We start from the raw sequence: 112153 nt of genomic DNA, 5'->3' as shown, positions 1-112153 counted from the left end.
GCCCGCGCGGGGCAGGCTAGTCTTCTCTCAGACGTAGCCTTTCCACTTGCCACCAGAGGACACCATGACTGCCAACAGCTCCACCTCTCTCCAGCGCGCTGCAATCATCGTCAATCCCGCCAAGCCGGTGGACATCGACGTGCGCGGCCTGGTGGCAAAGCACTGCGTGGAAAACGGCTGGGGCGAGCCGATGTGGTTCGAAACCACCAAGGAGGACCCCGGTGTCGGCCAGGCCAAGGAAGCTCTCGCGCAGGGGGCGGACATCGTCATCGCCGCCGGCGGTGACGGAACGGTCCGGTGCGTCGCTGAAGTGCTGTCCGGAGGAGACGTGCCGATGGGGCTGCTTCCGCTGGGCACCGGAAACCTCCTGGCCCGCAACCTCGGCATGGACGTCACCGATTACGACGGCGCCATGGCCGGGGCCCTGACCGGCATCGAGCGGAAGATCGACGTGGTCCGTGCCCGCCGCAGCGATCCGGACATGGAGCAGCTGTTCCTGGTCATGGCCGGCGTGGGGTACGACGCCACCATCATGGCTGATACCAACGAGGACCTGAAGGACAAAGTGGGCTGGCTGGCCTACGTGGACGCTGGCATCCGGAACCTGCCTGGCAAGCCGGTCAAGGCCACCATTGTGATCGATGGCCAGACCGCGGTTCACCGCGGAGTCCGCAGCGTTATGGTGGGCAACTGTGGCAAGGTCCAGGGCGGCCTGGAGATCTTCCCGGAGGCCAAGATGGACGACGGCCTGCTGGACGTGGCCGTGCTGGCGCCCCACCACGGGAAGCTGGGCTGGCTTTCAGTGGTGGCCGGGATGATCGGCAAGGGCCGGAGCAAGGACACCGCTGTTGAATACTTCCAAGGCAAGACCGTGGAGATCGCCCTGGAGCACAACGACGACTACCAGCTGGACGGCGATCACGAAGGGCAGGGCAAGCACGTCGTCATGACCATGGACCCGTCCGCCCTGACCCTCCGGATGTAATTCTCAAGTAAGTAGCGCTAAGTGTCGTTTTGGTGGGTCAAAACGACATCTGCTGCTACCTAGTTGGGCGAAGACGCGGCGGAGCGGTGCGCCAGGATCTCGGCCAGCTCAGCAAGCCGGTGGGCCCGGGCGGATTCCGCCGGCGTGAACGGTTCACCCGGCCGGACAAAGGTGATGGGGCCATGCCAGGCCGTGGGGATCTTAAGCCGCGTGCCGGCGTCGTACCTTTCCAAGGCTGCCTCGGCAGGGGAAAGGATCCGTGCACGCAGCAGCTCCGCCACGGCCAGCGGAAGCTCATCCGGCGCATCAGCGATCCGCGCAGCCAGGCTCAACGCTTTGGTCTGTCCGTCCGCCATCGCCAGGGCGGTGGTGGGCCAGACGTGGGAGTGTGTGCCGCCCGCCAGATGCAGTGCGTCCAGAAGCTGGTGCTCGCTCACCTCTCCGGGCGAGGACAGGACGAACTCGTCCAGCACGCCGCCGGCCACGGGGTGGACGTGGATGCCCAGGATGTTGGTGTCCAGGCGGGCCAGGGCCTTGGTGATTTTCTGCAGCGCCCCCGGCTCATCCTGCAGGACGGTGCGCGCCCGCCACAAAGCCGGTGCGCCGGCAAGCCGCCGCCGGTGCCGCAGGGCCGGCGCATGCAACCACCCGCGAAGCACCCGCGCCGCGGAAGGTTCAGCCACCCAGATCACCAGGACGGTGGCGGTAACGGTCAGCACAAGGACCTTGGCCAGGTAGGGAAGCTGAGTGTCCACCACCAGGGCGTGGACCAGGAGCTCAATTGGCAGCATCACGGCTACGTTGGCCAGGGTCAGCCGGGTCCTTGTTGGTTCGGGCATCAGGCCGCAGACTTCGCAGCTCAGTTCAGACGCGGGAGTCTTGCTTGCACCGGGCTTCATGGTCCAAGGATCGCGTGGTGCTGTTTCGTCGGTGTTGCCCGGCCGTTCCGATCGTGCGAAGCATGCCGGGCGTAGGATTTTTGAGGAACGTCAGCGCGGCCGCCCGTCTCAACCGGACAATGAATCCACCCAGACGCCCCGGACCGCAGGAAGGCCCAATTCCACGTGAAGATGCTCACCGAGATGTTCAGCATTGCCCCCGCCAACAAGGACCACCACCCGGCCCTGAGGTGCGCGGTGGGTGTCTTCGTGCCACTCTTCACGCTTGTGCTGCTGGGCCGGCTGGACCTTGCCATCTTCGCCTCGTTCGGGGCTTTCACCGGTATCTACGGCCGCGGCGAACCCCACGGGACCCGCTTCGCACTGCAGCTGCGGGCCGGCCTGCTGATGCTGCTGGTCATTTTCCTTGCAGCGCTCGCTGCCCGGGCCGGCGGGGCCTGGGGACTGGACGGGGCCCGAACCACGTGGCTCCTGGTGCTTGCCACCACGCTGGTGGCAGGCGGCTGTTCCGTGGCCATCTCGTGGTTCCGGCTGCGCCCGGCAGGATCGTTGTTCCACATCTTCGCCTTCGCTGCCATCGCCTCCATCCCCAACCAGCCACCGCTCTGGGAGGCCATGCTGGTGGCTGCCCTGACCACCGCTTTGTCCCTGCTGATCGGTTTCTCATCACGGGTCCTCCCCAGCCACCGGACAGCATGGACCTGGCCGCGCCCCATCCGCCGCACCCCGGACGAGAAGCGTGCCGCCGTGCTTGAAGGCTTGGGCTACCTGGTAGCTGCAGGACTGGCCGGCGCGCTGGCAACCTGGGCTGGCAGCCGCCTCGGCTTCGGCCATAATTACTGGGCTATGGTGGCCGCCGTCGTTCCGCTGGTGGGCCACACCACCCGCCACCGGGTCCGCCGCGGAATGCAAAGAATCATAGGCACCGTGCTTGGACTGGGCGTGATGGCGGGCATCCTGCTGCTGGGCTTGCCGCCCTGGCAGACCGTCCTGGTCATGGCGCTGTGCCAGTTCGGCGCGGAACTGTTCATCATCAGGCAGTACCTGCTGGCCCAGATTTTCGTTACGCCGCTGGCGCTGGTATCCACCCTCCTCGTGGTCCCCGCCTCCCCGGCCGTCCTGCTCCGGGACCGCATCATAGAAACGGTGATCGGCGCCGCCGTCGGCATCACTGTGGTCCTGGCTCCGGAGGCGTGGCGCCGTTACCGCGGAGGTACGACGCCGGCACCCGCCCAGGTGCCTTAGCCGCGGCAGCAGCCGCGAAGGTAGGCTGGTCCCATTCAACGGAAGCGGGGGTGAAGTGGCGAATTCTTCCTCGGGGGACTCGATGGTGGACAGGATTGTCCGGCTGCTCTCCGCCTTCCCGGAGGATGTCAGTGCCCTGCAGTTGTCCGAGCTGGCGGAGCGCTCGGGCCTGCCCCTCACCACTGCCCACCGGCTGGTCCGCCAGCTTGCGGACCACGGGCTCCTGGAAGCCGCTCCCGGCGGCCTGGTGCGGCCCGGCCTGCGGCTCTGGGAACTGGTCAACCGCACCGCCCCCACGCTTGCCCTGCGCCAGGCGGCGATGCCGTTCATGGAGGACATCCAGCAGGTGCTCAACCAGAATGTGAACCTGGCCGTGCTGGACGGCTGGGACGCGCTTTTTGTTGAACGGCTGTCCCGCCGCGGATCCGTGGCCAACCGGGCCAGGGTGGCCGGCCGGATGCCTGTCCATACCTCGTCCGCGGGGCTGGCACTGATGGCCCACCAGGACAGGCTGCTGCAAGGCGACTACCTGGACAAATTCGCGGATCCGGATGGAAAGATCACCACCGATATTCTCCGGGTGCTGCTCAGCGAGACCTTCCACCAAGGCTTTGCCCAGCTGAAGGGCGTGGTGGACCCGGACACGTGGGGCATCGCCGTCCCCGTGCTGGACACCCGCCAGCGCGCGGTGGCTTCGCTCGGCGTCGTAGTCCCTTTGCGCGAAATGCGGCTGCAGGCACTGGTGCCCGCACTGCAGACGGCAGCCCGGGGGATAGCGCGCCGGCTGAACAACGCGTAGTCCGGCACCCTTCTTCCGTTGAACGGAATTCATGTGCCGCCCCTTACCTGCCGGAGCGCACACTGTTGGCAGAAGCCATACACGGCCGCAGCTGCGGCCCCGCAACGAAGCGAGAACGCCATGCCCCGCACAAGCATCACCACCCAGGTGGCCATCATGGGCGCAGGCCCGGCCGGCCTGATGCTGTCACACCTGCTGGCCAAGGCTGGCATTGAGTCCACCGTCATTGAAGTCCGCAGCCACAAGGACATCTCGGAGACCGTCCGCGCCGGCATCCTTGAACACGGCACCGTCAACATGCTCGTGGACAGCGGGGTCTCGGACCGGGTGCTGCGCGACGGCGACCGGCACGACGGCATCGAGCTGCGCTTCAACGGGGAGAGCCACCGCGTGGACTTCAAGGACCTGGTGGGGGAGTCCGTATGGCTCTACCCGCAGACGGATGTGTTCCTGGACCTCGCCGCCCGCAGGAAGGCCGACGGCGGAGACGTGCGCTACAGCGTCACGGACACTACCGTGCATGACCTCGAGGGCTCGCCGAAGGTCTGGTTCACGGACGCCGAAGGGACGGAGTTTGAGATCCAGGCCGACTTCCTGGTGGGCGCCGACGGGTCCCGGAGCCACTGCCGCTTCCAGATTCCCGAGGCCAGCCGCAAGTGGTACTTCCACGAATACCCCTTTGCCTGGTTCGGGATCCTGGCCGAGTCTCCGCGCAGTGCCGACGAGCTGATCTACGCCAACTCCGCCAACGGTTTTGCCCTGATCAGCCAGCGGACCGAAACCGTCCAGCGCATGTACTTCCAGTGCGATCCCAAGGAGAACGTGGCGGAGTGGAACGATGACCGGATCTGGGCGGAGTTCCGCAGCCGGGTCAACGGCAACGGCTTCGAGCTCAAGGAGGGCCCGGTGATCGACAAGATGGTCCTGCCGTTCCGCAGCTTCGTCCATACACCGATGCGCCACGGCAACCTGTTCCTCGCCGGCGATGCCGCGCACACGGTCCCGCCCACCGGCGCCAAAGGCCTCAACCTGGCCATCCACGACGTCAAGATGCTCTTCGAGGGGCTGGACACCCACTACAACTCAGGCTCGGACCACCTCCTGGACTCCTTCAGCGACCGCGCCCTGGCCCGGGTGTGGAAGGCGCAGCAGTTCTCCTACTGGATGACCACCATGCTGCACACCCCCGCCGATGCGGACGACTTCTCCCGCGCCCGCCAGCTCGGCGAACTGAACTCCGTGGTGTCGTCCAGGCACGGCATGGCCTACCTCGCCGAGGCCTACACCGGCTGGCCGGGCCAGGCCTGACACGCAGAGTTTTTGTCCAGATATGCAGGGTAAAAGGGCACTTAACCCTGCATATCTGGACAAAAACTCCGGGAGGTACGACGGCGGGAAGCGCGTCTTAGGGGGCGAGCAGCCGCCGGACTGCGGCGGCAATGGCTGCGGTATCGGGCTGCTCGTCGCGCCTGACCGTGAGCAGGTGGAGCAGCACGCCGTCCCCGTAATCTGCCAGGTCCCGGGCGCGCGCGGCGGCATCAGCAACCCCTAAAGCGGTGAGGGCCGGCACCAGGCCGCCCACCAGTCGGAAATGTCCTGCAGTCACCGCTTCGGGCCGGTCCAGGGAGAGGGCCAACCGGGCGCGGGTCAGGCCAGCGTGCTCGCCGGCCAGCGCCAGCACCATTCCGGCCAGCTGGCCCGCAAGTTCGTCAAGGGTGCGCGGCGGACCGGCCATGCCCTGGTCACGGAGCAGCTGGCCGTCCAAATGTTCCAAGCGGTCCAGCACCGCTTCCACGAGGGCGGCGCGGCTGCGGAAGTAGTTCGAGGTTGTCCCTTCCGCCATCTGGGCGGCGGCGTCCACAGCCCGGTGTGTGAGGCCCTTCATGCCCTTGTCCGCCACAACGGCCAGGGCGGCATCGAGGAGCTGGGTCCGGCGGTCAGGCATGGGCCCAGTGTAATTGACCCCTTCCGGTTCACTACAAAAGTAGTAAAATCACCAGCATGGAAACAATTTCGATTGTTGGCGGCGGCATTGCCGGCCTGGCGCTGGCCTCCGCCCTGGACTCCAGCCGGTTCCAGGTGACGGTGTACGAGAAGCGGCCCGAACTTCCGGCCGTGGGCACCGCGCTGGGAATGTGGCCCAACGCCCAACGTGCGCTGGTGCGGCTGGGAATCCTTGAAGAGGCGCGGGCGGTCAGCCCGGTGCTCGGCAGCGGATCGGTCCGTGACGCCCAGGGAGAGCCCTGGATCACCGTCAACGCGGGGGAGATGTTCGGCATTTCCCGGGCTGACCTGCTGCGGTTGCTGGACGGGGCCGTCCCGGGAACAGTCCGCCGGGTAACCCGCAACGTTGGGTCACGTCCCGACGGCGGCAGCCTGGTGGTCGGGGCCGACGGCGTGCACAGCGCAGTCCGCCGGGAGGCCTGGGGCGCCGGAACGGAAGCCCGCCTCACCCCGTACCTCGCCCTCCGTGGGACTTTGCCTACAACGGTCAGCCACGACGAGGTGGGCGAGTACTGGGGCCGCGGCGACCTGTTCGGCATGGCTGCCGCCCGGGGAGGGTCCTTCTGGTGGGCCAGCTACCGGTCCGGCATGGGCCCGTACGGGATTGACGCAGCGTCAGCCCTGGAATACGCCCGGGAGCGCTATGCCACCCATGCCCCCGCCATCCGCCGCACGCTGGCCGAAGCCACTCCCGAAGCATGCCTGGTCCAGCGGCTCTGGACCGTTCCGCATCTGGGCTCCTACGTCCGCGGGCGGACCGTGCTCATCGGCGATGCCGCCCACGCCATGCTGCCCACCCTGGGGCGCGGCGCCTGCGAGTCGCTGGTGGACGCCGTGACACTGGCGGACCTTCTCAACACTCTGCCCGAAGGCCAGGCGCTGCACGCCTACGACCGCCAGCGGCGCCTGCGGACCCGTGCCCTCAGCCTGGCGTCCTCGGCAATGGGGCGCGTCGCCCTCGCGGACGGCGCCCAGCCGCTGCGGGATGGCCTCCTCAAGCTGGCCCGGCGGCGGAACGGCCGCGCCGCCGTCGTCAGCGGTTCCGCGGGCTGATCAGCGGACTGGTGCTGCAGGCTGCGCCGCGTCCTCTCCGGAAACGGGTGTTCCGGGAAGCCCCGGACCGGGGACCGCGGACGCGGGGGGAACGGCCGGCAGCCGCTTCTTGCGGGACCTTTCCCTGCTGGAGCGGCCGTAGACGAGATACATGGTCACTCCGGTGATGACCATCAGCAGCACGGTGTAGACGAACGTGTTGGCTACGCCGTCAACCCCCTCCGCGCCGTCCGTGTTGGCTTTGATGACCAGGCCCAGCGGCTGGACCAGGGGATGGGCCAGGAAGATTGCCGTGTCGTAGTCGTCCAGCAGGCTGTTGAAATTCAGCGCCGTAATCGCCGCGGCCGCGGGGAGCACCAAAGGCAGCAGGATCCGCCGGAACACGTACAGGGTCTTCGCGCCCATGATGGCCGCCGCCTCCTCCAGCGAGGAGTTGACCGAGGCGAAGGACGCCTTGAGCATGCGCAGCGTGAAGGGAATCTTGACCGTGACGAAAGCGATCAGCAGGATCACGGTGGTCCCGGTGAGGACCGCCCCGCCCACCAGGGGGTTGGGGTGGTCGTAGCTGATGATGAGGCCCAGGGCCAGCAGCGCGGACGGCAGGATCCAGGGAATGTGGAGCAGGTACTCGAAGACTGAAGCCACCCAGTTCTTGTACTTCTGCAGCAGCCTGGCCACAAACAGCAGCCCGCCCACGGCGATCAGTGCCGCCAGTGCGCTGTAGACCACGCTCACGATGAACGGCCGCAGCCCGGACTGGTGGGTCAGGACCCGCTCGTAGTTCTCCAGCGTGAGGCTGCCAAACGCCAGCTCGCCGGTCTGGATGGCGGCGCCGTCGGCGAAGGAGTACAGCACAATCAGCACCACCGGCAGCGTGTACACGGCAAACAGCAGGTAGGCCACCGCGTGGACCACCACGTTGGCCACCGGGTTTGTGATGTCCTGCTTCTGCAGCGCCGAGGACACCTTGGACACCGAAAAGTAGGTGCCGCCCTTTTCCAGCCGGGACATCACGGCGAGCATGAGGATGGTGGCCAGGCCCAGGATCACGGCCAGCAGCGCTGCCAGGTCCCGCGAGGTGGGGCTGTTGGTGAACGTCAGGATCATCGGGGTGATGGTCTGGAAGTCCCGCCCGCCCAGCACCTGGGGAGCGCTCAGGGCGCCGAGGCCGGTCAGGAAGGACAGGATGGTGACGGCGAACAGGGTGGGCTTGAGCATGGGCAGCACGATGCGCCGCAGGATGGTCCACGTGGAGGCCCCCAGGTTCCGGGCCGCTTCGATGGTCTGGTAGTCAACGCCTTTGAGGGCGTTGGCCACGAACAGCATGTGGTTGGTGGTGGTGGCGAAGGTCATCACCACCAGGACGGCGAAGAATCCGGAGAACCATGCCGGGTCCATGCCGGGAAACACCTTGACCAGCAGGGACGTAACGATTCCCTTGTCCCCGTATATGAACTTGTACCCGGCAGCGAGGACGATGCCGCCATAGATAAACGTGGACGCGTAGCCCAGGAAAAGGATTTTGGAACCGCGGATCCGGAAGTAGTGCGTTACAAGGACAATGAACACGCCCACCAGGTTCACCGTGATGGACAGGGCCACCGCCAGCAGGAAGCTGTTGCCCAGCGCTTTCATGGCGCGCTGGGACGAAAAGAGCTTTTCCGCAGCGCGCCCCGAGAAGCTGCCGTCCGGGAAGAAGGTGGCCATCAGGACGTTGATGTTGGGCCAGACCAGGAACGCGGCAATGAACCAGGTAAGGACGGCCCCCACGATCAGCACGAAGGGCGAGCGGACCATGGTGCGAACGGCCGTGCCGCTCATGGCAGGACTGCTGCCGGGTCCCGCTGCCGGAGGGCGGCACCTGTGTCCGGATGGTACTGCAGGACGTGCGCAGGCTGAAGGTACACAGTGGTTTCCGTGCCGGGGTCGTGGTGGGCGCCGCCTTCCTCCTTCACCAGCAGGCGGATGTCGGCACCGTGGCTGCGGACCACGTAGCGGCTGTGCAGGCCGTGATAGGTGCGGGACAGCACTGTGCCGGCGAGGCCGACGGCGGCGCCTCCTTCGGGAGCGGGGGCCAGGGACGCCTTTTCCACCCGCAGGTAGGATTTGGCGTCCGTGCTGAGCCCCGCCCCTGAGAGCCGGTTCAGCTCGGCCACGAATCCAGGAGTCAGGGCCGAGCTGTCCCCGATGAAGTTGCACACGAACTCGGTGGCCGAATGGTCGTAGATCTCCTGCGGCGTTCCCACCTGCTCCACCACGCCCTTGTTGAACACGGCTACACGGTCGCTCATGGCCAGGGCCTCATCCTGGTCATGGGTGACGTACACCGTAGTGATCCCGAATTCGCTTTGCAGGTCCTTGAGCTGCTGGCGGAGCTGGTGGCGCAGCTTGGCGTCCAGGTTGGACAGCGGCTCATCCAGCAGCAGGATCTTGGGCCGCAGCACCAGGGCCCGTGCCACCGCCACGCGCTGCTGCTGCCCGCCGGAGAGCTCGGCGACGTTCTTGGACAGCTGCTCGTCACTGAGCTCCACCCGCCGTGCAATGTCCCGGACCAGGCGGTCGCTGTCTGCGGGTTTCTCCTTCCGGACCCGCAGCCCGAAAGCGATGTTTTCCCACACGCTCATGCTGGGGAAGAGGGCATAGTTCTGGAACACCATGCCCACCTGCCTCTTGTCGCTGGGAAGCCGGGTCACGTCCTTGCCGTCAACCTGCACCGTCCCGGAGGAAGGCTGGATGAAGCCGGCCAGGGTGCGCAACGCCGTCGTTTTCCCGCAGCCTGAAGGCCCCAGGAGGGTGAAGAACTCTCCCGGGAGCACGTGCAGGTCAAGGTTCGGGATGGCGGTGAAATCACCAAAGGAAACTTCGATGTTGTCCAAACGGATCATGGCAAGCCTGTCTGATGAAGCAAGCGGGTGGGTGGACGGGGACCGGCAGCGTGCCGGGTTACGTCATGTACTCCAGTTCGATCTTTTCCACCCAGGCGCCCATGTTCTCCTGCACGAAGTCCCAGTCGATGTCCTGCTGCTTGAGGTCCGCGAAGAAGTCCACCACCTCGGGATTGGCCTGGGCTTCAGCTTCCTTGTTGACCGGCATCGAGTTGAACTGCTTGGCAAACTCGCCCTGGACCTCGGCGCTGCCGAACCAGTCGATGAACTTCTGCGCCTGTTCCTTCTTCTCCGTGCCCTTCACCAGCGCGATCTGTTCCACGGCCAGCGGGACGCCAACAGAGGGGATCACTGTTTCCACGTTGACGTTGAAGGACTTTTCGCGTTCGGCGATGATTGAGGACGGCATCTGGCCCATGTCCACTTCACCGGAGGCGATCCGGGCAAAGAGATCGGTCTTCGCAACGGCGGGGCTGCCGTTCTGGAAGTACTGCTCCACCTGCTTCCAGCCTTCGTCCGAGACGCCAAGGTCTCCGGAGTCGTCCTGGTAGCGGCTGAGGATTCCGGCGAAGACCAGCTGTGCCGTGGCCGTGCCCAGGCCGGTTACCCGCTCGTAGCGGTCCTTGAACTCGTCCTTGGTCCACAGGTCGGTCCAGTCCTGTGGCGCCTTGTCCGCGGGGATCTTGTCCGAGTTGTAGCCCAGGAGGATGGCCTGCTTGACCAGCGGCCAGTATGTCTGGCCGTCGCCCAGTTCCTTGTCCACCTGTCCCGCCCACGAGGGTTCGTACGCCTCCAGGGCGTCCTCGGCCTGGATCTGCGAGAAGTACATGTTGTTGAGCCCGAAAGCGACGTCGGCGATGGGGTTGTTCTTCTCCGCGATCAGCTTGTTGGTGGCATCCGCACCGCCCGCGCCGACGATCTCGATCTTGAAGCCGGCCTCGGCCGCCTTGGCGGTCCACCATTCCCCGCGGCCCTCACCGTTGGAGTTGGTGTAAACCACCAGGGTGTCCCCGGAACCGCCGGCCGGGGCTGAGGAGGCATCACCCGAGGCCCCGGGCGATGCTTCACCTCCGCCGCATCCGGCAATAAGGGTGACGGCGACGGCGGCGGCAACCAAAGTCTTCAAAGTACGCACGATCTGGACTCATTTCTGGACTGGAATCGGAGCATGTCCGGCAAGCCTAACGCCGGGCAGGCAGAATTCACGGCTGTTATGGCTATCGATTCGATAAACAGCCCGGCTGGTTACTCTGGTCCAGTCAAAGGAACGGCCGGGGGCGGGCGGGTAAACAGGGGGTGAAACGTCAGCCCTTGCTGCGCATGCCCACTATGCGTCGCCGCTGAGTGTCTCCGTGAGGTGGTGGGTGGGGATCCTGTCCCGGTCGTAGGTGATTTCGGTGTAGCCGTGCGGTTCCGGCCTGCCGGAAGGGCTCAGGTTCACGAAGACGATTTCCTCGATGGTGAGGATGCTCTGCCGTGTGATCATGTTCCGGACCTCGGCGCGCATGGTCAGGGAGGTCCGGCCGAAGCGCGTGGCTGTCAGCCCCATCTCGATCAGGTCGCCCTGCACCGCGGAGCTGACGAAGTTGATCTCCGAAATGTACTTGGTGACGGCGCGGCCGTTGCCCAGCTGGAGGATCGCGTAAATGGCGGCTTCCTCGTCGATCCATTTCAGCAGGCTGCCGCCGAACAGCGTCCCGTTGGCGTTCAGGTCCTCGGGCCGGACCCACTTGCGGGTGCGGAAGGTGATGTCTGCGGTTTCCATAGGCCGAGGTTAGCTGAGGCGCTGCAGCCACACCCACTGTGACGGAGCCCGCCCTGATACGGGACGCCTGACTAGGCCATGGCGGTCTGGGCGGCGCTGCGGGCATTGATGCTTTTCGCATAGCAGTAGGAGTGCGCCAATCCGATGTAGGGGCCAAAGTTGGGTACGGCCTCGAAGCCCGAGTTTTCGTAGAAGTTCCGGCCGTCAGGCTGGGCGGATCCCGCTTCGGCCTTGATGCGGGTGTACCCAAGCTTGAACGCTTCTGCCTCGAGGGCCGCCAGGATGGAGCTGGCCACACCCGAGCCCCGGGTGTAGGGGATGACGTACAGCCGCTTGATCTCTGCGGTGGTGGCATCGATCATCCGCAGGCCGCCGCAGCCCACGGGCTGGCCCGAGCCTTTGTCGTAGGCCACCAGGAAGACGGCGCAGTCCGCGCTCGACGGCGGCGGGCCGGGTTCATGGTCAGGGGTGCCAAAGCGGGCGTCGAGTTCGGCCTGCTGGGCGCGCCGCAGGTCGGCCCCTACGGGATTTGACCAGGGCACCTGCCTGATGTTCAACCGGGGGTTGGTCTGCATTCTGCCTCGCTTCGCCGAAGGGTTATGCATACCTAGGCTAGGAGGAGGCGGTTACGCCGGTGTTTCCTGCCGGTAAGCACCCGGATAACGTACTGGGCCCCGCCGCCCGCAACTTACTTGGCCGTCTAGTTATCAGCTGGTCTAATATGATTGCATGCGTTCTACGGGTAATGAGGGGTCCGGATATTGGTACGGGCCCGACGGTCAGTTGGATTACAGCGCCGCGGTGTTGAAGTCCCTCCGCGACTACCGGACAGCCGAAACGGCGGTGCGCCGCTCCACCCGTGACTCCATGGGCATGGGTGAGACGGACATCCTGGCCCTCCGTTACCTGTTGCGGGTCCAAGCCTCTGGAAAATCCGTGGTTCCCAAGGACATCAGCCAATTCCTGGGCATCACCAGCGCTTCAACGACGTCCCTCATTGACAGGCTCGTAGCCAGCGGCCATGTCCGCCGGGAAGCCCATCCCACGGACCGCCGGTCCGTGGTGGTGGTCCCCACCGTGGAATCCGACCGGGAGGTCCGCCTGACCCTCGGCAACATGCACCGGGAGATGATGGCAGTCGCCGAAGGCCTTTCGGCCGAGGAGGCCCGGGTTGTGGTGGAATTCCTGACGCGCATGACGGAAGCACTGCAGAAATCGCACGCTGAGGAAAAAAGTAACTAGTCGGACTAGCTAGATTGACTAGCAATATGTATGCTTACGAATAATCCCGAAACTTTTACAGCCGGAGTCGTGAGCGTGTTGGTTACCTTTACTGAGCTTTTACCCCTGGAGTCCGCAGCCGACCGCGCCGATTCCAGTGTCTCGTTGATTTCTGATGGCAAAGGCAATGGGCGGGCTTTCCATTGCGGCGCACCCATGGATCTCGTTACTCCCGCGGTGGGGCCGGCCGCCGTCGGCTGTTCCTTTGAGCCCGAGGACGGCGCTCCTGTCCAGCTTCCTCCCGTATGGCGCTGCGGCTGCGGATTCCAGCTCGACGCCTGGATCCGGTCGCCGTACGCCCGCGCCTTCCAGACTGAAGCCGCCCAGCCATACTCCGCCGCCCTCTCCGCATGAGCATCGCGTCCCCCGAGGGCAGGCACCTGCCTGCCGCTCACGCCGCCGGCGGACCCGTCGTCGCGGGCCGCTACCAGCTCAAGGACCTCCTGGGCCGAGGCACCCTGGCGCAGGTTTTCCGGGCCGCCGACCTTGATGGCGGGCCGGATGTAGCCGTCAAGGTGGCCGTGGACGATTCCGCGAAGCACTTCGAGAGGATCAGCAACGAGGCCGCGGTGCTGGCAGCCCTCCGGCACCACCCCTCAATTGTCAGGTTCATCGGACTGGGCGTTGTTCCCGGCGGAACGGCGCTGGCGGGGCGGCCGTTCCTGGTGGAGGAGCTGGCCCTGGGCCCGAGCCTCGCGGAGGCCGCCCGGACCGGCCGGCACCACCCGGACGTTGTAGCCGGCTGGGCGCGCGGGCTCTTCGAGGCCCTGGCCCATCTCCATGGGGAAGAACTGGTCCACCGGGACATCAAACCCGCCAACCTGATGCTGAGCGGGCTGCGGCGAAGCCCGGTGCGTATCGTGGATTTCGGCATCGTGGCGGCTGCCGGGTCACCTGCGGAACCAGGTGTCTCCTCAGGAACCGTGCACTACATGAGCCCGGAACAGGCCTCGGGAGGTCCCGTCCGTCCTTCCTGGGACGTCTATGCGATGGGGCTGGTCCTCCTGGAGCTCCTCACCGGATCCAAGGCATTTCCCGGGACGGCCATCGAGTCGCTCGTGGCCAGGACACTTCGCAGCCCGCAGGTGCCGGACTCCCTGGGGCCCGGCTGGTCTGCCTTCCTCCGGTCCCTGACTGCCATGGACAGCGCGGAACGGCCGACGGCGGCGGAGGCCGCGGGCATGGCCGCGCGGCTCCTGCCCGTACCCGTCGACGAAGCCAACAGCCCTTGCCGCAGAATGGCCGTGTTCCCCGCCCGTCGGATCCGGCAGCTGACCTAAGCCCGGGCGGTGTCCTGCCCAGCGACGTCCTGCCCGGTGGGATCCTCCGCGGTTGGATCAGCCAAAGCCAGTCCACCCACCGGGCTTCCGTCCCAGTGGAGCAGTTTCCAGCCGCGGTCCGGGTCGCCTTCCAGCGCAACGATCCCGGTATTGGCCAGCACATGGCGTGCTGCAAACTCGTGATCCGCGTCCTCCGCCCGGCGTCCCGCCCACGTTCGGATGGCGGCGCCGTGGCTCACTACAGCCGCCGCCTCATGCCGCTGGTCCAGCGCCCGCTCCACCACCTGGCGGATGGCGGCGTCAAACCTGTCGAAGAAAGTATGGCCGTCAGGTCCGGCGGGCATCCTCCGGTCCAGGTCCCCCGCCGCCCAGGAGAAGACCGTTCCCATGTAGCGCTTGTGGGACTCCTGGTCCGTCAGTTTCTCCAGGGACCCGGCTTCGATCTCGTGCAGGCCCTCAAGCACCTCGACCTCCAGGCTGTGTACCCGGCCGAGCGGCGCGGCCGTTATTTGGGTCCGGACCAGAGTGGACGCGTAGAGGGCGCCGATGGGCTCATTCGCCAGCGAGCGGGCCATCGCCTCTGCCTGGCGTTCGCCGAGTTCCGTGAGGCCCGGCCCCGGGAGCTCGGTGTCGAGCTGGCCGAGCACGTTGCCGGGGGTTTGTCCGTGGCGGATGAGCAGCAACTTCATGCTTCCAGTTTCGCACTACGTTCGCACTACCGGGCACGGCGAGGTGACCCGCAACAAAAGGCGCCGGACCCTTCGTGGGCCCGGCGCCGCCGTCGTACTTTGTTGCCGCACCGTCTTTGCTGCTGTGCCCTCCGCGGAACGGCAGCGGGAGCTACTTAAGGTGGTTTACCAGCTGGTCCGCGATGCCGGTGTACTTGCCGGGCGTCAGCGCCAGCAGCCGGGCTTCCGCTTCAGGTGACAGGCCGAGGCTTTGCACGAATTCCTGCATGCGGGCAGCGTCCACCCGCTGGCCGCGGGTGAGGTCCTTGAGGCGCTCGTAGGGGTTCTCCATGCCTTCGACGCCGGCAATCGCCTCGGCGCGCATGACCATCTGGATCGCCTCACCCAGCACTTCCCAGTTGGTGTCCAGGTCTCCGGCCAGCACATCCTCGGCCACGTCCAGGCGCTCCAGGCCCTTGGCCACGTTCGAAATTGCCAGCAGTGAGTGGCCGAACGCCACGCCGATGTTGCGCTGGCTGGAGGAGTCGGTCAGGTCGCGCTGCCAGCGGGACGTCACCAGGGTGGCGCCGAGGGTGTCCAGCAGGCCGTTGGAGATCTCCAGGTTGGCTTCCGCGTTCTCGAAGCGGATCGGGTTGACCTTGTGCGGCATGGTGGAGGAGCCTGTTGCGCCGGCCACCGGGATCTGCGCGAAGTAGCCGATGGAGATGTAGCTCCAGATGTCCGTGCAGACGTTGTGGAGGATGCGGTTGAACCGCGCGACGTCGGCGTACAGTTCCGCCTGCCAGTCGTGGCTTTCGATCTGCGTGGTCAGCGGGTTCCAGGTCAGCCCCAGCCCCTCCACGAAGGATTTGGCCACCTGCTGCCAGTCAGCGCCGGGAACGGAAGCGACGTGGGCGGCGTAGGTGCCGGTGGCGCCGTTGATCTTGCCCAGGTACTCCGTCCGGGCGATCCGGTCCAGCTGGCGTGTCAGGCGGTGGGCGATGACCGCAAGTTCCTTGCCCAGGGTGGTGGGCGTGGCGGGCTGGCCGTGCGTGCGCGACAGCATGGGGACGGCGCGGTTGTCCTCCGCCATTCTGCTGATCTGGGCCACCAGGGAGCGGGCGGCGGGCAGCCACACGTCCTCCACGGCGCCCTTGACGCCGAGCGCGTACGAGAGGTTGTTGATGTCCTCCGAGGTGCAGCCGAAGTGCACCATGGCGGTCAGGTTTTCGATGCCGATGGCGGGCAGTCGGCGGCCAATGTAGTACTCCACGGCCTTGACGTCGTGGACCGTAACGGCTTCGATGTCCGCGAGTTCGGCCACCGAGGCGGCGTTGAATTCGGTGACGATGGCGCGGAGTTGGTCCTGCTGCGCGGCGGTCAGCGGCCCGGCGCCCGGAAGGACGTTGTTGCTGGTGAGGTGGATCAGCCATTCGACTTCCACGGCCACGCGGTCACGGTTGAGGGCCGCCTCGGAGAGGTAGTCCACCAGGGGGGCGACGGCTGACTGGTAGCGGCCGTCCAGCGGGCCGAGCGCGATCTTTTCGGGGGACGCGGCAAGGGCCAGGCGTCCTGAGGGCGTACGGGTGTCAGCTGTGGCGGCAGTTTCAGGCATGTGCTGATTCTTTCACGAACTCCCGCGGCCCCTTAAGCGGCGGCCGTCCACGTTACTTGTCCACATAGCCGACGGCGGCCCTGCAGTCCGGGGGAGTCCTCTCGTAGCGTCTGGGTGAAGGAAGAGTGGCCAGGCGGTGGGTGTCTTGGCCGGGCATTACGGAAGTGGGGCGGTATGGAAGGGCCAGCTGCGGGATGCGGACGGGACTTTTGGCGGCGGTTCTGGGTGTCCGTGGGGTGGGAAGGTGCGCAGTGAGCTGGCAGGGGTGGACCTGCGGGCCGACATGCACCGCGTTACCCAGGTGGACCAATTGGCTGCACGCGTGGCGGCCTGCATGGTTCGGGGAGAGGAGGTGCTTGCAGGATTCAGGGACATCCAGCTGCTGCAGTGGGAATCACCGGCAGGGCGGGCGTACCGGGACACCGTGGCTCTGCAGGCGGCGGCCCTGCGGCGCGCCCTCGACTCACTGACCGAGGCAAAGGCTGCCGTGGAACGGCACAGCAGGGAGACGCTGGTTGCCGGCTGCTCCAACGGCGGCAGGTTCTAGGGGATGGCCGAGGCCACGCCTTCTGGCACCGGCGGCCCGCTCAGGCTCCCGGGCCCGGCGCAGGACGGTCACCTCGAAATCCGGGGCGGTGTGGGTGGGATCAGCTACCAGTTGGAGGAGCTGGCGGCAGGTGCAGAAAAGGTGGATGCCCTGGCGGGAAAGCTTGCGGCGATCGAGGTCGAGGCCCGCCGCATCTGGGAAGACCTCATTCCGTTCCAGGACCTGCCCCGATGGACCGGGACCATGGCGCTGGAGGCGGTGGGCGAGTCCGGGCGGAGCCTCCAGGCCGTTCGAACCGAACTCCAGCGCATCAGCAGCCAGGTCCGGGCGTGCCGGCAGGAGTACGAGGTGGCGGAGGCGGTGGCAGCGACTGCACGCGCGCTCGGAATTCCGGACACCGCAGGTGAGCTGGACCGTCATGCGGATTTCTGGAGGACAGGGTTTCTCAACCGCAGCGCCGCCGAGAACATCCTCGGCAATGCCGCGTTTGCCTCTCCCCTCCTCAAGACCCTGGCGGACGTCGTGCTTCCAGCGATAAGGCCTCGCCCGGTGGAAGCCACGAAGGAAGAGAGTGTTCCGATTGTCCTGGATGCTTCCCCGTCGGGCCTGCTGGAACGTGTCCGGGTCATTGATGAACGAGGCACCGGATATATCGAAGTCATCGAAGTCGATAACGACGGACGCAGGGCCTACGTGGTGGTGATTCCTGGAACCCAACTGCACGCCCCACCGGGGGGCACAAATCCTTTTGACCTGAGCGGAATAGTCGAAGGCGTGGGAGACAACTCAGAAAGCGTCAACAAGGCAGTCCGCGACGCGCTTCAAGCGGCCGGCGCCAGAAGGGGCGACCCCGTGGTGGGAGTTGGTTACAGCCAAGGAGGTATCCACGCCATGAACCTGGCAGCAAGCGAGGACTTCATTAGTGAGTACAACTTGAAGTACGTTTTGACCGCAGGCTCGCCCGTTGCCCACATCGCGTCGAAGCCGGACGTCACCAGCCTCCACCTGGAGCACCGGACGGACTGGGTCCCCGGGGCCGATGGCGCACCTAACCGGGACACCAGAAACCAAGTCACGGTCACCATGACCAATGACTTGTACGTTCAGACAGGGGAGGACGTAGGCATTGGCCCTGGCCACCAGCTACACAGTTACCAACACGGTGCCCGGCTGGTCGCAGCAAGCAGCGACCCCTCGCTGGTGCAATCCACTGCGGCGCTGGGCGCCATCCTGGGCGCCGGCGGCACCGCGAAAGCCACGCGGTTTTCCCTGTCGAGGGCGAAGACCGCCGCCCCTCATCTCCCGGCCGCTGATCCCCGCAGGCAGGAGCGCGGACATGGCACGCGGTAGTCCTGCTGTTTGGTCGGCCAGCCATGGCCAGCGGCGGTCGGTAGCCCGGCCTGCTAGCGGCGGACTCCAGTAACCCGGCCGGCCACCAGCGAGATGAGGGTGATGATGATGGCAGCGAGCACCGCCGTCCAGAAGAACGAATCGATGGTGAACTGCACCGGCGTGAAACTGCTGATCCATGAGGTCAGGTACAGCATCGCTGCGCTGATGACGATGGTGAAGAGGCCCAGCGTGAGGATGGTGATCGGAAGGGACAGGAAGCTCACCAGGGGGCGGATGAATGCATTGACCAAGCCGAAGATGAGGCCGATGAACACGTAAGCCAGGGCAGTGCCCGCTACATCCGTTCCCTGGGAAATGCCCGTCTGGGCTACCGCGTCTGTTGTTGCCGAGGTGGAGATGTCGAGTCCGGGAAGGATCCAGCTGGCAACCCAGAGGGCCAACCCATTGATGAGGACCCGGCCAATGAAGGAGCGCATGTGCCAATGCTTTCACACCTGCCTGAAAGCGGGCTGCAGGCACGGTGCACCGAGCATTACGGCCTTTCAGGCACTGGCGCTGGCGGATGTCATGCACGGGCAGCGCGGTATGACATTCAGGAAAAGACTCCTGTCAAAGTTCGACTGAGCTCTTGACATTCGGAAAGCGGTTTCTCATAGTAGAGAAATCGCTTTCCGACCCGCAGGCTTCGCCTGCGCCGAAGCGTGGTTCATTCCAATGGAGGAAGAGAGATCATGCGTCACAAAAAGCCCCTCACACCCGTGTCTCTGGCGGCGGCCCTTGCCGTCTCGCTGCTCGCAGCACCCGTCCCCGCGTTCGCAACAGCCGCGCCACAGGCGGACCCAACAGCCCAGACCGCACGACAGCCGCTCGAACGCCAGGTGCTTCCGGAGAACGACGGCTGGGCCGCGGCGGGTGCCGGCACCACGGGCGGGTCCGCTGCCGGTCCTGACCGCGTGTACGACGTGTCCAGCAGAAGCGAACTGCTGGCTGCGTTTTCAAGTGGCGGCACGGACCCGAAGATCATCCGGATACACGGGGATATCGCGGCAAATACAGATGCGAACGGTGCTCCGCTCAGCTGCGAAGACTATGCCGCCGGCACCGGCTACTCCCTGGCCCAGTACCTCTACGATTTCGATCCCGCCCGGTATGGAACAACCAGGGAACCCGAGGGGCCCCAGGAAACTGCGCGGCGCGCAGCCGCGGCACAACAGGCCGCCACCATCCGCTGGGATATCCCCAGCAACACCACCATCGTGGGAGCCGGGCCGGACAGCAGCATCACCGGCGCAGCCCTGAGGATCAACCGGGCAGAAAACGTGATCTTCCGGAACCTCACGGTGCGGGACGCTGCCGACTGCTTCCCGGCCTGGGACCCGACCGATGGCGCCACCGGCAACTGGAACAGCGAGTATGACCTGCTGCAGATCATCAATGGCTCCACCCGCGTATGGGTTGACCATAACCACTTCACCGATGCCCCCAACCTGGACAGCGCCCAGCCCACCTACTTCGGCCGGCCGTACCAGGTGCACGACGGCGCCGTTGACGTCACCAACGGCTCGGACCTTGTCACCATGTCCTACAACCGGTTCTCCGAGCACGACAAGCTCCTGCTCATCGGATCCACGGACTCCACCACCAGGGGCGACGTGGGAAAGCTGCGCGTAACGATCCACCACAACGTGTTCCAGAACGTTGGCCAGCGCGCACCCCGGGTCCGGTACGGCCAGGTGGACGTCTACAACAACCACTTCAGGACCTCCGCCGACTCCGAGGTCCCCTACGGATACACCTTCGGGGCAGGCGTGGAATCACACCTGTACGCGGAAGCCAACGCGTTCACTATTCCTGTCGATGTCCCGGTTTCCTCGCTCATCGCGTATTTCAAGGGGAAGGTCATCGCCACCACCGGAAACGCCGTCAACGGCAAAGTCGTCGATCTTCGGGCAGCGTACAACGCGGAGGCTCCGGCTGACCGGCAGCTGGGCTCCGACGACAGCTGGACGCCGGTGCTGCGGACCCATGTGAATGCGGCCCAGGCCGTCCCCGCCCTCCTCGCGGACGCCGTCGGGCCCGTTTTCACGGCAGGGGAGGCTAACTGATGCGCCGCCTCAAACCCAGCCGCCGTTCCATCCTGGCTGCTGTTGCGGCGGGAGCAGCAACGGCCGCGGCAGGACTCTCCGGCCCGGGCGCTGCGCGCTCGCTGGCCGCGGTCCGCCCCGCCACCGCGCAGAAACGGACCCACCCGGTGATTTTCGTGGTGGGGGACTCGACCTCGTCCGCCTACCAGCAGTCGGAACGTCCCCGCGCGGGCTGGGGCCAGGCGCTCCCCCTGCTGCTGGGGCCGCAGGCCGAGGTAGTGGACTACGCGTGGTCCGGCGCTTCGTCAAAGAGCTTCGCCGATGCCGGCCTCATGGATGAGGTTGTGGCCATGCTCCAGCCCGGGGATTACCTGCTCATCTCCTTCGGGCACAACGACGAAAAGGTCCAGGATCCGGCCAGGGGTACCGACCCCCAGACCACGTTTAAGGAATACCTGCAGAAATATATCGACAGTGCCGTTGGCCGTGGCGCGAAGGCCGTGCTGGTCACTCCGGTGGAGCGCCGCCGGTTTAACGCCCTTGGCGTGGCCCAGGAGTCGCACGGCGCCTACCCCCAGGCTGTCCGCGAGCTCGCTGCAGCGACCGGAACACCCCTCGTGGACCTCACGGCGTCCTCCAGGGACCTGTGGCAGAAGCTGGGCGTCGAAGGGACGAAGTCGCACTTCCTTTACGCGGAGCCCGGCCAATATCCGCAGTATCCGCAAGGGGTGGAGGACAACACGCACTTCCAGGCCGAAGGCGCCCTTGCCGTGGCCAGGCTGGTGGCCTCGGAGTTGCAAGCACAGCAGGCAGTACCGCCGGGGTACTTCCAGCATGTTGATGCACCACTGGATGCCCTTGCCGGAATCTTCTGGCCCAGCGAACGCCCCATTGAGAAGCCCGTTGTCCTGGAGGTCGGGGCAGGATCGGCGTTCCGGACGGTGCAGGCGGCCGTGGACGCAGTCCCGGCCGGAAGCATCGGGCGCACCCAGATACGCATCGCGCCCGGAACCTACCGGGAACTCATCAGGGTTCCGGCCAATAAGCCCAGGATCTCCTTTATTGGGCTGGGGGAGAAGGCGGACGACGTTGTACTGGTCTACAACAACGCCTCCGGCACTCCAAAACCTGACGGCACCGGGCCTTACGGCACGGGCGGAAGCGCCAGCGTGCGGATTGACGGACCGGACTTCACGGCCGCGAACCTCACGTTCAGCAACGACTTCGACGAAGCCGCCAACCAGGAGATGAAGAACCGGCAGGCGGTGGCACTCTTCCTGACAGGCGACCGGGCCGTCCTCCGCAATGTCCGTTGCCTGGGCAACCAGGACACCCTGCTGGTCGATTCGCCTTCCCGCGGAGTGCAGTCACGGTTCTTCTTCACCGGCTGCTACGTGGAAGGGGATGTGGATTTCATCTTCGGCCGGGGAACGGCGGTCTTCGCCGGCTGCGAGATCCGGTCCCTGGACCGGGGATCCGGGAGCAACAACGGATACGTGTCGGCCGGCAGCCTCAACATCCAGATCAAGCACGGCTACCTGTTCGCCGGCTGCCGGTTCGTCTCCGATGCCGCGGCCGGCACTGTGCACCTGGGCCGCCCCTGGCACCCCAGCGGAGACGTTGACGCGATTGCCCAGGTGCTCGTCAGGGACTCCTGGCTGGGCGCCCACATCTCCAGTGCGCCCTGGACGGACATGAGCGGATTCTCCTGGCAGGAAGCGCGCTTCCACGAATTCAACAACAATGGTCCGGGCTCCCAGGTAACCCCCACCCGGCCCCAGCTTGATCCTGGCCTGGCCGGGGAGTACACCGTGGACGCCTACCTCCGCGGAGCCGACGGCTGGGCGCCGCAGCTGGCGGGCACCAGGGCGGACACCACCGGAGCGGCGTCCGGCAGCCGGGCCTGATCGCGCTGGACCAGCCTGCTTCCCTCCCGGAGACGGGGAAGTAGGCTGGTCTGCATGACGTCTTCTGAGACCCTCAAAGGCGGTGTCCAGCCCCGTCCCGTGGTGGCCAGCCTGCCCCGCTACGCCGCCGGGAAGCCCCCCGCCACCGTTGACGGGATGGCCAGCTACAAGCTGTCATCCAACGAAAATCCGTTGCCCCCGCTTCCCGCCGTGCTCGAAGCCATAGCGCACCAGACCGACTTCAACCGCTACCCAGATCCGCTCAGCAGCAAACTGCGTGCGGAGCTCTCCGGCTTCCTGGGCGTTCCCATGGAGGACATCGTCACCGGTGCGGGCAGCCTGGGCGCACTGAACCAGCTGCTGGCCACCTTTGCCGGCGGGAACGATGACGGCATGCCGGATGAGGTGGTCTACGCCTGGCGGTCCTTCGAGGCGTACCCCATCAGCGTTGGCCTCTCCGGAGCCAGCAGCGTGCGCGTTCCCGTGGCTGCTGATGGCAGGCATGACCTGCGGGCCATGGCGGAAGCCGTGACTGCCCGAACCAAAATGGTCCTCCTGTGCACGCCCAACAATCCCACCGGGCCCGCCCTGGGCGCAGCCGAAACCGAGGAATTCATCAGGCGCGTCCCCCCGCACGTGGTGGTGGTGATTGACGAGGCCTACCAGGAGTTCGTCAGGGCCGAAGGCTCGGTGGACGGCATTGCCCTGTACCGCAAGTACCCCAACGTGGTGGTGCTCCGGACGTTCTCGAAGGCGCACGGCCTGGCAGGGCTCAGGGTGGGCTACAGCGTGTCCAACCCCGCGCTGACGCAGCACATCAGGGTGGCAGCAACCCCCTTCGCCGTATCGCAGATCGCTGAGGCGGCGGCGATTGTTTCTCTGCGGAACCACCCCCAGGTTGTAGAAAGGGTACAAAGCCTGGTGGATGAACGCGAGCGTGTCACCGCACGGCTACGGAGCCTGGGCTGGGCTGTTCCCGACGCGCAGGGAAACTTTATCTGGCTGGACCTGGGCGAGCACAGCGCCGGATTTGCCGAGCTTGCGGGCAGTCACGCACTCTCCGTCCGGGCATTCCCGGGCGAAGGGGTCAGGGTGAGCATCGGCGAAGCGGAGGCCAACACCAGGTTCCTCCAGTTGTGTGCGGACTATACAAACGCGCCACGGGGTTCCTAGCGCTTAACAAGTGGCCCGGAGCCTACCTACTGAAGATAAAGTTAGGATCAGTAAAGCAATATATATGCCGCGCCGGGAATCTATTCCTCTTGAGGCATATATCCCAGCGACATTTGCACTGCATCCGCATGCGGCAAGCGAGGAGACGGTATGGGCACACATCTGCCTTCCACCGAGTTCGACGGAACAGCGGTAGACGACCAGCGTGAGGCTGATGCCGAAGCGGTTATGGGCGAGCCCCCCGCGCAGATGGTCCAACTCCTGGACCCGGACGGAAAGCTTGGCTTCGACCCCGTCTTCAGCGAGTACGCCCGGAAAATCACTCCGGAAATTCTTCGCGGCCTGTATGCGGACATGGCCGCCATCCGGCGCTTCGACGTGGAAGCCACTGCCCTGCAGCGCCAGGGACAGTTGGCGCTCTGGGTCCCGCTGACCGGGCAGGAGGCCGCACAGATCGGCTCCGGCAGGGCCAGCCGGCCGCAGGACTATATCTTCCCCACCTACCGCGAGCACGGCGTCGCCTACACCCGCAACGTGGACCTTGCCGAACTCCTCCGGCAGTTCCGGGGCGTATCCAACGGCGGCTGGAACCCCAAGGACACGAACTTCCACCTTTACACCCTGGTCCTGGCGGCCCAGACGCTTCATGCCGTCGGCTACGCCATGGGCATCCAGCGTGACCAGAAGCTGGCGGCGCCGGCCAACGGGGAGGACGCAGCGGTGATCGCCTACTTTGGCGACGGTGCCAGCTCCGAGGGCGACGTCCACGAGTCGATGGTGTTCGCCTCGTCCTACAACGCCCCCGTTGTGTTTTTCTGCCAGAACAACCACTGGGCCATCTCCGTGCCCACCAACGTCCAGACCCGCGTGCCGCTGTCCAATCGTGCCAAGGGCTACGGCTTTCCGGGGATCAGGGTGGACGGCAACGACGTCATCGCCGTCCACGCCGTCACCGAATGGGCTCTGGAACACGCCCGCCAAGGCAAGGGCCCGGTCCTGATCGAAGCTTTCACGTACCGGGTGGGCGCCCACACCACCGCGGACGATCCCACCAAGTACCGGCCGTCCGCCGAGGAAGATGCCTGGCGGGCGAAGGACCCCCTGGCCCGGGTGGAAAAATACCTGCGCGCCGAAGGCCTGGCTGACGACGACTTCTTCGCCAAGGTGAAAGCCGACGGCGATGAACTCGCCGCATATGTCCGCCGCACCACCCATGACCTTGAGACCCCGGACATCCGCTCCGCCTTCGCCAACACCTACGCCGAAGCGCATCCCCTGGTGGCGGAGGAGCTTGCATGGTTTGAGGAATACACCGCAGGGTTCGCAGGCGGGGAGCAGTCGGCCGATGCCGGACAGCCCGCAGCAAAGGCAGGCCACTGATGACAACCATGACCATCGCCAAGGCCATCAACGAAGGCCTGCGTGAAACACTCGCCCGCAACCCAAAGTCCCTGCTGATGGGTGAGGACATTGGTCCGCTGGGCGGCGTCTACCGGGTGACGGACGGTCTGATCGGCGAGTTCGGTCCCGACCGCGTGGTGGACACGCCGCTGGCCGAATCGGGGATTATTGGAACCGCCATTGGCCTCGCGCTGCGCGGGTACCGGCCGGTCTGCGAAATCCAGTTCGACGGCTTTGTTTTCCCCGGCTTCAACCAGATCACCACGCAGCTCGCCAAGATGCATGCCCGCAGCAATGGGAACCTCACAGTTCCCGTCGTCATCCGCATCCCCTATGGCGGCGGCATCGGGTCCGTCGAGCACCACTCCGAATCCCCGGAGGCGCTGTTCGCCCACACTGCCGGCCTGCGCATCATCACCCCCTCCAACGCCCATGACGCCTACTGGATGATCCAGCAGGCCGTGGAATGCCAGGACCCGGTGATCATTTTCGAGCCAAAGCGCCGCTACTGGCTAAAAGGCGAGGTGGACACCGCCGCGCCGGGCCGGGCCGGGGATCCCTTCAAGGCCCATGTGCTGCGCGAAGGGACGGACGCCACCGTTGTGGCGTACGGCCCCCTGGTGCCGGTTGCGCTGGCAGCCGCCAACGCCGCTGAGGAGGACGGCCGGAGCGTGGAGGTGATCGACCTGCGGTCCATCTCCCCGCTGGATTTCGACACCGTCACGGCCTCTGTGCAGAAAACCGGGCGGCTGGTCGTGGCGCATGAGGCGCCCACCTTCGGCGGAATCGGCGGCGAGATCGCTGCCCGGATCAGTGAGCGGGCCTTCCACTCGCTTGAGGCGCCGGTCATCAGGGTGGGTGGCTTCCACATGCCCTACCCGGTTGCCAAGGTGGAGGAAGACTACCTTCCGGACATCGACCGCATTCTGGAGGCGCTGGACCGCGCCCTTTCCTACTGAGGCTTCCCAACCGAGGACACCATGACTCTCAACAAGTTCAACCTGCCTGACGTCGGCGAAGGCCTCACCGAAGCGGAAATCGTCTCCTGGAAGGTCAAGCCGGGCGACGCCGTCGCCATCAACGACGTCCTCTGCGAGATCGAAACGGCCAAGTCCCTCGTGGAACTGCCCTCACCCTTCGCAGGGACCGTTACTGAACTGCTGGTCCCGGAAGGGGTGACCATCGACGTCGGCACCGCCATCATCAGTGTCAGCGACGACGTGTCCGGAGACCCCACCCCCGCGGATGTCCGCGCCCCTGAGGCTCCCGGGCAGCCGCTCTACGGCAAGCTTCCAGCGTCCGACGGCGGCGCAGCAGACAGTGCGCAGGCCACGGAGAGTGCTCCGGCCGGCGGGCCCCTCGTCGGCTCCGGCCCCAAGGCCGACGCCGTGAAACGGCGGCCGCGGAAGACATCGCCCGCCTCCGCCTTGTCGCCCAATGCCCCTGAAGTGGAGCCCGTCCAGCCCCATTCGCCGGCCGAAGTGATTCAGGCGCCGGGCCAGGCAACCAGCCCGGCCGCCACCGTCGACAACCGTCCCACCCTGGGCGGCACCATCACCGGCCTGGTCAACCGGGTCCTCGCGAAGCCTCCTGTCCGCAAGATCGCGCGGGACCTTGGCATCGACCTGGCGGATGTGGTGGCCACAGGATCCCGCGGCGAGGTGACCCGCGAGGACCTGGTGAGCTACCAGGCCCAGCGGGACGCGGAACTGGACAAGGCTGACGGCTTCTGGGGCAAGGCGGGCAAGCCGCAGGACCAGCGCATCGAGCGGATTCCCGTCAAGGGCGTCCGGAAGGCCACGGCAAAGGCCATGGTGGATTCCGCCTTCGCGGCACCGCACGTCAGCATCTTCGTGGATGTGGACGCCAGCCGCACCATGGAATTCGTCAAAAGGCTCAAGTCGTCACGGGACTTCGAGGGCATCAAGGTTTCGCCGCTGCTTATCCTTGCCAAGGCGGTGATCTGGGCTGCCGCCCGGAACCCCAGCGTCAACGCCACGTGGGTGGACAATGCCGACGGGACCGACGCCGCCGAGATCCAGGTCAAGCACTACATGAACCTGGGCATTGCGGCGGCCACACCGCGGGGGCTGATGGTGCCGAACATCAAGAACGCCCAGGACCTTTCCCTGAAGGAACTGGCACTGGCGCTCAATAACCTGGCCGTCACGGCCCGGTCCGGAAAGACGAAGCCCGCCGAAATGCAGGGCGGCACGCTTACCATCACCAACATCGGAGCCCTCGGGATCGATACCGGCACACCCATCATCAATCCCGGTGAGGTTGCCATCGTGGCGTTCGGAACCATCAAGCAGAAGCCGTGGGTCCTCGACGGGGAAGTCATCCCGCGCTGGATCACCACCCTGGGCGGATCGTTTGACCACCGCGTGGTGGACGGCGACCTGTCCGCCCGCTTCATGGCCGACGTCGCCGCGATCCTGGAGGAGCCTGCGCTCCTCCTCGACTAGGACAGGACACTGGCAATCAACGGCCCCGCCCTCCGGACCAAGAACAGGACCGCGCGGTGGCTGACGGAGGTGTTCCAGCCTCCGGTGGTGGTCACCGTCCAGCTGCTGATCAGCCCCATATCGCAGCCCGGCTTCCCGGGAACCATGGGATATGGTGCGTTGGCGGCCCTGTTTGTCTGCGTGTTTCCGCTGCTGTTGCTGCTCGTGCTGGTGCGGCGGGGCAAGGTCACCGACCACCACGTCAGTGACCGCCGGCAGCGCGCTCCCGTGCTGCTGATGGCGCTGGCCTCCATCACGGCCGGGCTCCTGGTGCTGGCGTCAGTGGGCGCCCCGCAAAGTGTGGTGGTGATGGTCCTCGCCGTGGTGGCGGGCGTTGTGGTGCTCGCGGGAGTCAGCCCGTTCTGGAAGATCAGCGGGCACGCAGCGGCCATGTCCTCGGCGGCAGTGATCAGCGTACTGGTGCTGGGGCCGGCGTGGCTTCCGCTGCTGCTCCTGGTGCCCGCTGTCGGTTGGTCCAGGGTGGTGCTTCGCGCCCACACTCTCGCCCAGGTGGTTGCCGGTTCGCTGTTCGGCGGCGTGGTGATGGCCGGGATCTGGTGGGCCCTGCAGGGCCGGATGGTGGCGTAGCCGGCCTCAGTAGGCGGTGTAGGCGGTAAGCATCTCAAGCGTGGCCGGATCCGCGGTGGTACCCAGGGCCACGGCAGCGCCCGTCATGAGGACAGCCATGGCCGTCGCCATGCCGGCCCAGGCCGTCAGGAGCTTCCAGTCCTCCCGCAGCACGCTGCCCACGGTCTCGGGGAGCCTGATCCCGGGCGCAATCAGGTTGGGGGCGCTGTCCACGCTGCCGTCGTCCAGCAACGCCACGACGCGGTCGTTGCTCCGGTCAACGCGCATGGAGCAGATGTGGTTGCCATGGCGGGCGAGGAGGATGTCGTGGCCGGCAAGCTGGCGGCGCTGGAGGGTAATCAATGGGGCCCCTTAGTGGTGGTGGATGCTGGGTGTCCGCACCGTTGGGGGCTGCTTCAATTTTATCGCCGGGTTGACGCCGGACAGGCGCTTTTGGGCGTGAGAACGGACACCATGCGGGGCGCGCCTTCCGCATGGTGTCCGTAAAGTCTGCTATTCGGCGTCGTACGTATTGGCGATGTAGACGTCGCAGGGCGCGTTGTGGGCCACGCTGTTGGCTACGCTGCCAAGCACGCGCCCGATGCCGTGCATCCTGCGGTTTCCCACCACGATGATGCGGGCGTCCATCCTCAGGGCTTCCTTGATGAGGGCGTCGGCCGGCCTGCCGCGGGCGGCGGAGTAGGTCACCTTGATGGCCCTGCCCAGCGAGTCCGCAACCGTCCGCGCCACATGTTCCGCTGCGTCGGCATCGGAGACGATCCACCGGTCGCTGCCGCTGCCAAACACCTCGGTGCGGTCGCTGTCGAAGGCCGACACCACGTGGAGGGAGGCGCCAAGGGCTGTTGCGAGGTCGCGGGCCGATTCGGCGGCCTTCCTGGCAGTTGCGCTGCCGTCCACCCCTACAACGATGATTCCGCTCATGTGTGCTCCTTTGCTTGGTTTCTGTGGCGCTGGTCACGCCAAGGCTACAGCGCGGCGATGGCTTGCTGAAGCACCGGCGCCAGGCGGCGGACGCCTTCGGCAATGGCCTCGGGCGGCACGGCGCTGAAAGCGAGGCGCAGCTTGTTGGACGGATCGTCCGACGGCGTGAAGGCGGCTCCCGGGATGAACACAACGCCGGCGTCGATCGCCTTGTGCAGCAGGGGGTAGGTGTCCACGCCTTCGGGGAGCGTCACCCACACGAAGAAGCCGCCTTCCGGCTGTGTCCAGGTGGTCCCCGCGGGCATGTAGTCCTCGAGGGCTGCCAGCAGCGCCCTGCAGCGCTCGGCGTACAGCACGCGGTACGTCCCGATCTGGCCCTTCCAGTCGTAGTCGCGGAGGTAGGCCGAGACCAGCATCTGGTTGAAGGCCGGCGGGCAGAGCGTCACGGCTTCGGCTGCCAGGTAGTAGCGGCGCTGAAGGTGTTCCGGGACCAGTGCCCAGCCGATCCTGAGGCCAGGAGCGAAGATCTTGGAGAAGGACCCCATGTAGATGACGTCGTCCGGATTTGCTGCCCGCAGCGGCGCCAGGGGTTCCCCGCTGAAGCGGAGCAGGCCGTAGGGGTTGTCCTCCACAACGAGGATATTCGCCTTGCGGCATATGTCCACGATCTCCTGGCGCCGGTCCGCCGCCATGGTGATGCCCGAGGGGTTGTTGAAGTTGGGGATGGTGTAGAGGAATTTGATGTTCTTGCCGGCCAACTGAAGGGCGGCAATCCGGGCCTCCAACTGCTCCGGGACCAGGCCTGAAGCGTCCATTTCCACCGTTTCCACCTGGACCTGGTACGCCTCGAAGGTGTTGAGTGCTCCCACGTACGTGGGATCCTCCACCAGGACCACATCGCCGGGGTTGCAGAAAACCTTGGTGGCCACGTCCTGCGCGGACTGCGAGCCTGCGGTGATGACCACATTCTGCGGCAGCGCGTCGGTGATTCCTTCAGCTGCCATCACCTCGCAGATCTGGGTGCGGAGTTCCTCCGATCCCTGCCCGCTTCCGTACTGCAGGGCGGTAAGGCCGTCTTCCGCAATGATCTTCGCGGCCGTGGCGGCAAGGCGGTCCAGCGGGAGGGACTGCAGGTAGGGGCTTCCTCCGGCGAGCGAAACGAGGCCGGGCCGCAGGGAGATGTCGAAGACGTCCCTCACTGCCGACTGGCGGATATTCGCGGCCCGCTCCGAGAAGAGTTCTTCGTGGCGGTGTGCGGAGGTAGCCGCCCGCTCGATGGCATCAATGGCTTCTGCTGGCAGCGTCCCTGCTGCGGCGTCGAGTGTTTCGTGGCTCACACCCACAGGATACAGCGATGTGTTGCCCTAAAAGCAACAGGTGTTTCTAAATAAGCTCCTGTTGGGGATTGGCAACTTTCATACCCGGGCAGTTAATCGAGGCTCAGAACTTCATTGAGGGTGAGGCCATTGACGTAAATCTCCGCCCTGATGGCGCCCACGGCAGCAACGGCCGTCTGCGTCAGTTGCGCTTCCATCCGGGGCAGGTCGCAAGCGCCACCGGGGCGCATCGTGCCGGCAAGGTAGACGGTGACCGTGGTCCCGTCGAAGCTTCCCGAGAGGAACTTCAGGCGCGAACCGGCAAGGGCGTTGTAGAACTCCGGTTCGTGCGTCCCCACAGCGGCGCTTCCCGGCGTGTCCAGCAGCGCCCCGACCGCGGCAGGAAGGACCTCCCCGCCAGTGGGACTTGCGTGGGAAATGCCCACCAGGCTGTCGTTGCAACCGAAACGCACACCGTTCCGGCCGCCGTCGTCCAGGAGCACGTAGTAGGCCGTCACCACAGGCGCGGCGGCCGGACTGCCGGCGGGAAGGGGGCGGGCGGAAGGCCGCAGCGCCGCAGCATCGCCGGTGTCCCGGGGAGCTGAGGTGCCGGGTTCCTCACTGCCCGGATCGTCACTTCCCGGATCCTCACTGCCCGGATCCGGAGTGCTTGGCGCGGAAGTGCCTGCCAGCGGAGCGCCTGGCCCTCCGGCCGCTGCCGAAAGTCCGGCAGATGCCTGGTTCAGCGATCGGGCCGGGGGAGCGGCCGCCTCCGTGCGGGCAGGACCCTGCGGCTGCGGGCCTGGGGCAAGGGGGCGCGGGACGGCCGGTGTGCTTTTGCTGAGGGCAAGCGGAGCCGCAGGTGCCGGCGTGGATTCCGGGGGTGCCGCTGCCACGCATCCGCCGAGCCACAGCGGAAGAGCCAGGAAGGCCGCTGCCGCCGTCCACAGCCCTGCCCTGTGTCTTCCTGCACTCCCTGCCTGCATGCCTCCACCGCCATCCCGGTCCGGTTTGGTGGATTAACGTTACGGCGGGCAGCCAGGCCCGGGAATGCCGGGAAGGTACCGGTTGGGACAAGAGTTGATCACGGTGCGCTGCCTGACAGGCCCGCGCCAAGTTCCCGCCGGGAACCCGTCAGGACCCTGGCCGGCCAGGCCACTCCTTGCCTGCCCAAGGGTCGTAGTCGGCAATGAGTTCTTCTTGCGGCGGACGTTCCGGCTCGGGGACGTGCTGCAGGTTCACCCGCACCCGGTACCAGAGGGAGCTCGATCCACGCATCCCGTCCACCAGCACATCGGCCGGATGCAGGGCCGGGACAAGGTCCGCGTGCCGGGCCTTCCATTCGTCGAGGGCGGCCTGCGCTTCGGGCCTGGTCCTGGTCCGGGCAACTTCAATGAGCGGCATCACCGACTGCCGGCGGCCGGAGCCGTCACCGCTGCGCGGCGCCTTTTCGGCGGGTCCGAGCTCCGCCGCCAGTGCCAGGAGCCCGTCAAGGCTGCCCGCCGCGTCATCAATACCGGCGTGCGGGTCACCCTTGTCGGCAAAGCGCCGGGGCACTGTGAGCACCGTGAACTGGTCCGGCCTGGCGGTCCGGACCTCGTCCCAGGTCAGGGGGGTGGATACCCGGGCGTCGGGCAAGGGCCGCACCGAGTACGCGGAGGCCACGGTGCGGTCCTTGGCGTTCTGGTTGAAGTCCACGAACACGCTCTCGCCCCGTTCCTCCTTCCACCACCGTGCGGTGGCAAGGCCGGGCGCGCGGTTCTCCACCTCGCGGGCAAGAGTCTCGGCGGCAAGCCGCACGTCCCGGTAGGACCACCGCGGTGCGATGCGCACAAGGATGTGAAGCCCCCGGGAACCGCTGGTCTTCGGCCATCCCACCAGGCCCGCGTCGCCGAGCACGTCCCGCGCCACAAAGGCGGCGTCCACAATCTGGGACCAGTCCACCCCCGGCATAGGATCGAGGTCCACCCGGAGTTCGTCGGGGTGCTCCAGGTCTTCCGCGCGCACGGGGTGGGGATTCAGGTCAAGGCAGCCGAGGTTCACCACCCATGCCAGGCCGGCGGCGTCCCGGATGACGGCTTCCTCCGCCGACGTCCCCGACGCGTAGTGCAGGGTGGCGGTGTCCACGTAGGCAGGGTGGTTTTCGGGCACGCGCTTTTGGAAAAACGGCTCGGCGTCAATGCCCTTGGGGAAGCGCTTGAGGACCATCGGCCGGCCCCCGGCGCCGCGGAGTGCACCGTCCGCGACCGCCAGGTAATACTTCACCAGGTCGAGCTTCGTCAGCCCGGGTTCGGGGAACAGCACCTTGTCCGGACTCGAGATGCGGACCTCGGCTCCGGCGATGGTGAGGATCTCGGCCGGGGTCTTTGAGGGACTCATGCGGTCACGGTAGCAATGATCAGGTGCAGCAGCCAGAGTTCCACTGTGTCGGCCGGGCGGCTGGATCCGCAGGGTGGGCGGGCTTAAAAAGCAGTACCCGGCGCGTTGGCTGCGCCGGGTACCGGGGGCGGCGGCTAAGCCGCGGGCTGTGACGCGGTGATTGCGTCGAACACGCCCTTGATCTGCTCCACAACCTCTGCGTCGTCTTTCGGGTGGACCTCGGCGAAGCGGACCATGGATCCCGGCACGGCGAGCTTGACGTCCTCGAGGATCTGCGCACCGGCGATGCCTGCTGCCTTGCGGGCCTCGTCCTGGGCCCAGACCCCGCCGTACTGGCCGAACGCGGTGCCGACGACGGCGGTGGGCTTGCCGGCGAGGGCGCCGGCGCCGAACGGGCGGGACAGCCAGTCGATGGCGTTCTTCAGTGCGGCGGGAACGGTGCCGTTGTGCTCCGGAGTGACGAGCAGCAGCGTGTCTGCCTCATTGGCCGCAGCGCGCAAAGCAGCCGCTGCCTCGGGGACCTGGCCCTCGACGTCGATGTCCTCGTTGTAGAACGGGATGTTGCCAAGGTTCCCGTGGATCACCACGTCAACCTGCTCCGGCGCGTTCAGCTGGATGGCTTCCGCCAGCTTCTGGTTGGTGGACTCGGCGCGGAGGCTGCCTACAAGGGTAAGGACGGTGCTCTTGGTCATGGGAACTCCTGGGGTCTGGGTCCGCGGGAGGGCCGCGGGCCGGTCTAAGCTGAGGCTTGTTAGTGCCTTCACCCATCTAAACGGACTGCGGTCCGCTTATTATTCCCGAGGTCTGGAATGTCGGATGTGAGCTTCATCCCACCGCGGCCGGGCCTGCCGGCGGGAACGGCGGCAGAACGCCGGGACGCCGCACGGAACCGGGAACGCCTCCTTGCTGCTGCCCGGGAGCTCATCGCTGACTGCGGGGCGGAGGGCCTGACCATGGACCGGCTGGCCGAGCATGCCGGGGTGGGCAAGGGGACGGTCTTCCGCCGGTTCGGCAGCCGGGCAGGGCTGATGCTGACGCTGCTGAGCGAGTCCGAGGCCGATTTCCAGTCCCGGTTCATGTTCGGGCCGCCACCGCTGGGTCCTGGCGCGCCCGGGCTGGAACGCCTCATCGCCTTCGGGGCGGAGCGGATCTCCTACGTCATGGAGTTCGGGGACCTGGTGCTGGCCGCCGAGCATGCCTCGCGCGGGCGCTTTGAAGCCCCCGCCGCCGTCCTGTGGCACCGCCATATCGAGATCCTCCTGCGGGAAGAAGGCTTTGGGCCCGACCCCTGGCTGATGGCCGGGTCCCTGGCGGCCACCCTCGATCCGGAGCGGCTGTTAAGCCTTGTCAAAGTCCATGGGATTGCGCCTGACAGGCTTGCCGCTTCCTGGCGGGATCTTGTCACACGGGTGGTCCGCGGAGCGTAGAGTAGGCCACAGGCCGAATGTGTGTCCAGTCACACCAACTTCACAGAACTATTCATAACGATCTGATACGGGCGGGTAGCTTTCGGGGCATTGGCCCGCATTTTCGGTTCCGGCTTGTGATAGTTTCCTCTGGAATGTGACCCGCGACATAGTCCACCAGGGCTAAGCCTGAAAGGCTGCGGGACGCCAGCTACCCGCTGGCAAGGACCCGGTGAAGCGGCGCAACCCCCCCGCTGATCAGGGGAAAACGGAAGGATCCAGCACGTGATTGTTGATTTGCCCAACAGCCTGGCCCGCCTGCGGATGACGCGGTGTCTGACCGTCCAGCTGCCGGCGGCGACGATCCAGAAGTAGCTGCGGCATGCTCAGGTACCTCGCCAAGCGCGGCATCACGTACGTCTTCATGATCTTCCTGACAACGTCAGCGGGATATTTCCTTGCGGTCAGTTCCCTCAAGCCCGCGCTGCTGGAACAGGAACGGATTCCCCGTCCCACCCCGGAGCAGGTGGCAAACTCGATGCGCCTGAAGGGCCTGGACCCTGACCTCAGCCCCTGGGAACGCTATGTCGAATGGCTTACTGCCATTCTCACGCGCTGGGACTGGGGCCGCAGCCCCAACGGCGCCTACATCAACGCGGAGTTCGGGGACCGCGTCTGGATCTCCACCCGCCTTTTCCTGGCTTCCATCATCCTGACCCTGGTGATCGGCGTTGCCCTCGGCGTCTATTCCGCCGCCCGGCAGTACAAGTTCCAGGACCGCGTCATCACCTCGTACAGCTACCTTGCCTACATCGTGCCGGCCCCCATTGCCTACTTCCTGGTGCAGCTGGGCGCCATCAACATCAACGAGACCGTAGGCGAACGCATCTTCTTTGTCACCGGCATTTCCACCCCGGGGATGGAACCGGGCTGGGCCCAGTTCATCGACATGCTGGCGCACTACGCCGTCCCCACTGTGGCCATCACACTGGTGGGCTGGGGGTCCTACCAGATTGCCCAGCGCCAGTACCTCCTGGACAACGTCAACGCCGACTTCGTCCGGACCGCCCGCGCCAAGGGCCTCACCCGAAACCAGGCCATCTCGCGGCACGCGCTGCGGGTCTCGTTCATACCGGTGGCCCAAAGCATCGCCTTCACCATCCCGGCCATCTTCGCCGGCGGTTTCTTCGCGGAGAAAATCTTCGCCTGGCCCGGCGTGGGTTCGTGGAGCATCGACGCCATCTCACTCCAGGACGTCAACGCCGCCACGGCCACGCTGGCCTACGGTTCCGTGATCTTCGCCCTGGGAGCCATTCTGGCGGATTTCGCCACCACCCTTGTTGACCCGAGAGTGCGGGTGCAGTAACCGTGACCAACCTCAATGCAGTAGACCCCGCCGCCGTCGCCCAGGACGCCCACCTGGAGAGCGCCGACGTCGTGATCGGCAAAAACACCATCATCTTCCGCCGCTTCATGCGGAACAAGACAGCCGTCGCAGGGCTTGCCATCTTCCTCGCCCTGACCGTTTTCTCCTTCGTGGGCGGGTACTTCACCCAGTGGGACAAGCAGACCATCGACCCCTTCAACATTGGAATGCCGCCCTCGGCCGAACACTACCTGGGCACCTCCCAGGCCGGGATCGACCTCTACGCAATGACCGTGGAGGGCACCCGCATTTCCATCCTGATCGGACTGATCGTCGGGCTGGTGTCAGTCCTCGTTGCCGCCGTCTACGGGTGCACCATGGCCTACTTCGGCGGCAAGGTGGACAAGGTGATGCTCTTCATCCTTGAGGCGCTCATCATGATGCCGGCCCTGCTGGTCGTGGCCGTGGCCACCAGCGGCGGAGGTGAAGGGCTCCGGCGGGACCTGCCGTCCTGGCTGCTGCTGATCATTGTGCTGCTCGTCTTCAGCTGGATGGGAACAGCGCGGCTCATCCGGTCCCTCTCCATGTCCCTAATGCAGCGTGACTTCGTCAAGGCCGCACAGTACATGGGTGTTCCGGCCCGCAGGATCGTGTGGCGCCACCTGGTGCCCAACATCGGGTCGCTGCTGGTCCTGGACATCACCCGGGGCGTCACCGGTGCCATCCTCGCGGAAGTTGCCTTCTCCTTCATCGGCATCGGCATCAAGGTTCCGGATGTGAGCCTCGGCGTGCTGATCGGCGGAGCCACCTCCCAGGTGCAGACGTTCCCCTGGATGTTCTGGGTGCCGCTGACCGTAATGTTCCTGCTCACCGGATCACTGGCCATGATGAACGACGGACTGCGTGACGCCTTCGATCCAAGCTCAAGCTCCTCCGGCAGCGCCAAGAAACGCGCCCTGAAAACCCGCGTGAAGGGGAATGCCTCATGAGCAGCGAAATTGCCGCAGGACCGGTGAAACAGCCGCAGTCAGCAGTGGAACGGCTGCACGTTGCGGGCCTTCACGCCCCCGCGGACGCAATCCTTTCCGTCCGGGACCTGAACGTACGCTTCAACACAGAAAACGGTGTGGTTCACGCGGTCCGGGGCGTCGACTTCGACCTCATGCCCGGAAAAACGCTCGGCATCGTGGGGGAGTCCGGCTCGGGCAAATCGGTGACCTCCCTTGCCATCATGGGCCTACTGCCCTCCACGGCGGAGGTCACCGGCTCCGTACGGCTCAAGGGCAAGGAACTGCTGGGCCTGAGCGACAAGGCCATGTGCGGGTACCGCGGCAATGAGCTGGCCATGGTCTTCCAGGACCCGCTGTCCTCGCTGACGCCTGTTTATACCGTGGGCAACCAGATCATCGAAGCACTGACCATCCACAACCCCGGCATGAGCAAGCAGGCGAAAGAAGCCCGCGCCGTCGAACTTCTTGCCATGGTGGGCATCCCCAGCCCCAGGGAACGGCTCAGGGCCTTCCCGCACGAGTTTTCCGGCGGCATGCGCCAGCGCGTGATGATCGCCATTGCGATCGCCAACAATCCGCGGGTCCTCATCGCAGATGAGCCGACGACGGCGCTGGACGTCACCATCCAGGCGCAGGTGCTGGAGGTGCTGCATACGGCGCAGGAGGAGACCGGAGCCGCCGTCGTGATGATCACCCACGACCTCGGCGTTGTGGCGGGCATGGCGGACGACATCGTGGTGATGTACGCCGGCAGGCCGGTGGAGACCGGGGCGGTGGATGACATCTACTACAACCCGCGGATGCCGTACACCATGGGCCTGCTCGGAGCCGTTCCGCGCGTCGATGTTGCGGAGAAGTCCTCGCTGGTGCCCATCGAGGGCATGCCGCCCAACCTGGTCCACACGCCCACCGGCTGCTCGTTCGCGCCCCGCTGCCCCCTCGCTACGGACGCCTGCCTGGAGGGTGAACCGGCGCTCGCACCTGTTCCGGGGCCGTCCGCCCACCGCGCCGCCTGCATCAAATCCGGTTCGCTGGGCGGCGACGTGGATGTCCATGACGTGTTCGCCGCACCGCCGGTACCGGTATCCCGCTTCGACGCCATCCCTAGGGAGGAACGCTCCGCCGTCCTGCAGCTGAAGGACGTCCGCAAGCACTTCCCGCTCACCAAGGGCGCACTGCTGAAGCGCCGCATCGGGACCGTCAAAGCCGTGGACGGAGTGAGTTTCGATATCCGCGAAGGGGAATGCTTCTCCATCGTGGGGGAATCGGGCTCAGGCAAGACCACCACCCTGCTGGAAATCATGGAGTTCCACAAGGACCAGGACGGCGAGGTGGTGATCGGCGGCATCAGCAACAAGCAGGCCGCCGACGCCAAGACCAGGAGCGCGATGCGCCGGGAGCTCCAAATGGTGTTCCAGGACCCGACCGGCGCTCTTGATCCCCGGTTCACCGTGTTTGAGGTCCTCGCCGAACCGCTCCAGAACGCGGGCATGAACAAGGCCGACACCAAAAAGCGCATCATGGAACTGATGAAGCTGGTGGGCCTGCAGCCTGACCACGTCAACCGCTTCCCCAACCAGTTCTCCGGCGGGCAGCGCCAGCGCATTGGCATAGCCCGCGCACTGGCCGTCAACCCGAAACTGGTGGTCCTGGACGAGCCTGTCTCGGCCCTGGACGTCTCCGTGCAGGCCGGAGTCATCAACCTCCTGGACAAGCTGCGCGCCGAACTGGGCCTCAGCTACCTGCTGGTGGCGCACGATCTTTCCGTGGTCCGGCACATCTCCAACCGGGTGGCGGTGATGTACCTGGGGAAGATCGTGGAAATCGGCGAAGTGGACCGGGTATTCGACAACCCCCGCCACCCCTACACCCGGGCCCTGCTCTCCGCCATCCCCGTGCCGGACCCCCAGCTGGAGCGCACGCGGGAACGCATCATCCTCCAGGGTGACCTGCCCTCCCCGCTTGATGCCCCCAAGGGATGCAATTTCGCCACCCGCTGCCCTGTTTTCGCAGCGTTGCCGGCGGCGAAGCAGGAAAAGTGCCTGACCCTCGAACCGCCGCTGGAGCATGTAGCACCGTCCCCGGCGGCCCAAACCCTGGCGGCAGATTTCCTGCCCGCCCTGGACCAACGCTTCGCCTGCTTCTTCCCTGACGGAGAACTGGACGAGGACATGCTGGTAGTCCACGAATCGGCGGACCACCATGCGCCCTAGGTTTCTTCGACCCATCACAAGCACCACCACTCGCACCAACGAAGGGAACACCATGAGGAATCTGAACAGGATCGGCGGAGCGGCGGCCATCACCGCAGCTCTGGCGCTGACGGCCTGCGGCGGCGGTGGCGGGTCCACCGGCCCGGAAACGGCCAAGGGCCAGGAGGCAGGCAGCGATCTGTCCAAACTCATCAGCATCAACGAGAAGCCGGCAGCCGATCTTGAACAGGGCGGCAAGGTCACCCTTCCGCTGGGCAACATCGGCCCGGACTTCAATGGCTTCTCCAACAACGGCAACAGCGCAGACAACACCGCGCTGCACCGTCCCATCGACCAGGCGGGAACCTGGGGCTGCTGGGACATTGCGTTCGACGGCGAAGTGACCCCGAACAAGGACTTCTGCGAGTCTGTGGAAAACGAAGTGCAGGACGGCAAGCAGACCATCACCATCAAGGTCAACGAGAAGGCCACCTACAACGACGGCACCCCGATCGACGTCAAGGCCTTCCAGAACACCTGGAACATCCTCAAGAGCCCGGACGCAGGCTACGACATCGTCAGCTCCGGCAACTACGAGTTCGTTGAATCCGTGGAAGCCGGCAGCAACGACAAGGAAGTGGTGGTCAAGACGACCCAGCCGGTCTACCCGCTGGATTCCCTCTTCACAGGCCTCATCCACCCCGCCGTCAACTCTCCTGAAATTTTCAACGAGGGGTTCAACGGCGACATGCACCCCGAATGGATGGCCGGGCCCTTCAAGCTGGACCAGTACGACACTGCCGCCAAGACGGTATCCCTGGTTCCCAACGAGAAGTGGTGGGGCAACAAGCCGGTGCTGGAGAGCGTCGTCTTCCGTCAGCTGGAGACCAGTGCCCAGATCGCTGCCTTCAAGAACGGCGAGATCGACGCCATGTCCGCCAACACCATCTCCCTGTACAAGCAGCTTGAGGGCACCAACAACTCAGAGGTCCGCCGCGGCCAGCGCCTGTTCGCCGGCGGCATGAACCTCAACGCCCAGCGCATCACCGATGTTGCCGTCCGCGAGGCCATCTTCGCCGCGGTTGACCGTGAAGCCCTCCGCAAGGTGCGCTTCAACGGCCTGAACTGGGAAGAGCCCAGCTCCGGTTCCATGATGCTCCTGCCGTTCTCCGAGTACTACCAGGACAACTACCCCGTGAAGGAAACCGGTCCGGATGCCGCCAAGAAGGTACTGACGGACGCCGGCTACACCGAGAACGCAAACGGCATCATGGAGAAGGACGGCAAGCCCGCAGCCTTCAAGATCAGCAACTTCGGCGACGATCCCACCACCCTCGCCTTCACCCAGACCCTGCAGCAGCAGCTCCAGGCCGGCGGCATGGACGTGGGCATTGACCAGCGCGCTTCGGCCGACTTCGGCAAGGTCCTCGGTGCTCGTGAGTTCGACATGAGCGTCTCCGGCTACACCGTGGGCGCGGACGCAACTGAAGCCGTCAAGCAGTACTACGACTCCAAGACCAACGAGAACCAGCTGGGCGACGCCGAACTGGATAAGAAGATCGCCGACCTGGCGTCCATCGAGGACAACGCCGAGCGCAACAAGGCGGCCATGGAAGTGGAGAAGGAGCACATGGCGAAGTACTTCTCCATGGGTGTGGTCATGAACGGCCCGCAGATCTCCTTCGTCCGCACCGGACTGGCCAACTACGGCCCGTCCCTGTTCCGCAGCCTGTCCCAGGTTCCGGACTGGACCACCCTCGGCTGGGAAAAGAAGTAACCCCACCTGCCCCGCGGGGCACAACTGAATAGCAGCAGCGCGGCAGGGCCGGCAGCTCCTGGAACATCCGGGGCCTGCCGGCCTTCGCCGTCCCACACGCTCTCCCATTTGATGCGGCTTTTTCCGTAACCATCTCTCACATAACGTGGGGATTTCCGTAACCATCTCTCACCGATGTGGAGGAGTAGCCTAGCCACTATGACCGGAACTGCAGCGACCCCGCGCACCATCCGTACCGCCGTCGTGGGTTTCGGGCTGTCCGGAAGCGTGTTCCACGCCCCCCTGATAGCTGCGGATCCGCGCTACTCGCTCAGCATGATTGCCACGTCCAACGCCGGGAGGGAAGCCGCCGCGGCCGCTCAGTACCAGGGTGTGCAGACCGTGCCGGACGGCAAGGCAGTCCTCGAGCGCGCCGGGGACGTGGACCTGGTGGTACTGGGGACCCCGCCCGCCACCCACTACCCGCTGGCAAAGGCAGCCCTGGAAGCAGGCCTTGATGTGGTGGTGGACAAACCCTTCGCCGTGACAAGCGGGCAGGGCCAGGAACTCATCGCGCTGGCACGGCAACTGGGCAGGGTGCTGACGGTGTTCCAGAACCGCCGCTGGGACGGGGACTTCCTGACCCTGCGAAAGCTCTTGGCGGCCGATGCCCTGGGCCGGGTGACCCGGTTTGAATCGCGTTTCGAGCGGTGGTCGCCCGCCATCTCGAAGGCATGGAAGGCCCGCGCCACTGCGGCCGAGGGCGGCGGAACGCTGTTCGACCTCGGCAGCCACCTGATCGACCAGGCCCTCCAGCTCTTCGGACCGGCCGCAGTGGTCCACGCGGAACTGAAGGCCCGGCGTTCGGACGAACGGGCGGACGACGACGTTTTCCTGGTCCTGAGGCATGACTCCGGCGTGATCAGCCACCTCACCATGAACATGCTCTGCGCGCAGCAGGCCCCGCGGTTCCGCGTGCTGGGTTCCGTGGGCGGATTCACCAAGCACGGGGTGGACCCGCAGGAACCATACGTCGCAGCGGGCGGCAGCCCCCTGGATGCGGAATACGGGCAGGAGGCGCCGGAGTGGGCCGGGTTCCTGGGCCGTGACGGACACCTGGACGCCCTGCCCACCGAACGCGGCGCCTACCCCGAGTTCTACCGGCTCCTGGCAGACAAAATCCTGGACGGCGGCGCAACCTCAGCCCTGCCCCTCCCAGTAGACCCAGAGGACGCCGTCGAGTCCCTCAAATTAATAGAAGAAGCACGGGAACTGGCTTCAATGGTTCGTTAACGGCCGCAACGGAGACCATCCGGAAGCGTGCGTCAGAGCGACGAAGGAGCAGCACGCGGGGATGGCCGCCGTTGCGGCAGGAGTCCGAGCTACGCAGAAACCAGTTCGTGCCAGTCCGCTACGAGGGGCAGGTTGTGGGCCTCGGACACGGAGTGGTGCGCCACGTGGCCGGCGGCGATGTTGAGGCCGGCTGCGAGGGCGGGGTCGCGGTCGAAGGCTCCCCTGACACCCAGGTTGGCGAGGGACACCGCGTGCCGCAGCGTGACGTTGGTCAGCGCGTAGGTGGAGGTGTTCGGCACGGCGCCGGGCATGTTGGCCACGCAGTAGAAGATGGTGTTATGCACCTTGTACGTGGGTTCCTGGTGGGTGGTGGGGTGGGTGTCCTCGAAGCAGCCGCCCTGGTCCACAGCGATGTCCACCAGGACTGAGCCCGGCTTCATGCGGGCCACGAGGTCGTTGGTGACCAGCTTGGGGGCCTTGGCGCCGGGGATGAGGACGGAACCGATCACCAGGTCCGCGTCCACCACGGACTTTTCGATCTCGTACTTGTTGGACGCCACGGTCTTGAGCCGGCCCTGGTACTGGGCGTCCAGTTCGCGCAGCCGGTTGATGTTGATGTCCAGGATGGTGACGTCGGCACCCAGGCCGAGGGCCATGGCAGCGGCGTTGGTGCCTGCCACGCCGGCGCCGAGCACAACTACCTTGGCGGGACGGACGCCGGGAACGCCGCCCAGCAGGACGCCCTTTCCGCCCGCAGGCGCCATAAGCGAGGACGCGCCAACCTGCACGGAAAGCCGGCCCGCAACCTCTGACATCGGGGCCAGCAGGGGAAGGGTGCGGCCCTCCTGGACGGTCTCGTAGGCGATGGCGGTGACGCCGGAGTTGATGAGTTCGCGGGTGAGTTCGGGCTCGGCCGCAAGGTGGAGGTAGGTGAAGAGGACCAGGTCCTTGCGGAAGCGGTGGTACTCGGCCTTGACGGGCTCCTTGACCTTCAAGACCATGTTGGCGCGTGCCCAGACGTCGTCGGCCTCGTTGACGATCTCGGCACCGGCAATGGCGTATTCCTCATCGGTGATGCCGGAGCCCAGGCCCGCGCCGCGCTCCACCAGCACAGTGTGCCCGTTGCTGCGGAACTCGTGGACACCGGCGGCGGTGATGGCCACCCGGAACTCGTTGTTCTTGATTTCTTTGGGGACGCCGATGATCATTGCGGGCTCCATATTCTCGGCCTGAACAGCCGGAAAGTGCGGAAGGATTTCGTGTATCAACGATAAATCCGGTTGTGAGCCAGCCGACATCAGTGCCGAATGGCAGCGGAGCGGAAACCGCGCAATTCCGGGGCGCTAAAGCTTCCATACTCGACGATTGTCGAGTCCGGGGGCGGCAGGTGTCGCCTCGTGTCCGTTCGTGACGGGGGACTTCCGGGCAGTAGTGTTGGCGCATGCAGCAGCAGGGTGTGGAACAACTGGTTGAGCAGGTGGCGCAGAAGCTGGGCCGTGGCCTGTCGCTTGAGGACCTGGACGGCGTGCTGCTTGCGTACAGCTCCAACCAGTCCCACGCGGACAGGGTCCGGGTGAACTTCCTGCTGAGCAAGAAAGTCCCGGCAGATGTCAGCGCATGGCAGCTCTCGCACGGTATTGCCACGGCGGTTCGGCCCGTGGTGGTTCCCGCCAACCAGGACCTGGGCATGCTGGGCCGCGTCTGTGTTCCGTTGATGGTGCGTGGGTTCCGTGTGGGCTATCTGTGGGTGCAGCAGGATTCGGCAGATGAGAGTCCGACGGCGATCCTCACCCAGTTGCCGGCTGTGAACCATGAGGTCGAGATGCTTTCGGGGCTCCTGCTCGACTCGAACACGGCGGAGTCGGAGTTCCGGCGCGGGCGCGAGCGGGAGTTCCTAACCGCCTGCGCCGGCGAAGCCAATGCCGTGGCTGCCGTGGCGGGCTGGAAGGAGATCCAGGGCCGCGGTCCCTGGCAGGTGGTTACGGTGCTTGATGCTGACGGCTGGTCCGGTGGGCCGGACCCCATCGCGTCTACCCTGATCCACAGGTCTGCCGCGCTGCAGGCCACCATCGGCGTGGATTCCGCCCTGTTCAGTGCCGGCACGGAGACGCATGCCGTGGTCCTGTTCCGTGAATTGTCCGGCAGGGCCAGTCACGCCCAGGTGCTGGTGCACTACCAGCTTGAACTCGCCAAGCGCTCCGGCCGTCCTGTCCACCGCATCATCCTGGGTATCAGCGAGGGCTTCGCCCGGCCACGGGAGCTTGCCGCGGCCTACCGGCAGTCGAAGGTGGCGGCCCAGGCCGCAGCCGTGGACCCCCAGCTCGGTGAACTCGTTGACTGCCGGGCCACCGGCGTGTACCAGCTCCTCGCGTCCGCAGGGGGAGGTGCCAGCGCCTGGGCTGACTCGGGTTCGGTCTATTTCCGGATGCTCGAGGACCATGACCGGAACGGGGAGCTTCTGCCAGTCCTGGAACTCCTCTACGACAACGACGGCTCCGTCCAGGACGTGGCCACCAGGCTCCACCTGCACCGCAGCAGCATCTACAACAGGCTGGGCCGGATCCGGCAGCTGCTCGGCGTGGATCCGCTCAAGGGAATGCCCCGCCTGGAGCTCCACGCCGCCCTGAAGATGCGCCGCTGGGCGGGCCGGCCCAGGATCTGACACACAGCCGATCTAGGCGCCCGCCCCAGGGTCCGTCCCCACCTCGCGAAGCTCGCCTTTTTTCTGCCCCTCCAGCCAGGCCATGATGGCGGCCCGCGGAATCCGGCGGTGGGTGCCGCGGTACTCCACCGGGATCTCGCCGCGGTCCGTCATGTTGCGCAGGTATGTATGGGAGATGCCAGCCAGCTCTGCTGCCTTGGACGTGGTGAGCATGTCCTCGACGCTGCTGACGGTCACCGCCTCACCGCGGCTGAACCGGTGCAGGAGATCCACGACGGCGTCCCTCGCCTGGGGCGGCAGCCTGTGGACGGTGCCGTCCACGAACACCGTGATGTCGTTGCTGCCAGCCAGTGCCCGGCCCAGCTTCTCTGCATCCTCCGACGGGAGCGGGCCGGTGATCCGGGGAGCTATCAGTGCCATGCACCCAGCCTACCGGCGGCCGCCGCGGCCGGGGCGGTAAGCTCGGCTGATGGAACTCAGTGGCGGCCGGGACGTCGAGGCGGGCGGACTCCGGGGCACGCTTTATGCCTCGGTAATGCCCGCAGGGGCTCCGCCAAGGCCCGCGTACGTCCTGCTGCACGGTATTGGTGTGTCCCACCGGTACCTTGCCCGGCTGCATCTTGAACTGGCCAAGGAAGCGGACGTTTACACATTCGACCTCCCGGGCTTCGGAAAGGCCTCGCGGCCCCCGCGCCAACTACAGATTGGTGACTTCGCGGCGTTCGTGGGCACTGTCCTGGCGGAGGCCGGGGTTTCCAGCTATGTGGTGGTGGGGCACTCCATGGGGGCGCAGTCCGCGGTGGAACTGGCGCTCCAGGAACCTGGCCGGGTGGCGGGCGCAGTGCTGATGGGGCCGGTGGTGGATTCCCCCAGGAAGACGGTCACCAGGCAGGCGCTGGCACTGACGCGCGATGCACTGTTCAGGGAAAGCCTGACCTCAAACGCCCTCGTGTTCAGCGACTACTTCAGGGCCGGCCCGCGCTGGTACCTTACCGAGCTGCCCGTGATGATGGACTACCCCATGGAGGAAAGGGTGGCTGCGGTGAGCCAGCCCGTCCTTGTCCTTCGCGGCGCCCGGGACCCCATCGCGCGCCGCCCCTGGTGCCAACGCCTTGCTGCTGCCGCCCGGCAGGGCACCATGGCCGAAATCCCGGGGCAGGGCCACGTCCTGCAGCACACCGCCCCGGGTGCGGCGGCCGAGGCCATCAGCAGCTGGGTCCGTGCCCTGGATGGCTTCGGCGTCACCGCCTAGGAGGGGAGCAGGGCCTGACCGGCCGGACCGCGCCCCTACAGTCCGAGTTCGTCCAGGACCGGCAGCTTCTCCCGGACCCAGGCGCGCGCTTCCGTGGCGCTGGGAGCGGACAGGGCGAGCTTGGCCAGCTGCTGGGCTTCTTCCAGCGTGACGGTCTTCAGCACCGCGGCCACGGCAGCCAGGGAGCGCGCCGTCATGGACAGGGTGCTTACGCCCAGGCCGGTAAGGACGACGGCGAGGGCCGGGTCTGCAGCCGCTTCGCCACAGACGCCCACGGGTTTGTTGTTCCCCTCCGCCCTGGAGCCTTCAACTGTCAGCCCAACGAGGCGCAGGACGGCCGGCTGCCACGGGGTGTTGAGGTTGGCCAGCGGGCCGAGCTGGCGGTCTGCGGCCATGGCGTACTGGGTGAGGTCGTTGGTGCCGAGGCTGGCGAAGCCCACCTCCCGGAGGATGGCTTCGGCCGTGAGGGCGGCGGACGGAACCTCCACCATGACCCCGGGCGTCTTGATGCCGGCGTCCGCGCACATGGAGGCAAAGCGTGCGGCTTCTTCGGCGGTGGAGATCATGGGCGCCATGACCCAGACGTCTGCCTGGGACTGCTTCTCCGCCAGGGCGATTGCCTCCAGCTGGCGGTCCAGGACACCCGGGGTGGTGAAGTCGGTGCGGTAGCCACGGACGCCCAGCGCCGGATTGGGCTCGGTGGAGTCAGTCAGGAACGGAAGGGGCTTGTCTGCGCCGGCGTCAAGGGTGCGCAGCACTACCTTCTTCCCGGGGAAGGCGTCAAAAACACTCTTGTAGGCTGCGGCCTGTTCTTCAACGCTCGGCTCGGTGTCCCGTTCAAGGAAGCAGAACTCGGTACGGAACAGGCCCACACCCTGCGCGCCCAGCTTCGCGGCCGCCTCGGCGTCCTTGCCGCCGCCCACGTTGGCGAGCAACGGCACCAGGTGGCCGTCCGCCGTCGAGCCCGTTCCGCTGAACTCCGCCAGCAGGGACGCCGTGGCAGCCCACGCTTCCGCTGCTGCGCGCAGGGACTCGTCGGGTTCGGAGGTGATGCTGCCTGCGGCACCGTCCACATAGACTTCCGTGCCGTCCGGGAGCTCGTCCACGCCCACCGCCGCAACAACGGCGGGAAGGCCCAGGGACCGGGCGATGATGGCGGTGTGGGACTGCGGGCCTCCGCCGGCCGTGACCAGTGCCAGGACCTTGTTGGGGTCAAGGGTGGCGGTGTCTGCCGGGGCCAGGTCCTCCGCCACCAGGACGAACGGGATGCTGGATGAGGGGATCCCGGGCGCGGGCACGCCCCGCAGTTCGGCGACGATCCGGGCGCGGACGTCCAGGACGTCGGTGGCGCGTTCGGCCATGTAGCCGCCCAGGTTGTGGAGCATCTCGGACACCGAGGAGCCCGACTCCCAGATGGCACGTTCCGCAGAGGTTCCGCGGGCAACCAGCTTGGCCGCGCCCTTGATCAGCATGGTGTCCTTGGCCATCAGTGCAGTGGCTTCCAGCACGGCCTTGCCGTCACCGGTGGCGTGGGCGGCGCGTGCCTTCAGTTCATCGTGCACCGCCTGGGATGCCGCCTTGAGGGCTGCAGTTGCTTCCTCAGCGGTGGTGCCGGGTGCAAGTTGCTCGCCGGCAGGAGGTTCGCTGATGGGTTTGGGCATCTGCCGGACGGTGCCGATGACGCGGCCTGGGCTGACGCCTACTCCTGGGAAGTTCTGCACTGAAGGTCCTCATTCTCTGCCGGTTGCCAGGCCCGCCCGATATGTCCGGCGCCATGCCGTTCCGCCGGAAGACTGCTGCGTCCGGAGGCGGGAAACGTGCCTGAAAAAAATTGTATGTGATTCAGTTCATATAGCAATGCTATAGGTGCTAGGGTAGCGGTTATGAGTTTGGATGGCCAGCTTCCCCCCAAAATGCGGCTGCTTCGTGCTGCCGCGGAATTGCTGGCAAACTCCGGGGGCGCTCCCGTCTCCACCCGCCAGATCACCCAGCTGGCGGGGGTTACAGCCCCCACGCTGTACCACCACTTCGGTGACAAGGAAGGTCTGTTCGACGCCGTCGTCGCCGCAGGGTTTGAAGAGTATGTCGCGGGCGAAAGGGATTTCGCCCCCTCCGGACAGCCGCTCGAGGATATCCGGAGAATGTGGGACAACCACGTCCAGTTCGGGCTTAACCAGCCGGAGCTGTACCTGGTGATGTTCGGCAACATCCGCCCGGAAAGCCGCCCGGCAATCGTCGCAGATGCCGAGGCGCTGATGGAGGAGATGCTGAACAAGGCAGCGGCGGCGGGCCAGCTGAACGTCCAGCCCCGGGAGGCGGCCAGGTCCATCCTGGCGGCCAACGTGGGCGTGACGCTGATGCTGATTGCGGAGCCCGCCTCCGAACGGAACCTCGAACTGTCCACCATGACCCGGGATGCCATGATCTTTGCGGTGTCCGCCGAGCCCGCCAGCGGCGCGGCCCCGGGCGGTGCCGGGAAATCCTCGGTGGTGGTGGCAGCGATTGCCCTGAACGCCGCACTTCAGGCCTCGCACTCTGACCAGCTTTCAAGCTCGGAACTCAAGCTTTTCCTTGAATGGCTCCACCGCATCTCCACCAGCCCGGCGGGCTGAACCCGCAATTCCGGCAGAACGTCGTCGTAAGTATCGGACCACCCTGCGAAGCCGCAGGAATGACGGTTAGGAAATCACATGGCAACAGAGACAGTTGCAAAACCCCGCACCAGCGCGCGCGTGCACGTCCAAAAGTTCGGGACGTTCCTGTCCGGCATGATCATGCCAAACATCGGCGCCTTTATTGCTTGGGGACTCATTACCGCGCTGTTCATCGAGAAGGGCTGGCTGCCTGTTCCGCAGCTGGGCGGCTTCGGCGAGACGGACGGCGTGGCAAACACTGGCCTGGTAGGCCCGATGATCACCTACCTCCTGCCGCTCCTGATCGCCTACACCGGCGGCAGGATGGTCTATGACGTCCGCGGCGGCGTTGTCGGCGCCATCGGCACCATGGGCGTGATTGTGGGTGCCGGCATCCCCATGTTCATCGGTGCCATGATCATGGGCCCGCTGGGCGGCTGGACCATGAAGAAGATCGATTCGATCTGGGACGGCAAAATCCGGCCCGGGTTCGAGATGCTCATCAACAACTTTTCGGCGGGCATCTGGGGAGCGCTGCTGGCACTGCTCGGTTTCTACGGCATTGCCCCGGTGGTTACGGCCTTCAGTGAGGGCGCCGGCAGGGTGGTCCAGTTCCTGGTGGACAACGGCCTGCTGCCGCTCACCAGCATCTTCATCGAGCCGGCCAAGGTGCTCTTCCTGAATAACGCCATCAACCACGGCGTGCTCACCCCCTTGGGCGTCCAGCAGTCATTGGAGCAGGGCAAGTCCATCCTGTTCCTGCTTGAGGCCAACCCGGGCCCCGGCCTGGGCATCCTGCTCGCCTATATGTTCTTTGGCCGCGGCGCCGCCAAGGCATCCGCTCCCGGTGCCGCCATTATCCACTTCCTGGGCGGCATCCACGAGATCTACTTCCCCTACGTTTTGATGCGCCCGCTCCTGATCCTCGCCGCCATCGCCGGCGGCATGACGGGCATCGCCACCCTGGCCATCACCGGTTCGGGCCTGGTGGCGCCGGCCGCCCCCGGTTCCATCTTCGCCGTGCTCGCCCAGACCTCCAGGGACAGCTACATCGGAGTGATCCTCGCAGTCCTGCTGGCGACGGCCGCATCGTTTGTTGTGGCCTCGATCATCATGAAGACCACCAAACACAGCGATGAGGGCGACTTGAGCGCTGCCACTTCCAGGATGGAGCAGATGAAGGGCAAGAAGAGCTCCGTCACCTCCACCCTGACGGGTGCAGGTGCAGGTGCTGCCGCCGCGGGCGGCGGTGTTGGCGTCCTGGCAGGACCGGTCCGCAACATCGTCTTCGCGTGCGACGCCGGCATGGGCTCCAGTGCCATGGGCGCCTCAGTGCTGCGCAACAAGATCAAGGCTGCCGGGTTCCCGGAGGTCAAGGTCACCAACGCGGCCATCGCCAACCTTCGCGACGACTACGACGTCGTCATTACCCACCAGGACCTGACGGAACGGGCCAAGCCCGCCACATCCAGCGCCGTCCACTACTCCGTTGACAACTTCATGAGCAGCCCCCGCTACGACGAAATCGTGGAACTGGTCAGGGAGAGCAACACCGAGGGTGCCGTGGCAGCGGAAGGTCCGGACGCCGGTGCGGGAACGCCCGGCGGCGCATCCGCTGCCGGCCCGGCAACGGCGGCTGCGGCAGGAGCTTCTGCCGGTGCCGCCGCTTCCCGCGGCGCCCACGCTGCGGACGCTCCCGCGGACGCGGCTCCAGCAGCCGGCACGGCCGGTACGCAGGGAACTGCCGGCGCACCCGAGATCCTGGCGCGTGAAAGCGTGGTGCTGGACGGTTCCGCGACAACCCGCGATGCCGCGATCGACGAGGCCGGCAGGCTGCTGCTGGCGCGCGGCGCCGTGGACGAGGGCTACATTGCCGCCATGCACGAGCGCGAGGAATCAGTGTCCACGTACATGGGCAGCTTCCTGGCCATCCCGCACGGAACAAATGCCGCCAAGGACCACATCCGGAAGTCCGCGGTATCCGTGATCCGTTACCCCCAGGGGATCGACTGGAACGGCAAGCAGGTGAAGTTCGTGGTGGGCGTTGCAGGGGTCAACAACGAGCACCTGCACATCCTGTCCTCCATCGCCAAGGTCTTCACCAGCAAGGAGCAGGTTGCCCGGCTGGAGGCGGCCACCTCGGTGGATGAAGTCCTGGAACTCTTCGGAAAGGTCAACTCATAGTGAAGGCTGTTCATTTCGGGGCCGGGAACATCGGACGTGGCTTTGTGGGACTGCTCCTGCACGATGCCGGGTATGAGGTGGTGTTCGCCGACGTGGCGGAGGACCTCATTGCCCGCCTTGCAGCGGCGGACAGCTACGCCGTGCATGAGGTGGGGGAGAACCCTGCGGTCCGGACGGTCAATAATTTCCGGGCGCTGAATTCCACCACGCAGGAAGAGGAGCTCATCGCAGAGATTGCGACGGCGGACATCGTCACCACGGCCGTGGGGCCCCACATCCTGAAGTTCGTTGCCCCTGCCATCGCCAAGGGCATTGCAACGAGGGACACGAGCCTGGCCCCACTGCAGGTCATGGCCTGCGAGAACGCCATCAACGCGACGGACATCCTGGCCAAGGAGGTGGCCTCCCAGCCGGGGGCTGCCGCCAGCGCGCTGGACGGGAAAGCCGTGTTCGCCAACACCGCCGTGGACCGGATCGTGCCCAACCAGGAGCCCGGGCAGGGCCTGGACGTCACCGTGGAGACGTTCTACGAATGGGTCATCGACCGCACCGCCTTTGCGGGGGCGGAACCGGTCATCCCGGGCGCCACGTTCGTTGACGACCTCTCGCCGTACATTGAGCGGAAGCTGTTCACGGTGAACACCGGCCATGCGTCTGCGGCCTACTTCGGGTTCGAGGCGGGCCTGGAGAAGATCTCCGAGGCCATGGCAGACCAGGACGTGGCCGAGGACGTGCGGGCGGTGCTGGAGGAGACCAAGCAGCTGCTGGTCACCAAGCATGGTTTCAGTAATGACGAACAGGAAGCCTATGTCCAGAAGATCCTGGTCCGGTTCTCCAACCCGTACCTGCCTGACACGGTGAACCGGGTGGGCCGCGCGCCCCTGCGGAAGCTGAGCCGGCATGAGCGGTTCATCGGGCCGGCCGCCGAGCTGGCGGAGCGGGGCATTGTGCCGGAGGCGCTCCTGGGCGCCATCGCCGCGGCCCTGCGCTTCACCGATCCGGCGGACGCCGAGGCAACCGAGCTGGCCGGGATCCTGGCCTCCTCCAGCCCCGCGGACGCCACGGCCCGCATCACCGGCCTGGAACCGGACCACCCGCTGTTCAACGCGCTGGCCACCCTGGTGGAGGAGCGGCAGGCGGAGGTGGCCAAAGCCCCGGCCTAAACGCTCTCGCACATCCTGCGGCTTTTTTGGCAGCGCTCCCGCAGTTGAGGCGGTTTTTCCCCAGCCCCTCCTGCAACCACGACGCCGGCACTCACCGTAGTGCCGGCGTCGTGCGTTGTGATGTCCCCCACTTGTGACGGAATACGGCCCCTCCCGCTTTGAAGTTAGCCTTCCCTTACTTATAGGCTCTGGGCTATTAGACAACGAAGTTGTGACGTATTATCCGAGCGGAGAAAAAAGTGAAGAAAAGGCTGTCGAGCTACCTGGGGGCACTTGCGGCGGGAGCGGCGCTGCTGGCCGTCACCGCATGCGGCGGAAGCGCGACGGCAACGCCTGTTGACGAGGCAGCCACCATCACCGTGGAGCACGCCCAGGGCACCACGGACAACGTACCGGTCAACCCGGAGAAGGTTTTCACGTTCGATCTCGGCGTCCTGGACACCCTGGACGCGCTGGGCGTTGAACCTGCCGGCGTGCCGGAGGCGGCATACCCGGAGGCACTCAGCAAGTACGCCGACGAGAAGTACACCAAGATCGGTTCCCTGAAGGAGCCGGACTTCGAGGCCGTCAGCGCGGGCGACCCGGACCTCATCATCATCTCCGGCCGGACCGCCGGCGCCTATGAGGAACTAAGCAAGATCGCCCCCACCATCGACCTGTCCATCGATGCGGCCGCGCCGATGGAAAGCTTCAAGGAGCAGACCGGGAAGCTGGGAACCATCTTCGGCAAGTCAACCGAGGTGGAGGAGAAGCTGGCCGCCGTGGACTTGACCGTCACTGAAACCAAGGCGAAGGCAGCCAGCGCCGGCAAGGGCCTCATTGTCCTGACCTCGGGAGGGGAAGTCACCGCGTACGGCGCGGGTTCCCGGTTCGGCATCATTCACGATGTCCTGGGCGTCCCCACCGCGGCTGATGTCAAGGTCGAAGGCAGCCACGGCGAGGCTGTGTCCTTTGAGTACATCAAGCAGGTCAATCCGGACATCCTGTACGTCATCAACCGCGACACCGCGGTGGGCACCGAAGGCTCGGCCGCCAACCCCATCCTGGACAACGAACTCGTCCAGTCCACCAACGCCGCAAAGAACAACAAAGTCATCAACCTCGACCCTGCCGGCTGGTACATCGTGGGCTACGGCCTGAACAACGTCAAGGCCATGGTTGACGCCGTCGCCGGCTCCGTGGCCTAACACAGCCCGCCAGGCTCCAAGCCCATGACCCTCACCGCCGTACACCCGCTTGCGCCGGCCGTCCGCAGCCAGGCCCGCCGCGGTGCAGGCCTGGCTGCGGCCGGAGTTGCCGTCCTTGCCCTCGCGGCAGCCAGCATGTTTGTTGGGGTCAGCGACGTCTCGCTTCCGGCACTGCTGGCCGGGGACGCTGCCGCCAGGGATGTCTTCTGGATCTCCCGCGTTCCCCGGACCCTCGCTGTGGTCCTGGCCGGGATGGCGGTGGCGGTGGCCGGCCTCATCATGCAGCTCATGGCCCGCAACCGCTTTGTGGAGCCGTCCACCGTAGGGACGGTCGAATCGGCCACCCTGGGGATCCTGGTGGTCACGGTCTTTGCCCCGCAGGCACCGGTGCTGGTGAAGATGCTGGTGGCCAGCGCTTTCGCGCTGCTGGGGACTGCGCTGTTCCTGGCCATCCTGCGGCGCCTGCCGGCCCGCAACACCCTGCTGATCCCACTGGTTGGCATCATGCTGGGCGGGGTGATTGCGGCTGTCACCACCTTCTTTGCCTACCGCTATGATCTGCTGCAGACCCTGGGCAACTGGATGATCGGCGACTTCTCAGGTGTCCTCCGCGGCCGGTACGAACTGCTGTGGATTGTCGCCGGCCTGATGCTGCTGGGACTGCTGGCCGCGGACCGTTTCACAGTGGCCGGGATGGGACAGGACTTCACCACCAACCTGGGCCTGAACTATGGCCGGACGATGCGGCTGGGACTCATCATCGTCTCGCTGATCTCAGCCGTGGTGGTCACAACGGTGGGCGCAGTGCCTTTCCTTGGACTCGTGGTGCCCAACATCGTGTCCCTCATCTTCGGGGACAACCTGCGCCGCGCGGTTCCCTGGACAGCTTTGTTCGGCGCCGCGTTCGTGCTTGTCTGCGACATCCTCGGCCGCACCATCCGCTACCCCTACGAGGTCCCCGTGGGCATGGTGATGTCCGTGCTGGGCGCTGTCCTCTTCCTCGTCCTGATCCTGAGGAAACGCAATGCCTGACAGCACAGCGCTTTGGCCGCAGGTGGAGCGACCGCCCGCCCGCCAGCGGCTGTCCGCGCTTCCCTGGAAGCTCAAAACCGCCGTCCGCAGCGCCCCGCCACAGCTGGTGGCGGGCATCCTGCTCGCGGTGACTGCCGCCGTCGTCTGCTTCTTCCTGTTCTTCGACCTCAAGGGCAGCGTGGGCTACATCCTGCCGCGCCGCGCCATCAAGGTGGCTGCCATGCTGCTGGTGGCCGTTGCCGTGGGCGTATCCACGCTCCTGTTCCAGACCGTTACCGCCAACCGCATCCTGACGCCGTCCATCATGGGCTTCGACTCGCTGTACATCCTGGTGCAGACAGTCCTGGCGTTCACCCTGGGAGCCGCCGCCGTGGTGGCCGCCCCTCCCACGCTGCAGTTCGGCGTCGAAGTGCTGCTGATGGTGGTGTTCAGCGCACTGCTGTACCGCTGGATGTTCACGGGTGCCACCAGGTCGCTGCACCTGCTCCTGCTGGTGGGGGTGGTCCTCGGCAGCCTCTTCCGCGGCCTGTCCTCCCTGCTGCAACGGCTCATGGAGCCCAGCGAGTTCATCATCCTCCAGGACCTGTTCTTTGCAAGCTTCAACAACGTGGACCCGGCGCTGCTGGGCGTCTCGGCAGGGATCGTGGCGATTGTCTGTGCCTTGGTGTGGCGCGCCCGGCACACCCTGGATGTGCTGGCGCTGGGACGGGACGTTGCCATCAACGTGGGCGTGGACCACCGGAAGGTGGTGATGCGCGTGCTGCTGGGATGCTCGCTGCTCGTGGCAGTGTCCACCGCGCTGGTGGGTCCCGTCACCTTCTTCGGGCTGCTGGTGGTGAGCCTGGGCTACCAGGTGTGCCGCGGGTTCAGTCATTCCTGGCTGCTGCCCATCGTAGTGCTGATCGGCGCCGTTGCCCTGGTGGGCGGGCAGCTGCTCCTGGAGCAGGTGTTCGGCTTTAGCACCGCCCTCAGCGTGGTCATCGAGTTCACAGGCGGCATCCTGTTCCTCTACCTCCTTTTGAAAGGCTCCCTGAAATGACCCGTCCCCATCCCGGCGCCGCGGGGGCCCCGCAATGATTGAGGTCCGGAACGTCTCCAAGAGCTACGGCGGCCAGCCCGTCCTGGAGGCCGTCAGCTGCGTCATCCCCGCGGGCGGGATCACCTCCATCATCGGCCCCAACGGAGCCGGAAAGTCCACCCTGCTCTCACTGATCAGCAGGCTCCAGCCGCTCGAATCCGGTTCCGTATCCGTGGCAGGCCTGGACATCGCCGCAACGGACAGCCGGGAACTCGCCCGGACCATGGCCATCCTGCGGCAGGAGAACCACCTCACCATGCGCCTCACAGTCCGGGACCTCGTGGCCTTCGGCCGGTTCCCGCACTCCGGCGGCCGGCCCACGGTAAAGGACCTTGCCAAGGTGGAAGAGGCCATCGCGCACCTTGACCTGACGCCCATGGCGGACAAGTTCGTGGACGAGCTCTCGGGCGGCCAGCGCCAGCGGGCCTTCATTGCGATGGTGCTCGCGCAGGACACCCGCTACCTGCTGCTTGATGAGCCTCTGAACAACCTGGACATGAAGCACTCGGTGGAGATGATGCGGCTCCTGCGCCGGCTGGCCGATGAGTTCGGGAAGACAATCGTCCTGGTGGTCCACGACATCAACTTCGCGTCCTGCTACTCGGACACCATCCTGGCCATGAAGGACGGGCGGCTGGTCCACCAGGGCAGCCCCCGCCAGATCATGCAGCAGGCCATGCTCCGCGACGTCTACGACATCGACATCCGCATCGAGGACATCGACGGCAACCGGATCGGCGTCTACTTCGCCTGACTAGGCGCTGCCGTCCCGCTGAGCACTGAGGCCAGGTACCGCATCACCAGGGAGGCTGCTATCAACGCCGCGGACAACGGCAGGAAGAACAGCGTGACCAGCTGGAATGCCACGCTGAGGCCCGCGCCCACAGCCTGCGAGTAGGACGGACCCAACTGCAGCGACTGCATGATCTGGGGTGCGAGGATGACCGCGAACGCGCCAACCACTCCAACAATGATTCCCGCCCGCAGGGTTTTCCCCGGCAAGCCTGACGCTGTCTTCTGATCCATCACGGACCTCCCCCAATTAGGCCATGCACTCCAACACTGGTCCCCAGCCAAGCATGGGGCGCGGCGGATCACAAGGAATCCACGCTCCCGGCCCCGGGCAGCCGGCGTGGAATGCTGGAGGGATGATCCGCAACCCTGGTGCACCGCCCTTTTTGATGACGGCCGACGTCGACGGCGGGACTTTCCGGCTCCGCCCCGCCGTGCGCGGGGACCTGCCTGCCATCGTGCGGCTCCTCGCGGATGATTCCATGGGTGCCGGGCGGGAGCGCCAAGGGGATATGGAACCCTACGAGCGGGCCTTTGAAGCGATCGACGCCGACCCCTGCCACCTGCTCGTCGTGGGGGAGGTGGCGCCGCAAGGAGCAGTTGACGGTCCTGTGGTGGCTACCTTCCAGCTCAGCTTCCTGCCCGGCATCTCGCGGCACGGTGCGTGGCGCTCGCAGATCGAAGGAGTGCGGGTGGCGGCCAGTGTCCGGGGCCAGGGCATTGGCAACCGCATGATGCACTGGGCCATCGACGAGTCCCGCCGCCGCGGCTGCACGCTGATGCAGCTGACCACCCACAAATCGCGGACTGCGGCGCACCGCTTCTACGAGCGGCTCGGCTTCGCCGCGGACCATGAAGGCATGAAGCTTCCGCTCTGATTGCGCTGCCGCGCCCTGTGCCCGGGAATGCGTAAACCCTCCCGCACAAGAACAAGTGAAGGAGGGCTTACGGTTTACCGGCAGTAAGTGAAGGAGCGTCGGGGAAATCCGGCAGTAAGTGAAGGAGCGTTGCCCTACGCGGCGGAGCCCTTGCGCACGAACAGCGTTTCGGCCTGCTCCAGGGACATCCCGTTGGTCTCGGGGACCTTGAACATCACGAAGAAGAAGGACGCCGCGGCAAACAGGGCGTACATGGCGTAGGTCAGCGGCAGCGAGCCGGCGGCCATCACGGGGAAGCTGAGCGTGATCACGAAGTTCGCCACCCACTGGGCCGCCGCAGCCAGGCCCAGGGCGCGGGCGCGGATACGGGACGGGAAGATCTCACCCAGCAGGACCCACACCAGCGGACCCCACGAGGCGCCAAAGCTGACCACAAAGACGTTGGCCGCCACCAGCGCCACCGGACCCCACACGCCGGGCAGGGAAATCTCGTCACCGGAACCCACGGCCGTGGAGAAGGCCAGGGCCATGGCACCCAGGGATACCGCCATGCCCACGGAACCGGCAAGCAGGATGGGCCGGCGGCCGATGCGGTCCACCAGGGCAATCGCCACCAGCGTGACCAGGATGTTGGTGACGGACGTGGCCACGGAGATGGTGAGGGAGTCCTTCTCCTGGAAGCCCACGGCCTTCCAGAGGGTGGTGGAGTAGTAGAAGATCACGTTGATGCCCACGAATTGCTGCAGGACGGACAGGGTGATGCCCACCCATACCACTGCCTGCAGGCCGAACGTCTTGCCGCGCACCGAGCCTTTCTGGCCGGCCAGTTTGTCCTCTTCGATGGCGTCCCGGATCTCGCGGATGTGCCGGTCCGTTTCGCCGGCGGGGACGATGGAATCGAACACTTTCCGGGCTTCGTCTTCCTTGCCCTGGAACACCAGGAACCGCGGAGACTCGGGAAGGGTAAAAGCGATCCAGCCGTACACCACCGCGGGCAGGGCTCCGGCCAGGAACATCCAGCGCCAGGCCTCGATCCCCAGCCAGTAGGCCTGGTCGGCGCCGCCGGCGCCGGTTGCCAGGAGCGCGTCGGAGAGCAGCGCCGCAAAGATACCGGTGGTGATGGCCAGCTGCTGCAGCGAGGCCAGCCGGCCACGGACGTGCCGCGGCGAAATCTCGGAGATGTAGGCCGGGGCAATGACCGAGGCGAGGCCGATCCCCAGGCCGCCCACCAGGCGCCAGAAGACCAGGTCCCAGACGCCGAAGGCGAAGCCCGTGCCCAGGGCGCTCACCAGGAAGAGCAGCGCGCCCAGCTTCATGGCGGGGATGCGCCCGTAGTGGTCTGCCACCTTGCCCGCGAGGTAGGCGCCCGCAGCGCAGCCAAGCAGCGCGACGGCCACCGCGAAGCCGGTTACGGCCTCGGAGAGTGCGAACTCGTCCTTCATCGCGTCCACGGCGCCGTTGACCACCGACGAGTCAAAGCCGAACAGGAATCCGCCCACCGCGCCCGCGAGCGCCAGCCAGATCACCCGCTGCGGTATTTGGGCGGTTGTCTGCTCCTGTGCAGTGGGCATGGGTCTCCCTTGGTCTGGGTTTTGGTGGATGCGGTGCGGACGTCGTCGGCTGCGGAACCGGCCTTGGGCCGGCGCACACGCGTTACACAGTGTTCCATGCCACGGGGCGCCGTTCCAGTCGGGTGCCGGCTGCGGGCCTGCTTGTCCGCAAACAGGCGACGACGGCGGCGGGGCGGGCCGCCGTCGTCGTCCTTCAGGGGGGCGGGGCGGCTTAGTGGGCCGGCACCGTTTCCTGGGAGGCCGCCTTGGGATCCGTGAGCTTCTTGTTGGGCAGCGCGAAACTGATCAGGAACGCGATGCCGGTGAGCACCGCCGCGGTGAGCATGACGGCATCGATGGCGTAGGCGAAGCCCTCTATGATGGGGCGCGTCAGCGTGCTGTTGGCGGTGTGGAGCCAGCTGGTGTCATTAAGGGAATCATTGGACGCGCCGTTCTGGAAGAACTCGTACAGCTTGGCGTTGGCGGGGTCCGTTGCCACAGCCGGGTCCTGCAGGACCGCCTGGTACTCCGGACTTCCCATCGCAGCCGTCATGGTGTCGGCAATCCGGGCGGCCGCCAGGCTGAACAGCATGGAAATGAACACTGCGGTGCCAACGGCGCCGCCCATGGAGCGGAAGAATGCGGCCGATGACGTGCCCACGCCCATGTCCCGGCGTGGCACGGACACCTGCATGGCCAGGGTGAGCGGCTGCATGCAGAAGCCCAGGCCCATCCCGAAGAACACAGCGATCACGCCGGGAACCCACAGGCCGGTGTCCACGCCCAGGGACAGTCCCATGGCGGTGGCGGCCGCGGTGAGGATGGCCGTGCCCAGGATAGGGAAGATCCGGTACGTGCCGGACGCCGAGATGGTGCGGCCCGCCGTGATGGAGCCGGTGAGGATGCCCACGGTGAAGCTGATCATCATCAGGCCTGCTTCCGTGGGCGTGAGGCCCTTGACCAGCTGCAGGTACAGCGGGAGCATGGCGATGGCTCCGAACATGCCGATGCCGATGATGAAGTTCAGCAGCGAGGACAGGCCGAACGTCACATTCCGGAAGAGGCGCAGGGGAATGAGGGCGTAGTCGCCGGCCCGCTTCTCTGCCAGCAGGAACCAGGCGATGCCCGCCACGCCCAGGCCGTAGCAGAGAAGAGAGTTGAAGGACGTCCAGCCCCAACTGCGGCCCTGCTCCGCCACCAGCAGCAGCGGAACGATGGCCAGCGTGATGGCTGCGGCGCCGAAGTAGTCGATCTTCTGCTTCACGTGCTTGGCCGGCAGGTGCAGGAACAGGAACACCACGGCGAGCGCGGCCAGGCCGATGGGCAGGTTGATGAAGAACACCCAGCGCCAGCCCTCAAAGCCCAGGATGTTGGCGGAACCGGCGAACGCGCCGCCCACCACGGGGCCCAGTACGGAGGAGATGCCGAACACGGACATGAAGTAGCCCTGGTACTTCGCCCGGTCCTTGAGCGAGACAATGTCCCCGATGATGGTCAGCGCGAGTGCCAGCAGGCCGCCCGCCCCGAGCCCCTGGACACCGCGCGCCAGCGCCAGTTCGGTCATGGAGTGCACCGACCCTGCGTACAGGGAGCCCACCAGGAAGATCACGATGGCGGTCAGGTACAGCGGGCGGCGGCCGAAGATGTCGCTCAGCTTGCCGTACAGCGGTGTGCTCACCGTGGAGGTGATCAGGTAGGCAGTGGTTGCCCAGGCCTGGAGCGAGAGCCCGTCCAGGTCGTTGGCGATGGTGTAGATGGACGTGGACACAATGGTCTGGTCCAGCGATGCCAGGAACATGCCCAGCATCAGGCCCACCATCACGGTGACAATCTGGCGCTGTGTCAGGGTTTCTCCGGCGGCGCGCGCGGCAGCTGCGGTGGGCATGGGTACTCCAGGGGAAGGAAAGGGATCACGCATTGATAGTTGCTTTCAGTAACTATCGCATGCCCAGTCCTATTCCTCCCGCGGGGAAACTTTTCCCGCCCGGGGCTACCGCTCCACGAGGATCCCGTCCGGGTCGCACCAGATCATGCACCCGGGACGGATGGCCACGCCGTCGATCTGCACATCCACATCCACCTCGCCGGCGCCGGCCTTGGCGCTCTTGCGGGGGTTGCTGCCCAGGGCCTTCACGCCGAGGTCCAGGGCGGCAATTGCCTCGCGGTCGCGGATCGCCCCGTTGATAACGACGCCGGCCCAGCCGTTTGCCACGGCGCTCTCCGCGATCATGTCCCCCATCAGGGCCGTGCCCAGGGAACCGCCGCCGTCCACCACCAGCACCTTGCCGTTGCCGGGCGTGGCCAGCGTGGACTTCACCAGGGCGTTGTCCTGGAAGCAGCGGATGGTACGTGCCTGTCCGCTGAAATGGGAGCGGCCACCCAAGGACTGGAACTGCAGTGATACGGACGCCAGTTCGTCTCCGCGTTCGTCATAAAGGTCCGCCGTGTTGACGGCGGTGGTGCCCTCCGCCGGCGTTGACGCTGCGCTCATGGTGTTCTCCTCGATGCTCGTGGCCGTCCTGGTGGCCGCCGCCGTCATACCCGGCGGGGCGGTACCGCCCACGATAGTCTGACTCCGTCGCCATTTAGCCGCAGCCGGGGGAATACGTCATGAGTCTGTCCGATACGCCCGCACCCCTTGACCCCGCACGCCAGGGCCACGGGGCCAGTCTGCAGGGCGGTGCGACGGCGGCACTCGCCGAACCAACGCGGAAGGTCACCGCACGGTGGGTGACCGGGCTGGTCCTGGTGAACGTTGGCATCAACGCCGCGTTCTTCGGCCCCATCCAAATCTTCATCGGGCTGCAGGCCATCAGCTTCGATGAAGCGAACAAAGAAGCCATCCTGTCCCTCGCCACCGCGTGCGGAGCCGCGGTATCACTGGTGGCAAACCCGCTCTTCGGCGCCCTCTCGGACCGCACCACGTCCCGCTTTGGCCGCCGTTCGCCCTGGATACTGGCGGGTGCGGTGCTGGCAACGGCGGCCCTCCTGGGCATGTCCGGAGCGGGCACGGTGGCCCTCATGGTGCTGTTCTGGTGCCTGGTCCAGTTGGGGGCCAACGCTGCCTACGCTGCCATCACCGCCGCCGTCCCGGACAGGGTGCCTGTGCCTCAACGCGGAAAGGTGGGCGGACTGGCAGCCATGGGCCAGACGCTGGGTATCCTCTTCGGCGCGGTCTTCGGCGCAGTGGTGTCCGGCAACTTCATGGTGGGCTACTGGCTCTGCGCTGCAGCCCTTCTCCTGTCTGTGCTGCCATACCTCTTCCACCGCGATGATCCCGTGCTCCCCAAGGGCGTCCTGCCGCGCTTCCGCCTTGGGGTGTTCCTTCGGGGGTTCTGGATCAGCCCGCGGCATTACCCGGACTTTGCCTGGGCTTGGCTTACCCGCTTCCTGGTCAACGTCGGCAACCAGCTGACCATCGTCTACCTGCTCTTTTTCCTCCGGGACATCCTGAAGCATGAGAACCCGCCAGCTGGCTATTTGGTGCTCACCGGCACCTACACGCTGATGGTGATGATCACGGCCGTGGTGGCCGGTCCCTGGAGCGACAGGGTTGGCAGGCGCAAGCCGTTCGTCATCGGCTCCTCGGCCATCATCGCCATGGCGGCCCTGATCCTGGCGCTCTTCCCCGTGTGGCCTGCAGCCCTGGCGGGCGCCGCAATCCTGGGGATCGGGTTCGGGGCGTACCTGGCGGTGGACTTCGCCCTCCTGACGCAGGTCCTGCCCCTCGCGTCGGACCGGGGCAAGGACATGGGCATCATCAACGTGGCCAATTCCCTACCGCAGGTGGTGGCCCCGGTGCTGGCCCTGGTTGCTGTCACATCATGGGGAGGCTACCGCTCCCTGTTCGTTACCGCTGCCGTCATCGGCCTCCTTGGCGCCGTTTTCGTGGTGAAAATCAAGAGCGTCCGCTGACCTGCCAGGGGCCCGGAACTAAGGCCGCTGACTAATTACGGCACACCGTCGTGCCGTATAGTTGATCCGGATTTGGCGGCAGTCCAGCAGGGGACGATCGTGGCTGCCGCACCATAGAAGACAACCCCGGAACGCTGATGCCAGACACCATTTCAGACCATCCGCCCATGGCCCCGAGGCCTTCAGCGCCGCGCCAGAGGCACCGCTATACCAAGATCCTGGAAGCTGCAGGCGGGTTTGCACGCAAGGGCCTGGAGTCTGTGGACATGGGTGAAGTGGCGGCGAGGGCAGACGTGCCGATGGGTACCCTCTACCGGTACTTTCCCTCCCCGGCGCACCTGATGCTCGCGCTCTACCGCCACCAGCTGGAGGAGCTCCAGGGAACCGGCCGGACCACGGCGGCCCGCTTCCGCGGCCGGGCCCTCAGCAACCTGGTGATGGAGATTTTCCATATGCGGGTGATGCAACCCGCGGTGGAGCAGTGCCTTAGCCGCGGCGTCTACCTTCCGGAGCGGGATACCACCGCCCTCCTGCGTGACATCGACTCGCTGAGCGAGGAGGCGGTTGCCGCAGCCTCCGGCGATGCCACCGCCGCACGCGTGCTGCTGCTGGCCATCACTGGTCTGGTCCACTCCGTCCGCAACCGCCGGTTGTCCCTCTTTGAGGCGGAAGAGGACCTCAAAAAGGCGTGCGCCCGTCTGGCACCGGGCCGTGAGCCCGGCTACACACTCCATCAAAGCGCGTAACAGGTCTAGACCAATTCGGCCTTAAATCAGCCATAATGCCGTGACGTGGGCCACATGCTGCGCGGATAAAACGCTTAGGCAGCCGTTTATTGGTGTCAAGTCGCGCGCCGTCCGCTTTGGCGGGCCCTACGATTGTCCAAACGGAGCAGCGGGGACCAATCCCCCAAGCTTCCACGGGCCCGCCACCCCTGGGTATCCTGCCGCACCCTAGCCACCGCCGAGCCAACGGCTCATGCCCCACGAGCCGTGCGCCCACGGCCAGCACCAGGAGACAACGACGTGTCCATTGACGCACTTGCAGCAACCGACAATTCCGCAGCCACCGCCCTGACCGAAGCCGAGATCTTCGACGCCCACCAGGGTGGCAAGCTCTCCATCGCCAGCACCGTTCCGCTGTCCAACAAGCGGGACCTGTCCATCGCCTACACCCCCGGAGTGGCTGAGGTGAGCCGCGCCATCCATGCCAAGCCCGAACTCGCGCGCACGCTCACCTGGGCCCAGCGGCTTGTGGTGGTGGTCAGCGACGGGACAGCCGTCCTTGGCCTCGGCAACATCGGAGCCAGCGCCTCACTCCCTGTTATGGAGGGCAAGTCCGCCCTGTTCAAGACCTTCGGCGACCTCGACTCGATCCCCCTGGTCCTCAACACCACCGACGTGGACGAGATCGTGGAGACCCTGGTCCGCCTGCGACCCAGCTTCGGCGCCGTGAACCTCGAGGACATCTCCGCACCCCGCTGCTTCGAGCTCGAGGAAAAGCTCATCGAGGCGCTGGACTGCCCCGTCATGCACGATGACCAGCACGGCACTGCCGTGGTTGCCCTCGCCGCCCTGACCAACGCCGCCAAGGTAACCGGCCGCGGCCTTGAAAGCCTTCGCGTGGTGGTTTCCGGCGCAGGAGCGGCCGGCATCGCCGTCGCCGAAATCCTGCTGGCCGCCGGCATCACCGACGTCGTCCTGCTGGACTCCCGCGGCGTCATCAACAGCGCCCGCAAAGACCTTGCAGCGGACACCGCCAGCAAGAAGGCTGACATCGCCGGCCGCAGCAACCCCCGCGGCATAGAAGGCGGCCCAGCCGAGGCCCTCGCCGGAGCCGACGTCTTCATCGGCGTTTCCTCCTCCAAGCTGGACGAGGAGCACCTGAAGCTCATGAACCAGGACGCCATCGTCTTCGCGCTCTCCAACCCGGATCCTGAAGTGCTCCCCGAGGTCGCCGTGAAGTACGCCGCCGTGGTGGCCACCGGCCGCAGCGACTTCCCCAACCAGATCAACAACGTCCTGGCCTTCCCGGGGATCTTCCGCGGTGCCCTGGATGCCGGAGCCCGCCGCATCACCCCGGCCATGAAGCTCGCCGCAGCCTACGCCATCGCCGATCTTGCGGCGGAGGACCTCTCGGCGGACTACATCGTGCCCAGCCCCCTGGATCCGCGGGTTGCCCCTGCCGTGACGGCGGCGGTCGCGGCCGCCGTGGAAGCCGAGTAGCTTCCCTTCCCTGAAGGAACGTACGACGGCGGTGCCTCCCCTGCACGGGAGGCACCGCCGTCGGGGTTAAGCGGGCGCCAACCCTAGACTGGGACCCATGAACTCGGAAACCGTGGTGACCATCCTGTGCGGCCTGGCAATCCTTGTGGGCGTGGCCGGCACCGTGATTCCGGTCCTCCCCGGCAGCATCCTGATCGGCGCGGGACTGCTCGCCTGGGCCATCTGGGGCGGGGCCGGCACTGCGGGCTGGGTGGTGTTCGCGGTGGCCATGGTGTTCGTGGTGGCAGGCATGGCCGCCAGCGCTGTCCTCACCGGCAGGAAGCTCAAGGAGCACGCCATTCCGAGCCGAAGCATCGCCGTTGCCCTGATGGCGGGCGTGGTGGGCATGTTCATCATTCCCGTGGTGGGGCTTTTTGTGGGCTTTGCCGCGGGCCTGCTGCTGAGCGAATTCCTGCGCACCCGGAACATCGGCTCCGCGACAACCTCCAGCTGGGCCGCCCTCAAAGCCACCGGGCTGGGCATGCTTGCCGAGTTCGGCCTGGCCTGCCTCGCGGCCAGCACCTGGGTGATCGGCGTCTGGGTCGCCGCCGCCAACGGCTGAAAGAACTTGCGGCCTGGATGCCGCAGGGCGTAGAACGGCACCATGACGGACCAGACTTCAGCCCGGGACCACGTGCACGCCTGGATGGAAAAATACCAAACCGCCTGGGCCAGCAATCTGCCCGGCGACATTAGGGACCTCTTTACCGAGGACGCGCGGTACGAGACGCGGCCGGGCGATCCGGACCCGTGGCTGGGCCGGGATGGCATCGTGGACCGCTGGCTTGCGGCCCGGGACGAACCGGCAGACTGGACCTTTTCGTGGCAGCTCCTGGGTGCGGACGGTGACACCGCCTTCGTCCAGGGCGTGACTACCTACTCCGCCGGGAGGCCCTCCTACGACAACCTGTGGGTCATCCGGTTCGACGGTGAAGGCCGCGCCGCCGCCTTCACCGAATGGTTCATGGAGCGGGCCTAAGCCTGTCTGTGCTGTCGGGCCGGCCGCCGGGCCTCGGCGTGGGCGGCCGTGCACGGTTAGCATGGAAAGATGACCGCCGGGGACACTGCACCGATCTATTGGGACAGCCGCGACCTCACACCGTTCGGCGCGCCGCAGCTGCGCACCCCCGTCCATGACCTCGCCGGGGGAGTGGGCGAACTGCTTACCGGCGTGCTCGGCGGACGCCACCCCTCGCTGCTCTCGGTGGACGGTGAAATCCCCCGGCTGAAGCGCATGATGCCCAAGCCGGCCAAGGCCGTGCACGACGCCGTGTTCGCCAGCCGCCAGCCCGAGCAGCTGATCACGCTCGCACGGGCCTATCCCGGATGGGCCGGTCTCTGCTACCTCATGTCCGGGCTGCTGGTCTACAAGCAGGGCGGCTACCTGCGCGCTTCGGAGCTTCTCCAGCGCGGCCTCACCACCAGGAACGAGGACGAGGCCAACCGCTACTCTTCGACCTACCTCACGCGGATCGTTACCCGGATCGAGCTGGCGGAGCGGGTGGAAATCCCTGTCCTGTTCAGCGAGGAGTCGGTGTTCCTGGCACTTGCGCACTCGCTGCGGGAGACGGGCCGCACGGAAGCTGCGCTGGACGCCCTCTCGGGGCTGCCGCCGTCGCTCCCCATGGCCCTGGCGCGCTGTTCCCTGGCCCTGACCTTGGGCAGGAGCCGGACAGTGATCGACTGGACCGACGGGCTGCTCAACGCGGACGACCTCTCGGCCGCGCTGCTGCTGGTACGGGCCCGGGCCCTGCGGCGGGAGGGGCGGCTGGAGGCTGCGAACCAGACCCTCACCGAGGTGCTGCGCCGCCGCAAAACCCACATGACGCTGCGCAATGACGCCCTCACTGACCGGGCCCTGCTGCTGCTTGACTCCAGCCGGAGGTCGCTCAATCCGCGGGACTGGGGGCGGCGGCACGAGGACCCGGTGCCGCAGCGGGAGATTGCCGCCCCGGTGCCCATCCGCAAGGATGAGGAGATGCGCCGGATCTGGGAACAGGACTGGCAGAAGCTCAGCGGCGACTAGGGCTGCCTACCCGGCTGCGCCCGTGCCGGCCATCACCGGCAGTAGTTGCTCGGCAAGCAGCACCAGCGCCAGGGCAACCATAATGATTCCGCTGGCCAGCGTCACCGCCCGGGCGGCGCCGGGCCGGGTCTGCAGCAGGGTGCGGGACAGCAGGGCAACAGCGGTGTACACCAGCCCCGCGAGCAGCACGAACGTCATGCCCAGCAGGCCTGACTGCACCGGGACCGGCAGGGGAGCGTCGGCGCTGACGAACTGGGGAACGAGCGCCACGTAGAACAGCAGGCCCTTGGGATTGATGCCGCTGGTTCCCATCCCCTGAAGGAAGGTGCGGAGCCCCGTGCCGCCCCCGCTGCCGCCGCCGGCCGTGAAGCTTGCTGCCCGCCACGAGCGGAGGGTACTGACGCCAAGCCACATCAGGTACGCGGCGCCGGCCAGGGTGATCCATCCCAGGACCCCGGGCGCACCCGCCAGGACTGCCGCCAGCCCCGCCACCAGCAGGACCGTGTGAAGGACGTATCCGCCGCAGAGCCCCGCCACGGCCGGCACAAAGCTGCGCTGCCTGAGGCCGGCAGCAATGGAGTACGCCCAGTCCACCCCGGGGGTGCAGGCCAGGGCGGCGGCCACCAGCACAAAGGCCATAAAAAGCTCGGGGTTCATCGTTTCTCCTGCGGTGCGATCCAACAGGAGAAACACTAGATACTTTGGACGCGGAAGTGCTGTCCCTTTTCGCTGACAAAGCAGCGCTGGAGGTAAGATTCTTGCGTGATCGACCATATTGACAGAAACATCTTGCGCCACCTGAAAGAGGACGGCCGCATGACGGCCACGGCGCTCGCTGCAAAGGTGGGCCTGACGGTTGCGCCCTGCCACCGCCGGCTCCGTGACCTGGAACGGTCGGGCGTCATCCGGGGCTACAAGGCGGACATCGACCCCTCCGCCGTTGGCCTGGGATTCGAAGCGATTGTTTTTGTCACGCTCCGCCAGGTGGACCAGGCAACCATGGAGATCTTCGAGAACCGCGTGGCGGACAACCCCAACATTGTGGAGGCCCAGCGGCTCTTCGGTTCTCCCGACTACCTGCTGAAGGTCATCGCGGAGGACCTGCCCGCGTACCAGCGCTTCTACGACGCAGTTCTCACGTCCCTGCCCGGCGTGGAGCGGCTCACGTCCACGCTGGTGATGAAGAACCTGAAGTCCAACGCGGGCCCTCCGGTGTAAGGGTCAGTCCCTAAGCAGCCCTGTGGTGCGGTACGGAATGACTTCACGCAGGAACATGCTGGTGGACGTCCGCACGATCCCCGGGCAGAGCCTGATCTCCTCCGACACCCGGTAGAGGTCGTCCGGGCTGGTGGCCACCACGCGGATCAGCAGGTCCGTATCACCGGCGGGAGCATGGCATTCAAGGACTTCCGGAATGTCCCGGAGCGCCGCAATGGCCTCGTTGAGGTGGCTCTGGTCCAGCTCCGCGCTCACGGAAGCGGCTACTCCCCGTCCCAGCGCGGCGGGAAGCACCCTGCTGCTGTTGGGGCGGAGGGCGCCCGAGGACGTCATGCGCTCCAGCCGCGACTGGACCGTGCCGCGGGCCAGCCCCAGCCGCTGGGCCAACACCATGATGGGAACCCGTGGATCCTCATCCAGCGCCCCCAGGATCCGCTTGTCGGTGGAGTCCAGTTCCTGCAATCTGATCACTTCCTGTCCCTCTGCGCCGCGGAGAGTGGTCAGACTGTTCAACGGCGGCCGCGCCTGTTGCACCAACTGTACGGATGCTGGTGAAATGTTGGCAATGAGGGCAAAGCTACCGCTGATCCCCGCAGGCTCACAGGCTGCCGGCACACCACCCGGACACTGGACACCGCTTCCCGCAAGGAGGCTGCCCTGATTGACTCTTGTTCACACCATGGTCTTTCTGTAAACACGGCAAGGGCCCCTGAACTACCGGCGTCGGATCTCCGAAGTCATCGGTAGCTGAGGGGTCCTTGTGTTGTCCCCGGGCACCGCGTCCCGCGCCTAGTGTTGAACCATGACCTCCGCCGGCCGCTTCGCCCCCAGCCCTTCCGGGGAACTGCACGTAGGAAATCTGCGCACCGCAATCCTGGCCTGGCTGTTTGCCCGTTCCGGCGGGCGCAGGTTCCTGCTCCGCGTGGAGGACCTTGACCGGGCCCGCGCCGGCTCGGAGGCCGGGCAGCTGCGGGACCTGCAGGCTGTAGGGGTCACCTGGGACGGCGGCGTGGTGCGCCAGACGGCCCGCGGCCCACTGTACGCCGGGGCGATCTCACGGCTGGAGGCAGCGGGCCTCACCTACGAGTGCTTCTGTACGCGCCGGGAAATCCAGGAGGCGCCCTCGGCTCCCCACGCGCCGCAGGGTGCGTACCCGGGAACGTGCCGGAACCTCGATCCCGCTGAGCTGGAGTTCAAGCGCTCAGCCAGGCCGGCCGCCATCCGGCTTCGTGCCGGCACCGCCGAGTACACCGTGCGGGACCTCCTGCACGGGGAGTTCACCGGCGTGGTGGACGACTTCGTGCTGCGCCGCAATGACGGCGTGACCGCGTACAACTTGGCGGTAGTGGTGGACGACGCGGAACAGGGCATCGACCAGGTGGTGCGCGGCGACGACCTCCTGCCGTCCACCCCGCGCCAGGCCTACCTGGCGTCCCTCTTGGATATTCCTTCTCCGGAATATGCGCATGTTCCCCTGGTAGTGAACAACGACGGCGCCCGGCTGGCCAAGCGTGATGGGGCAGTTACCCTGCAGGACCTCGCCGACGCCGGGATTCCGCCCGCTGCCGTACGGGACCGGCTGCTGGAATCGCTCGGGCTGCCGGCAGGGCCGCTCGCGAAGGCTTTGGCTGCTTTCGATCCAGATACCCTGCCGCGGAAGCCCTGGGTCTGGAGCGGCCCGTAGGCTTAGGGCATGTCAGACCAGCATGCTGCGGAGCAGACCCCGGCGCCCACATTCACCGTAGAAACAGCGAAGGTCCTCGCCGAGGTGGCCCACAACCGCCAGAAGGACAAGCTGAAGAGGCCTTACAAGGACCATGTCCTCGCGGTGGGGGACGCGCTGGCCGACTTCGACGACGACATCCGGATCGCGGGCTACCTGCATGACATCGCCGAGGACACGCCCATGACCAGGCAGGCCCTGCTGGACATGGGCGTATCTGAGCGGGCGGTGGAAATCATTGAACGGGTCACTAACCGGCTGCACAGCAACCCGGACGACTACCAGGCAGGGATCCGGGAGATCGCCGAACACCACGATGCTGCCCTGGTCAAAATCGCGGACAACGCGCACAACTCGCTGCCGGAGCGGGTCCGGGCCTTGGCGGAAAAGTGGCCGGACAGGCCGCCCGTCACCAAGTACCGGGATGCCCGTCCCGTGCTGTACGCCGCAGTGGAGGTTGAGGAGATCCGGAAAATCCTCGCGCGCGTGAATCCGCGGCTGCTGGAAGAACTGGATGACCGCCTGGATGAGGAGGACACCACGGATTACGAGAACCTGTCCTACGGTGACGCCGGGCCGGAGGCTGTGCGGGAGCCGAACGCTGCGGAACGTGATGCTTCCGGCGCTACGTCGCCCGGGGACCGGTAGTTCCTGGTTCCAGCTTTTGAAGGGCAAGATGCAGCCGGCCGGACCCGCGGCGTTCGTCGACCACGATCGAGGCGCCGAGTGCCAGCACAATGACCAGCAGGCAGACGGGGACCGAAACGCCAGCTGCCGCCAGGCCGACTGAAACGGCCATCGCCGCCAGCACACCGCCGGCAACCGTGATCACCGTGCGGTCCGGGCCCACCATGATGCTGTACAGCCACGTCACGGAACCCTTGAACAGCGCCACCGGGATGGCGATGCTGGCCACGGCGGCAGCGCCGCTGATATGGGCTTCGTGGTCAATGTAGTAGGCAGCGACGTGCAGGCCCGCGCCGGTGGCGGCAATGGCGGCGAAGATGGGGATGTGGCCGTAGCCGAAGAGGAAGGACCGGTTCCGGCGGAGGTGCAGGGCTCGTCCGGCCGGCAGCATGAAGTAGATCCACCACATGGCAAACGCCAGCGCTGTCCCGCCAAAACCGACCAGCGCCGCATCAACGCTCCAGCCATGGTTGGCCACGATGGCCCGAAGTGTCTCGATGGCGCCGATCAGGCATTCACCCAGGGCGATGATGGCCAGCAGGCCGTAGCGTTCGGCAATGTGGTGCGCGTGCCAGGGCGTCCTGGTTTTCCGCTCAGCGGCGAAGGGGGTGAACATCTCCAGCGCGATCAGCGGCGCAATCATCAGCAGCGTTGCGGGAACGTCAGCCTCGATCACGGCTACCGCAATCCAGCCCAGCTGCACCAGTGCGAGGTATCGCGCGTAGCGCAGGCACGTCTCGCGGCGGGCCGGGTCCTGCCGGGCAGCCCTGAGCCACTGGGACACCAGGGCCAGCCGCATGATCACGTAGCCGCCCACAATCACCGCGTTGTCCACATGCTCGCCCTCCACCAGCGAATGGAACATGGGCTCGATCCCCATGGCCAGGATCAGGACGCCCACGATCTGGATCATGGTGACCACGCGGAAGATCCAGTCGTCCGTGTCATAGGCGCTGGCGAACCACGTGAAGTTGATCCACGCCCAGATCACTGCGAACATCGCGAAGGAGAAGCCCAGCAGCCCGGCGACCACGTGGGCTTCGGCGATCTCATGGGCGAACTGGCTGCCGGCAACCCCGAAGGCGATGACGAAGGTCAGGTCGAAGAAGAGTTCAAGGGGAGTGGCGGCCCGGTGCGTCTCGTGCGGGTCCCGGCCGCCCATGCGCGCCATGGCATGGCGGAGGGGATTGGAAGACATGGGTCAAAGATTACGCCCCGCCGTTCCCGCCCCGGAACTTGTGTCCTAAACGCGGCCCAGGGCGTCGATGTCCTCCAGGAACTCCTGGTGCGCTTCGGCGCTGACCGTGGTCCGAGTGTCGCCGATGGCGTCCAGGTAGTCCTGGGTGGATGGACCCTTCCGCACCGCCTCCCGGACGGACAGGCTGCCTCCGGAAGCGAGCCCGCCGTCGTCGTACACTGCTTTCTCCAGCGCACGCTGGGAGGCACTGCGCGCGGCATATTCAATGTCCGCCGGGGAAAAGCCCTCGGTGCGTTCCACCAGCAGCTCCACGTCCACCGAGTCCACCACGGGCGCGGGGATGAAGCGCTGCCACATGGCTTCGCGGGCCTGCCGGTCCGGCAGGCCGATGGGGATGACGTAGTCGAACCTGCCATGGCGCAGGAAGGCCGAGTCCAGGGCGCGGATGAAGTTGGTGGCGCAGACCAGCAGGCGGCCGGGCTGTTCGCGGAAGGCGGGGATGATCTTGAGCAGCTCGTTGGTGACGCCCTGCAAAGGGGACGGCGGCTCGCCGGAGCGCTGGGAGGCGATCTCCTCCACCTCATCGATGAACACCACCGCGTGCTCAAGCTCGGCGATCTCCAGGAACGTCTCCCGGAGCGCGCCGGCCAGGCCCTGGGGATCAGCGGCGAGCCGGGAGGGGAAGACCTCCACGAACGGCCATTCCAGCCGGGACGCGATGGCCTTGGCGAAGGTGGTCTTGCCGGTGCCGGGCGGGCCGAAGAGGACCACGGCGCGCGGCGGGACCACGCCGAACTCGTCGGCGAGGTCTGCTTCGGCAAGGGGAAGGACCAGGCGGCGTTCCAGCAGTTCCTTTTCCTTGCGCATGCCGGCCACGTTTTCCCAGAGGTCCCGGGCCAGGACGCGTCCGCCGAGCTGGCCGAGCGCACCGAGTTCCTGCCGCTGGACGGGGATGGTGCGTTCGAAGTAGCGCAGGTTCTTCTTCAACGCGAAACCGCGGCTGAGGAACGCCTCCACCCGCGTTTCGGACTCCGGCATGAGGGCTGAGAGCTTATTGAGGCCGTGGGGCGCCATCCGGTTCTCGACGGCGGCGAGCAGGGAGGTGCCGATTCCCCGGCCGCGGTACTCAGGCAGCGTTGCCAGGAAGACAATCCAGCCCTGGTCATGGGCGGCACGTCCGACGGCGGCGCCCACCACCTGCTCGCCCTGCACCGCCACCACGGCATGGTCCTTCTCGCAGGAGGCCAGCACCTCGGACAGGGCATAGACCGGTTCCACGTTGCTCGCCTTGAGGCTTTCCCAGAGATGCAGGATCCCGTCCAGGTCCGCCGAATGGAAATCCCTGATGCGCCAGTTGGTCATGGGTCTACTCCTGAGGTGGTTCGTCGTTGAACTGTTTAAACGGTGTGCAGCGCTGTGCCGAGCATATGCGACCCGCCGCGGACGGGGGGTTGCGGGGGCGTTGCATGACGGCCGGCCAGGCCGGCGGTGGCGGTCAGACGCCCAGGGTGTCCAGCGAATGCCGCAGGGTGTCCGCGGAATGCTGCAGGGCCGCCAGCTCGCCGTCGTCCATGGGCATCTCCAGGACGGTGTGGACGCCGCCCCGCCCCACAACGCTCGGCAGGGAGAGGGCAACGCCGGAGATTCCGTGCTGTCCGTCCAGCACCGTGGACACCGGCAGCACCGCCTTGTCGTCGCGGAGCAGGGCTTCCACGATGCGCGCACCGGAGAGGCCGATCGCGTAATTGGTTGCGCCCTTGCCGGCGATGACCTTGTACGCCGCCTGCGTCACTTCGCGTGCCGTCTCGGCCAGGTACTCGGGGGTGAAGACGCGTTCCCCGTCCACCATCCAGTCGCGGACCGGCATGGGGCCAATGGTGGCGGTGGACCATACCGGGAACTCGGTGTCCCCGTGCTCGCCCACAATGCTGGCGTGGACGCTGGGGACGGCCACCCCCGCCCTCCGGGCCAGTAGCCAGCGCAGCCGCGAGGTGTCCAAGACGGTTCCGGAAGAAAAGATGCGCCCCGCCGGCAGCCCCGAAATTTTCTGGGCTGCCACGGTGAGGACGTCGCAGGGGTTGGTGACCAGGACGTAGACAGCGTCGGGGGAGTGCTTGAGGAGCCGCGGCATGAGTTCTTCCAGGATCCGCACGTTGGTGCCCGCGAGGTCCAGCCGGGTCTGGCCGGGCGCCTGCTTGGCTCCGGCCGTGATAACGACGACGTCGGCCCCTTCCGTCGCTGCGATGTCCCCGCCGCCGGTCATGGACGCGGCGGCGGCAGCGAACTGGGTGCCGTGGGCGAGGTCCAGCACCTCGGCTTCAGCCTTGGCGGCATTGACGTCGAACAGGGCGATGTTGCTGGCCGAACCGCGGATCAGGGCAGCGTACGCAAGGGAGGTTCCCACGCTCCCGGCTCCCACAACCGCAAGTTTGGATCCTGACATGGGGTACCTCGTTTCCCCGGCCCGAACGGGGACCGTGTTGGTGGTGCAACTGCCGGCAGTGGCTTCATGCTACCGAGGCAGCAAGGGTAGGCGGGAGCGTTGAGTGTCCATTACGGGAGGAGTAGCGTGTGATCCACCTCACCCGCACCCCTTCAGGAGCAACCATGCCATATCTGGGACGCCGGCTCGCTGCGGTCACTGCAGCGCTGGCGATGAGCGTGACAACCTGTGCCTTGACCAGTCCGGCATCTGCCGATTCGGGGCAGGCCGATAAGACCAGGAAAACCCCGGTAGCCACGGGCTACGGCGGCGCCGTCAGCACCGTCGACCTGGACGCCTCCGAGGCCGCCATCAAAATCCTGCGCAGGGGAGGCAACGCCGTGGACGCAGCCGTGGCCGCGGCCGCAACCCTGGGCGTTACCGAGCCGTACAGCGCCGGGATCGGGGGTGGCGGCTACTTTGTGTACTACGACGCGGAGTCGGAGGAAGTCAGCACGATTGACGGCCGTGAGACTGCCCCGGCCGAAATGCCGGAGGATGCCTTTATCAACCCGGAAGACAACAAGCCGTATTCGTTCAAGAAGCAGGCCACCAGCGGGATCTCCGTGGGTGTTCCCGGCACGCCGGCCACGTGGGAGCGGGCGCTGGAGCGCTGGGGGCGGCTCAGTCTCGACGATGTCCTGAAACCCGCCATAACGGTGGCCACCGCCGGGTTTACGGTGGACGAGACGTTCCGCCAGCAAACGGCGGACAACCAGGAACGCTTTGCTCCGTTTGAGGCAACAAGGGAGCTGTTCCTGCCCGGTGGTGCCCCTCCGGCCGTCGGAACAACCTTCAAGAACCCGGACCTGGCCGATACATACAAACTCCTGGCCCGTCACGGCATGGACGCCTTTTACGAGGGCAAGGTGGCCGAGGACATCGTGCGGACAGTCCGTAATGCTCCTTCAGCACCAGGAACCGACGAGTTGCCCGGTCCCGCAGGCGTGATGACCACCGAGGACCTTGACGACTACGAAGCGCTGGACCAGGACCCCACCCATGTGAACTACCGGGGCTACGACGTCTACGGCATGGCGCCCTCCAGCAGCGGCGGCACCACCGTGGGCGAGGCACTGAACATCCTGGAGGAGTTCGACCTTCCCGGGCTGAAGGAGGACCGCCCCGCCGCCCTGCACCACTACCTTGAGGCGACTGCGCTGGCGTTCGCGGACCGCGCCAAGTACGTGGGGGACCCGGCATTTGTGGATGTACCCACAAAGGAACTCCTTGACCCGGTCTTCGGCAAGGAACGGGCCTGCGAGCTTGATCCGCTGCGGGCAGCAACGAAGCCAGTGGCGGCAGGTGACGCAGCGGACTACAACGGCACCTGCGACGTTGCGCCGGCAGCGCGCGCCGATGACAAGGACACGGAGAACATCAACACCACCAACCTGACGGTCTCGGACAAGTGGGGCAACGTGGTGGAATATACGCTCACCATCGAGCAGACGGGCGGGTCTGGCATCGTTGTGCCGGACCGGGGGTTCATCCTGAACAACGAGCTCACCGATTTTTCCCCCGTGTTCAGCAAAACTGATCCCAACCGTATCCAGCCCGGCAAGCGGCCGCGGTCGTCCATGTCGCCCACCATTGTGCTCAAGGATGACGAACCGTTCCTGGCACTGGGCTCTCCGGGCGGCTCCACCATCATCACCACCGTGCTGCAGACATTGATCAACCGCATCGACCTCGGCATGACCATCGGGGAGGCACTGGCCGCCCCGCGGGCGTCCCAGCGGAACACCGTGAACGTAACGGCTGAGCCGGCGTTTATAGAGGCCTTCCCCACCCTGGACACGCAGTACGGCCACAAGCTCGTGCCGGCCGGTGACGCCTTCACCTCTGCGGCGGAGATCGGTGCAGCAACGGCCATCGAGTTCAGCGACGACGGAAAGAAAGCCACCGCCGTAGCCGAGCCGACGCGCCGCGGCGGGGGCGCGGCGATAGTGGTCAAACCCTCACATGAGCCACGCTAGTGACACGGTAAACCCTGCGTAAACCACGACGGCGGCACCGCAGGTTCCATGATTCAGGAACCCTGGGGTGCCGCCGCCGGGCGTTAAGGCAGGTGTTTACTTCTTGAACGTGGCCGCGGGTGGGTTGGCGATGACGGGGGAGAGGCCGGTGTGGCCTTCGCGGGTTTGGGCGATTTCGCGGATGCGGGTGCGGCAGGCGTACCAGCCGAGGACCATCAGGATGGAGGCGATGGCGGTGACGAGCATGGTCAGGGGGGATTCGATGAAGACCATGATGAGGACGCCGGCGAGGAAGAGGAGGGAAAGGTAGCCGGTGTAGGGGGCGCCGAACATCCGGAAGGACGGGCGTTCGAGCCAGCCTTTGTTGGCCCAGCGGTGGAGTTGGATCTGGCACAGGACGATGGTGGCCCAGGTCATGATGATGCCGACGGAGGCGACGTTGAGGACGATTTCGAAGGCTTGGGCGGGGACGAGGTAGTTCAGGGGGACGCCGAGGAGGGACACGGCGGCGGTGATGGCGATCCCGCCGTAGGGGACGCCGGCTTTGTTCATGCGGGAGGCGAAGCGGGGGGCGGAGCCGTTGACGGACATGGAGCGCAGGATCCGGCCGGTGGAGTAGAGGCCGGCGTTGAGGGAGGACAGGGCTGCGGTGAGGACGACGAGGTTCATGATGACGTCCACGCCCTGGATGCCGATGGAGCCGAAGAAGGTCACGAAGGGGCTGACGCCTTTTTCGTAGGAGGTGTAGGGCAGCAGGAGTGCCAGGAGGATGACGGAGCCGACGTAGAACACGGCGATGCGGAAGACCACGGAGTTGATGGCTTTGGGCATGATCTTCTCGGGGTTTTCGGTTTCGCCGGCCGCGGTGCCGACGAGTTCGATGGAGGCGTAGGCGAACAGGACGCCCTGCATCAGGATGATCATGGGCAGCAGGCCGTTGGGGAAGATCCCGCCGTTGTCCGCGAGCAGGCTCAGGCCGACCTGCTGGCCGTCGACGGGGGTGCCGAAGATGACGAAGTAGGTGCCCACGATGAGGAAGATGACCAGGGCTGCGACCTTGATCAGGGCGAACCAGAATTCCATTTCGCCGAAGACCTTGACCGAGACGAGGTTCAGGGCCAGGACCACGACGAGTGCGGTCAGGGCCCAGGCCCATTGCGGGACCGCTGCCATCCAGGGGATGTAGTTGCCGAAGAAGTTCATGTAGAGGGCGGCGGCGGTGATGTCCACGATGGTGGTGGTGGCCCAGTTGATCCAGTAGAACCAGCCGGAAACGAACGCGGCCTTCTCGCCGAAGAATTCCCGGGCGTAGGAGACGAACGAGCCCGAGGAGGGGCGGTGCAGGACCAGTTCGCCCAGGGCGCGGAGGATCAGGAAGGCGAAGAACCCGCACACGGCGTAGGCGATGACCAGGGACGGGCCTGCTGCGTTCAGGCGGCCGCCGGCGCCCAGGAACAGGCCGGTGCCGATCGCGCCGCCGATCGCGATCATCTGGATCTGCCGGGGCTTCAAATTCTTGTGGTAGCCCGTGTCCTCGGCATGCAGCGCCGACTCAGAAGCATGGGCATGACCACCATCAATCACGTGGTCCGGGAGTGGGGAATTCGGCATGGGGGTCCTTGGGGTATCCGTTGGCATGGGGATCACTTGCTCAGGTTGGCGAGGCGCTCGGGGCTGAGGAGTTCCTGGAGCTGGGTGTTGGTGAGGAGTCCGTGTTCCAGGACGAGTTCGGCCACGCCCTTGCCGGTTGCCAGTGCTTCCTTGGCGATGGCGGTGGCGGTGGCGTAGCCGAGGTGGGGATTGAGGGCTGTGACCAGGCCGATTGATTGCTCCACGGTGCGGCGGAGATGCTCGGTGTTCGCGGTGATGCCCCGGATGCAGCGCGCCGTAAGGGTGCGGCAGGCGGCTTCCAGGTGGGAGATGCTCTTGTGGAGGCTGTGGACGATGACCGGCTCGAACGCGTTCAGCTGCAGCTGTCCAGCTTCGGCCGCCATGGTGATGGTGACGTCATTGCCGATGACCTCGTAGGCCACCTGGCTGACCACTTCCGGGATCACCGGGTTGATCTTGCCGGGCATGATGGACGAGCCGGACTGGACGGCCGGCAGGTTGATTTCGCCGAAGCCGGCGCGCGGCCCGGACGAGAGCAGGCGGAGGTCGTTGCAGATCTTGGAGAGCTTGACGGCCACGCGCTTGAGCACGCCGGACAGGTGCACGAAGGCCCCGACGTCCTGGGTGGCTTCGATCAGGTCCGGGGCGGTCACCAGCGGCAGGCCGGTCACTTCGGCGAGGTGCCGGCAGGCCGCTTCTGCGTAGCCCGCGGGTGCATTCAGGCCCGTGCCGATGGCTGTGGCGCCCAAGTTGATCTCGTGGATGAGGAGATCGGCTTCGGCCAGGCGGAGCCGGTCCTCACCAATGGTGATGGCATAGCTGCCGAACTCCTGGCCGAGCGTCATGGGCACCGCGTCCTGCAGCTGGGTGCGGCCCATCTTCACCACCGCGCGGAACTCGAGCGCCTTGGAGGCGCAGGCCTCTTCCAGTTCAGCCAGTGCGTCCAGCAGTTCCCGTGCGGCGAAAATGGTGCCGAGCTTCACCGCGGTGGGGTAGACGTCATTCGTGGACTGGCTGAGGTTTACATGGTCGTTGGGGTGCAGCCGGGCGTAGTCGCCCTTGGGGTGGCCCAGGATTTCGAGGGCACGGTTGGCAATGACCTCGTTGGCGTTCATGTTCGACGACGTCCCGGCACCGCCCTGGATGACGTCCACCACGAACTGGTCCGCGAGTTGGCCGTCCAGCACGTCCTGGCATGCCTGCTCAATGGCGTCCGAGCGTTCGGCATCCAGCAGGCCCAGTTCCCGGTTGGTGCGGGCGGCAGCCAGCTTGACCGCAGCGAGGCCCCGGACCAGGTGCATGTTGGAGGAGAGCTTCTGGCCGGTGATGGGAAAGTTCTCCACGGCCCTGAGCGTGTGCACGCCCCAGTAGGCGCCGGCCGGGATGTCGCGGTCCCCGAGCAGGTCGTGCTCGGACCGGGTGTGCTCAGGTGGGATCGCGGAGGCGGGGGTATCGATGATGGTCATGTGTCCTTACGGGGCTTCGTTGACGGGTGTGGACAGGGAACGTTCGGCCAGGAAATCGGTGGCCTGCAGGAGGCCCACCTGGAGACCGCCGCCCATCACGGGGGCGGTTCCGAGGGCGGCAAGCCCGGTGGTGTCCAGGCCCAGCGCCTCAAGCAGCTTGAGGGTGGCAGGCATGCGGGCACGGTCGCCGCCGTCGGAAATCTTTACGGCTGCCGAGCGGCCGTCCGCCAGGCCCACCAGCTGGACGCCTTCAAAGCCGTCCTTCGCCACCGCGCCCGGAAGCAGGCGCATCAGTTCGGTGACGTCGCGGCCCTCCCCGGCCACCATGTCCGGATGCTGCTGCATGGCGAGGCCGACGGCGGCTTCCGCACTGCCGTCGTCGTCCGCGGCGGCGCGGGCAATAGTTCCGAAGGCGCGGGCCATGCCCGGCAGGGTGAGGGCGTACAGGGGTGTTCCGCAGCCGTCTGTGCTGAGGGCGCGGGGCTCCTCGCCGGTGAGTTCGGTAACGGTGGCGGCCACGAGCCGCTGCAGCGGGTGCGAAGGATCCAGGTAGCCCTTGACCGGCCAGCCGTTGATGGTGCAGGTGGCGGCCATGGCGGCGTGCTTGCCGGAGCAGTTCTGGGTGAGCTGGGTGGCGCGGCCCCCGTTCCGCAGCCACTCCTCCCGTTCAGCTGGGCCGTAAGGGAGGTCCCTGCTGTTGCCAAAATCGCTGACACTGAGGCCGTGCTGCTCGAGGATCCGTAGGGCCCCCTGACGGTGTTTTGCGCCGCCAGAGTGGCTTGCGGCAGCCAGGGCGAGGAGGTCGGCGGGAAGTTCGAGTCCGGCGCGGACCATGGCGGCGGCCTGCAGAGGCTTGAGTGAGGAGCGGGGGTAGAACGGTGCAAGGGGATCGCCGGCCGCCGCGGCTGTGGTGCCGTCAGCTTCCAGCGCAATGGCTGAGCCGTAGTGGACGCTTTCCACCAGTCCGTCGCGGGTGGCAGCGACAAGGGGGGTGTGCTGCGGGAGGGCGGCAGCGCTGAGGGCAGGTGAAAGGGCAGGGGAAAGCATGGATTCCTTGGCTGATTGGATTATTTACTGAGAATGGATTCGAGGGCCAGGCCCACGGCATGCAGGTGGTGGGCCATCGCGGCGCGTGCGTCCCCGGCGGAGCCTGCCTCGATGGCTGCCAGGATGTCCCGATGCTCGGCATCCGAGGCGTGCTGCCTGTCCGCCACCATGTTCAGGGTTTCGGACTGGTGGGCCAGGGCGTCACGGATGTCTGCCACTACGCTGGCGAACACCCTGTTCCCGCTGGCGCGGGCGATGGCTGCGTGGAAGCTGGAGTCCAGGGCAACCCAAGATTCGGGGTCGGTTTCGGTGCGCATGGCGGCCACGAGGTGGCGGAGTGTTTCCAGTTCTTCGTCGCTGCGCCGCTCCGCGGCCAGGCCGGCAGCGGGCACCTCGATGTGCGGCCGGGCTTCCGTGAGGTCCCGCGCCGAGTACTGGCCGAGGGTGAGGTCGTTGGCCACCTTGTCCGCCATGACGAAGGTGCCTTTGCCCGTTTTGGTCACGGTCAGGCCCAGGGCCGTGCAGGAGCGGAGCGCCTCGCGGATCACCGAGCGGCTTACACCGTACTGCTGGGAGAGGGTGGCCTCGGAGCTGAGCTTGCTGCCTACCGGAACAGCTCCGGACTCGATGTCCTGCCGGATCGCGTTGAAAACTGCTTCGGCAGCGCTGAGCCGGGCAAGGGGTGCAGGCTGTCCTGCTGTCCGGCTGTCTGACAGGTTCACGTTACAAATATGGCAGGGGTCACACGTGGTGTCAACATCGGCCGGTTCCGGAAGCGCGGAAAGCGGTGTGCGAGACTGTGCGGCATGACTGATGCCGTGCGCAGATACTGGGACAGCCAGGCTGGGAACTTCGATGTTGAAGCGGACCACGGCTTAGCTGACCCTGCCGTCCGGCAGGCATGGGAGGACTTGCTGCTGCCGCTGATGCCTATGCCGGGATGCGACGTGGCGGATCTTGGCTGTGGGACCGGCAGCCTTTCTCTTCTGCTGGGCGAGGCCGGGCACCAGGTCTGGGGTGTGGACCTGTCCGGGCAGATGGTGGCCAGGGCGCGGACCAAGCTGGCGGATGCGGGCGTGTCCGCTGACTTCGTGGTGGGCGATGCGTCGGCACCACCGCGCGCGCATGGCTCTGTTGACGTTGTCCTTGCCCGGCATGTGTTGTGGGCCCTCCCGGATCCTGACGCCGCGCTGGCTCGGTGGGCCGGACTGCTGCGGGGAGCGGGCACCATGATTCTGGTGGAAGGGCTGTGGGGAACTGGTGGGGGGATTCCCGCGGACCGCTGCCTCGAACTGGTCCGCTCCCATCGGAGGGAAGCCACTGTGACAATGCTGACGGATCCAGCCTTGTGGGGCCGGGAGATCACGGACGAACGCTACGTAATTGTCAGTACGGCCTAGCAAACGCTTCGCCCGCCCGGCCCGCCCTTCGCCTGCGCGAGGCCAGCTCCACCGGCATGTTCGTGCCGATTCTCCCACTTCTGGTGGATGGCAGCTCGCGTTACACTGGCAATGAGTGCGTGAACGGAACGATCGTACCTATGGGGAGTGCCATGACCCAGAGCTTTGCGGCGATGCTCGCAGGAGAAGTGCGTGCCCGCCGCGCAGTCCTCCGGCTGACACAGCACGACCTCGCCCAGCTGGCCGGCGTCTCCGAGCGCTTTGTCCGGTTCGTCGAACAGGGCAAGCCGAGCGTCCAGCTGGATTCCCTGGTCACCGTCCTTGAAACCTTGGGCCTGGAACTGCAGGTTGCCGCCCGGACCAGCCCGGCTGCCCGCGCGCTGGCCGGGCCGCCAGCTGAGAACAGCGCTGAACAATGAGGCATCGTATTGCGGACATCTATAAGGCGGGTGTCCTTGCAGCGCGGCTGGAAAGGCATGACGGCGGTACCCGCTTCAGCTACCTGCCCGCCTACCTCCAAACGGGCGCGCCCGCCGTCGCGACTTCCCTGCCGCTCAGCAGCGAACCGGTGCTGTCCGCGGCCGGCGCCGCCCCGCCCTATTTCACCGGGCTCCTGCCCGAGGGCCGCCGCCTCAATGCGCTGAGGCGCTCCATCAAGACCAGCGCGGATGACGACCTGTCCCTGCTCATTGCAGCCGGCGCGAATCCCGTAGGCGACGTGCAGATCGTCGGCCACGGGGAGCAGTTGGACCCGGATGACCATGCAGTCCGCCTCGACCCGAAGAAGCCGGTGGACTTCGACCAGCTGCTGGGGGACCCGGACCTGATCGACCCCGTAGCCTTGGCAGGCGTGCAGGACAAGCTCTCCGCCGGCATGATCTCGGTTCCGGTGACCGGTACCGGGCGGCAGTTCATCCTCAAACTCAACGCCCCCGAATTTCCGCATGTGGTGGAGAACGAGCTGGTGATGTTCCGTTACGCCTCCAAGTTAAGGATCCCCCTAAGCAAAGTCAGGTTGATCCGGGACGTTGCCGGAAGGCCAGGGTTGCTGGTTGAGCGCTTCGACCGGGTTCCCGGACCGGCTGGCCAGCGGGGCGGTGTTCAGCGGCTGGCGGTCGAGGACGGGGCGCAGGTGCTGAAGCTCTATCCTGCGGACAAGTACAACGTGGGCTACGGGCAGGTCTGCCATGCGCTGGCGGACCACTGCGCTGCGCCACTTCCCGCCCTGAGGAACCTGGCCATCCAGTGCGCCTATGCATGGCTGGCAGGCAACGGAGATCTGCATGCCAAGAACGTCTCAGTGGTCCAGCAGCCTTCGGGCGAGTGGACCATCGCGCCGGTCTACGACATCCCCTCCACAGTGGTCTACGGGGACAAGACCCTTGCCTTGACCATCAACGGCAAGCGCACCGGTGTCTCACGCCGTCACTTCCTCGGCTGGGCCACCGGGCTTGGGTTGACGGGGCGTGCCGCAGCCCAGGTGGTGGAGATTGCCCTGAAAGCGGCCGGGCCGCTGCTTGCGGACCTGGAGTCCGGGTCCGCCTTCCGGGGACTGAACGGACATCCGGTACAGAACTTCGATGACGGCGGCTCCCCGTTTCCGGATATGGTCACCAGGGCCTGGGTCAAGGAGTTGAAGCATCGGCGGCGGCTGCTTGAGGGGTAGGCCTGGTGCTGCAGGTCCCGTCTATCTCCCCTCTTGCCACCTCAGCGCCCGCAGTGCGCGGAGGGTGTTCCACCGGCTGGGTTTCCCGTCGCCGTCCTCCAGTGTGAAGTGCACCTTTCCGGGGTGGGTGTTCTCCAGCAGCCACGTGCCGTCCGGCTGCTGCCCGGCGCGGACCACCTCTGCGGCTTCTCCCAGTCGTTCATCGGGCGTGCCTCCGGCGGAGCGGAAGTAGTCCAGCCCGCGGAGCACGTCGTAGAACCAGCGGGTTGGGTAGGAGAACTGCAGCCATCCGGGATCCACTTCGGAGCCTGTGCTTTTGCGCCTGTGCAGCCTTCGATCAAGCAGGTATTCCTCGCCGCGGTGCCGGGCCGCCCGGGATGCACCGGACCCGCCGGTGGCGTGTTCGTGCTGAAGCAGCCCTTCCAGCACGCAGATGGTGGTGTGGAATGAAGAGCGGGTAGATCCGCGCCCTGCTTCGCAGTTCCATCCGCCGTCCGGAAGCTGTTCACTGACCAGCCGCTCCACCACGGTGTCGACGTTCTCCCCGAAGTAGGCGCCAAGCCCCACCACCATGCCGTTGATGCAGGGCTCGGTCTCGCCCTCGAAGAAGGGCTGGTTGCCCTCCTCCCAACGGCTCTTCTCCCTGACCAGGCTGACAGCCCGTTGAGCTTCCTCGCTGGCAGGGTTCAAGCCGAAGTCACGCAGGAGCAGAAGGCTGTAGGTGGTTGCGGTCCAGGGCTGGCCTTGAGGGTCGTCGTCGTGGTCCGGCCAGTAGGTGCCGCCGTCCCATTGTCCGTCCCCACCCTGCAGAGCAAGCATGCGCGCGCCCCAGCCGCGGGTGGCAACCAGGTCCCGCTCACGCACTTGTTCAGGCAGGGCACCGGTGAGGTCCCTCATGACCTGCCAGCGGAGGGCCGGATCGGACTCGAGCAGCCAGGCGATGAGATCCATGCCTTGAGGGGAATATTAGAGGTGCTGGATTCCTGCCCGTTGCATGGCGTCCTTGTAGATGTCCACGTTTTTGGCCAGGAGCTCTTCCTGCTTTGCTTCCGAGACGGCGAAGGCCCGTCCTCCCAGGGCTGTGGCCTTGTAGACCTTGATGCCGCTGTTCTTCAGGGACTGGTGGTAAGTCTTCTCGAAGAGGGTGAGGAACGTGGAGGCGTCGGTGCCGTGGGCGATGACGGCCGAGACCCTCGAGTTGATCTTCAGGAACTGCCGGAACGGGCGGAGTCCGTCAGTTTTCTCCTGCACGTTCAGGGCTGACGGCATATCCGCGTCGCGGACCCAGGGATAGGCGTGCCAGGGCATGACGTAGCGGGGATCAAGTTCTGCCAACTCGTAGATCTGGGTGGCGCGGCGGGCAGCCTCATCGTCGTTGTTGTGCGAGACAAAGCCGGACTCGGTCCCCTTGCCGGGGCTGACCTGCAGGCTAACGATCCGGCACTCGTCCTCATCGTGCACAGGGTCGATGTAAGGGACGACAGACCCTGGCTTCTTCTCCATCAGTTCATCGCAAAGCTGGGTTACCTTCGCAATGTTCGGTTCCTGTAGCAGGGCCTTTTTCTCGTCCCAATCAATCGTCACGATTTCTCCCTCAGCAGCAAGGCGTCCAGAATCAGGCGTCTTAGGCCACTCTACGCTTCCGCGCTAATGGGTGGGCAGGTGAAGTGCTCTCTCCCTTCTGCTGGACCCGGCCTTGAGCTGCCACACGTGCTGTTGAATAAGGGAATGCAGTTCACCCAAAACGGCCTGAAAGCCGATGGTTTCGCCGGCTTCCGTCCCATCGGCTCGCTTGAGGTCATGCGGGTCCCGCAGGGAACCGGCGTCTTCGCCGTCCTGGCGCCGGAAGGGTTCCAGCCCCGCTTCCTCAGGAAAAGCACCGCAGGCGTCTTCAAGAAGAAGGACCCGTCGCTGCCCGAGCCCGCCCTCGCCACCGAATGGGTGGACACCGCCGTCGTCCTCTACCTGGGCAAGGCAGGCCCGGGCAGCAAAGGCAACCGCGGCCTCCGGCGGCAGATCCAGGAGTTCCTGGACTTCGGGCAGGGGAAGCCGCCGGGGCACTGGGACGGCCGCCTGGTCTGGCAGCTCGCCGACGCCGAAAAGCTACTCATCGCCTGGAAGGAACTGCCCGCCGAAAACCTCGGAAAGGCGGAAGCTGACTACCACACAGCCTTCGTTGAAGAACACGGTAAGCTCCCCTTCGCCAACCTGGTGAGGGCGCGCACCAGGGGGTAAGCCAGGCCTAGGCCAAGCCGGCGTCGTACGTAAAACGCCCAGCAACCAGCGTCGCGGCCACCGGCATCGCAGCGAACACCCCGTCCGGCGCAGCCAAAGGATCGGCGTCCAGGAGCACCAGGTCAGCAGGATCCCCCTCCCGGACCCGCGCACGCCCCCGGGTTGAGGCCAGGAGTGCCTGCCCGCGCGTGATGGCTTCCTTGGGATGCCACGGCCCGCGCCCGTCATCGCGTGCCCGCACGGTGGCCGCCGCCATGGCAGCCCAAGGATCGAGCGGCGCCACCGGGGCATCCGAGCCCAGCAGCAGCGAGGCCCCCTCATCGAGCAGGGAGCGCAGCGGGAAAGCGCGGTCAGTCCGTCCGGGCCAGTTGGTTTCTGCCGCATCTCGGTCATCCAGCGCATGGACAGGCTGAACACTGGCCAGCACGCCCAACGAGCCAAAACGCGCCAAATCCCCACGGCGCACAAACTGGGCGTGCTCGATCCGCCCGCCAATACCCGCGCGCTCAAACGCGTCAAGGGCCACCTGGTTTGCCGCGTCCCCAATCGCGTGGACGGCGGGGAGAAATCCGGTGTCCCTTGCCCGCCCCAGCAGCGCCAGCAGCTCCTCCGGCTCCACGGTCAGGAGCCCATGCCCGCCGAAGGGGTAGGGATCCACGCAATAGGCGGTGCGTGTATTTAATGCCCCGTCAATAAGCACCTTAAGGGGTCCCATCCGGAGCAATCCCTTGCCGCCGTCGACCACCTGCCCGGTCCGCATGCCGGCCGCCACGGCGCGTTCGAGGTCGGCCGGGTAAACACCGGCGTCCACGCGGAGGACGTCGAAACCGCCGGCAATGCGCCTAAGCCACGGGTCCCGGTTCCAAGTCATTTCGAAATCCACGACGCCCACCACACCGCGGGCAGCAGCCGCCCGGGCGGCCCCGGCCACCCAGGTATCCACGACGGCGTCCGGCAGGCGGCCCAGCTCCCGGGTCAGGGCGAAGGCCGGGTCCTCGCGGAGCAGCCCGGAGGCGTCCACCCGCACCCCATATCGGCGGGCGGCAGCGGAGTTGAGCCACACGCAGTGCAGGTCGTGGCTGACCAGCGCGGCGGGCTGGCTGCCGGTTGCGGAATCCAGCAGCGCCACGGAGGGCGTGTCAGCCCACAGCGCGTCACGGAAGCCGACGCCAACGGCGGTCACCGCTGGATCTGCGCCGGGCATGGAAGAACGTACGACGGCGGCAGCATCCTGGGCGCTGACGGCGCCGGAGAGATCAATGCGGTTCGCATGCAGCGCCCACTGGGTCATGTGGACGTGCTCGTCCCACAGACCCGGAATCAGCCAGCGCCCGCCGGCGTCGATAACCCGCGCGGCGCCCGGGGACCCGACACCTGCACCAAGCCGGCTTACGCGGCCGGCGCTGATGTGGACGCTGTACAGTGCGGCGTCCCCCGGCATTCGCACGTCTGCGAGGACCAGGCCTGTCACGCCGGACCGCGCAGCCGTTCCATCTCGCGGCGGTCCTTCTTGGTTGGCCGGCCGGCTCCCCGGTCGCGCTGCGGCAGGCCAAGCGCTGGGGCAACCGGGCGCGGCGGTGTGTGGTCGGTGAAACAGTGCGAGGCCGGCTCAGCCCCCACGCGCTTGTTGATCAGCCGGCGCACTTCCAGGATGCGTTCGTAGCCGGACATCCGGACGGTTACGGTATCGCCGGTGACCAGCGTGGCTGATGCCTTGGCCGGGCTGCCGTTGAGCCGGATGTGGCCCGCACGGCAGGCAGCCGTGGCCGCGGAGCGGGTCTTGTAGGCACGGACGGCCCACAGCCACGCGTCGATGCGGACACTGGCGGGGGAAGAAGGAAGGCTGGTCATGGCTGGCACCGAGTATAGCCCGGCCTTTCCCGGCGCCGGGCCGGGCGGCGGTCCAGCCAGCCCAGCTACCCCACAGTCACACTGATGCGCTGCACCACGTTGTTGCCCATCCCCTGGTAGTTCCAGTTCTGTTCCAGGGGCTGGGTGGCGCCGGTTGCGTCCGTGGCCCGGCAGGACAGCACGTGCGCGCCCGGATCCGCCACCCACGGCATGGTCCACTTCCGCCACGCGTATCCGCCGGCGGGCTTGTCGAGCTGGGCGGGCAGCCACGCGCCATCAATGCCTACCTCCACGGACGTGACCGCCCCTTCGCCGGACCAGGCCCTGCCCTGCAGCAGCACCGGGCCCGGTTTCAGCATCCGGTTGCGGGTAAGGAATTCCGGGATGCCCGGCGGAACCATCAGCGAACGCACCCTGATCCGCGATACCGGAGTGCCGGCGTCGTCCTCTGACGCCTGGTAGCGGTAGGCAACGTCCTGCTGGAAGCCCTTGAATGGCGTGGTGACCACCTCGATGGATTCCAGCCATTTCACGCTGGCCATGCCGTACCAGCCGGGCACTACCAGCCGGAGCGGGTATCCGTGCTGGGGCGGCAGTTCGCTGCCGTTCATGGCGTAGGCAAGGACGACGTCGGGGCGCAGGGCCTCATGGATCGGCAGGCTCCGCGCGTAGCGGTGGGGGACGCCGCCCTGGACGCCCTCGTCCACTCCGGTGAACACCACCTCAACTGCGTGGGGCTGGACGCCCGCCTTTCCCAGGAGGTAGGCCAGCGGCACTCCGGTCCACTGCGCGGTGCCGACGCCTTCGAGCAGCCACGGCTGGCTGACGGGCCGCGGATCCAGGAGCGACCGCCCGTTCCCGGCGCATTCCAGGGTGACGGGCACGGTGATGAAGGGGTCCCTGCGCAGGGCGGCCATGGTCAGTTCCATGGCCATATCCACCGCGCCGCTGATCCGCAGGTGCCAGGAGGACTCATCAATGTCCGGGATGTCGAAGTGGGTCAGGACGTAATGCAGCCCCGGGGGAGTGATGTCCCGGCGGAGGGCCTCCAAAGGCATGGAGTGGTTGCGGGCCCCCAGCTGGAGTTCCTCCCGGGTAATCGGGCCGGTGGTGGGCCCGGCCATGGGCGGAGCCTGACTTTCCACCGCTGCGCCCGGACCGGCGGACTGCTGGTGCGTGAAGATCTGTTTCATGGTGGTGCCACTCCTGCTTGGCCGGCTGGGACGTCCCCCCTTTCCACAGGTCTACGCCAGCCCCGCAGCCCCGTCAACGCCCCACCCAATTGGAGTTTTTGTCCAGATATGCGCACTTGGAGGCCCCGGAAGTCTTCATATCTGGACAAAAACTCCGGGAATTTAGAGGACCGGGCGGGAGAGGAACTCGCGCAGGCTGATGGGGTCCTCGCCGGTAAGCCCGTGGACATCCGGCGATATCCCCGCCATCTCTCCGGACGCGATGGCTGTGTACGTGCTTACCCAGGCGTCCACCTGCCAGGGCGGGGCGCCGTAGGAAGCCCGCGAAGCGTACGCCTCCTCCACCGTCTCCGGCTGGTAGGTGATGGTGCGGCCGGTACTCCCGGTGATGATGCCCGCTGCCTGCGCCAGGGTCAGCTCCTCCGGCCCGGTCAGGTTGTACGTGGCGCCCTTGTGGATGGCTGGGTCCCGCAGGACGGCGACGGCACAGCGGGCGATGTCCTCGCGTGCCACCCCGGAGAAGGCGCCGTCGCCCGCCGGTCCGCGGATCACGCCGTCCTCCCCGGCCAGGAGCGGCAGGAAGTCCAGGTAGAAATTGTCCCGCAGGAACGTGAAGTCCATGCCGGACGCCCTGATGTGCTCCTCGGTGGCGTAATGGTCCCGGGCCAGGGTGAAGGTGGCATCAGGCGCCGCGCCGTAGAAGGACGTGTACACCACGTGCTCCACCCCGGCCCCGGCTGCGGCATCAACGAAGGCCGTATGCTGCTGCACCCGGTCCTGCGTTTCCGCAGCGGACACCATAAAAAGTACTTTCACGCCTTCCAAGGCCTGCCGGGCAGCGGCGGAATCCGCGTAGCTGCACACGGCCGGCGTGGCGCCGTCCAGCACGGGCGCGCGGGCAGGATCGCGGACCAGCAGCCGCTGGGCGGAACCCAGTTCAGCGAGCTGCCGCGCCACCATCCCGCCAAGCCCGCCGGTGGAACCCGTGACGCCGAGGGCAAGGACGTCAGCAGGCAGTTCCGCTGCGGAAGTCACGGGCCGCCCTATGCTTCCCGCGCGGCGGGTGATTTGGTCTGGGCGGGGTCCCGCTCAGCCAGCGATCCGATGGCGTCGTCGATCTTCTTCAGGACCTCCGGCTCAAGCTTCACCCCTGCCGCCGCCACGCTGTCCGCGATCTGCTCCGGCCGCGAGGCGCCGACGATGGCCGAGGCAACGTTCGGGTTCTGCAGCACCCAGGCCACGGCCAGCTGCGGCATGGACAGGCCGGCGTCCTCGGCGACGGGCTTGAGTTCCTGCACGCCGACCAGGACGTCGTCGCGCATCCAGCGCTCGATCATCTTCGCACCGCCCTTTTCATCCGTGGCGCGGCTTCCTTCGGGGGCGGGCTGGCCGGGCAGGTATTTTCCGCTGAGCACGCCCTGGGCCATGGGGGACCAGACAATCTGGGACACGCCCAGTTCCTCGGAGGCCGGGACAACCTCAGCCTCGATGACCCGCCACAGCATGGAGTACTGGGGCTGGTTGGAGATCAGCTGGAAGCCCAGTTCCTTGGACAGCGCGTGGCCTTCGCGCAGCTGCTCGGCGGTCCATTCGCTGACGCCGATGTACAGGGCCTTGCCCTGCCGGACGATGTCCGCAAAGGCCTGCATGGTTTCTTCCAGCGGCGTTTCGAAGTCGTAGCGGTGGGCCTGGTAGAGGTCCACGTAGTCCGTCTGCAACCGGCGCAGCGAGCCGTTGATGGACTCCATGATGTGCTTGCGGGACAGGCCAAGATCGTTCTTGCCCTTGGGCCCGGTGGGTCCATAGACCTTGGTGAAGATCTCCAGCGACTCGCGCCGCTCATTCTTCAGCGCGGCGCCCAGGACCGTTTCCGCGGCCGTATTGGCGTAGACGTCGGCTGTGTCGAAGGTGCTGATGCCGGCGTCGAGTGCTGCCCGCACGCACTGGGTGGCGACGTCGTTCTCCACCTGCGAGCCGTGGGTCAGCCAGTTGCCGAACGTGATTTCCGAGACTTTGAATCCGCTGTTTCCGAGGTATCTGAATTCCATGGGTTTCACGCTAACCCAGATGGTTGCTCAGGGTAAGGGCTGTCTGCCCTTCGAAGCGGAGCCTTTGGAACCTGCGTCCTTGGCGGCCTCCGCCGCGGCCCTGCTGATGTGCGCCGGGCCGGACAGGGACACCAGCGATCCGGTGTCCAGCGGCCCCAGGGCGTGGGGAACCTGCGGCTTCTTGAAGGACCGGGGCAGTTCCCGGGAGGGGCGGCTGTTATCCAGCGCGGACTCAACCAGGGGCGCCACTGCCGCCACCTCTTCTGCCGGCACCTGGGGATCGGGCAAGTCCCGCACTGAAACTTTGATGTCCGGAGTGGCGGCCCGCGCCTTGGCCGCTGCCCGGGCGTCTGCGTCGGCGACGGCCGCGGCCCAGTCATCCGCGAGGACCGGCGGTTCGCGGCGGGCGGCAGTGAGTGCCGGGTGATGGCCGACGGCGGTGCGCAGCGACGCCTTCACGTGTGCAGGCTTCAGCGCGGCGCGCCAGTGGCGGCGCGCTTTCCGCGGCACTGGGCCGGCGGCAGCATCGCCGTCGGAATCGCCTCCGCGGTGCTGGAGCCGCGTCCCGTAAAGCTGTACCAGCGGAAGGGATTCTTTCCTGGAGCGCCGCCCGAACAGGGCCACCAGTACCGCAGCCGCAAGGCGGCCAAGTCCAGCCAAGACCAGCGTGATGACCCCCAGCAGAAAGAGGACCAGGAACATCAGGAAGGCGACGCCCACGGTGCCCAGGAACGTCAGGTTGAGGATGAGCGTATCCGGATTTTCCACGTCATCTCTCCTCTCTGCCTGGGCAACAGCTCCTTCTCCACCTTACGGATTTTTGGGGTGCTGTGCCGTCGGAGGCAGGGGCGCGCCCCCGGTTGTAGCAAAGCTGTTACCGCGTGTGACAGCATCTGGTGCATGACGGTATCCACCGACCAGGAAAACTGCCCGTGCCTGTCCGGCGAGCAGTACGGGCACTGCTGCGGACGCTTCCACCGGGGAGCGGCGGAGGCTGCCACTGCTGAGCAGCTGATGCGTTCCCGCTACAGTGCGTTCGCCCTGCTGGACAGCGACTACCTGCTGCGCACCTGGCACCCCCGGACAGCACCTGCGGAGCTGGAGCTGGACCCGGAGATGCAGTGGCGCCGCCTGGACATCCTTTCCACGTCCCGCGGCGGACTGTTGGATACCGAAGGAATGGTGGAGTTCAAGGCGTACTACCGGCACGGCAGCGAGCGCGGAGTCCTCCACGAGGCCAGCCGGTTCCTGCGGGAAAACCGCCGCTGGCTCTACCTGGACGGAGACGTCCAAGCCTGACTACTCGTCGTCGTAAGCGCTGTCCGGCGTGAAGCCGGCCCGGTCCACCTTGCGGTGGAACCGCATGCCCGCGAGCCCGCCCAGTACAGCACCTGCCAGGGCAACCAGGGCCACCACCACGGCTGCGATGATGCTGGTGGTGGTCAGCTGGCCCTCGTTCACGGGGATCCGCGGGAAGCTGTTGAGGCTGGCGAGCACGTTGAACTGCTGCCCTGCCACCAGGCCCAGGATGGACACGAGGACCGCAACAATCAAGGCCCAGATCCACACCATGAGGCCCTGTTTGGCGCCGTTGAAGCGCGCCATCCTGCCTGCAACGTAACCGCCGCAGTAATAGGAGAGGAACAGGATCACCAGCAGGACGATGATGCCCACCAGGCCCACCGTGCCCTGGTTCCGGGCTGCCTGGCTGACAGCCTCATTCACATCGGTGTTGGTGGCCAGGCCAACAGCCGTTCCTGCCGCCGCCACAAAGGCAGTGAGCAGGACGGCCATGCCGGTGGCGGTCAGCCAGCCGAAGAACGCGGACCCCACCTTGATGCCGCCGAACTGTTCCTTCTCCCGGGCCGCGGCCGTCTGCCGGTCGGTCAGGTTGGGATCGGCAGAGGGCGCAGGAGCAGCGGGAACGTACTCCCGTTCGGCGGAGGCGCCGGCCGGTCCGGTGCGGTCGGGCACCCGGTCGTAGGCGGAGGTCGGTGCGGCATCGCTGGCCGGCACCTGCGGGTAGGAGCGGGTGGGTTCACCGCGCATGGCATCGCTGCGGCGGCTCCCGTCCCGGTCAACATCCTCGCGGGCGCGCCTCGGGGGCAGGTTCTCTGGGTCTGTTGAGCTGCTCATGGCACCACTCAAGCATCACCCACCAGTGATAGCAAGGATGCTTACTATTTTGTGACCTGTGGCGTCACCGGTACTTGCGGTGCAGGTTTTCCCGGCGGGAGGCTCCGGGTGAGGCGTCGGCGATCCATGGGCCGGTCCCTTCGGACTGGTCCAGGATGCCCTCCTCCAGCCAGGTGTAATCCCCGGCGAGGACCTTCCTCGTGAGGTCGTGGTCGGCGTCGTCCGTGTTCCGCCACAGCTGGTCAAAGTACTCGTCCACGCGCACCCGGGCCTGCTCGCAGTAGGCCTCCGCGAGCTCGTAGGCGCTGGCGGCCTTTTCGGGTGCGGTATGCAGCAGCATTTCCGCCCTGGCGCAGCACGCCGTCATGGCGAACAGCTCCGCCCCGATGTCCACCACCCTGCCCAGGAACGCCTGCTTGCGTTCGAGTTTCGCCTGCCAGCGGCCCATCCCGTAAAACGTCTGGCGTGCCAGGCGCCGTGACGAGCGCTCCACGAAGCGCAGTTGCTTGGCCAGCCGCCCAAATTCGCTGTACGAGCGCGGGTCCATGCCTGCACCTGCCACCAGCTTGGGGAGCCATCTGGCATAAAAGCCGGAAGCGCCGACGGCGGCCCTCGCCTTCTCGGACAGGCTCGCGTCCAGCGACGCAAGGTCGCCGGCGGCGGCAAGGTGCGCATCCACCGCCTCCCTGGCGATCAGCAGCCGCATGATTTCCGACGAGCCCTCGAAGATCCGGTTGATCCTCAAGTCCCTCAGCTGCTGCTCCGCGGGAACCGCGCGCTCGCCGCGTGCCGCCAGGGATTCCGCGGTCTCAAAGCCACGGCCGCCCCGGATCTGGACCAGTTCATCGGCAACCCGGCAGCTGATCTCCGTGGCCCAGAGCTTGGCCAGGGCGGCTTCGATCCGGACATCCTTTTGGCCGGCGTCCGCGAGTTCGGCGGAGAGCTCGAACACCGCATCCAGTGCGAAGGCGGACGCGGCGATGAACGCTATTTTCTTGCCCACTGCCTCGTGCTCGCCCACGGGCCTGCCCCACTGGGTCCGGGCGTTGGACCATTCCCGGGCGATCTTCAGGCTCCAGCGGCCGGATGCGACGCACAGCGCCGGAATGGAGAGCCGGCCGGTGTTCAGGGTGGTGAGCGCAATCTTCAGGCCCTGCCCTTCGCGCCCCAGCCGGTTTGCGGCGGGTACGCGGACCTGGTGGAACCGGGTCACCCCGTTTTCAATGCCCCGCAGACCCATGAACGCGTTCCGGTGTTCCACGGTGATGCCGGGGGAATCCATCTCCACCACGAAGGCGCTGATGCCGCCCTTGTGCCGGGCGCCGTCAGCATCCGTGTGTGCGGGCACCACGGCCATCACCACCACCAGTTCCGCTATCACCCCGTTGGTGGTCCACAGCTTCACGCCGTCCAGAAGGTACGCATCGCCGTCGTCCGTGGGCGTTGCAGTGCTGCCCAGCCGGGCAGGATCGCTGCCCACATCAGGTTCGGTCAGGAGGAAGGCCGTGATGGCGCCGGCCGCGCAGCGCGGCAGGTACTCCCGCTTTTGTTCGGGCGTGCCAAAGACTTTGACCGGCTCCGGCACCCCAATGGACTGGTGCGCCGAGAGGAGTGCGCCGAGGCTCGGGTGCACGCTGCCCAGCAGGGCCAGGGCGCGGCCGTAATACACCAGGGACAGTCCCAGTCCGCCATATTCCCGGGGGATCTTCATTCCGAAAACGCCCAGGCCGGCAAGGCCCCGGATATATTCGTCGGGAATTTTGGCATCGCGCTCGATCACCCGGCCGTCCATGGTGCCGGCGTACTCCAGCAGCCGGGCCATGAATTCCTCACCCCGTTCCACGGACTCCGGGTCCGGGGTGGGCCAGGGGTGGACCAGGCTGAGGTCGAAGCTGCCCAGGTAGAGGCCTTTGGCAAAGCTGGGGCGCTCCCAGCCGGATTCCCGCGCGGCTTCTGCAACGGCACGGGCTTCATCAGCCGTGACACCGGCGCCGATCTTGCCGGCAGGTACGGGGGTCTCCTCCGCGGGGGAGTCTGTTGCCGGTCCTGTGGAGGTGGGAAGGCCGGTGGCAGGGCTTGTTGCGGGGCTGTCAGTGGCGGAGCTCATGGGTCATCTCCTTGGCCGGATTGGCCGGTGTAGCCATGGATCCGCCGGGTTGGAGAACCCTTCAGCTGTCCCTCAAGATTACTCGTGGGTAGGTTCCGGTGCTAGGGGAGGCCTGGGCTGGGAAATCACCTGCGACGTCCACCGTGGAGGCGTGGTGCACCAGCTTGTCCCAGCCGGTATTGATCCCATGGACCACTGCCAAAAGCACGGTGGAGGCCAGCGTCCAGCCCAGCTTTCCCGCCCCCAGGAGCAGCAGGGCGATCAGCCCTGCCGTCAGGACGAAGACGGCCAGGATGGCGCCAAACATCAAGGTTCCCATAAAGACCAAGGTGGCGTTTTCCACTGAACTGAGATCAAACTGCATGAGTCCCCCTGCTGCGTCGTTGCATGTGTTGAGAGTTTGGTTGAGACCAGTAGCACGAGCGTAGGGGGAGACCTCCCGCCCAGCCAGAGCTTCAACCGGCGCAGACCCTGTTGATATGGGATCGAAACACTACCGCCCGGTAGGTCACGGAGTGGTCGCGGCGCCTGCGTTAACCTTGTAGTTGGCGGTTTTCCGATCCCGGCCGCCGCCCCGCCCCCGCAAACAGTCCAAGGAGAGTGTGTGCCCCGCTCCGCCAGGTCATCCGCTGATGCCATCAGCGCCCGGCTTCGGGACCTCGAACTCCTCACCAAGGGACCTGCCTGGGCGCTGACGCGCTCGGCGCCCTGGGTGATCGCGGTGCTGCAGGCATCCTTCACCCGCACCCGGCCGCAGCTGCCGCTGGAAGAGTTCCATGCCGACGTCGACTCCTTCCTTGAGGAGCTCCGCCGCCAGGAGCCCGGGCTGGGTGGAGGGGCGAACGGAAAGTCCTTCGGCGACGAGTGGACGCGCCGCCAGTTCCTGACGCGGCGGAACCAGTCAGGCCAGATCGTCTACGAGGTGACCGAACCTGCGGCACGCGTGCTGGCGTTCCTGGACAGCCTCTCCAGCGAACGGTCCACGCTCAACGGGTCCCGCCTGGGCACGCTGCTCGGTGACGTCGAAAAGCTTGCCAACGAGACCAACCCGGACCAGAGCGCCCGGCTGGAGTCCCTGGAAGAGGAGATCGACGAACGCCAGCAGCTGATCCAGGACATCAGCAGCGGCGAGTTCGACGGCCTGCTGGATGATGACGAGGCGGTGGAGGCCGCGGGAAACATCCTGGACCTGGCTGCAAGCCTGCCCGCAGACTACAAGAAGATGCGTGACAGGATCGAGGAACTGGTAGGCGAGCTGCGCAACCAGATCATCGAGGAGTCGTTGACCAAGGGCGCCACCATGGCCCAGGTGCTGGAAGCGGACAAACGCCTCCGCCAAAGCCCGGAGGGCCGGACCTTCCGGTCCTTTACGGCGTTCCTGGAGGACCCCCAGCAGCAGCTGCGGTTCCGCTCCGCCATCGGCGAGGTCCTCGGCCGGCAGTTCGCGGACGATCTCTCTCCGGAGGACAGGGAAACCCTGAAGAACCTGGTGGCGGAACTGCGCCAGCAGCACAGCCAGATCCAGCGGATCTACGGCAAGCTCAGCGAAAGCCTGAACACCTACGTCCAGAGCGATGACTTCCGCCAGTCCGTCCGGCTCCGGCAGGTCCTTCGGGAGGCGGAGCAGGCCATCAGGTCCCTTCCCTATGAGCGGGAACGCCCCGGCCTGGTCCCCGGGCCGGTCCTCTTCAATGCGGGGTTCGAGTCACTGTCCATGGTGAAGCTCTTCGATCCCGACGAGTTCGCCGCCCCGCCCAAACTTGCCGATCCCATCGCCTTCAGCGACTCTGACCGCGTGCGCTCGCCGAGGACCGGGAAAGCCAAGCCGGAGGTGGTGCGGGCGGCCCTGGCCGGCGCTGCCACCCTTTCCGAGGCGTGGCAGCAACTGCCGCCCGGGGAGCAGCACATCAACACCATCCGCGCGCTCCTCTCGCACGCGCTCCACGCCGGCGCCGGCTTCGACAACCAGGGCCTCGAAGCCCTGGATTACGAACAGATAGACGGCACCACGCGCAGGGCCTACCTGCCGCTGGTTACGCTTCCAAAGGATCCTGATGACTGAAGAGACAACCACGACGACGGCGGAGCGGCCTTTCGCCGTCACGCCCCGCGACACTTTCGTTGACGGCGCCGCGCTCTTCCCCGGCGATACCGGTGTCCTGTCAATGAAGGTGCGGCAGGCGCTGGTGAAGCTCCTCAAGGGCCCCTATGTGGACGGCGGCCGGGACGAAAAGCTCTGGACCGTCCTGCTGGACAACCAGGTGATCCTGCGGAGCCGGCTGTCCGAGCTGTTCCTCACCCTGGAGTTGGACCACGAGCGCAAGATCGCCGTCCTGCGGCCGGTGGACCCCGACGCAATCGGCGGCAGCACCCGCTCCAGCATCCTGCGGCAGCAGCGTGCCCTCAGCCGGGTGGAGACCATCGTGCTGCTCCGCCTGCGCCTGCTGCTGGACCGCCACGTCACCGCGCAGACGGACCCCACAATCTCCCGCGAGGAAATCGCCGACCTGGTGGCGCACTACCAGCCCGCCGGCCAGCAGGACGCCCTGCGGGACTCGGACGTGGTGAACCGGGCCATCACCAAGCTCCTGGCCCGCCAGCTCCTCCTCCCCACAGGGCTGGACGACGTCTACACCATCTCCAACGCCCTGCCACTGGCCCTGCCGTTCGAGAACATCGGCGACATCCCCGCCCAGATAGAGGCCCTGAAGTCAGCAACCACGGATCCGGCGGGAACAGAGGCGCTCCTGGAGTTCGATGACGGACCGTCCACTTCGCAGGACAGCGACCCTGACACGGAGGACGCACAGTGAGCATCGCTTCCATGCTCCCCATGGGGGAGCTGACAAACCCCGGCCAGATGCGCCTTGCCCTGGTGCAGGTGGTCAACTGGGGCACGTTCCACGGAGCCCACACGATGCACGTGGACCGCAACGGCACGCTGCTTACGGGTAATTCGGGTGTGGGCAAGTCGACGCTGTTCGATGCCATGCTGCGGGTGTTTGATGCCCGGCCCAGGTCCAACGAGGCCGCTGCCCAGCGTTCGGGCGGCGCTGTTGAGGACAAACGGACCACGTTCACCTACATGCGGGGCAAGGTGGGGGACAAGGCTGTGGGGGAGGGCTCGGCGAGCGCCTTCCAGCGGCCCGGCGCCACATGGTCCGCCGTCGCCCTGACGTTCGATAACGCGGCCGGCACGCGGGTGACCGTCTCGGCCCTGTTCGACCTGCCCAAGAACGGCACGGAGTCGAGCGTCGGGCGTTTCTACGTCATCGACCACGACCCGCTGGACCTGGAAGCGCTCGAAGGCATCGCGGACAAGCGGTTCACCAAGGCTGCCCTGGAGACGATCTTCCCGGATGCCCAGGTTTTCGACGTCCACAAAGCGTTCGCCGAGCGGTTCCGGCGGCTGCTGGGCATCAACTCGGACCAGGCCCTGCCGCTGCTGCGCGTCATCCAGGCCGGCAAGGGCCTGGGCGGCAGCGTCAACACGTTCTTCCGCGACCAGGTCCTGGACGCCCCGGCCACCCTTGCCGCGGCGGACGACGTCGTGGAGGAATTCAGCAACCTGATGTCCATCCGGCAGCGGCTGGAGGACGTCAGGCAGCAGCGGGACCAGCTGGCCCCCGTTCCCGGGCTGAACCGGGAGTATGCGCAGGCCCTCCTGGACGCAAACCGGCTGCGGGACCTCGCCGGTGAAGAGTTCGAGGCCTACCGGCAGAAACTCGCCGTCACGGTCCACCAGGGAACGCTGGAGCGCTTCAGGGGGCTTGCGCAGGCTAAGGCCAAAGAGCTTGGTGCTGAGCGGACTGTCCGGGACGGGCTGGCCAAGGACCTGCGCCAGCTGGAAGCGGATTACAACAACCAGGGCGGCAACGCCATCTCCGCCATCGAGCAGTCCCTGGAAAACGCCCGCGTCGGGCTGAAGCTCCGCCAGCAGGTGGAGGAGACCGCGCGCCAGGCGCTGGCCGACGCCGGCCTGCAGCTCGAATGGACCGAGGAGGGCTGGGAGCAGGCGCACGAACAGGCGGCGGCAAGGTCCGCCGAGCTCAAGGACGATTCCCAGGCCCTGCAGGAGCTCCGCTTTGAAGCGTTCGACGCCCACGCAACGAAGAAGCGCGAACTTGCCGCGGCTGAGCAGGAACTCGTGTCGCTGAAGACGCGCAAATCGCTGCTGCCGCCGTCGAGCATTGAAAACCGGGCCGCAATTGCCGTCGCAACCGGCATCCCGGAGGACCGGATGCCGTTCGCCGGCGAACTGATGGACCTCGCCGAGGGGCAGGAGAAGTGGCGCCCCGCCGCCGAACGGGCGCTCCGCAACCTGGCCACCACGCTGCTGGTGCCGGGCGAGCACTTCGCCGCGGTCACCCGGTACCTCAACGATCACGCGGTGCGCGGCGCGCTGCGGGCCGTGGACGTATCCAAGCCGCTTTCCGGCGGCGCGCTGGCGCTTGAGGACGTGCGCGACGGCGACCTGCTGACCAAGCTGGACATCCTCGCCACGGGCGTCGCGGCCGAAGCAGGCTCCTGGATCCATGAGCGCATCGCACTGGATTTCGCCTACCCCTGCGTGGAGGACCCGGACGAGCTGGCGTCACTGGACCGCGGCCTCAGCCTGGGCGGCGTGGTGAAGCGCAACCGCCACACCGTGGAAAAGGACGACCGTTTCACCAGCCGGCAGGATTACGTCCTCGGGTTCGACAACGCCGCCAAGCTGGAGCTTGTGGCCGGCCAGGTGGAGGACTTGCGGCAGGAGGTGGCCAAGGCGGCGGAGCTGGCGCAGAGCCGGGAAGACTCGCACCAGGGCATGGCCCGGCAGCTCGAGGCCCTGCGCCGCATCGCCGAGGACCAGCGCTCCTGGGAACAGGTGTCGGCGGCAGTCGCGGCCGAGGAGCTCGTGCGGCTCGAGCAGCGGCTGAAGGACGCCCTCGCAGCCCAGGCGGACTTGGAGCCGCTGCGGGCCAGCATCGAGGAAGTGCGCCAGAAACACCAGTCCAGCACCGAGGCCGCCGCCGTCCTGCAGAGCGAGTACAAGGCCCTGGACAGGCAACTGACCGCTGCCGATTCCCTGCTGGAAGCTGCCCGCCAGCGCCTGGCCCAGGCGCCGCCGTCGGACGCCACCGTCACTGCCCTGGAACCGTACTTTGCCGATTTCGGCGACGTGACGGAAATGCACGAGCTGGACAACCTCGCCAACCGGGTGCGCACCGCCCTGCTGGGGGAGCTGCACACCGCTGAGTCCCGCGGGCAGGCCACTGCCGAGCGGCTCACCCGTATCTTCGAGGCCTTCGTCCGTGACTGGGGGAGCGCCATCTCGGCGGACCACGGCACCACCATCGGCGCGGCCGGCGAGTTTGAGACCCGCTACCACGCGATTGTGAGCGACGGGCTCCCTGCCCAGGAAGCGGAGTTCCGCCAGTTCTTCAACCAGCGCACGCACGAATCCTTCAGCACCCTCCTGCACCTGCTGGATGAGGAGCGGCGCTCCATCACCAGCCGCATCCTGCCGCTGAACGGCATCCTCTCGCAGGTCAACTTCCACGAGGGGAGCTTCCTGGAGCTGGATATCAAGCAGACGCTGCCTCCCACGGCCAAGCAGTTCAAGGACGCGATCCAGAACGCCCTGAAGGCCCGGCACACCCGCCCCGCCAAATCCGACGCGTCCAGGACAGTCGCCGCAGGCGGGGAGACAGGCGGGGAAAGGGACGACGACGCCGAGCTCACCGCCCGCTACAAGTCGCTGGAGACGCTGGTGAAGCGGCTGGGCTCGCAGGCGCCGGAGGACCGGCGCTGGAGGGCCGAGGTGCTGGACGTGCGCGGCCACCTGTTCATCCAGTGCAAGGAGCACCGTGAAGTTGCCGGGCCGGCGTCGGGCAAGAAGGGCGGAGCGAAGAAATCCGAGGTCTTCATGCACGCGGACACCGGATCCATGTCCGGCGGGGAGCGACAGCGCTTCACCGCCTTCATCATGGCTGCTGCGCTGAGCTACCAGCTGGGCATCGCGGAGCAGGGCTTCACCACGTACGGCACCGTGATGATGGACGAGGCCTTTGTGCTGGCTTCCGAGGAGTTCGCCGGCGCCGGGATCAAGGCGCTGCACGAATTCGGGTTCCAGCTGCTGCTGGCCGCCCCCGAAAACGTCATTGACCTCTCCCGGCACCTTGGCTCCGTTACCGAAATCCTCCGCGACAAGCGCACCAACCGGTCCGGAGTGCTCACGGCTCCGGTCATTGCACCGCGGCGTGGCCAGGAGGGCGGGTGGCGGTCCGAAGCGAATCCCGTGGACATCGTTCTGCGCTGATGCCCCTGGCGTGACCTATATAACAAATTGATGGAATTATTGCGGAAGCTCTGGTGAGGGTATTTCCCGTGTGCCAATCTGGGCTTTACCAACTCACCCCGCCTGAGTAAATCCCATAGGTACTGCGGAATGCTGGGTTCCGCCCTGTTCCCCAAGAGAACGATGGCGTCCTCTTGAAAGGCCCTCGCATGCGCCCATCACAACGTGCGGCTTTCTTCCCGGCAGCAATCGCTGCAGTGCTGCTGTCCCTCGCGGGCTGTGCGGCCGATACCTTGGTGGAGCCGGCTCCGCCTGCCTTCCACCCCGACAGCCTGGTGACCGTCACCTTTCCTGACGGCGGGCTGTCGTTTCAGCACCCAAAGGAATGGCACGTTGAGTTCTTCCATGCATCCGAATCTCCTTATGTAGGCACAGCAACGGTGTCCGATCCCACCAGCCAGGCGAAAATCAGCATCTACACCGGCCAGATTGCTGACGTCGTAGCCAGCTCTGCTGCCCGGACCGTCCTGGAGGCGGAGCCGGTGCCGGGATTGGTGGGGCAGTCTGTTCCAACGCCCCATTCGTCGTTCTTTGTCGACCGCAGCGGCGACGCCGCACAATACCGCATGGGGCTCACTCCAGGGCTGCCTGTCTCACCAGACGGGAAGGCGCAGGACGGGCTGGTCATGCTGGGTGACCGGGTTTTGACCGCGGATGTGGTGTTCACGGGTCAGCCGTTCGCCAATGACGAGGAGGCGAAAGCCTGGTACTGGGGAACGGAAGGCCAAGCATTGAAGGCCCTGCTCATGAGCTTCTCCTACCCGGCCATCGCTCCCGCTGCCACCTCTTCCCCCGTTCCCGCCGGACCGGTGACCTTCACGTTCGCGGACGGCCGCCTGTCCTTTGCCCATCCGGAGGGCTGGCGCGTGGAGCATGAGGAGGTTTCTGCGTCCCCGGCTGTGGAGACGGCCACCGTTTACGATGCCGGCGGCAACGAGCAGATCAACATCTACTACAGCCAGGTCGGTGATGCCACGGCGGGGCCTGCTACCAGGTTCGTGCTCGAGACGGACCCGGTGCCCGGATTGATCGGGCACTCTGTTCCGACCCCCAGCTCGTCGTTCTTCGTTGACCACGCTCATGGCGCCACCCAATACCGGATGGGACTGACGCCAGGATCGCCCATCTCGCCCGACGGAAAAGTTCAGTACGGGCTCATAAAGATCGGTGACCGCATCCTGACCGCGGACGTGCTGTTCGCCGGGGAGCCGTTTGCGGACGACGTGGCGGCGAAGGCCTGGTACTGGGGCGACGAGGGCCGGACCCTTAAAGCCGTGTTGATGAGCTTTTCCTACCGCTGACCCTCCAGGCGGAAGCCCTCCTCCACTTTCGGCGGGGGAGGGCTTCCGCTTTACTGTCCGTGCGATGTGTGCCGGTTACTTCGCCTGTACCCGTGCCAGGAACTGGGCAGTCCGCTCCTTCAGCCCCTCAACCTGGCGGAGGACGACGGCGGCCGGGTCCGGGTTGATCTCATTGGCCGGCGGTTCCTTGCGGACGTTGCCGCAGCAGAGAAAATCGGCGCAGATCAAGGTACCCACGGTGTTGCCGTTCCGGCCAGGCTGCCCGGCGCGCCTGGCCACCCAAAGGAGCACATCCTCCTTGGAAAACACGTCGCGGCACAGCTCGCAAAGGACTGGGCGGTTCTTCCGGGCCCCGCCTTCGGGCGCCCGGAGCATGATGCCCGTGACCCCCTTGGGACCAGGAAACACAAGATAGCCGCGGAGGGGCATCTTTTCGTCCCGCCAGCCCAGGAAGTCAAGGTTGTCCCAGTCCAGGGCGTCGAAATCCTTGGGCAGGGTGAGTTTGGCCGCTTCGGAGCGGCTGGCATTGATAAACGATGAGCGGATTTGCTGGGGCGTGATGGATTGCATGGCTGCCTTCGTCTCCCCATCCGTCGCCGGCTGCGGTCGGCGGTCCAGCCGGCTCGTTCCGGCAGGAACATCCTGCCAAACCGCATCTTCCCTGTCCAAGGGCACCTGATCCCGCGTTACTGTGTCCTTCGTCACGAAGAGGAATAAGGTACAGAAACGTTGCGTAATGAGCACGAGGGTAGGCTAGCCTTACTTAAGTTCGCTTCATGACTTAAGGAGTTCCGTGACTTCCCCCCTCTTCTCCGGGCCCAGCGCCACGCGCCGCACGCTGTTCAAATCAGCCGGCAAGGCCACGGCCGTCCTGGCCGCTGCGGCGCTTACCCTGTCCGCCTGCTCCACAGGGCCCGCCTCCTCCGCCGGCGACGCCAGCGCTTCCAGCTCCAGCAGCTCGCAGTTCCCCGTCACCATCGAGCACGTCTACGGCGAAACCACCATCGAGAAGCAGCCCACCCGGGTGGCCACTGTCTCCTGGGTTAATGATGACGTCGCCATCGCCCTGGGTGTTGTGCCGGTGGGCGTGCCCAAGAACGAGTGGGGCGGCAACGAGCAGGGCTCCACCCCGTGGAAGGACGCGGCGCTGGAGGAACTCGGCGCCGGATTCGGCTCGGACAAAGCCCCGGTGCAGTACTCCGAGGCGGACGGCATCAACTTCACCGAGATCGCCAAGCTCACCCCGGACGTCATCCTGGCCGCCTACTCGGGCCTCACCGAGGAGGACTACAAGAAGCTCACCGAGATCGCGCCAGTGGTGGCACACCCCGAACTGGCCTACGGAACCTCCTGGCAGGACTCCACCTCAATCATCGGAAAGGCTCTCGGCAAGGATGCCGAAGCCGCCAAGCTGGTCTCCGACACCGAGGCCACCATCAAGGAAAAGGTTGCCGAGTACCCGCAGATCAGCGGCAAGAGCTTCATCTACGGCAACCTGGAGCCCGCCTCTGCTGACGGCGTCAACGTGTACACCGCCAATGACAACCGCCCCCGCTTCCTCTCCGAGATCGGCATGAAGCTGGCGCCCGTGGTGGAGGAGAACTCCAAGGGTTCCAAGGAATTCTTTATCCCCTGGTCAGCCGAGAAGGCCAACGAGCTTGAGTCCGATATCTTCGTGACCTGGGTTCCGGACGCGGCCACCACTGATTCCATCAAGTCCGACCCCCTGCTGGGCCAGATCCCCGCCATCAAGAACGGCGCCCTGGTGGCCGACTCGGACAACACGTTGACCCTGTCCATCTCCGCCTCCTCCCCGCTGAGCCTGCCGTGGTCGCTGGACACGTTCCTACCGCAGCTTGCCAGCGCAGCGGACGCGGTGAAGTAGGCACATTTCCATGACGGACAGTACGACGACGGCGGCGCGCCGTGAGCCCGGTCCCGGCACCCTGGTGCCGGGACCGGCACGTGCCGGCGGAACCCCCGGCCGCGCGTTCGGCGGAACGCGGGCCGCCTGGCTGCTGGCCGCCGTCGTCGTACTTGCCCTTCTGGCCGGGGCCTCCCTGGCCATCGGCGCGCGTGGCCTTCCCCTGGCCACCGTCTGGCAGGCGCTCACCGCGTTCGATCCTGCCAACGGCGACCACGCCGTGGTCCACGCCCGCATCCCGCGCACCGTCCTCGGCCTGCTGGCGGGCGGCGCGCTGGGCCTCGCAGGCGCAGCAATGCAAGGTGTGGCCCGCAACCCGCTGGCCGACCCCGGCATCATGGGCGTCAACGCCGGAGCCGCCCTCGCGGTGGTCACCGGCATCTACGTCTTCGGGGTCGGCTCGCTCTCAGGCTACATCTGGTTCGCCTTCGTCGGGGCCGCTGCCGCCGCCGTCGTGGTGTACCTCATTGCCTCCCTCGGCAGGGACGGGGCCACCCCGGTGAAGCTCGCCCTGGCAGGTGCCGCGCTGAATGCCGGCCTGTACTCCCTGATGAATGTCATCCTGGTCTCCAGCCAGGACACCCTGGACCGGTTCCGCTTCTGGCAGGTGGGCGGCATCGCTGGACGGGACTGGTCCGTGGTGCTGTCCGGGCTGCCCTTCCTCGCAGCGGGCGCCGTCATCGTGCTCCTGACCGGCCGAATCCTCAACAGCCTGGCCCTGGGTGACGACATCGCCAGGGGCCTGGGCCAGCGGGTGGGCCTGGCCCGCGCCGTCACCGCACTGGGCATCGTGCTGCTGTGCGGATCGGCCACCGCGCTTGCGGGACCCATCGCCTTCGTTGGCCTGGTCATCCCGCACGCCGTCCGTTTCCTCACCGGCCCGGACTACCGCTGGATCCTGCCCTTCTCCCTGGTCCTTGCCCCGGCACTGCTGCTTGGCGCGGACATCATCGGCCGCGTGGTGCTCCTGCCCGGCGAAGTCCCGGCCGGCATCATGACCGCCCTCGTCGGCGCACCCGTCTTCGTCTGGCTGATCCGCCGCGGCAAGGGGGCCGGCCTGTGACCCTCCTCCACCCCCGCGAGATGGCACTTGACGGCAGTCCGGCGCGCAAATACCCCCGTTTTCTGCCATTTCGGGTGCTGAACCGGACTGCGCTCCTGGCCGCCGCCCTCGTGGTCCTGTTCGCCGTGTCCGTCCTGCTGGGCAGCTACACGGTGACCATCCCGGACTTCTTCAAGATCCTCATCGCGCACCTGACCGGCGGCGAAAAGATCCCCGGCGCCAGCTTCATCGTGATGGAGAACAAGCTGCCGCGGGCCGTCATCGGCACCATGATCGGCGTCGCGTTCGGGCTGGCGGGCGCCCTGTTCCAGACCATGCTCCGCAACCCGCTGGCAAGTCCGGACGTCATCGGCATCAGCTACGGTGCCAGCGCTGCCGCGGTCCTGGCCATCGTGGTTTTCGGGGCCTCCGGGGCCGCGGTTTCCGGTGCTGCCCTGGGAGGTGCGCTGGTTGTTGCGGCCATCATCTACGCCATCTCGAGCAGCGGTACCCTGCGCGGAAGCGGCCGCGGTGATGCTGCCGGCAACCGGCTCATCCTGGCCGGGGTGGGCATCGCCGCAGCGCTGCACGCGGTGGTCAACTTCCTGATGACCCGCGCAGACATCCGCACTGCCGCGGATGTCCTCGTCTGGCTCAACGGCTCCCTGAACTCCGCCAGCTGGGACCGCGCCGGCGTCCTGGCCCTGGCCCTCGCCGTCCTGCTCCCCGCGGTGGTGGTGATTGCCGGTCCGCTGCGCATCCTGGAGCTCGGCCCCGATGCCGCCGCCGGACTGGGGATCAGGGTAGGCGCCACCCGGCTGGCGCTGGTGATCACCGCCGTGGCGCTGGCAGCGGTGGCGACGGCGGCAGCCGGCCCCGTTTCGTTCGTCGCCTTCCTGGCCGGTCCCATCGCCCGGCGGTTCACCGGCAAAGCCAGCCTCCCGGCGTCGGCCCTTGTGGGCGCCGTGATTGTCCTCGCGGCCGACTATGTGGCCGCCAACGTGGCCCCCCTGCTGCTGGACGGCACGGTGCTGCCGGTGGGAGTTATCACCGGTGCCCTCGGTGCCCCGTTCCTGCTGTGGCTCCTGGTCACGGCCAACCGAAAGGATGCCTGAGGTGGCAGTTCTCAACGCCAAGGACCTGACGCTGAAATACGACCAGCGCTGCGTGGTGGACGGCCTCAGTGCCGAGATCCCCGAGGGCAAGGTGACCATGATCGTGGGCGCCAACGCCTGCGGGAAGTCGACCCTCCTCCGTGGACTGTCCCGGCTCCTCAAGCCGGCGGCCGGCACCGTGACCCTGCACGGCAAGGACATCCACTCCCTTCCCGCCCGGGAACTGGCCCGCACCCTCGGGCTCCTGCCGCAGCACCCCACCGCTCCGGACGGCATTACGGTCCGGGACCTGGTGGGCCGGGGACGCTACCCGCACCAGGGCTTCTTCCGCAGCTGGAGCGAGCGTGACGATGCTGCCGTGCAGCGCGCGCTCGAGGCCACAGAGACGCTGGGCCTCGCCGGGCGGAACGTGGACGAACTCTCCGGCGGGCAGCGGCAGCGCGTCTGGATCGCCATGGCCCTGGCCCAGGAAACCGACGTGCTCCTCCTGGACGAGCCCACCACCTACCTGGACCTCGCGCACCAGGTGGAGGTCCTGGACCTCGTGACAGACCTGAACCGCCAGCGCGGCACCACCGTGGCCATCGTTCTGCACGACCTCAACCTTGCAGCCCGGTATGCGGACAACGTGATCGCCATGAAGGATGGCGCCGTGGTGGCAGTGGGTTCGCCGATCGAGGTAGTCACGGAGGAACTGGTCCGCAGCGTGTTCGGACTCGAATCCCGTGTCATCCCGGACCCCGTCTCCGGCACGCCCCTGATCATTCCCATCGGCCGCCACCACGTCCCCGCCAACGAACTGGAGCTCGTCTCATGAAAACCCGCGACATCTCCTCCACCGAGCCCATGACCCTGGCGTTCGAAGTCACTGTCACGTCGGTTCAGGAACTCAGCCCCAACTTCCGCAGGATCAAGTTCGGCGGGTATGCCCTGCGGGACTTCGGCGTCCACGGCGACACCCTGGACCTCCGGATCAAGCTGATGATCCCATCCCTCGCAGCAGACGGCACCCCGCTGCCGCTTCCCATTTTCGAAATGGGCCAGGCCGGCTGGTACCGGGAATGGCTGGCCATGGACCCTGCCGTGCGCGGGTCCATGCGCACCTACACCGTCCGGCAGGCCCGCCTGGACGCGGTGTACCCGGAGATCGACGTGGACTTCGTGATGCACTTCGATGACTCCGGCAACGGCGGGCCGGCGGCCAACTGGGCGCTCAACGCCCAGCCCGGTGACGCCATCACCATCATCGGACCCAACAACAGGGCTGCGCACTGTGTCACGGCCGAAACCTACTCGGGCATCGAATGGCGGCCCGGGCTGGCGCAGCGCATCCTGCTCGCCGGCGACGAAACCTCCGTTCCCGCCATCTCCGCCATCCTGGAAAGCCTCCCCGAATACATGACGGGGCACGCCTTCCTGGAGGTCCCCGCAGCCGGCGATTTCATGGAGCTGACCTCACCCGCCGACGTCGAGATCACCTGGCTGGCACGCGGTGCCTCCATCGGGCGGTCCCGCCCGCACGGCGAACTGCTTCAGAACGCCGTGCGCCATGCCGTGCCCGTGCCCGGCTGGGTGGGAATCAAAGCGGCCGACGGCGGCGCGGGCCCCGAGCCGGAAGACGTCAACGTGGACGTGGACATCCTCTGGGAGACCCCGGCACGGATGGAGACTTCCGAGATCCAGGCATCCAAGAACCCGGGCATGCCCGCCGGAGCCATGCCCTTCTACGCCTGGATCGCCGGCGAAGCCGCCGTCATCAAGGACATGCGCCGGTACCTGGTCCGCGACGTGGGGATCGACCGGAAACAGGTGGCGTTCATGGGCTACTGGCGGCAGGGTAAAGCCGAGGGGTAGCCCGGCCGGTTGCTGGCTAGGCCGCAACCGGCGGCTTGCCGTCGCTTAGACACCTCCCGGCGCTTCGCTCGGCCGCGGGCGGCCTCGCTTCGCTCTGGTCGGCGATGCGCTCCTACGCAAGCCCCCGGCCGCGGCATGAGGGTTCGTCACCATTGCTTTACCTCGGCTTTCCCTGCGCTCTTTCTGGTGGGGCTAAGTTGGGCTGGTGCCTGCTCAACCTTTGCTTCCGGACTCCGGGCGGCGGGTGTTTGTTGCGCTGGGGGACTCTTTTACCGAGGGGGTCGGGGACCGGGACGAGCGGTTGCCCAATGGGGTCCGCGGCTGGGCGGACCGGGTGGCGGAGAGGTTAGCCAAGGCCCAGCCGGGGTGGCGCTACGCAAACCTTGCCATCCGCAGCAAAAGGCTTCGGCACATCGTCAACGAGCAGCTGGAACCGGCGCTGCGGATGAGGCCCACGCTGGTCACGCTGTATGCAGGCGGCAACGACATCCTGGACCTCACAACGGACATGCCGGCGCTCATGGCGGACTACGAAAAGCTCGTGGCGCAGCTGGCGGAAACCGGTGCAACGGTGGTCCTCTTCACGGGGTTCGACGTCAAGGTCTCCGCAGTGCTGGAGCCGTTGAAGAAGCGCAACACCTACTACAACCAGCAAGTGCGGGCCATTGCCGAAAAGTACGGCGCCGTGCTGGTGGACTACTGGTGCCTGGATGCGTTCCACGACCGGCGCATGTGGGGCTCGGACCGGCTGCACATGTCCAAGGCGGGACACAAGTACCTTGCGGGGCAGGTGCTGGACCAGTTGGGTGTGCCGCACAAGATTGCGCTGAAGGACTGGGAGCCGCCGGCGCGGCACAGCCTGCGGGAATGGGAGCGGCAGCAGCGGCGCTGGATCCGCGACTGGGTGCTGCCGCTCTTCGGCCGTAAGCTGCGCGGCGTTACGTTGGGGGACGCGCTTGGGCCGCGCTGGCCGGATCCGGTCAAGGTGCCGCGGAAGGGCGGACTGAAGAAACTGGCGGGCGCATCCAACGGCCCGAGTGGGTCCTAGCTGTCCAGCAGGATCTCGTAGCCCGGTGCCACCCTCGCGGCGTGGAACTCCATGACCTCGAAATCCGCAACGCCATTCGTGTAGAACGGGTCCTGCGCCAGGCAGGCATCCAGGGTGGCGCGGTCAGCCTGGGAGAGCAGCAGGCCGCCGGTCCTGGGCACCTTGCGGCCGGCCGCAATAAAGACGCCGTCGTCGAAAGCCTGCTGCAGCCAGGCGATGTGGCCGGCGTTATGGAAATCCACGATGTCCTGCGGAACCCGGTAGCTCAGGGAGACAACATACATGGCCCCAGCCTACCGGCCGCCAGAGAGTCTAGTTGAAGAATCAACCACGCTGCCCTCGTAGAATGGGGATATGACCGAACCGCGCTGGCTCAACGCCGACGAACGCCGTGCCTGGCTGGCCCTGGTGAGCATCAACACCCTTTTGCCCGCAGCCCTGGACACCAAACTCCACACTGCGGGAAAGCTGTCCCTCTTCGACTACACCGTCCTGGCAATGCTTTCCGAGGCTGAGGGCCGGTTCCTCCCCATGAGCGAGCTCGCTGCCCGCAGCAGTGCTTCCCTTTCCCGGCTTTCGCACGTGGTGACCAAGCTGCAGAAGCGCGGGTGGGTTGAGCGCCGCCCCCATCCCCACGATGCCCGTGTCACCACCGCCCATCTGACCGAAGAGGGTATGGCCACCATCGTGGGGCTGGCGCCCGGGCACGTCGAGGACGTTCGTGGCCTGTTCCTTGACGCACTCACAGAGCAGGACGTCCTGGACCTGGCAAGGATTGGTGAAAAGGTAGTGGGCCGGCTGGACTCCGACCACTGGATCCTCCGGGAGAACTGACTCCACCGGCTGGTTGGTTGCTCCCGGCAACGGGTGGCAAACTAACCGGATGGACTTTACTTCCCGGTTTGTCGCGCTCGGAGATTCCTTTACTGAAGGCGTGGGCGACGACGATCCCACCCGCCCCAACGGTGTCCGCGGCTGGGCAGACCGTGTGGCCGAGCAGCTGGCCGCCGCTGACCCTGGCCTCGGTTACGCCAACCTCGCCATCCGCGGCAGGAAACTGCGCCACATCCTGGCTGAGCAGGTGGATGCCGCCGTCGAACTTAAACCAACCCTGGTGACCATCTACGCCGGCGCCAATGACATCCTCCGGCCCAGGATCGACATTGACGACCTCCTGGTGGAGTACGACGACGCCATCGCCAAACTGCGCGCCACCGGCGCCACCGTGGTCATGTTCACAGGCTTCGACGCGCGGGGCTCGAAGGTGTTCAGCACCATGCGGGGCCGCACGGCGATCTACAACGAACTGGTCCGCGGTATCGCTGGAGACCACGGTGCTCTCCTGGTGGACTACTGGCGCTTCAGCGAGTACTACGACTGGGGAATGTGGGCGCAGGACCGGATGCACATGTCCGCGGCCGGCCATGCCAATATGGCCAAGCGGGTGCTGGATGTCCTGGAACACGACCACTCCATCGACATCCCGCCCATGACCCCCGTGCCCGAACTCAGCGGGGTGGATGCCCTCCGCGCCAACGCCCGTTGGTTCCGCGAGTATGCCGGTCCCTGGGTGGTCCGCAGGGTGACCGGAAAGTCCTCCGGGGACGGGCTGAAGCCGAAGTATCCCGAGCTCACGCGCCTCTAGCTGCACGGACCGCTTATACACCTTCCAGCGCCGGATTGGTCTTTAATTGCGTGAACTCGTAGACTTGGTAGGCGCTAAGTGCGCGGAGCGTGCGCAATTGCTCCGGTTGCCCGGTAATTTCTCCAGGGCGGCCGGTAGTTAGGGGCTCAAGTTGCGTGACTAACCGTTGCCCTTCTTCACTTTTGGGTCGCCCTTAGCAGCATGGTCCAGCAGCAGATATGCGGATCATTACTTTCAATTCTTGAGGAGAAGTCATGGCAGCACACTGCCAAGTGACCGGAGCCGAGCCGGGCTTTGGGCACAGCATTTCGCACTCGCACCGCCGCAACAAGCGTCGGTTCGATCCGAACATTCAGAAGAAGCGCTACTGGGTTCCGTCCCTGCGCCGTAACGTCACGCTGCAGGTTTCCGCACGTGGCATCAAGACCATCGACGTACGCGGCATCGACGTAGTCGTCGCCCAGATCCTGGCTCGTGGGGTGAAGCTCTAGTGGCTAAGGACAAGGACGTACGTCCGATCATCAAGCTCAAGTCGACCGCGGGCACGGGTTACACCTACGTAACCCGCAAGAACCGTCGTAACGATCCGGACCGCATGGTCCTGAAGAAGTACGACCCCAAGATCCGCCAGCACGTCGAATTCCGAGAGGAGCGCTAAACATGGCTAAGAAGTCCAAGATTGCTCGCAACGAGCAGCGCAAGGTCATCGTAGAGCGTTACGCTGCAAAGCGCCTCGAGCTGAAGAAGACCCTGGTTGACGAAAACGCAACCGACGAAGCACGCGAAGCAGCCCGCCTGGGCCTGCAGAAGCTGCCCCGCAACGCGTCCCCGATCCGTCTGCGTAACCGCGACATCATCGACGGCCGCCCCCGCGGTACCTTCCAGAAGTTCGGTATCTCCCGTGTCCGCTTCCGCGACATGGCCCACAAGGGCGAGCTTCCGGGCATCACCAAGTCTTCCTGGTAATCCAGCACTGCTGCTACCAGCTGCTTGAGAAGAGCCGGCAACCTTATGGTTGCCGGCTCTTCTGCGTTAAAACTGCACCTCTCCGTGCCGGCTTCCGTGCTGCCACCGGGACTGTGCCGCAGCACACAAAACAAAAGTACGACGGCGGAGGCCCCTTCCAGGGTGCCAATGGCCCGTACTTCCGCGGAACGGCGGAGATCGGACCCTCCTGACAGGGGGATTTGCGGTGGCGCGGGAGCAGGTGTATTGTTTTCTAAGTCGCCGCGAGGGAGACAGCGAAGAGCTGGTAATCACGGCGGCCAAACCCCCAAAAATCAACACCAATTCTGGTAGGGCTTAGAGCGCTCCTGAAGAGGTTGGGAACGGTTCTCCTCAGATGGAAATCCTGAAACACGGATTTGCTTCGGAGTGAATGATCCGGTAAGTTTGAGAAGTTGCTCCGGAGCGATCCACGGCTGAGAAGTGCTGGTGGTGGTGCCGGGTGTGTCTGTTGTTTGAGAACTCAATAGTGTGCCAAGTTTGTTGATACCAATTGTTTTATTGATTGGTTGTTTTGGCCAGGTCCGCCACCCCGTGG

General features: G+C 66.3%; 109 protein-coding genes. 63 read left to right on the top strand and 46 right to left on the bottom strand.

Features of this window, described 5'->3' with window-relative positions; translation table 11 throughout:
- The first annotated feature begins 64 nt into the window (after positions 1 to 64).
- Positions 65 to 985 (top strand): diacylglycerol kinase family protein, encoded by a 921-nt coding sequence (locus tag ACIQF4_RS16740; protein ID WP_350003559.1) that lies wholly within the window; start codon positions 65 to 67, stop codon positions 983 to 985.
- A 59-nt stretch (positions 986 to 1044) separates the two neighbouring features.
- On the opposite strand, the gene ACIQF4_RS16735 is transcribed toward ACIQF4_RS16740, so the two are convergent.
- Positions 1045 to 1884 carry an amino acid-binding protein gene (locus ACIQF4_RS16735; RefSeq protein WP_400516646.1) on the bottom strand — a complete coding sequence of 280 codons (840 nt, stop codon included), beginning with the start codon at positions 1882 to 1884 and terminating at the stop codon, positions 1045 to 1047.
- A 165-nt stretch (positions 1885 to 2049) separates the two neighbouring features.
- Here ACIQF4_RS16735 and ACIQF4_RS16730 point away from each other — a divergent pair, with 165 nt between their 5' ends.
- The 3 genes from ACIQF4_RS16730 to ACIQF4_RS16720 all read left to right on the top strand — a co-directional run bounded on the left by ACIQF4_RS16730 (position 2050) and on the right by ACIQF4_RS16720 (position 5236).
- The gene (locus ACIQF4_RS16730) at positions 2050 to 3129 is read left to right on the top strand and encodes an FUSC family protein (protein ID WP_400516645.1); all 1080 of its coding nucleotides are present in this window, start codon (positions 2050 to 2052) and stop codon (positions 3127 to 3129) included.
- A gap of 55 nt (positions 3130 to 3184) precedes the next feature.
- A complete protein-coding gene (locus ACIQF4_RS16725; protein ID WP_400516643.1) occupies positions 3185 to 3928 on the top strand; it encodes an IclR family transcriptional regulator in 744 nt (247 codons plus the stop codon).
- Between the two features lie 120 nt (positions 3929 to 4048).
- The gene (locus ACIQF4_RS16720; protein WP_400516642.1) at positions 4049 to 5236 is read left to right on the top strand and encodes a 4-hydroxybenzoate 3-monooxygenase; all 1188 of its coding nucleotides are present in this window, start codon (positions 4049 to 4051) and stop codon (positions 5234 to 5236) included.
- Between the two features lie 97 nt (positions 5237 to 5333).
- On the opposite strand, the gene ACIQF4_RS16715 is transcribed toward ACIQF4_RS16720, so the two are convergent.
- Positions 5334 to 5873, bottom strand: a complete 540-nt coding sequence (locus ACIQF4_RS16715; protein WP_400516640.1) for a TetR/AcrR family transcriptional regulator — start codon at positions 5871 to 5873, stop codon at positions 5334 to 5336.
- A gap of 56 nt (positions 5874 to 5929) precedes the next feature.
- Between ACIQF4_RS16715 and ACIQF4_RS16710 the strand changes: the two genes are divergently transcribed.
- Positions 5930 to 6985 (top strand): FAD-dependent monooxygenase, encoded by a 1056-nt coding sequence (locus tag ACIQF4_RS16710; protein WP_400516638.1) that lies wholly within the window; start codon positions 5930 to 5932, stop codon positions 6983 to 6985.
- Here the strand turns inward: ACIQF4_RS16710 and ACIQF4_RS16705 are convergent, their stop codons facing one another.
- The 5 genes from ACIQF4_RS16705 to ACIQF4_RS16685 all read right to left on the bottom strand — a co-directional run bounded on the left by ACIQF4_RS16705 (position 6986) and on the right by ACIQF4_RS16685 (position 12210).
- Complete coding sequence (locus ACIQF4_RS16705; protein ID WP_400516637.1) at positions 6986 to 8806, bottom strand: ABC transporter permease; 1821 nt, start codon at positions 8804 to 8806, stop codon at positions 6986 to 6988.
- Complete coding sequence (locus ACIQF4_RS16700) at positions 8803 to 9870, bottom strand: ABC transporter ATP-binding protein (RefSeq protein WP_400516636.1); 1068 nt, start codon at positions 9868 to 9870, stop codon at positions 8803 to 8805. The genes ACIQF4_RS16705 and ACIQF4_RS16700 overlap by 4 nt, the downstream gene beginning before the upstream one ends.
- 58 nt (positions 9871 to 9928) lie before the next feature.
- Complete coding sequence (locus ACIQF4_RS16695) at positions 9929 to 11005, bottom strand: extracellular solute-binding protein (protein WP_400516635.1); 1077 nt, start codon at positions 11003 to 11005, stop codon at positions 9929 to 9931.
- A 192-nt stretch (positions 11006 to 11197) separates the two neighbouring features.
- Entirely contained in the window at positions 11198 to 11635 is a 438-nt protein-coding gene (locus ACIQF4_RS16690) for an acyl-CoA thioesterase (protein WP_400516634.1), read from the bottom strand.
- Between the two features lie 71 nt (positions 11636 to 11706).
- Positions 11707 to 12210 carry a GNAT family N-acetyltransferase gene (locus tag ACIQF4_RS16685; protein ID WP_400516632.1) on the bottom strand — a complete coding sequence of 168 codons (504 nt, stop codon included), beginning with the start codon at positions 12208 to 12210 and terminating at the stop codon, positions 11707 to 11709.
- A 154-nt stretch (positions 12211 to 12364) separates the two neighbouring features.
- Between ACIQF4_RS16685 and ACIQF4_RS16680 the strand changes: the two genes are divergently transcribed.
- From ACIQF4_RS16680 to ACIQF4_RS16670, 3 genes are all read left to right on the top strand, one after another.
- Entirely contained in the window at positions 12365 to 12877 is a 513-nt protein-coding gene (locus ACIQF4_RS16680) for a MarR family winged helix-turn-helix transcriptional regulator (RefSeq protein ID WP_400516631.1), read from the top strand.
- A 195-nt stretch (positions 12878 to 13072) separates the two neighbouring features.
- A complete protein-coding gene (locus ACIQF4_RS16675; RefSeq protein ID WP_400516630.1) occupies positions 13073 to 13270 on the top strand; it encodes a hypothetical protein in 198 nt (65 codons plus the stop codon).
- Positions 13267 to 14196, top strand: coding sequence for a serine/threonine-protein kinase (locus tag ACIQF4_RS16670; protein WP_400516629.1), 930 nt, complete (start codon positions 13267 to 13269; stop codon positions 14194 to 14196). The genes ACIQF4_RS16675 and ACIQF4_RS16670 overlap by 4 nt, the downstream gene beginning before the upstream one ends.
- Here the strand turns inward: ACIQF4_RS16670 and ACIQF4_RS16665 are convergent.
- Together ACIQF4_RS16665 and purB are read right to left on the bottom strand one after the other, a co-directional pair.
- Positions 14193 to 14885 (bottom strand): histidine phosphatase family protein, encoded by a 693-nt coding sequence (locus ACIQF4_RS16665; protein ID WP_400516628.1) that lies wholly within the window; start codon positions 14883 to 14885, stop codon positions 14193 to 14195. The two genes, ACIQF4_RS16670 and ACIQF4_RS16665, sit on opposite strands and share 4 nt — an antisense overlap.
- 151 nt (positions 14886 to 15036) lie before the next feature.
- The gene (gene purB / locus ACIQF4_RS16660; RefSeq protein ID WP_400516627.1) at positions 15037 to 16479 is read right to left on the bottom strand and encodes an adenylosuccinate lyase; all 1443 of its coding nucleotides are present in this window, start codon (positions 16477 to 16479) and stop codon (positions 15037 to 15039) included.
- A gap of 244 nt (positions 16480 to 16723) precedes the next feature.
- Between purB and ACIQF4_RS16655 the strand changes: the two genes are divergently transcribed.
- A complete protein-coding gene (locus ACIQF4_RS16655) occupies positions 16724 to 17026 on the top strand; it encodes a hypothetical protein (protein ID WP_350003593.1) in 303 nt (100 codons plus the stop codon).
- A 3-nt stretch (positions 17027 to 17029) separates the two neighbouring features.
- Complete coding sequence (locus ACIQF4_RS16650; RefSeq protein WP_400516626.1) at positions 17030 to 18376, top strand: hypothetical protein; 1347 nt, start codon at positions 17030 to 17032, stop codon at positions 18374 to 18376.
- Between the two features lie 53 nt (positions 18377 to 18429).
- Here the strand turns inward: ACIQF4_RS16650 and ACIQF4_RS16645 are convergent, their stop codons facing one another.
- Complete coding sequence (locus tag ACIQF4_RS16645) at positions 18430 to 18855, bottom strand: phage holin family protein (protein WP_350003595.1); 426 nt, start codon at positions 18853 to 18855, stop codon at positions 18430 to 18432.
- Positions 18856 to 19110: 255 nt separating this feature from the next.
- On the opposite strand from ACIQF4_RS16645, the gene ACIQF4_RS16640 reads away from it, so the two are divergent.
- The 7 genes from ACIQF4_RS16640 (at position 19111) to ACIQF4_RS16610 (ending at position 28039) form a co-directional block, all read left to right on the top strand.
- Complete coding sequence (locus ACIQF4_RS16640; RefSeq protein WP_400516625.1) at positions 19111 to 20484, top strand: polysaccharide lyase family 1 protein; 1374 nt, start codon at positions 19111 to 19113, stop codon at positions 20482 to 20484.
- Positions 20484 to 22370 carry a pectinesterase family protein gene (locus ACIQF4_RS16635; protein ID WP_400516624.1) on the top strand — a complete coding sequence of 629 codons (1887 nt, stop codon included), beginning with the start codon at positions 20484 to 20486 and terminating at the stop codon, positions 22368 to 22370. The genes ACIQF4_RS16640 and ACIQF4_RS16635 overlap by 1 nt, the downstream gene beginning before the upstream one ends.
- Positions 22371 to 22424: 54 nt before the next feature.
- Entirely contained in the window at positions 22425 to 23543 is a 1119-nt protein-coding gene (locus ACIQF4_RS16630; protein ID WP_400516622.1) for a histidinol-phosphate transaminase, read from the top strand.
- A 150-nt stretch (positions 23544 to 23693) separates the two neighbouring features.
- Positions 23694 to 24923: a pyruvate dehydrogenase (acetyl-transferring) E1 component subunit alpha gene (gene pdhA / locus ACIQF4_RS16625; protein ID WP_400516621.1), complete on the top strand. Its 1230-nt coding sequence runs from the start codon at positions 23694 to 23696 to the stop codon at positions 24921 to 24923.
- The gene (locus tag ACIQF4_RS16620; RefSeq protein WP_400516619.1) at positions 24923 to 25903 is read left to right on the top strand and encodes an alpha-ketoacid dehydrogenase subunit beta; all 981 of its coding nucleotides are present in this window, start codon (positions 24923 to 24925) and stop codon (positions 25901 to 25903) included. Before pdhA ends, ACIQF4_RS16620 begins: the two co-directional genes overlap by 1 nt.
- Positions 25904 to 25924: 21 nt before the next feature.
- Entirely contained in the window at positions 25925 to 27412 is a 1488-nt protein-coding gene (locus ACIQF4_RS16615; RefSeq protein ID WP_350003601.1) for a dihydrolipoamide acetyltransferase family protein, read from the top strand.
- A gap of 9 nt (positions 27413 to 27421) precedes the next feature.
- The gene (locus tag ACIQF4_RS16610; protein ID WP_374152980.1) at positions 27422 to 28039 is read left to right on the top strand and encodes a phosphatase PAP2 family protein; all 618 of its coding nucleotides are present in this window, start codon (positions 27422 to 27424) and stop codon (positions 28037 to 28039) included.
- Between the two features lie 6 nt (positions 28040 to 28045).
- On the opposite strand, the gene ACIQF4_RS16605 is transcribed toward ACIQF4_RS16610, so the two are convergent.
- The 6 genes from ACIQF4_RS16605 to ACIQF4_RS16580 form a co-directional block, all read right to left on the bottom strand.
- Positions 28046 to 28381 (bottom strand): hypothetical protein, encoded by a 336-nt coding sequence (locus ACIQF4_RS16605; protein WP_350003603.1) that lies wholly within the window; start codon positions 28379 to 28381, stop codon positions 28046 to 28048.
- Positions 28382 to 28531: 150 nt separating this feature from the next.
- On the bottom strand, positions 28532 to 28960 hold the full coding sequence (locus ACIQF4_RS16600) for a universal stress protein (RefSeq protein ID WP_350003604.1): 429 nt from the start codon (positions 28958 to 28960) through the stop codon (positions 28532 to 28534).
- Positions 28961 to 29004: 44 nt separating this feature from the next.
- A complete protein-coding gene (locus tag ACIQF4_RS16595; protein ID WP_350003605.1) occupies positions 29005 to 30297 on the bottom strand; it encodes a PLP-dependent aminotransferase family protein in 1293 nt (430 codons plus the stop codon).
- A gap of 92 nt (positions 30298 to 30389) precedes the next feature.
- Positions 30390 to 31262 carry a hypothetical protein gene (locus ACIQF4_RS16590; RefSeq protein WP_400516618.1) on the bottom strand — a complete coding sequence of 291 codons (873 nt, stop codon included), beginning with the start codon at positions 31260 to 31262 and terminating at the stop codon, positions 30390 to 30392.
- Positions 31263 to 31410: 148 nt separating this feature from the next.
- Positions 31411 to 32655, bottom strand: coding sequence for a non-homologous end-joining DNA ligase (gene ligD / locus ACIQF4_RS16585; protein WP_400516617.1), 1245 nt, complete (start codon positions 32653 to 32655; stop codon positions 31411 to 31413).
- Positions 32656 to 32789: 134 nt separating this feature from the next.
- Complete coding sequence (locus ACIQF4_RS16580) at positions 32790 to 33347, bottom strand: NAD(P)H-dependent oxidoreductase (protein WP_231456108.1); 558 nt, start codon at positions 33345 to 33347, stop codon at positions 32790 to 32792.
- Between the two features lie 126 nt (positions 33348 to 33473).
- Here ACIQF4_RS16580 and ACIQF4_RS16575 point away from each other — a divergent pair, with 126 nt between their 5' ends.
- From ACIQF4_RS16575 to ACIQF4_RS16550, 6 genes are all read left to right on the top strand, one after another.
- Positions 33474 to 34082 (top strand): TetR/AcrR family transcriptional regulator, encoded by a 609-nt coding sequence (locus ACIQF4_RS16575; RefSeq protein WP_400516616.1) that lies wholly within the window; start codon positions 33474 to 33476, stop codon positions 34080 to 34082.
- A gap of 361 nt (positions 34083 to 34443) precedes the next feature.
- Complete coding sequence (locus ACIQF4_RS16570) at positions 34444 to 35427, top strand: ABC transporter permease (protein ID WP_190612978.1); 984 nt, start codon at positions 34444 to 34446, stop codon at positions 35425 to 35427.
- 2 nt (positions 35428 to 35429) lie between these two features.
- Positions 35430 to 36416, top strand: a complete 987-nt coding sequence (locus ACIQF4_RS16565) for an ABC transporter permease (protein WP_400516615.1) — start codon at positions 35430 to 35432, stop codon at positions 36414 to 36416.
- The gene (locus tag ACIQF4_RS16560) at positions 36413 to 38650 is read left to right on the top strand and encodes a dipeptide ABC transporter ATP-binding protein (protein WP_400516614.1); all 2238 of its coding nucleotides are present in this window, start codon (positions 36413 to 36415) and stop codon (positions 38648 to 38650) included. Before ACIQF4_RS16565 ends, ACIQF4_RS16560 begins: the two co-directional genes overlap by 4 nt.
- 52 nt (positions 38651 to 38702) lie before the next feature.
- A complete protein-coding gene (locus ACIQF4_RS16555; protein ID WP_350003611.1) occupies positions 38703 to 40406 on the top strand; it encodes an ABC transporter family substrate-binding protein in 1704 nt (567 codons plus the stop codon).
- Between the two features lie 198 nt (positions 40407 to 40604).
- Positions 40605 to 41678 carry a Gfo/Idh/MocA family oxidoreductase gene (locus ACIQF4_RS16550; RefSeq protein WP_400516613.1) on the top strand — a complete coding sequence of 358 codons (1074 nt, stop codon included), beginning with the start codon at positions 40605 to 40607 and terminating at the stop codon, positions 41676 to 41678.
- A gap of 89 nt (positions 41679 to 41767) precedes the next feature.
- Here ACIQF4_RS16550 and ald read toward each other — a convergent pair whose 3' ends face one another.
- Complete coding sequence (ald, locus tag ACIQF4_RS16545) at positions 41768 to 42886, bottom strand: alanine dehydrogenase (RefSeq protein WP_400516612.1); 1119 nt, start codon at positions 42884 to 42886, stop codon at positions 41768 to 41770.
- A gap of 233 nt (positions 42887 to 43119) precedes the next feature.
- Between ald and ACIQF4_RS16540 the strand changes: the two genes are divergently transcribed.
- Complete coding sequence (locus ACIQF4_RS16540; protein WP_350003614.1) at positions 43120 to 44340, top strand: helix-turn-helix domain-containing protein; 1221 nt, start codon at positions 43120 to 43122, stop codon at positions 44338 to 44340.
- Positions 44341 to 44352: 12 nt separating this feature from the next.
- On the opposite strand, the gene ACIQF4_RS16535 is transcribed toward ACIQF4_RS16540, so the two are convergent.
- Positions 44353 to 44760 carry a helix-turn-helix domain-containing protein gene (locus tag ACIQF4_RS16535; protein ID WP_350003615.1) on the bottom strand — a complete coding sequence of 136 codons (408 nt, stop codon included), beginning with the start codon at positions 44758 to 44760 and terminating at the stop codon, positions 44353 to 44355.
- Between the two features lie 49 nt (positions 44761 to 44809).
- Between ACIQF4_RS16535 and ACIQF4_RS16530 the strand changes: the two genes are divergently transcribed.
- Positions 44810 to 45592, top strand: coding sequence for an alpha/beta fold hydrolase (locus ACIQF4_RS16530; protein WP_400516611.1), 783 nt, complete (start codon positions 44810 to 44812; stop codon positions 45590 to 45592).
- Between the two features lie 35 nt (positions 45593 to 45627).
- Here the strand turns inward: ACIQF4_RS16530 and ptsP are convergent, their stop codons facing one another.
- Positions 45628 to 47313: a phosphoenolpyruvate--protein phosphotransferase gene (gene ptsP, locus ACIQF4_RS16525; protein ID WP_350003617.1), complete on the bottom strand. Its 1686-nt coding sequence runs from the start codon at positions 47311 to 47313 to the stop codon at positions 45628 to 45630.
- A gap of 162 nt (positions 47314 to 47475) precedes the next feature.
- Here ptsP and ACIQF4_RS16520 point away from each other — a divergent pair, with 162 nt between their 5' ends.
- From ACIQF4_RS16520 to ACIQF4_RS16490, 7 genes are all read left to right on the top strand, one after another.
- Positions 47476 to 48204: a TetR/AcrR family transcriptional regulator gene (locus ACIQF4_RS16520; protein ID WP_231456097.1), complete on the top strand. Its 729-nt coding sequence runs from the start codon at positions 47476 to 47478 to the stop codon at positions 48202 to 48204.
- A 78-nt stretch (positions 48205 to 48282) separates the two neighbouring features.
- Positions 48283 to 50409 carry a PTS mannitol transporter subunit IICBA gene (locus ACIQF4_RS16515; RefSeq protein WP_400516609.1) on the top strand — a complete coding sequence of 709 codons (2127 nt, stop codon included), beginning with the start codon at positions 48283 to 48285 and terminating at the stop codon, positions 50407 to 50409.
- Positions 50409 to 51572: a mannitol-1-phosphate 5-dehydrogenase gene (locus tag ACIQF4_RS16510; RefSeq protein ID WP_400516608.1), complete on the top strand. Its 1164-nt coding sequence runs from the start codon at positions 50409 to 50411 to the stop codon at positions 51570 to 51572. The genes ACIQF4_RS16515 and ACIQF4_RS16510 overlap by 1 nt, the downstream gene beginning before the upstream one ends.
- A 239-nt stretch (positions 51573 to 51811) precedes the next feature.
- Positions 51812 to 52759, top strand: coding sequence for a siderophore ABC transporter substrate-binding protein (locus ACIQF4_RS16505; protein WP_400516607.1), 948 nt, complete (start codon positions 51812 to 51814; stop codon positions 52757 to 52759).
- 24 nt (positions 52760 to 52783) lie between these two features.
- Positions 52784 to 53791 carry an ABC transporter permease gene (locus ACIQF4_RS16500; protein ID WP_350003621.1) on the top strand — a complete coding sequence of 336 codons (1008 nt, stop codon included), beginning with the start codon at positions 52784 to 52786 and terminating at the stop codon, positions 53789 to 53791.
- Positions 53784 to 54830 (top strand): iron chelate uptake ABC transporter family permease subunit, encoded by a 1047-nt coding sequence (locus ACIQF4_RS16495; protein WP_400516605.1) that lies wholly within the window; start codon positions 53784 to 53786, stop codon positions 54828 to 54830. The genes ACIQF4_RS16500 and ACIQF4_RS16495 overlap by 8 nt, the downstream gene beginning before the upstream one ends.
- Before the next feature lie 34 nt (positions 54831 to 54864).
- Positions 54865 to 55623, top strand: coding sequence for an ABC transporter ATP-binding protein (locus ACIQF4_RS16490; RefSeq protein ID WP_400516604.1), 759 nt, complete (start codon positions 54865 to 54867; stop codon positions 55621 to 55623).
- Here ACIQF4_RS16490 and ACIQF4_RS16485 read toward each other — a convergent pair.
- On the bottom strand, positions 55611 to 55895 hold the full coding sequence (locus ACIQF4_RS16485) for a hypothetical protein (protein ID WP_400516603.1): 285 nt from the start codon (positions 55893 to 55895) through the stop codon (positions 55611 to 55613). The two genes, ACIQF4_RS16490 and ACIQF4_RS16485, sit on opposite strands and share 13 nt — an antisense overlap.
- 122 nt (positions 55896 to 56017) lie before the next feature.
- Here ACIQF4_RS16485 and ACIQF4_RS16480 point away from each other — a divergent pair, with 122 nt between their 5' ends.
- Positions 56018 to 56539 (top strand): GNAT family N-acetyltransferase, encoded by a 522-nt coding sequence (locus ACIQF4_RS16480; RefSeq protein WP_400516602.1) that lies wholly within the window; start codon positions 56018 to 56020, stop codon positions 56537 to 56539.
- A gap of 134 nt (positions 56540 to 56673) precedes the next feature.
- Here the strand turns inward: ACIQF4_RS16480 and ACIQF4_RS16475 are convergent, their stop codons facing one another.
- The 3 genes from ACIQF4_RS16475 to rraA all read right to left on the bottom strand — a co-directional run bounded on the left by ACIQF4_RS16475 (position 56674) and on the right by rraA (position 60580).
- Entirely contained in the window at positions 56674 to 58110 is a 1437-nt protein-coding gene (locus ACIQF4_RS16475; protein WP_350003626.1) for a sugar porter family MFS transporter, read from the bottom strand.
- 211 nt (positions 58111 to 58321) lie between these two features.
- Entirely contained in the window at positions 58322 to 59974 is a 1653-nt protein-coding gene (locus tag ACIQF4_RS16470; RefSeq protein WP_400516601.1) for an MDR family MFS transporter, read from the bottom strand.
- A 105-nt stretch (positions 59975 to 60079) separates the two neighbouring features.
- Positions 60080 to 60580 (bottom strand): ribonuclease E activity regulator RraA, encoded by a 501-nt coding sequence (gene rraA, locus ACIQF4_RS16465; RefSeq protein WP_400516677.1) that lies wholly within the window; start codon positions 60578 to 60580, stop codon positions 60080 to 60082.
- A gap of 119 nt (positions 60581 to 60699) precedes the next feature.
- Here rraA and ACIQF4_RS16460 point away from each other — a divergent pair, with 119 nt between their 5' ends.
- From ACIQF4_RS16460 to ACIQF4_RS16435, 6 genes are all read left to right on the top strand, one after another.
- Entirely contained in the window at positions 60700 to 62004 is a 1305-nt protein-coding gene (locus ACIQF4_RS16460; protein WP_350003628.1) for an MFS transporter, read from the top strand.
- Positions 62005 to 62141: 137 nt separating this feature from the next.
- Entirely contained in the window at positions 62142 to 62750 is a 609-nt protein-coding gene (locus tag ACIQF4_RS16455; RefSeq protein ID WP_350003629.1) for a TetR/AcrR family transcriptional regulator, read from the top strand.
- A 279-nt stretch (positions 62751 to 63029) separates the two neighbouring features.
- Entirely contained in the window at positions 63030 to 64229 is a 1200-nt protein-coding gene (locus ACIQF4_RS16450; protein ID WP_350003630.1) for an NADP-dependent malic enzyme, read from the top strand.
- 97 nt (positions 64230 to 64326) lie between these two features.
- Entirely contained in the window at positions 64327 to 64830 is a 504-nt protein-coding gene (locus tag ACIQF4_RS16445; RefSeq protein WP_350003631.1) for a DUF456 domain-containing protein, read from the top strand.
- Positions 64831 to 64872: 42 nt separating this feature from the next.
- Complete coding sequence (locus ACIQF4_RS16440; protein ID WP_350003632.1) at positions 64873 to 65247, top strand: nuclear transport factor 2 family protein; 375 nt, start codon at positions 64873 to 64875, stop codon at positions 65245 to 65247.
- A gap of 69 nt (positions 65248 to 65316) precedes the next feature.
- Complete coding sequence (locus ACIQF4_RS16435; RefSeq protein ID WP_350003633.1) at positions 65317 to 66294, top strand: hypothetical protein; 978 nt, start codon at positions 65317 to 65319, stop codon at positions 66292 to 66294.
- Between the two features lie 6 nt (positions 66295 to 66300).
- On the opposite strand, the gene ACIQF4_RS16430 is transcribed toward ACIQF4_RS16435, so the two are convergent.
- Complete coding sequence (locus tag ACIQF4_RS16430; protein ID WP_350003634.1) at positions 66301 to 66951, bottom strand: LysE family translocator; 651 nt, start codon at positions 66949 to 66951, stop codon at positions 66301 to 66303.
- A gap of 105 nt (positions 66952 to 67056) precedes the next feature.
- On the opposite strand from ACIQF4_RS16430, the gene ACIQF4_RS16425 reads away from it, so the two are divergent.
- Entirely contained in the window at positions 67057 to 67512 is a 456-nt protein-coding gene (locus tag ACIQF4_RS16425; protein WP_231456079.1) for an Lrp/AsnC family transcriptional regulator, read from the top strand.
- Between the two features lie 3 nt (positions 67513 to 67515).
- On the opposite strand, the gene ACIQF4_RS16420 is transcribed toward ACIQF4_RS16425, so the two are convergent.
- Positions 67516 to 67974, bottom strand: coding sequence for an Lrp/AsnC family transcriptional regulator (locus tag ACIQF4_RS16420; protein WP_350003671.1), 459 nt, complete (start codon positions 67972 to 67974; stop codon positions 67516 to 67518).
- 340 nt (positions 67975 to 68314) lie between these two features.
- On the opposite strand from ACIQF4_RS16420, the gene gluQRS reads away from it, so the two are divergent.
- Positions 68315 to 69196 carry a tRNA glutamyl-Q(34) synthetase GluQRS gene (gluQRS, locus tag ACIQF4_RS16415; protein WP_400516599.1) on the top strand — a complete coding sequence of 294 codons (882 nt, stop codon included), beginning with the start codon at positions 68315 to 68317 and terminating at the stop codon, positions 69194 to 69196.
- Between the two features lie 9 nt (positions 69197 to 69205).
- Positions 69206 to 69883: an HD domain-containing protein gene (locus tag ACIQF4_RS16410; RefSeq protein ID WP_400516598.1), complete on the top strand. Its 678-nt coding sequence runs from the start codon at positions 69206 to 69208 to the stop codon at positions 69881 to 69883.
- On the opposite strand, the gene ACIQF4_RS16405 is transcribed toward ACIQF4_RS16410, so the two are convergent.
- From ACIQF4_RS16405 to ACIQF4_RS16395, 3 genes are all read right to left on the bottom strand, one after another.
- Entirely contained in the window at positions 69861 to 71120 is a 1260-nt protein-coding gene (locus ACIQF4_RS16405; RefSeq protein ID WP_400516596.1) for a low temperature requirement protein A, read from the bottom strand. The two genes, ACIQF4_RS16410 and ACIQF4_RS16405, sit on opposite strands and share 23 nt — an antisense overlap.
- Before the next feature lie 45 nt (positions 71121 to 71165).
- Complete coding sequence (locus tag ACIQF4_RS16400; protein WP_066272352.1) at positions 71166 to 72482, bottom strand: ATP-binding protein; 1317 nt, start codon at positions 72480 to 72482, stop codon at positions 71166 to 71168.
- 133 nt (positions 72483 to 72615) lie between these two features.
- Positions 72616 to 73563, bottom strand: coding sequence for an L-lactate dehydrogenase (locus ACIQF4_RS16395; RefSeq protein WP_400516595.1), 948 nt, complete (start codon positions 73561 to 73563; stop codon positions 72616 to 72618).
- A 164-nt stretch (positions 73564 to 73727) separates the two neighbouring features.
- On the opposite strand from ACIQF4_RS16395, the gene ggt reads away from it, so the two are divergent.
- Complete coding sequence (gene ggt / locus ACIQF4_RS16390) at positions 73728 to 75581, top strand: gamma-glutamyltransferase (RefSeq protein WP_400516594.1); 1854 nt, start codon at positions 73728 to 73730, stop codon at positions 75579 to 75581.
- Positions 75582 to 75677: 96 nt separating this feature from the next.
- On the opposite strand, the gene ACIQF4_RS16385 is transcribed toward ggt, so the two are convergent.
- The 4 genes from ACIQF4_RS16385 to ACIQF4_RS16370 are packed head-to-tail and all read right to left on the bottom strand — an operon-like array spanning position 75678 to position 80427.
- On the bottom strand, positions 75678 to 77192 hold the full coding sequence (locus ACIQF4_RS16385; protein WP_400516593.1) for an amino acid permease: 1515 nt from the start codon (positions 77190 to 77192) through the stop codon (positions 75678 to 75680).
- 32 nt (positions 77193 to 77224) lie between these two features.
- A complete protein-coding gene (locus ACIQF4_RS16380) occupies positions 77225 to 78658 on the bottom strand; it encodes an aspartate ammonia-lyase (protein WP_400516592.1) in 1434 nt (477 codons plus the stop codon).
- 6 nt (positions 78659 to 78664) lie between these two features.
- Positions 78665 to 79705: an asparaginase gene (locus ACIQF4_RS16375; RefSeq protein WP_400516591.1), complete on the bottom strand. Its 1041-nt coding sequence runs from the start codon at positions 79703 to 79705 to the stop codon at positions 78665 to 78667.
- A gap of 20 nt (positions 79706 to 79725) precedes the next feature.
- On the bottom strand, positions 79726 to 80427 hold the full coding sequence (locus tag ACIQF4_RS16370) for a FadR/GntR family transcriptional regulator (RefSeq protein ID WP_400516590.1): 702 nt from the start codon (positions 80425 to 80427) through the stop codon (positions 79726 to 79728).
- An 84-nt stretch (positions 80428 to 80511) separates the two neighbouring features.
- Between ACIQF4_RS16370 and ACIQF4_RS16365 the strand changes: the two genes are divergently transcribed.
- The 3 genes from ACIQF4_RS16365 to ACIQF4_RS16355 all read left to right on the top strand — a co-directional run bounded on the left by ACIQF4_RS16365 (position 80512) and on the right by ACIQF4_RS16355 (position 82771).
- Positions 80512 to 81105, top strand: a complete 594-nt coding sequence (locus ACIQF4_RS16365) for a class I SAM-dependent methyltransferase (RefSeq protein WP_400516589.1) — start codon at positions 80512 to 80514, stop codon at positions 81103 to 81105.
- 152 nt (positions 81106 to 81257) lie between these two features.
- Positions 81258 to 81524, top strand: coding sequence for a helix-turn-helix transcriptional regulator (locus tag ACIQF4_RS16360; protein WP_350003644.1), 267 nt, complete (start codon positions 81258 to 81260; stop codon positions 81522 to 81524).
- A complete protein-coding gene (locus ACIQF4_RS16355) occupies positions 81521 to 82771 on the top strand; it encodes a HipA domain-containing protein (RefSeq protein WP_350003645.1) in 1251 nt (416 codons plus the stop codon). The genes ACIQF4_RS16360 and ACIQF4_RS16355 overlap by 4 nt, the downstream gene beginning before the upstream one ends.
- 21 nt (positions 82772 to 82792) lie before the next feature.
- Here the strand turns inward: ACIQF4_RS16355 and ACIQF4_RS16350 are convergent, their stop codons facing one another.
- The gene (locus ACIQF4_RS16350; protein ID WP_400516588.1) at positions 82793 to 83722 is read right to left on the bottom strand and encodes a hypothetical protein; all 930 of its coding nucleotides are present in this window, start codon (positions 83720 to 83722) and stop codon (positions 82793 to 82795) included.
- Between the two features lie 15 nt (positions 83723 to 83737).
- A complete protein-coding gene (locus ACIQF4_RS16345) occupies positions 83738 to 84355 on the bottom strand; it encodes a uracil-DNA glycosylase (RefSeq protein ID WP_350003647.1) in 618 nt (205 codons plus the stop codon).
- A 144-nt stretch (positions 84356 to 84499) separates the two neighbouring features.
- Between ACIQF4_RS16345 and ACIQF4_RS16340 the strand changes: the two genes are divergently transcribed.
- Entirely contained in the window at positions 84500 to 85006 is a 507-nt protein-coding gene (locus ACIQF4_RS16340) for a hypothetical protein (RefSeq protein ID WP_350003648.1), read from the top strand.
- A gap of 7 nt (positions 85007 to 85013) precedes the next feature.
- Here ACIQF4_RS16340 and ACIQF4_RS16335 read toward each other — a convergent pair whose 3' ends face one another.
- The 6 genes from ACIQF4_RS16335 to ACIQF4_RS16310 all read right to left on the bottom strand — a co-directional run bounded on the left by ACIQF4_RS16335 (position 85014) and on the right by ACIQF4_RS16310 (position 90866).
- Positions 85014 to 86447, bottom strand: a complete 1434-nt coding sequence (locus tag ACIQF4_RS16335) for an amidohydrolase family protein (RefSeq protein WP_400516676.1) — start codon at positions 86445 to 86447, stop codon at positions 85014 to 85016.
- A gap of 26 nt (positions 86448 to 86473) precedes the next feature.
- Entirely contained in the window at positions 86474 to 86857 is a 384-nt protein-coding gene (locus tag ACIQF4_RS16330; protein WP_231457165.1) for an RNA-binding S4 domain-containing protein, read from the bottom strand.
- Positions 86858 to 86922: 65 nt separating this feature from the next.
- Complete coding sequence (locus tag ACIQF4_RS16325) at positions 86923 to 88050, bottom strand: sulfite oxidase (protein ID WP_400516586.1); 1128 nt, start codon at positions 88048 to 88050, stop codon at positions 86923 to 86925.
- A 162-nt stretch (positions 88051 to 88212) separates the two neighbouring features.
- A complete protein-coding gene (locus ACIQF4_RS16320; RefSeq protein ID WP_400516585.1) occupies positions 88213 to 89085 on the bottom strand; it encodes an SDR family oxidoreductase in 873 nt (290 codons plus the stop codon).
- Positions 89086 to 89093: 8 nt separating this feature from the next.
- A complete protein-coding gene (locus ACIQF4_RS16315; RefSeq protein WP_400516584.1) occupies positions 89094 to 90098 on the bottom strand; it encodes an aldo/keto reductase family protein in 1005 nt (334 codons plus the stop codon).
- A 27-nt stretch (positions 90099 to 90125) separates the two neighbouring features.
- On the bottom strand, positions 90126 to 90866 hold the full coding sequence (locus ACIQF4_RS16310) for a hypothetical protein (RefSeq protein ID WP_400516583.1): 741 nt from the start codon (positions 90864 to 90866) through the stop codon (positions 90126 to 90128).
- Between the two features lie 132 nt (positions 90867 to 90998).
- On the opposite strand from ACIQF4_RS16310, the gene ACIQF4_RS16305 reads away from it, so the two are divergent.
- Positions 90999 to 91397, top strand: a complete 399-nt coding sequence (locus ACIQF4_RS16305) for a YchJ family protein (protein WP_400516582.1) — start codon at positions 90999 to 91001, stop codon at positions 91395 to 91397.
- Here the strand turns inward: ACIQF4_RS16305 and ACIQF4_RS16300 are convergent, their stop codons facing one another.
- From ACIQF4_RS16300 to ACIQF4_RS16290, 3 genes are all read right to left on the bottom strand, one after another.
- Complete coding sequence (locus tag ACIQF4_RS16300; RefSeq protein ID WP_400516581.1) at positions 91398 to 92234, bottom strand: TIGR04086 family membrane protein; 837 nt, start codon at positions 92232 to 92234, stop codon at positions 91398 to 91400.
- 64 nt (positions 92235 to 92298) lie between these two features.
- Complete coding sequence (locus ACIQF4_RS16295; protein ID WP_400516579.1) at positions 92299 to 94341, bottom strand: acyl-CoA dehydrogenase family protein; 2043 nt, start codon at positions 94339 to 94341, stop codon at positions 92299 to 92301.
- 61 nt (positions 94342 to 94402) lie between these two features.
- The gene (locus ACIQF4_RS16290) at positions 94403 to 94705 is read right to left on the bottom strand and encodes a hypothetical protein (RefSeq protein WP_400516578.1); all 303 of its coding nucleotides are present in this window, start codon (positions 94703 to 94705) and stop codon (positions 94403 to 94405) included.
- A gap of 240 nt (positions 94706 to 94945) precedes the next feature.
- On the opposite strand from ACIQF4_RS16290, the gene ACIQF4_RS16285 reads away from it, so the two are divergent.
- From ACIQF4_RS16285 to ACIQF4_RS16270, 4 genes are all read left to right on the top strand, one after another.
- Positions 94946 to 96403, top strand: coding sequence for a DUF3375 domain-containing protein (locus ACIQF4_RS16285; protein WP_350003657.1), 1458 nt, complete (start codon positions 94946 to 94948; stop codon positions 96401 to 96403).
- Positions 96396 to 97154 carry a DUF4194 domain-containing protein gene (locus tag ACIQF4_RS16280; protein WP_400516577.1) on the top strand — a complete coding sequence of 253 codons (759 nt, stop codon included), beginning with the start codon at positions 96396 to 96398 and terminating at the stop codon, positions 97152 to 97154. Before ACIQF4_RS16285 ends, ACIQF4_RS16280 begins: the two co-directional genes overlap by 8 nt.
- Complete coding sequence (locus ACIQF4_RS16275) at positions 97151 to 100642, top strand: ATP-binding protein (protein ID WP_400516576.1); 3492 nt, start codon at positions 97151 to 97153, stop codon at positions 100640 to 100642. Before ACIQF4_RS16280 ends, ACIQF4_RS16275 begins: the two co-directional genes overlap by 4 nt.
- Positions 100643 to 100830: 188 nt before the next feature.
- Positions 100831 to 101982 carry a hypothetical protein gene (locus ACIQF4_RS16270; RefSeq protein WP_400516575.1) on the top strand — a complete coding sequence of 384 codons (1152 nt, stop codon included), beginning with the start codon at positions 100831 to 100833 and terminating at the stop codon, positions 101980 to 101982.
- 75 nt (positions 101983 to 102057) lie between these two features.
- On the opposite strand, the gene ACIQF4_RS16265 is transcribed toward ACIQF4_RS16270, so the two are convergent.
- On the bottom strand, positions 102058 to 102552 hold the full coding sequence (locus ACIQF4_RS16265) for an FBP domain-containing protein (RefSeq protein ID WP_400516573.1): 495 nt from the start codon (positions 102550 to 102552) through the stop codon (positions 102058 to 102060).
- 223 nt (positions 102553 to 102775) lie between these two features.
- On the opposite strand from ACIQF4_RS16265, the gene ACIQF4_RS16260 reads away from it, so the two are divergent.
- From ACIQF4_RS16260 to ACIQF4_RS16235, 6 genes are all read left to right on the top strand, one after another.
- Complete coding sequence (locus tag ACIQF4_RS16260) at positions 102776 to 103867, top strand: iron-siderophore ABC transporter substrate-binding protein (RefSeq protein ID WP_400516571.1); 1092 nt, start codon at positions 102776 to 102778, stop codon at positions 103865 to 103867.
- A gap of 10 nt (positions 103868 to 103877) precedes the next feature.
- Positions 103878 to 104969 (top strand): FecCD family ABC transporter permease, encoded by a 1092-nt coding sequence (locus ACIQF4_RS16255; protein WP_400516570.1) that lies wholly within the window; start codon positions 103878 to 103880, stop codon positions 104967 to 104969.
- A 20-nt stretch (positions 104970 to 104989) separates the two neighbouring features.
- Entirely contained in the window at positions 104990 to 106063 is a 1074-nt protein-coding gene (locus ACIQF4_RS16250) for a FecCD family ABC transporter permease (RefSeq protein WP_400516675.1), read from the top strand.
- Position 106064: 1 nt separating this feature from the next.
- Positions 106065 to 106880, top strand: a complete 816-nt coding sequence (locus ACIQF4_RS16245; RefSeq protein WP_400516569.1) for an ABC transporter ATP-binding protein — start codon at positions 106065 to 106067, stop codon at positions 106878 to 106880.
- Positions 106877 to 107917 carry a siderophore-interacting protein gene (locus ACIQF4_RS16240; protein WP_400516568.1) on the top strand — a complete coding sequence of 347 codons (1041 nt, stop codon included), beginning with the start codon at positions 106877 to 106879 and terminating at the stop codon, positions 107915 to 107917. The genes ACIQF4_RS16245 and ACIQF4_RS16240 overlap by 4 nt, the downstream gene beginning before the upstream one ends.
- Before the next feature lie 205 nt (positions 107918 to 108122).
- Complete coding sequence (locus ACIQF4_RS16235) at positions 108123 to 108965, top strand: SGNH/GDSL hydrolase family protein (RefSeq protein WP_400516567.1); 843 nt, start codon at positions 108123 to 108125, stop codon at positions 108963 to 108965.
- Here ACIQF4_RS16235 and ACIQF4_RS16230 read toward each other — a convergent pair.
- Positions 108962 to 109249: a YciI family protein gene (locus ACIQF4_RS16230; RefSeq protein ID WP_231457184.1), complete on the bottom strand. Its 288-nt coding sequence runs from the start codon at positions 109247 to 109249 to the stop codon at positions 108962 to 108964. The two genes, ACIQF4_RS16235 and ACIQF4_RS16230, sit on opposite strands and share 4 nt — an antisense overlap.
- Before the next feature lie 70 nt (positions 109250 to 109319).
- On the opposite strand from ACIQF4_RS16230, the gene ACIQF4_RS16225 reads away from it, so the two are divergent.
- The 5 genes from ACIQF4_RS16225 to rpsN all read left to right on the top strand — a co-directional run bounded on the left by ACIQF4_RS16225 (position 109320) and on the right by rpsN (position 111576).
- A complete protein-coding gene (locus ACIQF4_RS16225) occupies positions 109320 to 109799 on the top strand; it encodes a MarR family transcriptional regulator (RefSeq protein ID WP_350003666.1) in 480 nt (159 codons plus the stop codon).
- A 49-nt stretch (positions 109800 to 109848) separates the two neighbouring features.
- Positions 109849 to 110610, top strand: coding sequence for an SGNH/GDSL hydrolase family protein (locus ACIQF4_RS16220; RefSeq protein WP_400516565.1), 762 nt, complete (start codon positions 109849 to 109851; stop codon positions 110608 to 110610).
- Positions 110611 to 110864: 254 nt separating this feature from the next.
- Positions 110865 to 111101 (top strand): 50S ribosomal protein L28, encoded by a 237-nt coding sequence (gene rpmB, locus ACIQF4_RS16215; protein WP_013602738.1) that lies wholly within the window; start codon positions 110865 to 110867, stop codon positions 111099 to 111101.
- Entirely contained in the window at positions 111101 to 111268 is a 168-nt protein-coding gene (gene rpmG, locus ACIQF4_RS16210) for a 50S ribosomal protein L33 (RefSeq protein WP_013602737.1), read from the top strand. Before rpmB ends, rpmG begins: the two co-directional genes overlap by 1 nt.
- 2 nt (positions 111269 to 111270) lie before the next feature.
- Positions 111271 to 111576, top strand: a complete 306-nt coding sequence (rpsN, locus tag ACIQF4_RS16205) for a 30S ribosomal protein S14 (RefSeq protein ID WP_009358853.1) — start codon at positions 111271 to 111273, stop codon at positions 111574 to 111576.
- 314 nt (positions 111577 to 111890) lie between these two features.
- Here the strand turns inward: rpsN and ACIQF4_RS16200 are convergent.
- The coding region (locus ACIQF4_RS16200; RefSeq protein ID WP_400516564.1) for a hypothetical protein at positions 111891 to 112153 on the bottom strand (263 nt) is incomplete at its 5' end.

Origin of the sequence: Pseudarthrobacter sp. NPDC092202, from assembly GCF_044755505.1 — a bacterium.
GTDB lineage: Bacteria > Actinomycetota > Actinomycetes > Actinomycetales > Micrococcaceae > Arthrobacter.
Note: the sequence above shows the minus strand (reverse complement) of the source record. Positions and strands in the feature narration are given on the sequence as shown.

Excerpts from the sequence above, each read along its gene's own strand:
- ACIQF4_RS16740 (WP_350003559.1), top strand. The coding sequence starts at position 65 with ATGACTGCCAACAGCTCCACCTCTCTCCAGCGCGCTGCAATCATCGTC.
- ACIQF4_RS16735 (WP_400516646.1), bottom strand. The coding sequence starts at position 1,884 with ATGAAGCCCGGTGCAAGCAAGACTCCCGCGTCTGAACTGAGCTGCGAA.
- ACIQF4_RS16720 (WP_400516642.1), top strand. The coding sequence starts at position 4,049 with ATGCCCCGCACAAGCATCACCACCCAGGTGGCCATCATGGGCGCAGGC.
- ACIQF4_RS16715 (WP_400516640.1), bottom strand. The coding sequence starts at position 5,873 with ATGCCTGACCGCCGGACCCAGCTCCTCGATGCCGCCCTGGCCGTTGTG.
- ACIQF4_RS16710 (WP_400516638.1), top strand. The coding sequence starts at position 5,930 with ATGGAAACAATTTCGATTGTTGGCGGCGGCATTGCCGGCCTGGCGCTG.
- ACIQF4_RS16705 (WP_400516637.1), bottom strand. The coding sequence starts at position 8,806 with ATGAGCGGCACGGCCGTTCGCACCATGGTCCGCTCGCCCTTCGTGCTG.
- ACIQF4_RS16700 (WP_400516636.1), bottom strand. The coding sequence starts at position 9,870 with ATGATCCGTTTGGACAACATCGAAGTTTCCTTTGGTGATTTCACCGCC.
- ACIQF4_RS16690 (WP_400516634.1), bottom strand. The coding sequence starts at position 11,635 with ATGGAAACCGCAGACATCACCTTCCGCACCCGCAAGTGGGTCCGGCCC.
- ACIQF4_RS16685 (WP_400516632.1), bottom strand. The coding sequence starts at position 12,210 with ATGCAGACCAACCCCCGGTTGAACATCAGGCAGGTGCCCTGGTCAAAT.
- ACIQF4_RS16680 (WP_400516631.1), top strand. The coding sequence starts at position 12,365 with ATGCGTTCTACGGGTAATGAGGGGTCCGGATATTGGTACGGGCCCGAC.
- ACIQF4_RS16675 (WP_400516630.1), top strand. The coding sequence starts at position 13,073 with ATGGATCTCGTTACTCCCGCGGTGGGGCCGGCCGCCGTCGGCTGTTCC.
- ACIQF4_RS16670 (WP_400516629.1), top strand. The coding sequence starts at position 13,267 with ATGAGCATCGCGTCCCCCGAGGGCAGGCACCTGCCTGCCGCTCACGCC.
- ACIQF4_RS16665 (WP_400516628.1), bottom strand. The coding sequence starts at position 14,885 with ATGAAGTTGCTGCTCATCCGCCACGGACAAACCCCCGGCAACGTGCTC.
- purB (WP_400516627.1), bottom strand. The coding sequence starts at position 16,479 with ATGCCTGAAACTGCCGCCACAGCTGACACCCGTACGCCCTCAGGACGC.
- ACIQF4_RS16650 (WP_400516626.1), top strand. The coding sequence starts at position 17,030 with ATGGCCGAGGCCACGCCTTCTGGCACCGGCGGCCCGCTCAGGCTCCCG.
- ACIQF4_RS16645 (WP_350003595.1), bottom strand. The coding sequence starts at position 18,855 with ATGCGCTCCTTCATTGGCCGGGTCCTCATCAATGGGTTGGCCCTCTGG.
- ACIQF4_RS16640 (WP_400516625.1), top strand. The coding sequence starts at position 19,111 with ATGCGTCACAAAAAGCCCCTCACACCCGTGTCTCTGGCGGCGGCCCTT.
- ACIQF4_RS16635 (WP_400516624.1), top strand. The coding sequence starts at position 20,484 with ATGCGCCGCCTCAAACCCAGCCGCCGTTCCATCCTGGCTGCTGTTGCG.
- ACIQF4_RS16630 (WP_400516622.1), top strand. The coding sequence starts at position 22,425 with ATGACGTCTTCTGAGACCCTCAAAGGCGGTGTCCAGCCCCGTCCCGTG.
- pdhA (WP_400516621.1), top strand. The coding sequence starts at position 23,694 with ATGGGCACACATCTGCCTTCCACCGAGTTCGACGGAACAGCGGTAGAC.
- ACIQF4_RS16620 (WP_400516619.1), top strand. The coding sequence starts at position 24,923 with ATGACAACCATGACCATCGCCAAGGCCATCAACGAAGGCCTGCGTGAA.
- ACIQF4_RS16615 (WP_350003601.1), top strand. The coding sequence starts at position 25,925 with ATGACTCTCAACAAGTTCAACCTGCCTGACGTCGGCGAAGGCCTCACC.
- ACIQF4_RS16600 (WP_350003604.1), bottom strand. The coding sequence starts at position 28,960 with ATGAGCGGAATCATCGTTGTAGGGGTGGACGGCAGCGCAACTGCCAGG.
- ACIQF4_RS16590 (WP_400516618.1), bottom strand. The coding sequence starts at position 31,262 with ATGCAGGCAGGGAGTGCAGGAAGACACAGGGCAGGGCTGTGGACGGCG.
- ligD (WP_400516617.1), bottom strand. The coding sequence starts at position 32,655 with ATGAGTCCCTCAAAGACCCCGGCCGAGATCCTCACCATCGCCGGAGCC.
- ACIQF4_RS16580 (WP_231456108.1), bottom strand. The coding sequence starts at position 33,347 with ATGACCAAGAGCACCGTCCTTACCCTTGTAGGCAGCCTCCGCGCCGAG.
- ACIQF4_RS16570 (WP_190612978.1), top strand. The coding sequence starts at position 34,444 with ATGCTCAGGTACCTCGCCAAGCGCGGCATCACGTACGTCTTCATGATC.
- ACIQF4_RS16560 (WP_400516614.1), top strand. The coding sequence starts at position 36,413 with ATGAGCAGCGAAATTGCCGCAGGACCGGTGAAACAGCCGCAGTCAGCA.
- ACIQF4_RS16555 (WP_350003611.1), top strand. The coding sequence starts at position 38,703 with ATGAGGAATCTGAACAGGATCGGCGGAGCGGCGGCCATCACCGCAGCT.
- ACIQF4_RS16550 (WP_400516613.1), top strand. The coding sequence starts at position 40,605 with ATGACCGGAACTGCAGCGACCCCGCGCACCATCCGTACCGCCGTCGTG.
- ald (WP_400516612.1), bottom strand. The coding sequence starts at position 42,886 with ATGATCATCGGCGTCCCCAAAGAAATCAAGAACAACGAGTTCCGGGTG.
- ACIQF4_RS16540 (WP_350003614.1), top strand. The coding sequence starts at position 43,120 with ATGCAGCAGCAGGGTGTGGAACAACTGGTTGAGCAGGTGGCGCAGAAG.
- ACIQF4_RS16535 (WP_350003615.1), bottom strand. The coding sequence starts at position 44,760 with ATGGCACTGATAGCTCCCCGGATCACCGGCCCGCTCCCGTCGGAGGAT.
- ACIQF4_RS16530 (WP_400516611.1), top strand. The coding sequence starts at position 44,810 with ATGGAACTCAGTGGCGGCCGGGACGTCGAGGCGGGCGGACTCCGGGGC.
- ACIQF4_RS16520 (WP_231456097.1), top strand. The coding sequence starts at position 47,476 with ATGAGTTTGGATGGCCAGCTTCCCCCCAAAATGCGGCTGCTTCGTGCT.
- ACIQF4_RS16515 (WP_400516609.1), top strand. The coding sequence starts at position 48,283 with ATGGCAACAGAGACAGTTGCAAAACCCCGCACCAGCGCGCGCGTGCAC.
- ACIQF4_RS16500 (WP_350003621.1), top strand. The coding sequence starts at position 52,784 with ATGACCCTCACCGCCGTACACCCGCTTGCGCCGGCCGTCCGCAGCCAG.
- ACIQF4_RS16495 (WP_400516605.1), top strand. The coding sequence starts at position 53,784 with ATGCCTGACAGCACAGCGCTTTGGCCGCAGGTGGAGCGACCGCCCGCC.
- ACIQF4_RS16490 (WP_400516604.1), top strand. The coding sequence starts at position 54,865 with ATGATTGAGGTCCGGAACGTCTCCAAGAGCTACGGCGGCCAGCCCGTC.
- ACIQF4_RS16485 (WP_400516603.1), bottom strand. The coding sequence starts at position 55,895 with ATGGATCAGAAGACAGCGTCAGGCTTGCCGGGGAAAACCCTGCGGGCG.
- ACIQF4_RS16480 (WP_400516602.1), top strand. The coding sequence starts at position 56,018 with ATGATCCGCAACCCTGGTGCACCGCCCTTTTTGATGACGGCCGACGTC.
- ACIQF4_RS16475 (WP_350003626.1), bottom strand. The coding sequence starts at position 58,110 with ATGCCCACTGCACAGGAGCAGACAACCGCCCAAATACCGCAGCGGGTG.
- ACIQF4_RS16470 (WP_400516601.1), bottom strand. The coding sequence starts at position 59,974 with ATGCCCACCGCAGCTGCCGCGCGCGCCGCCGGAGAAACCCTGACACAG.
- rraA (WP_400516677.1), bottom strand. The coding sequence starts at position 60,580 with ATGAGCGCAGCGTCAACGCCGGCGGAGGGCACCACCGCCGTCAACACG.
- ACIQF4_RS16460 (WP_350003628.1), top strand. The coding sequence starts at position 60,700 with ATGAGTCTGTCCGATACGCCCGCACCCCTTGACCCCGCACGCCAGGGC.
- ACIQF4_RS16455 (WP_350003629.1), top strand. The coding sequence starts at position 62,142 with ATGCCAGACACCATTTCAGACCATCCGCCCATGGCCCCGAGGCCTTCA.
- ACIQF4_RS16445 (WP_350003631.1), top strand. The coding sequence starts at position 64,327 with ATGAACTCGGAAACCGTGGTGACCATCCTGTGCGGCCTGGCAATCCTT.
- ACIQF4_RS16440 (WP_350003632.1), top strand. The coding sequence starts at position 64,873 with ATGACGGACCAGACTTCAGCCCGGGACCACGTGCACGCCTGGATGGAA.
- ACIQF4_RS16435 (WP_350003633.1), top strand. The coding sequence starts at position 65,317 with ATGACCGCCGGGGACACTGCACCGATCTATTGGGACAGCCGCGACCTC.
- ACIQF4_RS16430 (WP_350003634.1), bottom strand. The coding sequence starts at position 66,951 with ATGAACCCCGAGCTTTTTATGGCCTTTGTGCTGGTGGCCGCCGCCCTG.
- gluQRS (WP_400516599.1), top strand. The coding sequence starts at position 68,315 with ATGACCTCCGCCGGCCGCTTCGCCCCCAGCCCTTCCGGGGAACTGCAC.
- ACIQF4_RS16410 (WP_400516598.1), top strand. The coding sequence starts at position 69,206 with ATGTCAGACCAGCATGCTGCGGAGCAGACCCCGGCGCCCACATTCACC.
- ACIQF4_RS16405 (WP_400516596.1), bottom strand. The coding sequence starts at position 71,120 with ATGTCTTCCAATCCCCTCCGCCATGCCATGGCGCGCATGGGCGGCCGG.
- ACIQF4_RS16400 (WP_066272352.1), bottom strand. The coding sequence starts at position 72,482 with ATGACCAACTGGCGCATCAGGGATTTCCATTCGGCGGACCTGGACGGG.
- ACIQF4_RS16395 (WP_400516595.1), bottom strand. The coding sequence starts at position 73,563 with ATGTCAGGATCCAAACTTGCGGTTGTGGGAGCCGGGAGCGTGGGAACC.
- ggt (WP_400516594.1), top strand. The coding sequence starts at position 73,728 with ATGCCATATCTGGGACGCCGGCTCGCTGCGGTCACTGCAGCGCTGGCG.
- ACIQF4_RS16385 (WP_400516593.1), bottom strand. The coding sequence starts at position 77,192 with ATGCCGAATTCCCCACTCCCGGACCACGTGATTGATGGTGGTCATGCC.
- ACIQF4_RS16380 (WP_400516592.1), bottom strand. The coding sequence starts at position 78,658 with ATGACCATCATCGATACCCCCGCCTCCGCGATCCCACCTGAGCACACC.
- ACIQF4_RS16375 (WP_400516591.1), bottom strand. The coding sequence starts at position 79,705 with ATGCTTTCCCCTGCCCTTTCACCTGCCCTCAGCGCTGCCGCCCTCCCG.
- ACIQF4_RS16365 (WP_400516589.1), top strand. The coding sequence starts at position 80,512 with ATGACTGATGCCGTGCGCAGATACTGGGACAGCCAGGCTGGGAACTTC.
- ACIQF4_RS16360 (WP_350003644.1), top strand. The coding sequence starts at position 81,258 with ATGACCCAGAGCTTTGCGGCGATGCTCGCAGGAGAAGTGCGTGCCCGC.
- ACIQF4_RS16355 (WP_350003645.1), top strand. The coding sequence starts at position 81,521 with ATGAGGCATCGTATTGCGGACATCTATAAGGCGGGTGTCCTTGCAGCG.
- ACIQF4_RS16350 (WP_400516588.1), bottom strand. The coding sequence starts at position 83,722 with ATGGATCTCATCGCCTGGCTGCTCGAGTCCGATCCGGCCCTCCGCTGG.
- ACIQF4_RS16340 (WP_350003648.1), top strand. The coding sequence starts at position 84,500 with ATGCAGTTCACCCAAAACGGCCTGAAAGCCGATGGTTTCGCCGGCTTC.
- ACIQF4_RS16335 (WP_400516676.1), bottom strand. The coding sequence starts at position 86,447 with ATGCCGGGGGACGCCGCACTGTACAGCGTCCACATCAGCGCCGGCCGC.
- ACIQF4_RS16330 (WP_231457165.1), bottom strand. The coding sequence starts at position 86,857 with ATGACCAGCCTTCCTTCTTCCCCCGCCAGTGTCCGCATCGACGCGTGG.
- ACIQF4_RS16325 (WP_400516586.1), bottom strand. The coding sequence starts at position 88,050 with ATGAAACAGATCTTCACGCACCAGCAGTCCGCCGGTCCGGGCGCAGCG.
- ACIQF4_RS16315 (WP_400516584.1), bottom strand. The coding sequence starts at position 90,098 with ATGGAATTCAGATACCTCGGAAACAGCGGATTCAAAGTCTCGGAAATC.
- ACIQF4_RS16305 (WP_400516582.1), top strand. The coding sequence starts at position 90,999 with ATGACGGTATCCACCGACCAGGAAAACTGCCCGTGCCTGTCCGGCGAG.
- ACIQF4_RS16300 (WP_400516581.1), bottom strand. The coding sequence starts at position 92,234 with ATGAGCAGCTCAACAGACCCAGAGAACCTGCCCCCGAGGCGCGCCCGC.
- ACIQF4_RS16295 (WP_400516579.1), bottom strand. The coding sequence starts at position 94,341 with ATGAGCTCCGCCACTGACAGCCCCGCAACAAGCCCTGCCACCGGCCTT.
- ACIQF4_RS16290 (WP_400516578.1), bottom strand. The coding sequence starts at position 94,705 with ATGCAGTTTGATCTCAGTTCAGTGGAAAACGCCACCTTGGTCTTTATG.
- ACIQF4_RS16280 (WP_400516577.1), top strand. The coding sequence starts at position 96,396 with ATGACTGAAGAGACAACCACGACGACGGCGGAGCGGCCTTTCGCCGTC.
- ACIQF4_RS16270 (WP_400516575.1), top strand. The coding sequence starts at position 100,831 with ATGCGCCCATCACAACGTGCGGCTTTCTTCCCGGCAGCAATCGCTGCA.
- ACIQF4_RS16265 (WP_400516573.1), bottom strand. The coding sequence starts at position 102,552 with ATGCAATCCATCACGCCCCAGCAAATCCGCTCATCGTTTATCAATGCC.
- ACIQF4_RS16255 (WP_400516570.1), top strand. The coding sequence starts at position 103,878 with ATGACGGACAGTACGACGACGGCGGCGCGCCGTGAGCCCGGTCCCGGC.
- ACIQF4_RS16250 (WP_400516675.1), top strand. The coding sequence starts at position 104,990 with ATGGCACTTGACGGCAGTCCGGCGCGCAAATACCCCCGTTTTCTGCCA.
- ACIQF4_RS16240 (WP_400516568.1), top strand. The coding sequence starts at position 106,877 with ATGAAAACCCGCGACATCTCCTCCACCGAGCCCATGACCCTGGCGTTC.
- ACIQF4_RS16230 (WP_231457184.1), bottom strand. The coding sequence starts at position 109,249 with ATGTATGTTGTCTCCCTGAGCTACCGGGTTCCGCAGGACATCGTGGAT.
- ACIQF4_RS16225 (WP_350003666.1), top strand. The coding sequence starts at position 109,320 with ATGACCGAACCGCGCTGGCTCAACGCCGACGAACGCCGTGCCTGGCTG.
- ACIQF4_RS16220 (WP_400516565.1), top strand. The coding sequence starts at position 109,849 with ATGGACTTTACTTCCCGGTTTGTCGCGCTCGGAGATTCCTTTACTGAA.
- rpmB (WP_013602738.1), top strand. The coding sequence starts at position 110,865 with ATGGCAGCACACTGCCAAGTGACCGGAGCCGAGCCGGGCTTTGGGCAC.
- rpsN (WP_009358853.1), top strand. The coding sequence starts at position 111,271 with ATGGCTAAGAAGTCCAAGATTGCTCGCAACGAGCAGCGCAAGGTCATC.